100 protein-coding genes and 3 pseudogenes (1 of these 103 running past the window's edge) are annotated in these 98,797 nt (G+C 59.8%); 61 read left to right on the forward strand and 42 right to left on the reverse strand.

Translation table 11 applies throughout. From position 1 onward, the window contains the following. On the forward strand, positions 1 to 1,094 hold the 3' portion of the coding sequence (locus ASD46_RS24700) for a sensor histidine kinase (RefSeq protein ID WP_025594372.1). Its footprint begins 283 nt before the window's first position; 1,094 of the gene's 1,377 nt are visible here — the last part of the coding sequence; the start codon falls outside the window, past its left edge; the stop codon is at positions 1,092 to 1,094. Positions 1,095 to 1,136: 42 nt separating this feature from the next. Here the strand turns inward: ASD46_RS24700 and ASD46_RS24705 are convergent, their stop codons facing one another. From ASD46_RS24705 to ASD46_RS24725, 5 genes are all read right to left on the reverse strand, one after another. Then, positions 1,137 to 1,466, reverse strand: a complete 330-nt coding sequence (locus ASD46_RS24705; protein WP_003514020.1) for a hypothetical protein — start codon at positions 1,464 to 1,466, stop codon at positions 1,137 to 1,139. 98 nt (positions 1,467 to 1,564) lie between these two features. Then, positions 1,565 to 2,449 carry a formyltetrahydrofolate deformylase gene (purU, locus tag ASD46_RS24710; protein ID WP_003514019.1) on the reverse strand — a complete coding sequence of 295 codons (885 nt, stop codon included), beginning with the start codon at positions 2,447 to 2,449 and terminating at the stop codon, positions 1,565 to 1,567. Between the two features lie 204 nt (positions 2,450 to 2,653). Beyond that, complete coding sequence (locus tag ASD46_RS24715) at positions 2,654 to 3,430, reverse strand: YbaY family lipoprotein (RefSeq protein ID WP_035198721.1); 777 nt, start codon at positions 3,428 to 3,430, stop codon at positions 2,654 to 2,656. Positions 3,431 to 3,585: 155 nt separating this feature from the next. Next, entirely contained in the window at positions 3,586 to 4,107 is a 522-nt protein-coding gene (gene hutX, locus ASD46_RS24720; protein WP_003514017.1) for a heme utilization cystosolic carrier protein HutX, read from the reverse strand. 9 nt (positions 4,108 to 4,116) lie between these two features. Further along, on the reverse strand, positions 4,117 to 4,464 hold the full coding sequence (locus ASD46_RS24725) for an antibiotic biosynthesis monooxygenase family protein (protein ID WP_003514016.1): 348 nt from the start codon (positions 4,462 to 4,464) through the stop codon (positions 4,117 to 4,119). A 195-nt stretch (positions 4,465 to 4,659) separates the two neighbouring features. On the opposite strand from ASD46_RS24725, the gene ASD46_RS24730 reads away from it, so the two are divergent. Genes ASD46_RS24730 through ASD46_RS24740 form a run of 3 tightly spaced genes read left to right on the forward strand, consistent with a single transcriptional unit; the run spans position 4,660 to position 7,417 of the window. After that, positions 4,660 to 5,553 (forward strand): heme/hemin ABC transporter substrate-binding protein, encoded by an 894-nt coding sequence (locus tag ASD46_RS24730; RefSeq protein WP_003514008.1) that lies wholly within the window; start codon positions 4,660 to 4,662, stop codon positions 5,551 to 5,553. Continuing rightward, positions 5,550 to 6,638: a FecCD family ABC transporter permease gene (locus ASD46_RS24735; RefSeq protein WP_019565086.1), complete on the forward strand. Its 1,089-nt coding sequence runs from the start codon at positions 5,550 to 5,552 to the stop codon at positions 6,636 to 6,638. The genes ASD46_RS24730 and ASD46_RS24735 overlap by 4 nt, the downstream gene beginning before the upstream one ends. Continuing rightward, on the forward strand, positions 6,635 to 7,417 hold the full coding sequence (locus ASD46_RS24740; RefSeq protein ID WP_025594367.1) for a heme ABC transporter ATP-binding protein: 783 nt from the start codon (positions 6,635 to 6,637) through the stop codon (positions 7,415 to 7,417). The genes ASD46_RS24735 and ASD46_RS24740 overlap by 4 nt, the downstream gene beginning before the upstream one ends. A gap of 71 nt (positions 7,418 to 7,488) precedes the next feature. Here ASD46_RS24740 and ASD46_RS24745 read toward each other — a convergent pair whose 3' ends face one another. Next, positions 7,489 to 7,845: a YbaN family protein gene (locus ASD46_RS24745; RefSeq protein ID WP_025594365.1), complete on the reverse strand. Its 357-nt coding sequence runs from the start codon at positions 7,843 to 7,845 to the stop codon at positions 7,489 to 7,491. A 259-nt stretch (positions 7,846 to 8,104) separates the two neighbouring features. Here ASD46_RS24745 and ASD46_RS24750 point away from each other — a divergent pair, with 259 nt between their 5' ends. From ASD46_RS24750 to ASD46_RS24770, 5 genes are all read left to right on the forward strand, one after another. Further along, positions 8,105 to 8,500, forward strand: a complete 396-nt coding sequence (locus ASD46_RS24750) for a VOC family protein (RefSeq protein ID WP_025594364.1) — start codon at positions 8,105 to 8,107, stop codon at positions 8,498 to 8,500. 14 nt (positions 8,501 to 8,514) lie between these two features. After that, positions 8,515 to 9,207, forward strand: a complete 693-nt coding sequence (ung, locus tag ASD46_RS24755) for a uracil-DNA glycosylase (RefSeq protein ID WP_025594362.1) — start codon at positions 8,515 to 8,517, stop codon at positions 9,205 to 9,207. A 120-nt stretch (positions 9,208 to 9,327) separates the two neighbouring features. Continuing rightward, on the forward strand, positions 9,328 to 10,404 hold the full coding sequence (locus ASD46_RS24760) for a siderophore-interacting protein (RefSeq protein ID WP_025594361.1): 1,077 nt from the start codon (positions 9,328 to 9,330) through the stop codon (positions 10,402 to 10,404). 165 nt (positions 10,405 to 10,569) lie between these two features. Beyond that, entirely contained in the window at positions 10,570 to 11,514 is a 945-nt protein-coding gene (locus tag ASD46_RS24765) for a VOC family protein (protein WP_003513996.1), read from the forward strand. A 169-nt stretch (positions 11,515 to 11,683) separates the two neighbouring features. After that, positions 11,684 to 12,298, forward strand: a complete 615-nt coding sequence (locus tag ASD46_RS24770; protein ID WP_025594360.1) for an alpha/beta hydrolase — start codon at positions 11,684 to 11,686, stop codon at positions 12,296 to 12,298. Between the two features lie 117 nt (positions 12,299 to 12,415). Here the strand turns inward: ASD46_RS24770 and ASD46_RS24775 are convergent, their stop codons facing one another. After that, on the reverse strand, positions 12,416 to 13,000 hold the full coding sequence (locus ASD46_RS24775; RefSeq protein WP_013636743.1) for a transglycosylase SLT domain-containing protein: 585 nt from the start codon (positions 12,998 to 13,000) through the stop codon (positions 12,416 to 12,418). Positions 13,001 to 13,681: 681 nt separating this feature from the next. Here ASD46_RS24775 and ASD46_RS24785 point away from each other — a divergent pair. Continuing rightward, positions 13,682 to 14,215 (forward strand): transglutaminase-like cysteine peptidase, encoded by a 534-nt coding sequence (locus ASD46_RS24785; protein WP_013636741.1) that lies wholly within the window; start codon positions 13,682 to 13,684, stop codon positions 14,213 to 14,215. A 53-nt stretch (positions 14,216 to 14,268) separates the two neighbouring features. Here the strand turns inward: ASD46_RS24785 and ASD46_RS24790 are convergent, their stop codons facing one another. Beyond that, positions 14,269 to 15,156 carry a DMT family transporter gene (locus ASD46_RS24790; protein WP_025594357.1) on the reverse strand — a complete coding sequence of 296 codons (888 nt, stop codon included), beginning with the start codon at positions 15,154 to 15,156 and terminating at the stop codon, positions 14,269 to 14,271. A gap of 239 nt (positions 15,157 to 15,395) precedes the next feature. On the opposite strand from ASD46_RS24790, the gene ASD46_RS24795 reads away from it, so the two are divergent. Continuing rightward, positions 15,396 to 16,694 (forward strand): adenylosuccinate synthase, encoded by a 1,299-nt coding sequence (locus ASD46_RS24795; RefSeq protein ID WP_003513983.1) that lies wholly within the window; start codon positions 15,396 to 15,398, stop codon positions 16,692 to 16,694. Positions 16,695 to 16,764: 70 nt separating this feature from the next. Then, entirely contained in the window at positions 16,765 to 19,068 is a 2,304-nt protein-coding gene (locus ASD46_RS24800; protein WP_025594355.1) for a hypothetical protein, read from the forward strand. A 252-nt stretch (positions 19,069 to 19,320) separates the two neighbouring features. Here ASD46_RS24800 and rpoH read toward each other — a convergent pair whose 3' ends face one another. The 4 genes from rpoH to ASD46_RS24820 all read right to left on the reverse strand — a co-directional run bounded on the left by rpoH (position 19,321) and on the right by ASD46_RS24820 (position 22,520). Continuing rightward, a complete protein-coding gene (gene rpoH / locus ASD46_RS24805) occupies positions 19,321 to 20,223 on the reverse strand; it encodes an RNA polymerase sigma factor RpoH (RefSeq protein ID WP_003491840.1) in 903 nt (300 codons plus the stop codon). A gap of 165 nt (positions 20,224 to 20,388) precedes the next feature. Continuing rightward, entirely contained in the window at positions 20,389 to 21,213 is an 825-nt protein-coding gene (locus tag ASD46_RS24810; RefSeq protein WP_025594353.1) for a class I SAM-dependent methyltransferase, read from the reverse strand. Between the two features lie 33 nt (positions 21,214 to 21,246). After that, complete coding sequence (locus ASD46_RS24815; protein ID WP_019565095.1) at positions 21,247 to 21,495, reverse strand: hypothetical protein; 249 nt, start codon at positions 21,493 to 21,495, stop codon at positions 21,247 to 21,249. Positions 21,496 to 21,497: 2 nt separating this feature from the next. Beyond that, positions 21,498 to 22,520 (reverse strand): RluA family pseudouridine synthase, encoded by a 1,023-nt coding sequence (locus ASD46_RS24820; RefSeq protein ID WP_003513979.1) that lies wholly within the window; start codon positions 22,518 to 22,520, stop codon positions 21,498 to 21,500. Positions 22,521 to 22,558: 38 nt separating this feature from the next. On the opposite strand from ASD46_RS24820, the gene ASD46_RS24825 reads away from it, so the two are divergent. Both ASD46_RS24825 and ASD46_RS24830 read left to right on the forward strand, forming a co-directional pair. After that, positions 22,559 to 22,951, forward strand: a complete 393-nt coding sequence (locus tag ASD46_RS24825; RefSeq protein WP_003513978.1) for a hypothetical protein — start codon at positions 22,559 to 22,561, stop codon at positions 22,949 to 22,951. Continuing rightward, positions 22,941 to 23,813, forward strand: a complete 873-nt coding sequence (locus tag ASD46_RS24830; protein WP_025594351.1) for a TrmH family RNA methyltransferase — start codon at positions 22,941 to 22,943, stop codon at positions 23,811 to 23,813. The genes ASD46_RS24825 and ASD46_RS24830 overlap by 11 nt, the downstream gene beginning before the upstream one ends. Before the next feature lie 213 nt (positions 23,814 to 24,026). Here ASD46_RS24830 and ASD46_RS24835 read toward each other — a convergent pair whose 3' ends face one another. After that, positions 24,027 to 25,226, reverse strand: a complete 1,200-nt coding sequence (locus tag ASD46_RS24835; RefSeq protein ID WP_035198712.1) for a hypothetical protein — start codon at positions 25,224 to 25,226, stop codon at positions 24,027 to 24,029. Positions 25,227 to 25,369: 143 nt separating this feature from the next. After that, positions 25,370 to 25,966 carry a DUF1134 domain-containing protein gene (locus ASD46_RS24840; RefSeq protein WP_003513975.1) on the reverse strand — a complete coding sequence of 199 codons (597 nt, stop codon included), beginning with the start codon at positions 25,964 to 25,966 and terminating at the stop codon, positions 25,370 to 25,372. A gap of 250 nt (positions 25,967 to 26,216) precedes the next feature. On the opposite strand from ASD46_RS24840, the gene chpT reads away from it, so the two are divergent. The 3 genes from chpT (at position 26,217) to ASD46_RS24855 (ending at position 28,647) form a co-directional block, all read left to right on the forward strand. Then, the gene (gene chpT / locus ASD46_RS24845; RefSeq protein ID WP_003513974.1) at positions 26,217 to 26,864 is read left to right on the forward strand and encodes a histidine phosphotransferase ChpT; all 648 of its coding nucleotides are present in this window, start codon (positions 26,217 to 26,219) and stop codon (positions 26,862 to 26,864) included. 86 nt (positions 26,865 to 26,950) lie between these two features. Then, a complete protein-coding gene (locus ASD46_RS24850) occupies positions 26,951 to 27,478 on the forward strand; it encodes a GNAT family N-acetyltransferase (RefSeq protein ID WP_013636733.1) in 528 nt (175 codons plus the stop codon). Between the two features lie 122 nt (positions 27,479 to 27,600). Continuing rightward, a complete protein-coding gene (locus tag ASD46_RS24855) occupies positions 27,601 to 28,647 on the forward strand; it encodes an alpha/beta hydrolase family protein (RefSeq protein ID WP_025594347.1) in 1,047 nt (348 codons plus the stop codon). 50 nt (positions 28,648 to 28,697) lie between these two features. Here the strand turns inward: ASD46_RS24855 and ASD46_RS24860 are convergent, their stop codons facing one another. Together ASD46_RS24860 and ctrA are read right to left on the reverse strand one after the other, a co-directional pair. Beyond that, entirely contained in the window at positions 28,698 to 29,213 is a 516-nt protein-coding gene (locus ASD46_RS24860) for a GNAT family N-acetyltransferase (RefSeq protein ID WP_060642914.1), read from the reverse strand. A gap of 82 nt (positions 29,214 to 29,295) precedes the next feature. Next, the gene (gene ctrA, locus ASD46_RS24865) at positions 29,296 to 30,000 is read right to left on the reverse strand and encodes a response regulator transcription factor CtrA (RefSeq protein WP_003491823.1); all 705 of its coding nucleotides are present in this window, start codon (positions 29,998 to 30,000) and stop codon (positions 29,296 to 29,298) included. A 481-nt stretch (positions 30,001 to 30,481) separates the two neighbouring features. Between ctrA and ASD46_RS24870 the strand changes: the two genes are divergently transcribed. Together ASD46_RS24870 and ASD46_RS24875 are read left to right on the forward strand one after the other, a co-directional pair. After that, a complete protein-coding gene (locus ASD46_RS24870; RefSeq protein WP_013636730.1) occupies positions 30,482 to 30,832 on the forward strand; it encodes a flagellar export protein FliJ in 351 nt (116 codons plus the stop codon). Between the two features lie 312 nt (positions 30,833 to 31,144). Then, positions 31,145 to 31,348: a DUF1059 domain-containing protein gene (locus ASD46_RS24875; RefSeq protein WP_003513967.1), complete on the forward strand. Its 204-nt coding sequence runs from the start codon at positions 31,145 to 31,147 to the stop codon at positions 31,346 to 31,348. A gap of 210 nt (positions 31,349 to 31,558) precedes the next feature. On the opposite strand, the gene ASD46_RS24880 is transcribed toward ASD46_RS24875, so the two are convergent. From ASD46_RS24880 to cysQ, 4 genes are all read right to left on the reverse strand, one after another. Then, positions 31,559 to 31,840 carry a GNAT family N-acetyltransferase gene (locus ASD46_RS24880; RefSeq protein WP_003513965.1) on the reverse strand — a complete coding sequence of 94 codons (282 nt, stop codon included), beginning with the start codon at positions 31,838 to 31,840 and terminating at the stop codon, positions 31,559 to 31,561. A 220-nt stretch (positions 31,841 to 32,060) separates the two neighbouring features. Continuing rightward, a complete protein-coding gene (locus tag ASD46_RS24885; protein WP_003513963.1) occupies positions 32,061 to 32,336 on the reverse strand; it encodes a DUF1153 domain-containing protein in 276 nt (91 codons plus the stop codon). 191 nt (positions 32,337 to 32,527) lie between these two features. Continuing rightward, positions 32,528 to 33,571 carry a DUF2793 domain-containing protein gene (locus ASD46_RS24890; RefSeq protein WP_035198708.1) on the reverse strand — a complete coding sequence of 348 codons (1,044 nt, stop codon included), beginning with the start codon at positions 33,569 to 33,571 and terminating at the stop codon, positions 32,528 to 32,530. A 401-nt stretch (positions 33,572 to 33,972) separates the two neighbouring features. After that, positions 33,973 to 34,767, reverse strand: coding sequence for a 3'(2'),5'-bisphosphate nucleotidase CysQ (gene cysQ, locus ASD46_RS24895; protein ID WP_025594342.1), 795 nt, complete (start codon positions 34,765 to 34,767; stop codon positions 33,973 to 33,975). Positions 34,768 to 35,102: 335 nt separating this feature from the next. Between cysQ and ASD46_RS24900 the strand changes: the two genes are divergently transcribed. From ASD46_RS24900 to ASD46_RS24925, 6 genes are all read left to right on the forward strand, one after another. Continuing rightward, entirely contained in the window at positions 35,103 to 36,005 is a 903-nt protein-coding gene (locus ASD46_RS24900) for a branched-chain amino acid ABC transporter permease (protein ID WP_003513958.1), read from the forward strand. Between the two features lie 49 nt (positions 36,006 to 36,054). Beyond that, positions 36,055 to 37,407 carry a high-affinity branched-chain amino acid ABC transporter permease LivM gene (livM, locus tag ASD46_RS24905; protein ID WP_370647612.1) on the forward strand — a complete coding sequence of 451 codons (1,353 nt, stop codon included), beginning with the start codon at positions 36,055 to 36,057 and terminating at the stop codon, positions 37,405 to 37,407. Beyond that, complete coding sequence (locus ASD46_RS24910) at positions 37,407 to 38,285, forward strand: ABC transporter ATP-binding protein (RefSeq protein ID WP_019565106.1); 879 nt, start codon at positions 37,407 to 37,409, stop codon at positions 38,283 to 38,285. The genes livM and ASD46_RS24910 overlap by 1 nt, the downstream gene beginning before the upstream one ends. After that, a complete protein-coding gene (locus ASD46_RS24915) occupies positions 38,285 to 39,013 on the forward strand; it encodes an ABC transporter ATP-binding protein (RefSeq protein ID WP_013636723.1) in 729 nt (242 codons plus the stop codon). The genes ASD46_RS24910 and ASD46_RS24915 overlap by 1 nt, the downstream gene beginning before the upstream one ends. A 171-nt stretch (positions 39,014 to 39,184) precedes the next feature. Continuing rightward, positions 39,185 to 39,538 (forward strand): DUF6867 family protein, encoded by a 354-nt coding sequence (locus tag ASD46_RS24920; protein WP_003513938.1) that lies wholly within the window; start codon positions 39,185 to 39,187, stop codon positions 39,536 to 39,538. 118 nt (positions 39,539 to 39,656) lie between these two features. Continuing rightward, a complete protein-coding gene (locus ASD46_RS24925) occupies positions 39,657 to 40,775 on the forward strand; it encodes a branched-chain amino acid ABC transporter substrate-binding protein (protein ID WP_003513936.1) in 1,119 nt (372 codons plus the stop codon). A gap of 203 nt (positions 40,776 to 40,978) precedes the next feature. Here ASD46_RS24925 and ASD46_RS24930 read toward each other — a convergent pair whose 3' ends face one another. The 5 genes from ASD46_RS24930 to ASD46_RS24950 all read right to left on the reverse strand — a co-directional run bounded on the left by ASD46_RS24930 (position 40,979) and on the right by ASD46_RS24950 (position 48,099). Beyond that, positions 40,979 to 41,515, reverse strand: coding sequence for an AAA family ATPase (locus ASD46_RS24930; RefSeq protein ID WP_025594337.1), 537 nt, complete (start codon positions 41,513 to 41,515; stop codon positions 40,979 to 40,981). 196 nt (positions 41,516 to 41,711) lie between these two features. Beyond that, positions 41,712 to 42,641: a response regulator gene (locus ASD46_RS24935; RefSeq protein ID WP_013636721.1), complete on the reverse strand. Its 930-nt coding sequence runs from the start codon at positions 42,639 to 42,641 to the stop codon at positions 41,712 to 41,714. Next, positions 42,638 to 46,033, reverse strand: a complete 3,396-nt coding sequence (locus tag ASD46_RS24940; protein ID WP_025594335.1) for an ATP-binding protein — start codon at positions 46,031 to 46,033, stop codon at positions 42,638 to 42,640. The genes ASD46_RS24935 and ASD46_RS24940 overlap by 4 nt, the downstream gene beginning before the upstream one ends. A 43-nt stretch (positions 46,034 to 46,076) precedes the next feature. After that, positions 46,077 to 46,847, reverse strand: coding sequence for an SDR family oxidoreductase (locus ASD46_RS24945; RefSeq protein ID WP_003510171.1), 771 nt, complete (start codon positions 46,845 to 46,847; stop codon positions 46,077 to 46,079). 217 nt (positions 46,848 to 47,064) lie between these two features. After that, positions 47,065 to 48,099, reverse strand: coding sequence for a glutamine synthetase beta-grasp domain-containing protein (locus tag ASD46_RS24950; RefSeq protein ID WP_003510168.1), 1,035 nt, complete (start codon positions 48,097 to 48,099; stop codon positions 47,065 to 47,067). Between the two features lie 481 nt (positions 48,100 to 48,580). Between ASD46_RS24950 and ASD46_RS24955 the strand changes: the two genes are divergently transcribed. The 21 genes and pseudogenes from ASD46_RS24955 (at position 48,581) to aidB (ending at position 65,828) form a co-directional block, all read left to right on the forward strand. Next, positions 48,581 to 48,787, forward strand: a complete 207-nt coding sequence (locus ASD46_RS24955) for a DUF2735 domain-containing protein (protein ID WP_003513926.1) — start codon at positions 48,581 to 48,583, stop codon at positions 48,785 to 48,787. A 343-nt stretch (positions 48,788 to 49,130) separates the two neighbouring features. Next, a complete protein-coding gene (gene urtA / locus ASD46_RS24960) occupies positions 49,131 to 50,420 on the forward strand; it encodes an urea ABC transporter substrate-binding protein (RefSeq protein ID WP_003513924.1) in 1,290 nt (429 codons plus the stop codon). 282 nt (positions 50,421 to 50,702) lie between these two features. Then, complete coding sequence (gene urtB, locus ASD46_RS24965) at positions 50,703 to 52,316, forward strand: urea ABC transporter permease subunit UrtB (RefSeq protein ID WP_025594332.1); 1,614 nt, start codon at positions 50,703 to 50,705, stop codon at positions 52,314 to 52,316. After that, entirely contained in the window at positions 52,313 to 53,491 is a 1,179-nt protein-coding gene (gene urtC / locus ASD46_RS24970) for an urea ABC transporter permease subunit UrtC (RefSeq protein ID WP_003513919.1), read from the forward strand. The genes urtB and urtC overlap by 4 nt, the downstream gene beginning before the upstream one ends. Positions 53,492 to 53,498: 7 nt before the next feature. Next, positions 53,499 to 54,260 carry an urea ABC transporter ATP-binding protein UrtD gene (gene urtD / locus ASD46_RS24975; RefSeq protein ID WP_003513917.1) on the forward strand — a complete coding sequence of 254 codons (762 nt, stop codon included), beginning with the start codon at positions 53,499 to 53,501 and terminating at the stop codon, positions 54,258 to 54,260. A 208-nt stretch (positions 54,261 to 54,468) separates the two neighbouring features. Continuing rightward, positions 54,469 to 55,164 (forward strand): urea ABC transporter ATP-binding subunit UrtE, encoded by a 696-nt coding sequence (gene urtE, locus ASD46_RS24980; RefSeq protein ID WP_025594329.1) that lies wholly within the window; start codon positions 54,469 to 54,471, stop codon positions 55,162 to 55,164. 255 nt (positions 55,165 to 55,419) lie between these two features. Then, a complete protein-coding gene (locus tag ASD46_RS24985; protein WP_035198989.1) occupies positions 55,420 to 56,673 on the forward strand; it encodes an alpha/beta hydrolase family esterase in 1,254 nt (417 codons plus the stop codon). Then, complete coding sequence (locus tag ASD46_RS24990) at positions 56,580 to 57,431, forward strand: urease accessory protein UreD (RefSeq protein WP_025594327.1); 852 nt, start codon at positions 56,580 to 56,582, stop codon at positions 57,429 to 57,431. The genes ASD46_RS24985 and ASD46_RS24990 overlap by 94 nt, the downstream gene beginning before the upstream one ends. A 109-nt stretch (positions 57,432 to 57,540) precedes the next feature. Next, a complete protein-coding gene (locus ASD46_RS24995; protein ID WP_003513909.1) occupies positions 57,541 to 57,843 on the forward strand; it encodes an urease subunit gamma in 303 nt (100 codons plus the stop codon). 10 nt (positions 57,844 to 57,853) lie between these two features. Continuing rightward, positions 57,854 to 58,111 (forward strand): DUF1272 domain-containing protein, encoded by a 258-nt coding sequence (locus tag ASD46_RS25000; protein WP_003513907.1) that lies wholly within the window; start codon positions 57,854 to 57,856, stop codon positions 58,109 to 58,111. Positions 58,112 to 58,131: 20 nt separating this feature from the next. Continuing rightward, complete coding sequence (locus tag ASD46_RS25005) at positions 58,132 to 58,437, forward strand: urease subunit beta (RefSeq protein WP_003491734.1); 306 nt, start codon at positions 58,132 to 58,134, stop codon at positions 58,435 to 58,437. 1 nt (position 58,438) lies between these two features. Next, complete coding sequence (locus ASD46_RS25010) at positions 58,439 to 58,795, forward strand: GFA family protein (protein WP_003513905.1); 357 nt, start codon at positions 58,439 to 58,441, stop codon at positions 58,793 to 58,795. Positions 58,796 to 58,804: 9 nt separating this feature from the next. Continuing rightward, complete coding sequence (locus ASD46_RS25015; RefSeq protein WP_025594323.1) at positions 58,805 to 59,215, forward strand: lysozyme inhibitor LprI family protein; 411 nt, start codon at positions 58,805 to 58,807, stop codon at positions 59,213 to 59,215. Between the two features lie 5 nt (positions 59,216 to 59,220). Further along, entirely contained in the window at positions 59,221 to 59,865 is a 645-nt protein-coding gene (locus tag ASD46_RS25020) for a hypothetical protein (protein ID WP_025594322.1), read from the forward strand. A 4-nt stretch (positions 59,866 to 59,869) separates the two neighbouring features. Next, positions 59,870 to 61,579 carry an urease subunit alpha gene (gene ureC / locus ASD46_RS25025; RefSeq protein ID WP_013636712.1) on the forward strand — a complete coding sequence of 570 codons (1,710 nt, stop codon included), beginning with the start codon at positions 59,870 to 59,872 and terminating at the stop codon, positions 61,577 to 61,579. A gap of 9 nt (positions 61,580 to 61,588) precedes the next feature. Next, a complete protein-coding gene (locus tag ASD46_RS25030) occupies positions 61,589 to 62,257 on the forward strand; it encodes a TIGR02117 family protein (protein WP_013636711.1) in 669 nt (222 codons plus the stop codon). 168 nt (positions 62,258 to 62,425) lie between these two features. Beyond that, positions 62,426 to 62,962 (forward strand): peroxiredoxin, encoded by a 537-nt coding sequence (locus tag ASD46_RS25035; protein WP_013636710.1) that lies wholly within the window; start codon positions 62,426 to 62,428, stop codon positions 62,960 to 62,962. 150 nt (positions 62,963 to 63,112) lie between these two features. Then, a complete protein-coding gene (ureE, locus tag ASD46_RS25040) occupies positions 63,113 to 63,607 on the forward strand; it encodes an urease accessory protein UreE (RefSeq protein ID WP_025594320.1) in 495 nt (164 codons plus the stop codon). A gap of 3 nt (positions 63,608 to 63,610) precedes the next feature. Further along, positions 63,611 to 64,282, forward strand: a complete 672-nt coding sequence (locus ASD46_RS25045; RefSeq protein ID WP_013636708.1) for an urease accessory protein UreF — start codon at positions 63,611 to 63,613, stop codon at positions 64,280 to 64,282. A gap of 106 nt (positions 64,283 to 64,388) precedes the next feature. Next, a pseudogene (gene ureG, locus ASD46_RS25050) lies at positions 64,389 to 64,997 on the forward strand (urease accessory protein UreG); the annotation flags it as partial. Between the two features lie 6 nt (positions 64,998 to 65,003). Continuing rightward, entirely contained in the window at positions 65,004 to 65,828 is an 825-nt protein-coding gene (gene aidB, locus ASD46_RS25055; RefSeq protein ID WP_013636706.1) for an AidB family quorum-quenching N-acyl homoserine lactonase, read from the forward strand. Positions 65,829 to 65,902: 74 nt separating this feature from the next. Here aidB and ASD46_RS25060 read toward each other — a convergent pair whose 3' ends face one another. The 10 genes from ASD46_RS25060 to ASD46_RS25105 all read right to left on the reverse strand — a co-directional run bounded on the left by ASD46_RS25060 (position 65,903) and on the right by ASD46_RS25105 (position 78,553). Beyond that, positions 65,903 to 66,592: a Crp/Fnr family transcriptional regulator gene (locus ASD46_RS25060; RefSeq protein ID WP_019565122.1), complete on the reverse strand. Its 690-nt coding sequence runs from the start codon at positions 66,590 to 66,592 to the stop codon at positions 65,903 to 65,905. Positions 66,593 to 66,926: 334 nt separating this feature from the next. Next, positions 66,927 to 70,247, reverse strand: coding sequence for an efflux RND transporter permease subunit (locus ASD46_RS25065; RefSeq protein ID WP_025594318.1), 3,321 nt, complete (start codon positions 70,245 to 70,247; stop codon positions 66,927 to 66,929). Between the two features lie 13 nt (positions 70,248 to 70,260). Continuing rightward, on the reverse strand, positions 70,261 to 71,454 hold the full coding sequence (locus ASD46_RS25070) for an efflux RND transporter periplasmic adaptor subunit (protein ID WP_003513881.1): 1,194 nt from the start codon (positions 71,452 to 71,454) through the stop codon (positions 70,261 to 70,263). 365 nt (positions 71,455 to 71,819) lie between these two features. Further along, entirely contained in the window at positions 71,820 to 72,812 is a 993-nt protein-coding gene (locus ASD46_RS25075) for an ABC transporter substrate-binding protein (protein ID WP_025594317.1), read from the reverse strand. Positions 72,813 to 72,833: 21 nt separating this feature from the next. Beyond that, complete coding sequence (locus ASD46_RS25080; RefSeq protein ID WP_003513877.1) at positions 72,834 to 73,706, reverse strand: ABC transporter permease; 873 nt, start codon at positions 73,704 to 73,706, stop codon at positions 72,834 to 72,836. After that, positions 73,703 to 74,578: an ABC transporter permease gene (locus ASD46_RS25085; protein WP_025594316.1), complete on the reverse strand. Its 876-nt coding sequence runs from the start codon at positions 74,576 to 74,578 to the stop codon at positions 73,703 to 73,705. Before ASD46_RS25085 ends, ASD46_RS25080 begins: the two co-directional genes overlap by 4 nt. A gap of 42 nt (positions 74,579 to 74,620) precedes the next feature. Continuing rightward, positions 74,621 to 75,415 (reverse strand): ABC transporter ATP-binding protein, encoded by a 795-nt coding sequence (locus tag ASD46_RS25090; protein WP_013636702.1) that lies wholly within the window; start codon positions 75,413 to 75,415, stop codon positions 74,621 to 74,623. Further along, positions 75,412 to 75,855, reverse strand: coding sequence for an NUDIX hydrolase (locus ASD46_RS25095; RefSeq protein ID WP_019565127.1), 444 nt, complete (start codon positions 75,853 to 75,855; stop codon positions 75,412 to 75,414). The genes ASD46_RS25090 and ASD46_RS25095 overlap by 4 nt, the downstream gene beginning before the upstream one ends. After that, entirely contained in the window at positions 75,852 to 77,309 is a 1,458-nt protein-coding gene (hydA, locus tag ASD46_RS25100; RefSeq protein ID WP_025594312.1) for a dihydropyrimidinase, read from the reverse strand. The genes ASD46_RS25095 and hydA overlap by 4 nt, the downstream gene beginning before the upstream one ends. Beyond that, the gene (locus ASD46_RS25105) at positions 77,306 to 78,553 is read right to left on the reverse strand and encodes a Zn-dependent hydrolase (RefSeq protein ID WP_025594310.1); all 1,248 of its coding nucleotides are present in this window, start codon (positions 78,551 to 78,553) and stop codon (positions 77,306 to 77,308) included. The genes hydA and ASD46_RS25105 overlap by 4 nt, the downstream gene beginning before the upstream one ends. A gap of 262 nt (positions 78,554 to 78,815) precedes the next feature. On the opposite strand from ASD46_RS25105, the gene ASD46_RS25110 reads away from it, so the two are divergent. The 3 genes and pseudogenes from ASD46_RS25110 (at position 78,816) to ASD46_RS25120 (ending at position 80,303) form a co-directional block, all read left to right on the forward strand. Next, the gene (locus ASD46_RS25110) at positions 78,816 to 79,457 is read left to right on the forward strand and encodes a TetR family transcriptional regulator C-terminal domain-containing protein (RefSeq protein ID WP_003513869.1); all 642 of its coding nucleotides are present in this window, start codon (positions 78,816 to 78,818) and stop codon (positions 79,455 to 79,457) included. A 254-nt stretch (positions 79,458 to 79,711) separates the two neighbouring features. After that, positions 79,712 to 80,035, forward strand: a pseudogene (locus ASD46_RS25115) (DUF2325 domain-containing protein); the annotation flags it as partial. After that, a complete protein-coding gene (locus ASD46_RS25120) occupies positions 80,016 to 80,303 on the forward strand; it encodes a hypothetical protein (RefSeq protein WP_019565129.1) in 288 nt (95 codons plus the stop codon). The pseudogene ASD46_RS25115 and the gene ASD46_RS25120, both read left to right, overlap by 20 nt. A 7-nt stretch (positions 80,304 to 80,310) precedes the next feature. Here ASD46_RS25120 and ASD46_RS25125 read toward each other — a convergent pair whose 3' ends face one another. From ASD46_RS25125 to uppO, 3 genes are all read right to left on the reverse strand, one after another. Next, a complete protein-coding gene (locus tag ASD46_RS25125) occupies positions 80,311 to 80,676 on the reverse strand; it encodes a DUF423 domain-containing protein (RefSeq protein WP_003513866.1) in 366 nt (121 codons plus the stop codon). Beyond that, positions 80,673 to 81,074, reverse strand: a complete 402-nt coding sequence (locus tag ASD46_RS25130; protein WP_025594308.1) for a globin — start codon at positions 81,072 to 81,074, stop codon at positions 80,673 to 80,675. The genes ASD46_RS25125 and ASD46_RS25130 overlap by 4 nt, the downstream gene beginning before the upstream one ends. A 135-nt stretch (positions 81,075 to 81,209) precedes the next feature. Further along, on the reverse strand, positions 81,210 to 82,625 hold the full coding sequence (gene uppO, locus ASD46_RS25135; protein ID WP_035198988.1) for a polysaccharide biosynthesis phosphomannomutase UppO: 1,416 nt from the start codon (positions 82,623 to 82,625) through the stop codon (positions 81,210 to 81,212). A gap of 259 nt (positions 82,626 to 82,884) precedes the next feature. Here uppO and uppM point away from each other — a divergent pair, with 259 nt between their 5' ends. Further along, on the forward strand, positions 82,885 to 84,504 hold the full coding sequence (uppM, locus tag ASD46_RS25145; protein ID WP_025594305.1) for a polysaccharide biosynthesis protein UppM: 1,620 nt from the start codon (positions 82,885 to 82,887) through the stop codon (positions 84,502 to 84,504). Positions 84,505 to 84,523: 19 nt separating this feature from the next. Here the strand turns inward: uppM and ASD46_RS27385 are convergent, their stop codons facing one another. Beyond that, on the reverse strand, positions 84,524 to 84,733 hold the full coding sequence (locus ASD46_RS27385; protein ID WP_003513853.1) for a hypothetical protein: 210 nt from the start codon (positions 84,731 to 84,733) through the stop codon (positions 84,524 to 84,526). A 240-nt stretch (positions 84,734 to 84,973) separates the two neighbouring features. On the opposite strand from ASD46_RS27385, the gene uppL reads away from it, so the two are divergent. Beyond that, positions 84,974 to 85,789 carry a polysaccharide biosynthesis UDP-hexose transferase UppL gene (uppL, locus tag ASD46_RS25155; RefSeq protein ID WP_035198987.1) on the forward strand — a complete coding sequence of 272 codons (816 nt, stop codon included), beginning with the start codon at positions 84,974 to 84,976 and terminating at the stop codon, positions 85,787 to 85,789. 71 nt (positions 85,790 to 85,860) lie between these two features. Further along, positions 85,861 to 86,286, forward strand: a complete 426-nt coding sequence (locus ASD46_RS27875; protein ID WP_236742489.1) for a hypothetical protein — start codon at positions 85,861 to 85,863, stop codon at positions 86,284 to 86,286. Between the two features lie 33 nt (positions 86,287 to 86,319). Here ASD46_RS27875 and uppJ read toward each other — a convergent pair whose 3' ends face one another. Further along, a complete protein-coding gene (uppJ, locus tag ASD46_RS25165; protein WP_025594302.1) occupies positions 86,320 to 87,264 on the reverse strand; it encodes a polysaccharide biosynthesis UDP-hexose transferase UppJ in 945 nt (314 codons plus the stop codon). An 8-nt stretch (positions 87,265 to 87,272) separates the two neighbouring features. After that, positions 87,273 to 88,184 carry a polysaccharide biosynthesis endo-1,4-beta-xylanase UppH gene (gene uppH / locus ASD46_RS25170; RefSeq protein WP_013636689.1) on the reverse strand — a complete coding sequence of 304 codons (912 nt, stop codon included), beginning with the start codon at positions 88,182 to 88,184 and terminating at the stop codon, positions 87,273 to 87,275. A 280-nt stretch (positions 88,185 to 88,464) separates the two neighbouring features. Here uppH and uppI point away from each other — a divergent pair, with 280 nt between their 5' ends. Together uppI and uppG are read left to right on the forward strand one after the other, a co-directional pair. Continuing rightward, positions 88,465 to 89,535, forward strand: a complete 1,071-nt coding sequence (gene uppI / locus ASD46_RS25175; RefSeq protein WP_025594299.1) for a polysaccharide biosynthesis UDP-hexose transferase UppI — start codon at positions 88,465 to 88,467, stop codon at positions 89,533 to 89,535. A 2-nt stretch (positions 89,536 to 89,537) separates the two neighbouring features. Further along, positions 89,538 to 90,617 (forward strand): polysaccharide biosynthesis glycosyltransferase UppG, encoded by a 1,080-nt coding sequence (gene uppG, locus ASD46_RS25180; RefSeq protein WP_013636687.1) that lies wholly within the window; start codon positions 89,538 to 89,540, stop codon positions 90,615 to 90,617. A gap of 37 nt (positions 90,618 to 90,654) precedes the next feature. Here uppG and ASD46_RS25185 read toward each other — a convergent pair whose 3' ends face one another. Beyond that, positions 90,655 to 91,725, reverse strand: a complete 1,071-nt coding sequence (locus ASD46_RS25185) for a hypothetical protein (protein ID WP_026330759.1) — start codon at positions 91,723 to 91,725, stop codon at positions 90,655 to 90,657. Between the two features lie 500 nt (positions 91,726 to 92,225). Between ASD46_RS25185 and uppW the strand changes: the two genes are divergently transcribed. From uppW to ASD46_RS25220, 7 genes and pseudogenes are all read left to right on the forward strand, one after another. Beyond that, a complete protein-coding gene (uppW, locus tag ASD46_RS25190; protein WP_082546258.1) occupies positions 92,226 to 93,641 on the forward strand; it encodes a Wzy-type polysaccharide biosynthesis protein UppW in 1,416 nt (471 codons plus the stop codon). 161 nt (positions 93,642 to 93,802) lie between these two features. Further along, positions 93,803 to 94,579, forward strand: coding sequence for an ABC transporter ATP-binding protein (locus ASD46_RS25195; RefSeq protein WP_013636684.1), 777 nt, complete (start codon positions 93,803 to 93,805; stop codon positions 94,577 to 94,579). A gap of 44 nt (positions 94,580 to 94,623) precedes the next feature. Continuing rightward, on the forward strand, positions 94,624 to 95,394 hold the full coding sequence (locus ASD46_RS25200) for a transporter substrate-binding domain-containing protein (protein WP_025594294.1): 771 nt from the start codon (positions 94,624 to 94,626) through the stop codon (positions 95,392 to 95,394). A 22-nt stretch (positions 95,395 to 95,416) separates the two neighbouring features. Then, complete coding sequence (locus ASD46_RS25205) at positions 95,417 to 96,139, forward strand: ABC transporter permease (protein ID WP_013636682.1); 723 nt, start codon at positions 95,417 to 95,419, stop codon at positions 96,137 to 96,139. Positions 96,140 to 96,151: 12 nt separating this feature from the next. Continuing rightward, positions 96,152 to 96,841 (forward strand): ABC transporter permease, encoded by a 690-nt coding sequence (locus ASD46_RS25210; protein WP_013636681.1) that lies wholly within the window; start codon positions 96,152 to 96,154, stop codon positions 96,839 to 96,841. A 20-nt stretch (positions 96,842 to 96,861) separates the two neighbouring features. Next, complete coding sequence (locus tag ASD46_RS25215; RefSeq protein ID WP_025594292.1) at positions 96,862 to 97,776, forward strand: homocysteine S-methyltransferase family protein; 915 nt, start codon at positions 96,862 to 96,864, stop codon at positions 97,774 to 97,776. Between the two features lie 425 nt (positions 97,777 to 98,201). Then, positions 98,202 to 98,797 (forward strand): annotated as a pseudogene (locus ASD46_RS25220) (methyl-accepting chemotaxis protein); the annotation flags it as partial.

The following is a 98,797-nucleotide window of genomic DNA, read 5'->3' on the forward strand; positions in this document are numbered from 1 at the left end:
GGCAATTTCTCACCGGTTACCAGAACCTGCCGACGGTGGAGAATCCGGCCGGAGAAACGCCTGCCTATCGCGATGCCGTGTTTCGTGATGAGCCGATCCGCATCGCCGCGATCCGCCGTTTTGCCTCCACCGGCATCAATTCCGTGCCCTTTTCCGTGACGGTGGCTGAAACGACGATCGCCCGCAGCCAGCTTGCGCAGGCCATCATCCTGCGCTCGGCTTTGCGCCTGCTGTTCATGATCGTGGGCGCGGCGATCATTGTCTGGATCGCGGTGACGATTTCGCTCCGGCCGCTTTACCGGCTCAGCGAAGCGATTGCCGAGCGCAGCCCCAACGACCTGCATCCAATCCGGCAATCCGTGCCGGTGGAGGTGGAAAATCTGGTGGAAACGGTCAATTCCTTCATGGTGCGGCTGCAATCGGCGCTCGATGCGCTCAGGCATTTCACCGGTAATGCCAGCCATCAATTGCGCACGCCGCTTGCCATCATCAGCACGCAGCTTGCGCTTTCCGCCCGCGCCGCAAGTCTCGAAGACGCGCAGGCGGCGGCGCGCAAGGGCGGCGCTTCGGTGGCCCATGCCGAACACATCCTCGCCCAGTTGCTGCGCATGGCCAATATCGATGCTGCCGGTTCGAGCGAAAAACATGATTTTTCCCAGATCGACCTCGTGGCGGTGGCGCAGAACGTGACGGCAGATTTCGTGCCACGCGCGGCCGACGCCGGCATCGATCTCGGTTTCGAAGGCGAGGGCGAAGCGACAATTCTCGCCGAGCCGCTCCTTATCGGTGAACTGATCGGCAATCTCGTTTCCAATGCCATCAACTACGCGGGGCGTGGTGCGGAAGTCACCGTGCGCGTCGGCAGGCAAGCGGGCGCCGTCTGGCTGGAAGTGGAAGATAACGGCCCCGGCATACCCACGGAAAAACGCGCCATGGTGCGCCAGCGCTTCGCCCGCGGCGAAGCCAACGCCGCCCCCGGCGCCGGCCTCGGCCTTGCGATCATCGAGGAGATCGCCGGGCTGTTCGGCGGGCGACTGATGCTGGAGGACGGCGCGGGAGGGCGGGGCTTAAGGGCCCGGGTGGAGTTCTCCTGAGGCGGCACTGCTGCGCCGTCCCCTTGGATGAGACTCGCGGTCCTATTCGTTCATCTTGTCGATAATCTGCATCATGATGTCAGCGCAGGCCTTCATCGGCTCGTCATCGGCACATTTGACGTCGATTTTGCGCTCGCCGTCTTCAATCCTGAAATGCGCTGCCTTGGAGGGCGGGGGTGGCATTCTCTTGCCATGCGGGCCGTCCCGCCAGCCTGCTTCCCTCGGACCGCCAGGGCCGGGCGGAGGAGGTGGCGGCGGCGCATCCGCCCTTGAACCAGCGTCCGCTGGTCCCGGCGGTGGTGGCGGCTGCTGGGCGAAGCTGGAGCCCGCCGCGATGAGAAACGCGGCGCCGGCAATGACGAGTTTTTTCATGTGAGAGACCTCGCTGTTGGGCTACAGTGAAGAAACGGTCACATGGGATGCTCGGTTGCCGGTCGATAAAAATAATTCCGCGTTGTTTTCGTGGCGTATTAGCCCATCCGTTCCGAAGCGTAGCTGCCCGGGCTTGGCGGGAAGACTACGGTGCGGTTGCCGTTGATGAAAGTGCGGTGGTGGATGTGGGCATGGATGGCGCGTGCCAGTACCTGGCTTTCCACATCACGGCCAAGAGAGACATAGTCTTCGGCAGATTGGGCATGGGTGACGCGCACCGTGTCCTGCTCGATGATCGGGCCTTCGTCCAGATCGGCGGTGACGTAATGGGCTGTCGCGCCGATCAGCTTTACGCCGCGGTCATAGGCCTGCTTGTAGGGGTTGGCGCCCTTGAAGGATGGCAGGAAGGAGTGGTGGATGTTGATGATACGGCCCGACATCTTGCGGCACATGTTATCGGACAGCACCTGCATGTAACGCGCCAGCACCACCAGTTCGGTGCCGCTGGTCTCGATCAGGTCCATCAGCTGCGCTTCGGCCTGCGGCTTGTTTTCCTTCGTTACCTTGATGTGGTGGAAGGGAATGTCGTGGTTGACCACCACTTTCTGATATTCGAAATGGTTGGAGACGACGCCGACGATATCGATCGGCAGCGCGCCGATCTTCCAGCGGTAGAGCAGATCGTTGAGGCAATGGCCGAAGCGGGACACCATCAGAAGTGTTTTCATGCGCTGGCCGTCGCTATAGATGCGGGCTTCCATGCCGAATTTTTCCGCCACCGGCTGAAAGCCCTCGGTGATGGCCTGCATCGTCGCGCCCTCTTCGGAAATGAAGGAAACGCGCATGAAGAACTTGCCGGTCTCGAGGTCGTCAAACTGCGAACTGTCGACGATGTTGCAGCCCTTTTCCGCCAGATAACCGGAAATCGCGGCGACGATGCCGCGGGTCGATTTGCAGGCTACTGTCAGAACATAGGTTGTCATTCGTTTTCCCTCAAAGACTTTGCACCGGCGAGAACCGGCGCAGTTGGCGCGTTCCATAGCGCAGCTCTGTGGCGGAGCAAAGCGCCAAGACGAGTGCAGCAAAGTCATAAGACGGGAAAAGGGGCCGCGCCGTGCCGGAAGCGACATGGAATGTTCCACGGCCAGCACGGCGGCGGCAGGCGTTGCCGCCTGCCGTTACCACTCTCAGGCGCGGCGCAGGCGCATGGCCGGGCGGCCGCGGCTGTCGATCAGCTCCAGCGTGCCGCGGCGCGGCTCGAGCCGGAAGGAGCGGGCGCCTTCAAGCGCTTCGATGAACTGCCTTTCCTGGCGCATGATGTCAGGAGCGCAGGCCATCTGGGTGGAAATCATCCGGCCGAAATCGAGGCGGTTGCGGCTTATCTTCACCTCGCCGCCGATGCCGTTGCAGCCGGCATTGCCGGAAACGCGGCCCTCGCGGGAAATTTCCAGCGTTGCCTCGCGGCGGCCGCGAACCCTTTCGCCACGGATTTCCTGCACCAGCCAGCGCCCCTCAATGCCAGCCTGCGGCTCCGGCCTGCCTGGAGCCGCCGCCACCCGTTCCAGAACGAGATCGGTGTCGTCACGCCCACCGGCCAGAACCGAGTAACGGCGCGTGGTGGTGAAGAGCAGCCGGTCGCCCTCGCGGATTTCGGCGCTGAGCGCATAGGAACGGCGGCCACGGATGTCGCGGTCGTCATAACGCAAAACGAAGGGTACCGGCACCTGCCCACGCGGGCGTATGGTGGTTTCGGCGATCGTCTGCGAAGGCGCGTCCGCCAGCGAGACATCGATGAGGCGCACAGTAACAGTCGCGCCCGGCGGCAGGGCGATCCGCTCGCGATAGGAAACGCTGCCGCGCAGGCTTGCGGGTGCGGCAGCCGCACCGCCCGCTGCAAAAAGCGGTGCAAGCGCGAGGAGCCCTGCGAAATTCCGGCGCGAAAGAAGTGGCTGGCGGTCGTTCATGGTGCTTGCTCCGTGCTGCTGATCGAATTTCAGCGGATGATAAAAAACGGCACTGAACGGGCGATGAACCGGTGAATGTTTCCTCACGAGTGGGGCTGAGCCATCGCGGATTGATGAGTAAGGAGGGAGGCCACCACCAGCAGCCTCCCATTCACTTAGCCACGGAAACTGTCCCGCAGCGCTTCGAACTTCGCCAGCTGATCGCCACGCAGTTCCTTGTTTTCGTCGCGACGGACGAAAATCTTGAACATGGCGCCGCCGGCGGCATTCATGAACCAGACGGAACAGGAGCGTCGGCCATGAAAGCCGCGATCGACGAAGGTGATGCCGGCGCAATTGTCCTTCTTGATGTGGCCGCCGATGGGGCTGTCACCGTGGATGTTGAACCAGCCGTGGCTTTCGCTGCCCTCCGGCAGGTCGCCCGGCACTTCCAGCACGATATCGCCGGTCTGGACGATCATCAGGACTTCGCCCCAGCCGCGCATCTCGTTCCAGATCGCGTCGAACTGATCGGAACCAGCCGAAACGGCCGCACCTTGCGGCAGGATCGCCAGAACTTCGGCTGATGTCACCTCTGCCTTGGCGGCAATGGCTTCCACGATGCCGTCAGGCTTTTCGGCAAGTGCTGCGGCAGCGCGGGCCTGCCGGTCATCGGTCTTTTGTGCTGCAATGCTCATAGGCGAGCCTCAGGCGGCAATCGAACGGCGTTCGCCATTCTTGTCTTCGTGGATGATGACGTCAAAACCTTCGAAATGCGGGCCGGAAAGATATTCGACCTTGCCACGGTTCTCACCGGCCTTGGCATGGGCGGCACGGAACTGTTCGGACTTGGTCCAGCTCAGGAAATCGTCCTTGGTGGCCCAGACGGTGTGCGAGGCATAGAGCGTGTGGTCATCCGCCTTCGGGCCTTTCAGCATGTGAAATTCGATATAGCCCGGCAGCTCGCTCAGGTGCGATTTACGCTCGCGCCAGATGGATTCAAAGGTATCCTCATAGCCCGGTACGACGCGAAAACGGTTCATTGCGATAAACATGGAAGTCTCCCTTTAAGTTTACAGTTGCAGTCAGGATATCCAGCCAAAGCGTGGATGGAAAGAGGCTGACGATAAAGCGAACAATTTACTCCACTTATCGATTGCGCCTTCTATAAACATGTGCAAATAACTCAAGTTAAATAAGATGGGCAATCCCGTATCCGCCCGTGCCAGCTTGTGTTTCAGGATAGCGTCATGTTGAATTTAAGCCTTCGCTCGTTCGTTTTCGCCGCCCTCGTGCCCGCCGTCATCGCCGTTGCCGCGCCCGGAGCTAGAGCTTCGGACAAGGGCAATCCGGAGGCGAAACGCATCGTTGCAGTCGGCGGTACGGTAACGGAAATCCTTTATGCGCTTGGCGCGAGCGACCGCATCGTTGCGCGTGACAGCACCAGCAGCTATCCGGCGGACGTGCTGTCCAAGCCCGATATCGGCTATATGCGGGCGCTCTCGTCGGAGGGCATTCTTTCGCAGAAGCCCGATCTCATCCTGTCTGAAGATGGGTCCGGCCCGGCGGATGTCGTTGCCATCCTCAAGGCCAGTGCGGTGCCTTTCGTCACCGTCGATACCCCGCCGAGCGGCGACGCCATCCCCAGGAAGATCGAGGATGTCGGTGCGGCAGTTGGTCTTGCCGACAAGGCAAAGGCGTTGGCCGCGGAAACCAAAGCCGGGCTTGATGTGCTCGCCAAGGACGTCTCAGCCGTGCCGGAAAAGAACAGGAAGCGTGTGCTCTTCGTGCTCTCCAGCGCCGGCGGTCGCATCATGGCGGCGGGCAAGGGCACCGAAGCGGCGGCGATCATCGAAATGGCCGGCGGCATCAATGCCGCGCAGGAAATCAGCGGGTACAAGCCGTTGACGGATGAGGCGGTCATCGCCTCCGCGCCCGATGTGGTGCTGACCATGGCGCGCGGCGACCATGCCGGCAAGGCGGATGAGATTTTCGCGCTGCCCGCGTTCCAGTCCACGCCGGCTGCTGCGGAGAAGGCGCTGATCAGCATGGACGGGCTTTACCTCATCGGTTTTGGCCCGCGCACGCCCGCCGCCGGTCGTGAACTGGCGCACAAGCTCTACCCTGATGTGGTGAAGCCGTGAGCCTTGCTGCCTTGAGTTCCACGGAGGGCAGGGTTGCCGGTGACAGATCCCGTCAGGGGGTCGTTACCCTTGCCGTGCTCGTTGGCATCCTGCTGTTTGCCTGCGGCGTGTCGCTCGTCAGCGGGCCCACGGGTGTGGGCATTTCCGAACTCTGGGCCTATCTGACTGGCAGCGCGGATCAACTCGATGCGCGTGATAAAGTCATTCTCGAGGCGGTGCGACTGCCGCGCACGGCGCTCGGCATGTTGATCGGTGCTGGGCTTGGCGTCTCGGGCGCCATGATGCAGGGTCTTTTCCGCAATCCGCTGGCCGATCCCGGCATTGTCGGTGTCACCTCGGGTGCAGCACTTTTTGCGGTTGCGGCAATTTCTCTTGGGGAAGGTGCGCTCGCAACGGTCGCCGTATTTTTCGGCCCGCATTTTCTGCCGCTGATGGCGTTTTTCGGCGGGCTTTTGAATACCTGGCTGCTTTACGTCATTGCCACAAGGGATGGCGCCACCTCCACGACGACGCTTATTCTGGCCGGTATTGCGGTTGCGGCGATCAGCGGTGCGCTGACCGGCCTGATGATTTTTGTGGCCGATGACCGGGCGCTCCGCGACATCACCTTCTGGTCTCTCGGTTCGCTTGGTGGGGCCACCCCTGCCAAGGTTCTCGCCACCTTGCCCTTCATCGTCGTCGTGCTTGCCATCATTCCCTTTGTCGCAAGAGGGCTGGATGCGCTGATCCTTGGCGATGCGGCGGCCTTTCACATGGGCATTCCCGTGCAGCGGCTGAAGCGAGTCGTCATTCTGGCCGTTGCCGCTGCCTGCGGGGCAAGCGTGGCGGCTGCCGGCTCCATCGGTTTTGTCGGTATCGTCGTGCCGCATCTGCTGCGGCTTGCCATTGGCCCATCGCACCGCTTCCTGCTGCCGGCCTCTGCACTTGGCGGGGCCGCACTTCTGCTTCTCGCCGACAGTTTTGCCCGCACGGTTGCGGCACCGGCGGAATTGCCCATCGGTGTGGTCACCGCGCTGATCGGCGCGCCGGTCTTCCTGTTCCTGCTGCTTGGCCGCGGCGGATTTTCCATGCGGAACATGTCATGATCCAGGCCGAAAACCTCACCCTCATCCGCTCCGGCCGCCGTCTGCTCGACGAGGTCTGCATCGATCTGAAGCCCGGCAAGGTCAATGTCATTATCGGTCCGAACGGTGCCGGCAAATCGACGCTGATGAAGGTTCTGTCCGGCGAGATGCGTGCCGAGGCCGGTTCAGTGACTTATAATGATGTTGCCCTGCCGTTGTTTACGCCGGTTCAGCTTGCGCGCATCCGCGCCGTGCTGCCGCAGAATACCCAGCTTGCCTTTCCTTTCACCGCGCTCGAAATCGTGCGCATGGGCGCTGTCGCGCAAGGGTCGCGCGCGCCGGAAGAGCAGGCCCGCCGGGCGCTCGCCAGGGCCGGGCTTCGCGGGTTCGAGCAGCGCTCCTACAACATGCTGTCTGGCGGCGAGCAGCAGCGCGTGCAATTTGCCCGCGCTCTCGCCCAGGTGCCGCATCCCGTGGAAAACGGCGAGGTGCGGGCTCTCTTTCTCGATGAGCCGACGGCCAGTCTCGATATAGGCCACCAGATCGCGGTGCTGGAAACGGCGCGGGATTTCGCTATTGGCGGCGGTCTCGTGCTTGCCATCCTGCACGATCTCAACCTTGCGGCAGAATTTGCCGATCAACTTATCGTCATGCATGGCGGCCGGGTAACGGCGAGCGGTCCATCGCTGGATACGATCAGCGACGAGACGATTGCAAGGGTCTATGGCATTGGCGGCGTCGTCGGACGGCTGCCGGCGCGGCATATTCCTTATGTGCTGCCGCAGTCGAGGCATCGCTAGAGCATTTCCAGGAAAAGTGGAACCCGGTTTTCCGTCAGGAAATGCGACAAGGCTCTAAAGGTGATGTCGCCTCAGCTTTCCGGCCGGGTGACGATGAAGAGTGCAGAGCCGAGCATGACGGCGGCAACGATTGCCGCGCGCAGAGTCGGCGGGTCGCTCAGGAACCAGAAGGCGGCATAACTCGCACACATGGCCGACAGGGCCGCAATCTTCGCCTTGCGGGTAATTGCGCCGCGTTCGCGCCATTGCCGAAGCGACGGGCCGAATCGGGGGTGGGTCAGAAGCCACGCCTCGAGTTTCGGTGAGGAGCGGGAAAAGCACCAGAGCGCCAGCAGCAGAAATGGCGTGGTGGGCAAAACGGGAAGAAACGCGCCGACGATGCCGGTCGCGACCATAAGCCAGCCAAGACAGAGGTACAGAAGGCGCATGGATATGCCGGTATCATGAGTTCTCTACTCAGGATAGAGCGGCGGGGCGAAATGTGAGGGCCATTTTGACCGGAAAGCCCGCGTGCCCAGGTCATGCGCCAACTGTTTCGCCATCACATTTGCCGTGATCGGGCGGTTTCCCCTGCTCCTTAATCCGTCTTTAGGGTTGAAAGCGCGGCCCTCTGTCTTTATCCCCTTGGTCCGCAATGTCCGGAGCACAACCGGACGACGACGAGATAAGAAGCAGAAGGAAAACACCATGGCCAAGCTGATCCACTCGATGGTCCGGGTGCTGGAAGAAAAGCGTTCGGTGGAGTTTTACAAGCAGGCTTTCGGGCTTGAGGTTGCGGAACGTGCCGAGTTCGAAAATTTCACGCTGATCTATCTCAGCAATGCCGAAGGCGATTTCGAGCTGGAGCTGACTGTCAACCGGGGTCGCGAAGTGCCCTATGCGCTGGGTGACGGCTACGGCCATCTCGCGGTCAGCGTTGCCGATGTGGATGCCGAACATCAGCGTTTCATCGAGCTTGGCCTGTCTCCGGGCAAGATCATCGAAGCCGACCATAAAGGTCAGCCTTTCGCGAAATATTTCTTCATTTGCGATCCGGATGGCTACAAGATCGAGGTGCTGCAGCGCGGCAACCGGTTCAAGTAACAAAGAGGCACAACATGGCAGAGGCAGGCGTCAAACTCGAAGACAGCTGGAAACGTGTTCTTTCCACCGAATTCGCCAGCCCCTACATGCAGAAGCTCAAAGATTTCCTGCTTGCCGAGAAAACTGCTGGCAAGCACATCTTTCCCAAGGGTGCCGAATATTTCCGGGCGCTGGATCTGACCCCTCTCGACAGGGTCAAGGTCGTCATTCTGGGGCAGGACCCCTATCATGGGGTTGGCCAGGCACATGGGCTTTGCTTTTCGGTGCAGCCCGGCGTGCGCATTCCGCCCTCGCTCGTCAATATCTACAAGGAATTGCAGAGCGATCTGGGCATCCGCCCCGTCAGTCACGGTTTTCTGGAAAGCTGGGCGAAACAGGGCGTGCTTTTGCTCAACAGCGTGCTGACGGTGGAAGAATCGCGCGCTGCCTCGCATCAGGGGCAGGGCTGGGAAAAGTTCACCGATGCCGTCATCCGCGCCGTCAATGACGAATGTGAGCATGTGGTGTTCCTGCTCTGGGGTTCCTATGCCCAGAAGAAGGCGGCTTTCGTGGACCAGAAAAAACATCTCGTGCTGCGCTCGCCGCACCCTTCGCCGCTTTCGGCCCATAACGGCTTTTTCGGCAATGGCCATTTTTCCAAGGCAAACGCCTTCCTGGTATCCCATGGCCGCGAGCCTATCGACTGGCAATTGCCGGAAACTGCTTAAGCAACCTTCCAGCCTCCCCGTCATGCCGGCTCAAGACGGGCATGACGGGGAGTGCAGCAAACATCTTTACAGCGCAGTCGGGTCCGGTTTAAGAATACTCGACTACAAAGTGAAGGATTTGTGCCCGTGTCTCTCCTGTCTGCAGAAACCTCTGTCTCGCTGCCCGATCCCGCATCGATCGTCGATGCTTTCGAGGATCATTTTTCGGAGCATATGGAGATGGAGCGGGAAGGGGCGACGGTGCGTTTCAAGGCGGAATATGGCCATGGCAGCTTCAGCGCCGAAGGTGGCCGGTTTGCCGCCCGGGTAAGCTGCGTTTCGGAACATATATTGACGTCGGTCAAGGCCATGGTGGCTGAGCATATCGTTGAGTTTTCCGGCAAGACGGGACTCGATTTCCGTTGGAGCGGACACGGCGCCTATCAGCGCGAGCTACCCAATCTCTTCGTCGGCAAGGTTGCCCGCGCCTATAATCTGACGCCGCATATGCGCCGTCTCGTGGTGTCCGTCGAAAGCGGTATTGAAAGGCTTGTCACCGGCGGCATGCATGTTCGCCTGCTGCTCGTTCCCGATCAGGCGCGCGCTGCGGTCTGGCCTTACCTCGCGCCCACCGGCGCGATCGTCTGGCCGGCGGGCGACGATCTTCTGACGCGGCGCGTCTATACCATCCGCTCCGGCGATGTTGGCCGCGGTGAGGTGGATATCGATTTCGTCATGCATGAGGGCGATGACATGCCGGGCGCAAATTTCGGCGCGACGGCAAAGCCGGGCGACGTTCTCGGCATCATCGGTCCGAGCGGCACTTGCCCGGAAGCGGAGCGTTACGTCTTTGCCGGCGACGAGACCGCGCTGCCGGTGATGCTGCGCATGGCGGCGGAAATGCCTGTTGGCAAGACGCTCAGCGTCTATGCCGAGATCGACAACGAGGCGGAACGGCAGGAGATCGTCTGCGCCGCCAATGTCGAATGGACATGGCTTTATCGTCGCGGCAAGCCCGCCGGCACATCGGGCCTTATCGAACAGGCGTTGCGCGGCCATGCCTGGACGGGCGAGCATGACGGCCTGCATGTTTTCGTCGCCTGCGAGAAGTCCGAGGCGAGGGCGGCGAAATCCTTCCTCACCGATGAGATTTCCTTCCCGAAAGCGTCGCTGCGCGCCGTCGGTTACTGGAGCATGGGCCTCGCCGACGATCATTGAGGCATGCCTCTATCGACTGAGTTGAACAGTCGGTTTTATCGTTCACCAATCGGGAACAATCCGTTCCTGTTGCCGGTCTATGCCCGCAGCACTTCTTACCCCATCTTCACGCCATGAACACGGCTGGCCCGATTGACGGGCCGCCAAGGCGAAAAGGGGTTTATCATGTTGAACCAGATTAAGGGCCTGCACCACGTCACCTCCATGGCCGGTAGTGCGCGCCAGAACAACGGCTTTTTCACCGATACGCTCGGCCTGCGCCGGGTGAAGAAGACGGTCAATTTCGATGCGCCGGATGTCTACCATCTCTATTATGGCGATGAGGTCGGCACGCCCGGCTCCGTCATGACCTATTTTCCGTTCCCGCACATTGCCCGTGGTCGTCCCGGCACCGGCGAAGTGGGCACAACGCTGTTTTCCGTCCCGGAAGGCTCGCTCGGCTACTGGCAGGATCGTCTTTCCAAGGCGGGCGTGGACGGTCTGAAGGCTGACGAGGCATTCGGCAACAAGCGCCTGCATTTTGCAGGTCCCGATGGTGATGGTTTCGCACTGGTCGAGATCAAGGATGATGCCCGTTCGCAGTGGACCGGCAATGGGGTCAGTGCGGATCAGGCGATCCACGGTTTTCAGGGCGCCTCCTTGCGCCTTCGTGACGAAGGGGCAACCGCCGAGCTTTTGAAGTTCATGGGGTATGAGGAAGTGGACCGCCAGGATGGCGTGCTGCGTCTCGGCATGCCCGGCGGCAACGGTGCTGATGTCATCGACATCGAAACCATGCCGAACATCTCCGGCGCGCGCCTCGGCGCGGGTTCGGTGCACCACATCGCCTTTGCGGTCGAAAACCGCGAAAAGCAGCTCGAAGTTCGCAAGGCGCTGATGGATACGGGCTATCAGGTGACCCCGGTGATCGACCGCGATTATTTCTGGGCGATCTATTTCCGCACGCCCGGCGGCGTGCTGTTCGAAGTGGCCACCAACGAGCCCGGTTTCGACCGCGACGAGGACACGGCGCATCTCGGCGAGGCGCTGAAGCTGCCGACCCAGCACGCGCATCTGCGCGCCCAGCTGGAAAAGCAGCTGGAGCCGCTGGGTGACGAGAAGGCGGTTTAACCCTATCGGACCTGGCCATCCTTCGGCAGGACGTTTGCCACTCTTTTCTTCTCCCCGTCCGGGGAGAAGACGACACGCTGAAACCTCTCGCTCGACATGTGATGCCCAATGCCTTGCGGCAGAGTGAGTTCGGTATCGCTGCATTTCTCCTTTCAGAAAGGATTATCCAATGACCAAAGACACATATTTCCACAAATCCCGTGCCGGCGTTGCGGGTGCACCGCTTTTCGTCGTGCTGCACGGCACCGGCGGTGATGAAAACCAGTTCTTCGATTTCGGCTCGGGCCTGTTGCCGAATGCCACGATTGTCTCGCCGCTCGGCGATGTCGCCGAACATGGCGCTGCGCGGTTTTTCCGGCGCACGGGTGAGGGCGTTTACGACATGGCCGATCTAGAGCGGGCAACAGCCAAGCTGGCGGATTTCGTCAAAGCCAACCGGGAGCACTATCAGGCTGGTCCGGTTATCGGTCTCGGTTTCTCCAACGGCGCGAATATCCTCGCAAATGTGCTGATCGAACAGCCGGAGCTTTTTGATGCCGCCGTGCTGATGCATCCGCTCATCCCGTTCGAGCCGCAGGCGGCTGCGGCCAAATCCTCGCGCCGGGTGCTGATCACGGCCGGAGAACGCGATCCCATCTGCCCGGTGCCGCTGACGAAGGCGCTGGAAAAGAGCCTTCAAGCGCAGGGCGGCACGGTGAAAACGGTGTGGCATCCGGGCGGGCATGAAATCCGTTCGAACGAGATCGAGGCGGTGCGGGAGTTTCTAGCGCCTTATGGAGAGTAGCTTTCTGCCCCGCCTCCTTCCTCACCGTCATGCCGGATCTAGTCCGGGGTGATGGTGAGGGTAGGTGATCCGCCTTTCCGCATCGCATCCAGGCGGAACGATCCTGCTACACCCGCCTCAGCGATATCCGCATTGCTGCAACTGCGCCTCGTAACGCAGCGCCATGTTGGCGGAGCGGCGGGCGGCTTTCTGGACGGCGGAATTGTTGCGCCAGCTTCCCTTGGCGTAACCGGCATGTCCGGAATAATAAGCGAGGTAGAGGTTATAGGGATCGTTCAGCGCAATGCCGTTTTCGCGGCGGCTCTTGGCGTGATACCAGCCGACGAAATGGATCGCGTCGGTGAAATCCGTGCGGCTTGCCGACCAGCGGCCGGTTTCGCGCTTGTAGACTTCCCATGTACCGTCCAGCGCCTGGGCATAACCGTAAGCGGTGGACTGGCGCGTCCAGGGAATGAAGCCGAAGAGTTTGGTGCGCGGCGGGCGGGCATAGGGGCGGAAGGCGGATTCGGTGTAGATCGTTGCCATCATCACCGGCACCGGCACGCCGAACTCCCGTTCGGCTGCCCTCGCGTCACGTCGCCAATTGTTGAAGAGGCCGTTCCGCTGCTCGAAAATCGCACAGGCATTGGTGACCTGCGACGGTGCGGTTGCGCAACCGGCCAGAACAGTCATCAGTAAAACAACGGCAAATACGCCACGCATCGCGGAACCCTTTCGTTCCGCTATTCTTAAATTGCTAACCATTAACGTCGGGTTTTAAGACAAGGTTAATTCAAATGCTGCCGATCAAGCGCTTGTTAACCCGCTGAAAATTCCTGTGTCCGGGATGCGGCAAAACCATGGGGTGAGTGGCGTTTTTTCCGGAAATGGCATTGCCGGCATCCCCGCACATCCCCGGTCTCACAAAGCCGCTTATGCTTATCCCATCCCGGTCATCCAGCGTGCGCGCGGCGCAAGGTTGGCGGGGCAGGCGGCCAAAACCGGGGAGTTTCCCGATGTCACGGTTGAGGCGGCCGGCATGTGCTCATCCTCCAAACAGGAACCGGTTTGGCGGGCGGGTCACATGTTGAAGCCGGGGCCGCATCGTCTGCAAAACCCTACTACACTATTTGATACTCCCGCAGCGATGCGGCCCCTTTATCGCTTCTAAGCGTTGCCTCGGTTTCGGGGCGACGGGCGCGGGCTATGTTTCCGGAGAGCCTGCCCGCTGTACAAAAATGAAAACCGATAAAATTGTAGCAATCGGCTTAAAGCGGCTGAAAACAGTGCTGTGCCATTGTGGGATCACAGACAAGGAGCGGACAACCTGCAAGGACGGGGCCGCTGCGGAAAACAGAAATCGAGACCGGCAGAAGCCGGCGGATCGTCAAACGGGGTATGAAAATGCTGAAGAAGATTATTGCTGCCGCCATCTGCGGAATTGCCATTGCTTCCATGTCCACTCATGCCGATGCGGCTGGTGCCGCCGGTTTCGCCCGCAGCTTTGCCGCAGCCGAAAAGAGCGCCGTAACACAGATCGGTATTTCGGCGCCCGGCGGTTTTGATGGCTGCGTTCTGTCCGCCGGCCAATGCGTTTCGACGATTGCCGCGCCGCTGACCGGCGAACGCCGCGATGAACTGCTGCGCGTCAACCGCGATGTGAACGCCACCATGGGCGCACTCGATGATTATTTCTCCGGCTTTTCAGCCGATGTTCCGGCAACGCCTTCGGTAAGCGCCAATGATTGTGGCGATTGTGCCGCGATCAAGCGCACGGCACTGGCCGGTGCCGGCTGGTCTTCCGCAGCACTGCGCCTTGCCTTTTTGCTTGATGATGACGGATCGCTCGAAAAGGTGCTTGTTGTCACCACAGACAAGGGCGATATCGTGCTCGGCAACGCCGCTTTCTCTCCGGTTGAGCGCGAAACCGCGCTCTAACCCGAACTTTTCATGCCTGCCAGACTGCGCCGGTTTTCCAGACCCTTACGGGATCAGGAAGCCGGCGATTTTTTTCGTTCCGCCACGGCAATGCCGGCCAGCGCCATCACCAGCGCCGCGATCTGGTAGGGATGCAGGGTTTCGCTGAGGACGATGACGGAGAGAAGCGTGCCGAAGACGGGGACGAGGTTGATGAAAAGACCGGCGCGGTTGGCGCCGATCTGCTCCACGCCCTTGATGTACAGAATCTGGGCGATGAGCGACGCGAAGATGGCGGCATAGACCACCAGCACCCAACCCTTCTGATCGGGCCAGACGACGTTGTCGCGTGAGATTTCCCAAAAGACCAGCGGGACTGAGGTTAGGAGGGCGAAAAAGGCTGGGATCGCCATCAGCGTGCGCCAGTCCACGATTGGTTTCCAGCGCAGGATGACGGTGTAGATGGCATAGACCAGCACCGCCAGCAGCATGATGGCGTCGCCGGCATTCATCTCCAGTTGCAGCAGCGAGACCGGATCGCCATGCGAGGCGAGAAGCGCCACGCCGGCAATGGTAAGACAGAAACCGGCGATCTGGCCGAACAGCACACGGGTGCGGAACAGGATGAAGTTCAGCACGAATATGACCATGGGAATGCCGGCCTGGATGACGGCGGCATTGATGGCGGAGGTGTGCTGAAGCGCGGTATAAAGAAAGACGTTAAAGGCGGTGTAACCGATACTGCCGAGCACGAAGAAGTAAGGCAGGCGTTTTTTCACCACCGGCCAGTCCTTGATGAGCTGCGGCACGGAAATGGCGAAGATGATGGCGACGGCCAAAACCCAGCGCAGGAAGGTAAACGCCATGGGGCTGATGTGGCCGACGGCGAGCTTTCCGGCAACGGTATTGCCACCCCAGCAGAGCGTGGCGATGATGAGGGCGAGATAGGCTTTCGAAGGCACGCTGATGTTTCGCTTCTTCAAGGGCGGGAAAAGGCTAAGGGGTGAAGAGCGGCCTTGTGTCCGCGCTTGTCCCCCCACGGGGCGAGATAATGCGGAATTCGACGTTTTGTCACGGAAAAAGCAAAATTCACCATAAGAAACAGGGTCGCTTTCCGTAAAACAACGCAGTATACATTCGCGGGTTTGGGTTTCCCATCGGGTTATCGGGCGCGCAAGCGCCATGAGCAGGAAAGCAAGAAATGACGAATGTTGTGGTGGTCGGCTCGCAGTGGGGCGACGAAGGCAAAGGCAAGATTGTCGACTGGCTGTCCGAGCGGGCAGATGTCGTCGTGCGGTATCAGGGCGGCCACAATGCCGGCCATACTCTTGTCATCGATGGCATCAGCTACAAGCTTTCGCTTCTTCCTTCCGGCGTCGTGCGTCCGGGCAAGCTCGCCGTCATCGGCAACGGCGTCGTGGTCGATCCGCATGCGCTGATCGCTGAAATCGGCCGTCTGGAAGTGCAGGGCGTAAAGGTCACGCCGGAAAACCTGCGCATTGCAGACAATGCCACGCTCATTCTTTCCCTGCACCGCGAACTTGATGGCATGCGCGAAGACGCTGCCTCCAACAGCGGCACCAAGATCGGCACCACGCGCCGCGGCATCGGCCCGGCCTACGAAGACAAGGTCGGCCGCCGCGCCATCCGCGTAATGGATCTGGCCGACATGGAGGCGCTGTCCGCCAAGGTCGATCGCATCCTGACGCATCACAATGCGCTGCGTCGCGGCTTCGGCGCTGCTGAAGTTTCGCATGAAACCATCATGGAAGAGTTGAGCTCGGTTGCAGAACGCATCCTGCCGTTCAGCGAAACCGTATGGCTGCTGCTCGACAAGAAGCGCCGCGCCGGTGCGCGCATCCTGTTCGAAGGCGCGCAGGGCTCGCTGCTCGATATCGACCACGGCACATACCCTTATGTCACCTCTTCCAACACGGTTGCCGGTCAGGCCGCTGCCGGTTCGGGCATGGGTCCGGGTTCGCTGGGTTATATTCTCGGCATCACCAAGGCCTATACGACCCGCGTTGGCGAAGGTCCTTTCCCGACCGAGCTGCATGACGAAATCGGCCAGTTCCTGGGCGAAAAGGGCCATGAGTTCGGCACTGTCACCGGCCGCAAGCGTCGTTGTGGCTGGTTTGACGCAGCGCTGGTGCGCCAGTCAGTCGCCACCAACGGCATCACCGGCATCGCGCTCACCAAGCTTGACGTTCTCGACGGTCTGGACGAGCTGAAAATCTGCGTCGGCTACAAGCTCGACGGGCAGGAAATCGATCATCTTCCCGCAAGCCAGGGTGCGCAGGCTCGTGTCGAGCCGATCTATGTCACGCTGGAAGGCTGGAAAGAATCTACCGTCGGCGCCCGAAAATGGGCGGATTTGCCTGCTCAGGCAATTAAATATGTCCGTCAGGTGGAAGAACTGATCGGGGCGCCTGTCGCGCTTCTGTCGACAAGTCCGGAGCGTGACGACACCATACTTGTGACTGATCCGTTTGAGGACTAATGTCCTCGGCGATCTAGATTCATAAACCATATCGGGCCGGTACGTCGCCGGTCACGACGAGAAAGTGCTTATGGCGGATTTTGTAGCAGTCATTCGCAAGGCCGTGGATGGCTTGGCGAACAATACTCCCGAAAACCGGGCGAAGGTTTACGACAAGGCGCGCAGTGCGGTTGTGCGCCAGCTCGAGAATATGAAGCCACGTCCGCCGGAAGAATTGTTGCGCCGGCAGATCGCCAAGCTGGACGCCGCCATAGCCGAGGTGGACAGTGAATATGCCGAGGCCTTGCCGGCACTGGAGGAGGATGATGCTTTCTCCCCCGTGGCGGAAGAGGTGGATGCTGTCTATCATCCGCAGGACGTTGCCGAAGAGCCTGCCGTTCATGCCGCCGAGCGGTACGAGCCGGTGGAGGAAGAGCCTGCTCCGGTTGTGCCCGCACATTCGGAGCCGGTTTATCCTGTCCAGCCAGAGCCGGTTTATGAAGAACCGGCCCGCGAAGAGGAGCCTCTCCCCGAGGAACCCGTCGCCGCTTTAATCCCGCATGAGGAGCAGCATTACGGCGCGCGAGAGCCGGAGGAGCTTTACGACGCACCCGAACCGGCCCGTGTCGCGCCGGTTCATGAAGCCGGTCCTTACGAGGAAGCCGGTACCTATTTCACCCGCGCGCATGAAGAGCCGGCCTATCAGCCGGAGGACGAGCGCGTTGATGATGTCGCGCCTGAAGCGGCGGCCCCCCATGCCGATGATTCCGTGCCGCCCCATTGGGCGCAGCCGGTTGACGAGGATGACTGGCGCAAGCTCGAAGAAGCGCAGGACGAGGATGTTCGCCCGGCTGCCGAGGCCGAAGTGGGCCACGAGAGGGACGACCATTCCGTCGTCGCCGGTTATTCCGCGCAGCACTATCAGGCCCCTGATGTCAGCTTCGAGCCGGAGCGGCGCGACGGGAACGAGCATGCCGGTTACCGCGCTGCTGCCGATCACGATCCGATTTTTGGCGGGCACGACGATTTTTCCGAACCCCGGCAGACCGAAGACACGGCCCCGAAAAAGGCTGCTGTCGTCGAGGACTTCTCGTCCTATTTCGAGGACACGGATCTCGCGATCCCGCCGAAGGCCACGCCTGCGTTGCCGCGCGCCGATAACGATCCCTTCGATGACCGTGCCTCCAAGGACAACAAGGAGCGCACGCCCTGGGACGATCTGGACGAGCTGATCGGTTATGACGGCGCATCGTCTTCCAGCCGGGCAACGACGAACGAAATGCCCGCTCTCGGTGCTGGTGCCGCGACGCCCGCTTACATGGTCAAGAAGAAGCCGCGCCGGAATTATGCCTCGCTGGTACTTGCGCTTGTGGGCGCCGGGCTTCTTGCCGGTGGTGGTTATGCGCTCTGGTTGAACCGTGATGCGCTGAACGACATGGTCGGTGGCCTGGTGCAATCGGCACAGAAGGATGGCGGCACCCAGACGCCTCCAGCCAATACGGCGCAGACGCAGACATCCACACCGCCAGCTGCCCAGCAGCCGCCCGCCAGCGGGCAGCAGCCGACGACAAGCCCGACCAACCATCAGGCGCAGCCGCATGCCGATGACGGATCCGTCACCGGCACGAAGTTCACCCAGCGGCTTCTGGCCGACGGGACCGAGCGCGACGAGGGGCCGGCGCCGGGCGCCAATGGCCAGCCCGTCACGGCGGAAGGCCAGTCGGTCTATGAGCAGAATGTTGCGCCGCCGCCTGCAGGCGACGCTCCGGCCAATACGGCTGCGGGTACTCCGGCTGGTACGCCGCCGGCACAGCCGCCTGCTGCGGCCGCTGCCGCCACGGGCGACCGCATGTTCCTCTACGAGGAAGTGCTGGGCCAGACGGTTCCGACCGCCATTCAGGGCAGCGTTTCCTGGTCCTTGCAGCAGGAAAACGACAATGAGGGTCGTCCGTCCGCAACGGTGCAGGGCCAGATCACGGTTCCCGGCCGTGGCCTCAGCGCGCTCATCACCTTCAAGCGCAACACCGATCCTTCGCTTCCGGCAAGCCATCTGATCGAGATCGTCTTCTCGGTTTCGCCCGGCTTCGAAGGCGGCGCGATCGACAGCGTCCAGCGTATCGCGATGAAGAGCACGGAGCAGGATCGTGGTAACGCCCTGATCGCGGTTCCGGCCAAGATCACCGACGATTTCCACATGATCGCGCTTAACGACTTCCCGGATGCGATGAAGACCAATCTGGAGCTGCTGAAGAGCCGCAACTGGATCGACATCCCGGTTTCCTACCGCAACGGCCGCCGTGCGCTTCTGACCTTGCAAAAGGGCAATGACGGCATCGCCGCCTTCGACACGGCGCTGCGCGAATGGGCGGCTGCAAAGCCCGCTACCGGTCAGTGATGATCTTGGGGATCGGCTAAAGCCGGTCCCCTCATTTCTTCCTTATGTCTTGCAAATAAAAAGCCCGCAGATCTCGCGATCTGCGGGCTTAGAAATTTACTGGCAACGAATCTCACTCTCTCGTCACGCCGGACACCAAGGGGAGTGAGATGGGATGGCAGTCGGGCCAATTACTCCGACGTCATCCTCGGGACAGGCCCGAGGATGACGTAGCCGATAAGTTCAACCCCACCCTCTTAAAAAGACCGAGCCTTACGCATCCACCACGCGCAATGCGCGGGCGGCTTCGAGGGCTTCCTTCTGCACCGCTTCCTGAACCTTCTCGAAGGCGCGAACCTCGATCTGGCGCACGCGTTCGCGGCTGATATCGAACTCGGATGAGAGTTCTTCCAGCGTCACCGGATCTTCGGCAAGGCGGCGGGCCTCGAAGATGCGGCGTTCTCGATCGTTCAGCACGCCCATGGCCTTGGCCAGCATGCGGCGGCGGGTTTCCAGCTCGTCCTGCTCGATCAGCACGGCTTCCTGGCTTTCATGGTCGTCCACCAGCCAGTCCTGCCATTGGCCGGATTCGCCTTCGGATGCCTTGATGGGCGCATTCAGCGATGCGTCGCCATGCAGGCGGCGGTTCATCGAGATAACTTCTTCCTCGGAAACCTGCAGCTTGGTGGCGATTTCCTTGACGTGTTCCGGCTTCAGATCGCCATCGTCGATCGCCTGGATACGGCCTTTCAGCCGGCGCAGGTTGAAGAACAGCCGTTTCTGGTTGGCAGTCGTACCCATCTTCACCAGCGACCACGAGCGCAGGATATATTCCTGGATCGAAGCCTTGATCCACCACATGGCGTAGGTGGCCAGACGGAAACCGCGTTCCGGATCAAACTTCTTCACCGCCTGCATCAGGCCGACATTGCCTTCGGACACGACTTCGCCAATCGGCAGGCCGTAACCGCGGTAACCCATGGCAATCTTGGCAACAAGGCGCAGGTGGCTGGTGACGAGCTTGTGAGCGGCGTCGCGGTCGCCATGCTCGGCGTAACGCTTGCCAAGCATGTACTCTTCCTGCGGCTCCAGCATCGGGAATTTACGGATTTCGTCGAGATATCTATTGAGACCGGCTTCGCCGGCCGTAATTGTAGGCAAACTATTGCGGGCCATAAAGCACCCCCTTATCTATGGTCTGGAACGGCACCCTCATCGATTGGCGATTACTCGCCCAAGGCACACCGCTAGTGGCGGGTCGTTACCGACCCCGCACGAACCCACGTAACAAATATGTATGCACCCGCCGCGTTTCAAGCGAACACAGCGTTCACACATGCGTTATGTCCCGGCGACACCTTCTTTGACCTGTTTAACTTTCGAGCGGTAAATTCGTTCCGAAAAACCACCGAGACCAGAGCGCACCATCAGCTCATACATTACCCGCCGGCGGGTGGGGTTATGCAGGCGAACGACCCGGGAGCCGAGAAACTCCGTTTCGACATGATCGAGTGTCTGCAAGTCGGGGCCAGAGGCAATCGCGTCCGCGTAGACAGCGTGAAATTCGCGGCGGCAGACATAGGTCTTGTATTTCGTCATGGCGAAGCAGGCGAGGCTGTGGCCGTGGGTGCGCAGAAAATCGGCGACGCCAACGGTCACTTCCGGCCATGCGGGGTTGAAGGTATCGTCGAAGACGATGACGCCGTGCGGGGCGATCACCTCCAGCGCCAGTTTCGCGTCCGCCAGCACATGGTGCAGGTGGTGCCCGCCGTCGATGCTGAAGAACCTGACGGGACCAGTCCGCGACGTAATATCGGTGGGTGCGAGCCGGGTGCTGTCGCCCTTGATGATCAAGTCCTCATCCATCGCAAAACCCAACCGCCTGCCGTTTTCCATCAGGCGGTCATATTGGTCGAGGCTTCCGTCCGAGGGTGGGTCGAGTTCGAACAGGTCGACGCCCAGAACCTTTTCCTGCGGCTGCGCGAATTTGCGCAGCAGAAAATAGGAGCGGCCATAATAGACGCCGATCTCCGCCATGCCGCCCTTCAGGCCGTCCCTTGTCTGCGCCTGCAGCAGCGCCTTGAAGACAAGCGCGTCGGGTGGGTCGATATAGCCTTCGACGCTTCGTAATCCCTGAAAGATAAACTGGCGTTCATCGGTGTTCATGCGCGATAGATCCCGTCGTCATGCCGGTTCCGTTCAGCTCTGCGGATAAAACGGCGTTCCTTGCAACGTCTGTCTTTCGGCAAGCCCGAGGTCCGGCCACGGCATTCGCGGTGACGATTTCAAGCTTTCCGGGGTTCGAAGAGGTGCGACGATTGAAGCGGAATTGGGGCGGTCTACAAGAAAGACCATGTGGGGAATATCGCTATCCGCTAATCTCTTTTTATTTTCCGTGGCTTCCGGCAAGATGCACGGCGTGGTTTTTTTGACCTCGCCGTGCGGCATTTTCAGCTCCGCAGGGCGATGAGCAGTTCTTCCATATCATCAGGCATGTCTGTTTCGAATTCCATCACCTCGCCGGTGCGGGGGTGTTCGAAGGCCAGGAGATAGGCATGCAGCGCCTGTCGCGGAAAGCGGTTGACGGTGCTTCTCGCCGGTTCCTCAAGCAGGTTCGCCTTGGTGCGGAAGGCCGCGCCATATTCGGGGTCGCCGATCAGCGGATGGCCGATATGGGCCATGTGCACGCGGATCTGATGGGTGCGGCCGGTTTCCAGGCGGCACTCCACCATCGAGGCGAGGCAGGACGCATCCGCCTTTTCATGGAAACGTTCCATAACCTCGTAATGGGTGATCGCCTCGCGGGCATCGTCCGTGTCCTCGCGCTTGACGGCGCGTTTGGTGCGATCGGCGCCGCGGCCGAGTGCGGCGTCAATGGTGCCGCGCAGCGTGCGCGGTCGGCCCCAGACGACGGCCTTGTAGGCGCGTTCCAGCGGGCCGGTGCGGCCGTGATCGGCAAATTGCGCGGCGAGATGGCGGTGTGCATTGTCGTTTTTCGCCACGACCATGACGCCGGAGGTTTCCTTGTCCAGCCGATGCACGATGCCGGGGCGCTTCACGCCGCCAATGCCGGAGAGGCTGTCGCCGCAATGATAGATGAGGGCGTTGACCAGTGTTCCGGTCCAGTTGCCGGCGCCGGGATGCACGACGAGACCGGCGGGTTTGACGAGCACGATCAGGTCGTCGTCCTCATATTCCACATCGAGCGGGATATCCTCGCCCTTGGGTTCGGGGTCTTCCGGCTCCGGCATGACGATCTCGACGCGGTCGTGCGGGTGCACCTTCTTTTTCGGCTCGGTCACCGGCGTGCCGTTCAATAAAACGGCACCCTGCTCGATCAGGGCTTTCAGGCGGCTGCGCGACAGATCGCCGCCAACTTCGCCCGCCAGCCACACATCGATGCGGCCTTCGGCGTCTTCGCCGGCAATCAGGACTTTCCTTGCGTCTCCGCCTTGTTTAAAGGGGTCGTTCATTCTTATTTTTCCGATCAATCAGCATTCTAGGGAACCCGATGACGCACATCGAGCAAGACGAACAGGAAGACAAGCCGCTTGATCCGGCCATGGATAAAGTTCGCCGCAAGATGATCCGTTTGCAGATCGTGTCGGGCTCCGTGATGTTCATCAGCCTTATGGCTGTGTTCGGCGCGGTTGTCTACAAGGCGGTAGGACCATCGAAAACCGTTGTAACGCAGAGCGTACCGCAAAATCTGGCGGTTCCCACCGGCAACGGACCGCTTGCCGTGACCGCCAGCCTGCCGCAGGGCTTTACAATCGACAATGTCAGCTATTCCGGCGGTGACATGCTGTTTTACGGCAAGCTTGCAAACGGCACCCGCAAGGCGCTTGTCTTCAACGTCGCGGCCGGCCGGTTTCTCGCCGATGTGACGGTCGATGCCCAGTGAGGATATTGATCCGGCGGGCGCGCATGCGCTCCTGGACGGTCGAGCTTTGATCCCGGTCGAAGACCCGGCCGATCCGCGCATTGCCGCCTTTCGCGATATTCGCGAGCGTGATCTCACCGGTCGCCAGGGCCGTTTCATCGCGGAAGGCACGGTTGTGTTGCGCATGCTGGCCGCCGCTCACAAGGCGGGTGGTGCCTTTGCGGCGGAAAGCATTCTCATCCTCAAGAACCGGCTTTCCGGCGTCGCGGATATCCTAGCCGATTTTCCGCCCGATGTGCCGGTCTATGTGGCGGAAGCGCCGGTGCTGGATGGCATTGTCGGTTTTCACCTGCATCGCGGCATTCTGGCGCTCGGCCGCCGGGTGCGTGACATTACGCTGGACGGGTTGACGGACGCGCTTCCCGCCTCGTCGCTGGTGCTGGTGGGCTGCGGCATTTCCAACCACGACAATCTGGGTGCGATGTTCCGCAACGCCGCGGCCTTTTATGCCGATGCGGTGTTTCTGGACGAGACTTCATGCGATCCGCTCTATCGCAAGGCGCTCCGGGTGTCCGTCGGTTCCGTTCTCTCGGTTCCCTATCATCGCGGCGGTGGTGCGGTGCAGATGCTGGAGCGGCTTTCGCAGGCCGGTTTTGCGATCTGGAGCCTTTCGCCGAATGGCGAGACCGAGATTCGCGATATTCCACGTTCGGAGCGCATGGCGCTGGTCATCGGCACGGAAGGTGAGGGGTTGCCGCAATCGGTATTGTCTCGGTTCCATACCGCCCGGATTGCGCAGTCGCCGCAATTGGACAGTTTGAATGCGGGGACGGCTTCGGGGCTGGCGCTTTATCAGATGGCGGGGGCGATAGGGCGGGTTTAGGTCTTCGCGATGTTACTCGTGACGAATGCCGCTCACCCCCCTCTGTCCTGCCGGACATCTCCCCCACAAGGGGGGAGATCGACCTGAGGCTAGGTCTCGGCCATCTCGATGTTTGCGAATGAAGTGACGTAAAGCTTCTTGCCGATCTCCCTCCTTGGGGGGGAGATGTCCGGCAGGACAGAGGGGGGTAAACCACACCCACCGAAGGGAATATCAACCCTTCCGCTTCTCCATCAACACACTCGCCCGCTTCGCAAGGCTCTCACGGCCGGTCGAGGCGCTGGCCTTCGCAAGCAGCCCCGGGATCGGCGATTTCTCGCCCTCCTGCGCTGCGGTGAGCGCGATCATCTGGGCGGCGATGCGGGCGATTTCGCGACGGATCGGTTCGTCGTTGCCGGTGCCGCGCACATTCAGCAGGCGTTCGGTGAGTGCCGTTCCCTGATTGCGGATATCCTCGATCTCCTGCTCCAGACCTTCCGGCGGCGGCACTGCCGGTTCCATGGCGGTTGAGACCGGTAGAATGTCTGCCGCGACCACGGGCGCGATTTCGGGCAGGACGGGCGCCTTCTGCTGCTGGCTTGCGGTTTCCCCGTTCAGTACGGCGGGGTTGGGCAGACGGATGATCATGTCGTCGGCGCGGCCGCCGGTTGCGGCAAGCTGTTCCTTCAGGCGGGCAACCTCCTGATTGCGCAGGGTGAGCATTGTGTCGAGATCGGCATTTTTTGCCATGACACTGGCGATCTGTTCTTCCAGCCGGGTGACCTTGCGGCTTTCGCGCGCAACCGCTGTCATGGCCTCCTTGTTGCGGGCAGCGACATCCTGCAATTCGCGGGTCGCCGTTTCGCCCTCCTTGCGGAAACGCGAGGCGGTCTGTTTTGCCTGCTCGGCCTCCAGATCGCGGGTGGCGGCGAGGATTTTCGAATCATCCAGCTCGCGGGTCAGATTGGTGAGGCGAGCGGTGATCTCAGACATCTGGCCGGCACGCGCATTTGCGGCCTGTTCCTGCTCCAGAAGGTTTGCCTGTATTGCGCCCGCGCGTTCCTCGCTGGCGTCGAGTGCGCCTCGCAATTCGCCGATTTCCAGCGTCAATTCCTCGATTTTCAGCAAAAGGCCGCGGTTCTGCTCGCCGAGGCGATAGGCATCGCTGGATGCTGCCTCGTTGGCGAGGCGGAGCGAGGTGTTCTTTTCCCGTTCGGTGTCCAGTTCCTGACGAACCTTGGCGTTTTCGGCGGCATAGAGCGCGCGTGCCATGTCCTTCTGGGCGCGAACTTCCTGGGGGCTGATGGGCATTGTCGCGCGCAGCCGGTTTTCCGTATAGGCAACGATGCGGCGATGGATCGCGGGCGCGATCAGCAAGGCCAGCAGGGTTGCGGTGAGAAAACCCAATCCGAAAAGAATGGCATATTCAATCACGCGAGACAGTCTCCGAAACTCAGATACGCGCGCATTCGGAAAGAGGAGCGCGAGAGCACGTTACGCTATTATTGCAACCGTTGGGAGGGGTATCGCCAAGGCAATTGCGCGGGGAGCCGCAAGAGTGCCTCCCCATCTCAGCGTCAGAAGGGGTTCCAGGTCGGTTCCTGGGTAAGCTTCAGGTAGCCGACATTGATGCCGAGGCGCGCGCCGATGCCGGTGCGAATGGGTGCCAGCGTGACGTCGCTGCTTTTCAGATAGGTCATGCCGACGCCGGCGACGATGAAGGCCGAGCCGCTGACGCCGCCGTAACGGCGATAAAGCGAATCGACCGAAGGCAGGTTGTAGACCAGCATCATGGCGCGGGTGCCCTGGCCGCCGTAATCGAGGCCGAGCGAGGGGCCTTGCCAGAAGACGGGATGCTGGCCGGCATTCTTGGTATAAAGCGTGCCTTCGCCATAGGTGAGGCCCGCGACGAAAGCGCCGGAGCCTTCCTGCCCCAGAATATAACCGTTCGGAAGACCGTATTGCTGGAAGGCGCGTTCCACCACCTTGGCGAGGCCGCCGGTGGTTTCACCGAAGAATCCGTGGCCTGCATCCACGACTTCCTGAAAAGAATATTGATCGCTGTTCTGGGCCGAGGCCGGTGCGGCCCACATCAAAAGGCTGGCAAGGAGCGCAAAAATCTTTCCCAGTCCGAGGCGTGCAATGGTGCGGGTTTTCGTAAGGCGCATCGTCATGTCCGTCCGTCTGTTCGTTGGTGCATCAGCCCGAAAATCCGAATCGATTTTCGGCAGGGCCCATGCGAAGATTCAAAGTTCCAGAGCATCCTTTATACGTCCGAACGGACGCAGGGCGCTCCAGGGTGGCCTGTTAAGGCATTTGGCATTTTGAAACCATCCTATTAACAATCGGTTTACCAAATATGGTGTCATTATGGCTTAACAATTTCCACACCGTCCGCGCCTCCCTTGCGCAGGAGAGAATTTTATGACGAGCAAACTCAATATCACGCTGTCCGGTCCCGATCTGGCAGCTCTTCTGTGCAGTCGTGTGTGCCATGACGTGATCTCTCCTGTCGGCGCCATCAATAACGGCCTCGAATTGCTGGACGAGGGCGGCACCGATGACGATGCGCTGGATCTCATCCGCACATCCGCTCTTAACGCATCCGTGCGGCTGAAGTTCGCCCGCCTTGCTTTCGGCGCGTCCGGCTCCGCTGGCGCTTCGATCGATACCGGCGAGGCTGAAAAAGCCGCCAAGGATTTCGCTGCCGCCGAAAAGAAGGCCGAAGTGACCTGGAACGGCCCGCGCGCCATCGTCGCGAAAAATCGTGTCAAACTTTTGCTCAACCTCTTTCTCGTGTCCTACAGCGCGATCCCGCGCGGGGGTAATGTGGATGTGGTGCTGGAAGACCCTGAGGGTGACGCGAAATTCGAAATCACCGTCAAGGGCAAGATGATGCGCATTCCGGCCAAATTCGCCGAGATCTACGAAGGCAGGCTGGAAGAGGCGGTCGACGCCCATTCCGTGCAGCCCTATTACACGCTGCTTCTGGCGGAGGAGGCCGATATGGCCGTGGAATACAAGGTGCATGAGGATCGCATCGTGTTTACCGCAAAGACGGTTGCCGCGTGATCGTTCAGTTGCAGAGGTAGTTTTGCGAAAGGGCCGGTTAGCGTTTTCCGACGCGCCGGCCTTTTTTGCTTTTGGGGAAGAGGTTCATGACACGTCTGACAACCGCGCGCCTCGTCCTGCGGCCGCACGCCATCACGGATGAAGCGCTTTATTGTGCGTTCTGGAGCGCGGATGTCCGGCCCATCGAAGGGGTCACATCGATTACGCCGCTGGACCCCGAAATCGCCTTTGCCCGTCTTTTGCGCTTCATCGGCCATTGGTCGGTCTTCGGCTTCGGTCCCTTTGTCGTGGAGGAGGCAAGCTCCGGGCGTATCGTCGGCGAGGTGGGCTTTGCCCATATGCGCCGTGGAAACGGTACCGATTTCGATGGCGTGCCAGAAGCGATGTGGAAAATCGATGCTGATCTGAACGGCAAGGGCGTCGCGACCGAGGCGGTGGCGGCGGCAACAGGGTGGTTTGATCGCAGCGGAATTTCGCAGCGGACCGTCTGCATGATTGATCCACTCAACACCCCCTCGCTCGTCATCGCCGCCCGTTTCGGCTTCCGCCTGTTTCGCGATTCGACATTCCGGGGCAATCCCATCCGGCTTTTCGAGCGGGTGGTGGGGGTTTAGTACTGCGCATTCCCACCGTGCCGTCTCGATCGCGTTTCAGGGCGTCCTGAAACCTGTTCGAGGTCTCGGACGGTGGCGGTTTGAACCAAGGGTTGATCCAAGATCAATTTTTGGAGCTTCACATGCGCTATTTTCTTGTGGTCGCCATCGCCATCCTCTCCACCGCTGCGCCCGTGATGGCGGAGAACGCTATTGGTTTCAGACAGCTGGAATTGCCCGATGATTCGGGCACGCGACTGCTGAACCTGTCATTGTGGTATCCGTCCGCACCATCAGGAAAAACTGAGACGGTGGGCGAAAACGCTGCTTTTTATGGTCTCGAGGTTCAACCTGATGCGTCGTTTCTGGCCGGTTCCCGTCCTCTGGTGTTGCTGTCACACGGATTTGGCGGAAGCTGGCGCAATCTGAACTGGATCGCCGGTGAGCTTGTTCAGCAGGGTTATATCGTGGCCGCGCCGGATCACGCGGGCGAATCATTCACTGAAGAGAATGCGATGGAGATCGTGCCGTTATGGGAACGCCCGCGCGACATCAGCAGAACGTTGACGGCGTTGCTCAATAACGATCAACTGGCTGGCAAAATAGACAGGGCACGCATCGCGGTCATCGGCCATTCTCTCGGAGGCTGGACCGCCATGGAGCTGACTGGCGCCCGCTACAGCGCCGATCTCGCGCTAAAAGACTGCAATGCGGAGAAGGTTCTGCCGCAATGCAAGGCACCACGGTTGCTGGCCAAGGTCGGAATCGTTAACGGCGGCAAGGCCGATCCACGCCTTTCGATGGATTTGCGCGATGCTCGAATCCGCGCGGTGATTGCGCTGGACGCTGGCCCGGCTGCCGGTTTCCTGCCGGAAACACTGAAACGTGTCGATGTACCGGTTCTGGTTCTGGCCGCCGGTGTGGAAACGCCCGAGATTGCCGCCCTCAAGGCTGATTCGGAATATATCGCCCGCAATCTGCCAAAGGCGACCACGGTTTATCGCGAAATACCGGATGCCAGCCATTTCAGCTTCATGCAGACATGCAAGCCAAACGGCGAAAAAATCGTCGAGGAGCTTTCGCCGGGGGAAGGTTTCGTCTGCCGTGACGGCGGGGGCAGGGACCGCCTGGCAATCCACCGGCAGATCGCGGAGGCGATTGTCGGCTTCCTGAACGTGGAAATGCATTAAGACAGGTGTTCGGGACGTCTCGATGAACCGTTGCGCGACGTCCCGATCCTTCAGGTCACTTTTTGCGGATGATACCGATAGGCAAGGTCTTCGGGATCAGACCGTGGTGCCGATGGGTCGATAACACCGCCGAGGCGCTGTGCAACTGCTGCGGATTTGCTGTTGCGCGGCGAGACATAGCTGACGAGCGTCTGCAATTTCAGGGTCTCGAATGCCCAGTCGCGCAGTGGAGAGGCCGCTTCCGCAGCATAACCGTGGCCTTCCTGGCCGCCATAAAGCAGCCAGCCCAGTTCCTTTTCGGGAAATAGCGGGCCGTGATTGATGCCGACCTGGCCGATACATTGCCCGGTTTTGCCAAGTTCGATCATCAGCGCCCCGTGGCCGAAAAAATGCCAGTTGGCGAGATCATGACAAAAAACGCCCCAGGTTGACGGCAGGTCATATGGTCCGCCGACGCCGATGGAGCGAGTTGACGCCATAAAGTCGCGATAGGCGGGGAAATCCGCCATGATCTGCGGGCGCAAAATCAGGCGTTCCGTTCTGAGGGTGGGGATAGAATGGTCCATGGCACTATCCAATCATGAAATCGCAACAAAAAACCCGCTGTCGCCAGCGGGTCTTTTAAAAACTGCCATATCCTGAAGGGGATCAGGCGGTTTCGAGAAATTCCGTGGCTCCATCAGGCTCGCGCAGGACATAACCGCGGCCCCAGACGGTTTCGATGTAGTTTGCGCCGCCTGCGGCATTTGCGAGCTTCTTGCGCAGCTTGCAGATGAAGACGTCGATGATCTTCAGTTCCGGTTCGTCCATGCCGCCATAAAGGTGGTTCAGGAACATTTCCTTAGTCAGCGTCGTGCCCTTGCGCAGCGAAAGCAGCTCAAGCATCTGATATTCCTTGCCGGTCAGGTGAACGCGCTGGCCGCCCACTTCAACCGTCTTGGCATCGAGATTGACGATCAGCTCGCCGGTGGAGATGACCGATTGCGCATGGCCCTTGGAACGGCGGACGATTGCGTGAATACGGGCAACAAGCTCGTCCTTGTGGAACGGCTTCGTCATGTAGTCGTCTGCGCCGAAGCCGAGACCACGAACCTTATCTTCGATGCCGGCCATGCCGGAGAGGATGAGGATGGGTGTCTTGACCTTGGAAAGGCGCAAGGTTCTCAAGACCTCGTAACCCGACATGTCGGGCAGGTTGAGATCGAGAAGAATAATGTCGTAATCGTAGAGTTTACCGAGGTCCACGCCTTCCTCGCCGAGGTCGGTCGTGTAGACGTTAAAACTTTCCGACTTGAGCATCAGTTCGATGCTCTGCGCTGTTGCGCTGTCGTCTTCAATAAGTAGAACCCGCATAATTATCCCCTTTGCCGCCCGCAGATTGGTAAATCATTGCCTCGCGCGATGCGGATCCAGACGTTGCCTGATTTGCAGGCTGCCACCAAATGGTTAACAAATTCTAATTGCCTTTGGCAAGGTGTATCGAATTTATTAAGCAAAGTTGGCATTTCGCTGTTTTTGCACGTGAATCCACCATCGCCAAAATTGAAGCTTAACGTGAGGATATCTCGCTAAGTGATTCAATCGACTCTTACATCGTCGGGCCCGTTTTTTTGGACCTGGCATTTACCGACCCTTAAATGATCGTGTTTATCATTAACGATGCCCGTAAACGAAAGGTTAACGGCGGCGTTTTTTTATTAACGCCGGGTAACTTTTGGGAATCATTCCGGCACAACGGGTTAACCGGGCCGGTTGAGCGGGCGGGTTAAACGGGCCGATCGAGGGGGCATAGTGCCTTTTTGATCCGGGTCTCGCTATCCATGGAGTATTGCGTATGAAGTCGCGTGACAGCCTGGTTCGCCTGAAAGAATTTCAGGTTAATGAAAAACGCCGGCAACTTAGCCAGTTGCAGCAGATGATGTCCGAGTTTGAGCGGATGGCAAAGGAACTGGTGCATCAGATATCGCTGGAAGAGAGCAAGTCCGGCATTACCGATCCGACCCACTTCGCATATCCGACCTTCGCCAAGGCCGCGCGTCAGCGTGCGGACAATCTTCAGGTCTCGATCCGGGAGCTGAAGACCCAGCAGGAAGCCGCAGAGGCTTCTCTGGAAGAGGTGCAGGCCGAATATGAAAAGGCGGCGGCACTGGAAAACCGCGACGGAGCGATCCGCGCCCGCGCCTAGGTATTGGCGCAAGATCATATATGGATCGTCCTCATTGACGGCTGCCGGTGGATCAGGAGGCGGCTTTCAATGACGGGATGCCCATGCTTTTTTCTGGAAGGCCGCCTCTCGTTGGCGGCCTTTTGCTTTGGCGCACCGCAGCGCCTTGCCCTGCTGGTTTCTTGCGGGGCAGGGACGCAGGGAATCCCTGCGTTTTCGATTGTCCGGGGCCGGGGAAAGGCGTAATTTGGTGAAGTTCCGACCAAGAGCCGGAGGCTTGTCCCACGCGCGCCCTGCGCGGACGCGGGTGGGCCAGAAGCGGGGAGGAAACAAATGGCCCGCCAATATATCGATTGCCGCGAATTCCCGAGCGACAGCAAATGCTCGATCGCCATCTCAGCCGATACGCCGGAGGAGCTCATGGAAGCGGCGGTTCAACATGCCGTGGCAGTGCATGGCGCCGAGGATACGCCGGAATTTCGGGCCGAAGTTCGAAGGAGCATACATGCAGGAACACCGCCGCTGAAGGTGGCGTGATTGCTGGCAGCCTGAAACCTATCCGTCGACATGCCGGGCCTGATCCGGCATCCAGCCGACGAGCGTCTGCGCGGCGGAAGATTGCCTTAAGCTCAAGGATTTGAGCTGGCTGGACCCCGGCTCTTGGCCGGGGTGACGGAGCGTGTGGGCTCCGCTTTCGCTAAAAAACAAACTTGAGGTTTTGTCCCGAGCCTCAGCCCGTCTGGCTGGTTACCCCTTGATAACATCTGCCCAGTCAGGGTGGCGTAGCGTCTGAGCCTTGAAGAAGGGGCAGAGCGGAATGATTTTCCAGCCGCCCTTGCGCGCTTCATCGATGGCATGGGCGGCGAGCGCCTGGCCGACACCCTTGCCCCGCAGTGCATCGGGCACGCCGGTATGGTCGATGATGATGAGGGAAGGGGAGGTGCGCGAATAGGTCATCTCGGCCTTGTGGCCGTCGATGGTTGCCGAATATTCGCCGCGCGATCCGGTTTCGGTTGTCTTGATATCCATGATCTCTGCCTTCGCATTGCTTTTCGTTTTTTCCACTGTAACGGCCTGCGCCTGAATTGAAACAGCGGGATAGCGAACGCAGTGGACACAAACCGGTGACAGTCACCGGCTGTGTCTGGCAATTTTCAGGGGAAATCCAAAATCAAACCGAAAGCCCCGTCGATGCGACGGGGCGTTTTGGAAGTTCGGTTTGGGCGCGTTGCCGCGCCGGCGCACTGGTTTAGTGGCGATATTGCTGAATGCGCGTCGTGCGCAGGCCGGCAAGGCCATGATCGGCAATCGACGACTGCCAGGACAGGAATTCTTCGACGGTGAGCGTATAACGCTCGCAGGCTTCCTCAAGGCTCAGAAGTCCTCCGCGCACGGCGGCGACGACCTCTGCCTTTCTGCGAATAACCCATCGACGGGTATTTGACGGCGGAAGATCCGCAATCGTCAGAGGGCTGCCATCGGGGCCGATGACATATTTAACTCGTGGGCGTATCATTTCGGTCATTGGACACTCTATACAAACTCAAGACCATATGACGGGAACTTTAGCCCCGTACCTTTAAAAATTGCCTAAGCAGTTCGTGACAATTTATTAAGAATTTGAACGGTTTCGCCCGATCTGTTCGAGTCGCCTTATTTTGTCGGGAAAAAATTTTTCCAAAAATCGTGTTTTTTATCGTCCATCGGTTGTTTTCCTCACAGCGCCGCAAGCGAAAGGCACGTTTTCCCGCTGCCGTGGGCGAATTCCGCGGTTCCCTCATGCACCAGCCGCAGGCGATCGCCGGCATTGAGGGGCAGGATAAGGGTCGTCGACTGCGAGGTGCCGGCATTGGAGGCGTTGCCCGCTAAAGTGAGGCCGCCAGCCGCGCCGTTGACGGCAAGCGAAATCCGGTGCCCGGAGGAGGACACCACGGCAAGCGACAGGGTGGCCAGATAGAGACCTTTCACGGGAACGACGAGTTCCCTTCCGCCGCCTGTGCCGACCGCGTCGCCGAGAACGAAACCACCCTCATCGATGAAGAGCATTGAAAACCCCGAAGCCGAGCCGTTGGCCGGCCTCGTCGTGCCCGAAGGCAGGCTGGCCAGAACCACGGGCCGGTTCGGCATCGTGACCCTGCCGTCGCCGCTGCACAAAAGGGCCGTTTGCCAGGAAATGCCGTCGGCGCTGGTCTTGATCGAAAAACCGTCATTGCCTGCAAGGCCCATTTCCGCCCGGCCGCTCCAGCCGGACTGGAACAGCAGCGAGGCGGTATCGGCCTTTGCCGCCTTGTTGATCGCCATGCGGTGGTTGCCGTTCTCTTCTGTGTGGGTGAAGAGGCTGGCGGGGGCGGCAAGCGCCAGACGGTTGGTGACATCGGCCTGTGTGCCAATGCCAAGCCTTTCGAGGGTCGCCGCGGCAGGCAGCGGCACGTCCCGCCATGCGCTGTCCCGTAGGACGCGATGTTTACCCTCGCTGGCAAACCATGCCGTCCAGCCGGGTTGCGGCGCTATCAGCAGCCATGCACCGTCCTGCCGGAAGGCAAGCTTCCCGCCCTTGCCCGCCCAGTCGCCAGCGGAGTCAAGCGAGAGCAGGAAGCAGTCTCCCTCCGGCGCATTGTCGGGCGGGGCGGCGACCACGTCCTTGACGACCAGCTGGACGATCGCGTCCAGCCGCTGCAGCGCCTCATTGTGGGTGACGTGTTTCTGTGCCTGCGAGGGCAGGATATAAGGAAGCCTAAGTCTCGCCGTCTGTTCAGTCATGATTTCTCTTCCGCGCTCCGTGGCTGTTCGCCGGCGATTGTGATGCGGCGCGGCGGGGCGGGGATGAGCGGGGATGAAATTATTTTTGCGGCTTCGGTGGGGAGTGCGTTCCGTGGTTGCGGAGATGGGTGGCTGTGGGCGAGCGGGCGAGCAGTCTTTGATTCGGTGCCTGCGGCTTCACCCCCCTCTGCCCTGCCGGGCATCTCCCCCACAAGGAGGGAGATCAGCAAGATGCGCTACCCCCGCTTCGTTCTCAAACGTCGAGATTGGCAGGACCCCGCCACGAGTCGATCTCCACCCTTGTGGGGGAGATGCCCGGCAGGGCGAGGGGGGTGAAGCCGCAAACACCTAAGCGGACGTCTAAAAAAGTGCAATCACCACATCCCGGCGTCGTCGCCGTCCTATCGCGCGATATCCGCCGCAAGCGCCATTGCGCCCTCGGCAATGAAATCCGGGTTGGCGAGTGCATCTTCATCATCGCCTCTCACCTCATAGGCAAGCAGCCGCCCCTCGCAATCCAGCGTTCTGCCACCGGCGGCGCGCAGTACGGCGTCGCCTGCCGCCGTATCCCACATCATGGTGCGGCTGAAGCGGGGATAGATATCGGCAGCACCTTCCGCCAGCATGCAGAATTTCAGTGAGGAACCGACGGAAATGCAGTCTTTCAGGCCGTGTTCGGCCACGAAGGCTTCCGTTTTCGCGGTACAGTGCGAGCGGCTGATCAGCGCCACGGGGGAGGCGCCGCGCTGGCGTGCGCGGATGGGGTGGCGCGCGAGGATCGCTCCTTCGCCTGATATTGCGAGCTTTTCGGCGCTGTTGTCCTTGCCGGTCCAGGCCTGGCCGCGGCAGGGGGCGTAAACCACGCCCGCAACCGGCACGCCGTTTCTGATCAGGGCGATATTGACGGTAAAATCATCCTTGCCGGAAATGAATTCCTTGGTCCCATCCAGCGGATCGACCAGAAAAAATTCCGTGCCTGTCTCCGGCAGAATGCCGTTCGAGACCGCTTCTTCGGCAATGACCGGGATTTGGGGAAAATGCGCAGCCAGTGCCTGCAGAATGATCACCTCCGCCCGCTGGTCTGCCTCGGTCACGGGCGAGCAATCGTCCTTGTACGATACGTGTGGCCCGGCGCGATGGACCGCCATGATTGCCTGCCCGGCGTCCAGCGCCGCTTTCGTCAATATGTCGATCATCTTGTTGCCGTTGCCATTTCGTGCCGGGGATCCTTTGCCCCTCTATTTCGCTACTCTTTTGCCCGCCACCCGTCAAACAATGCGTCAGGCAACACTGAAATAAGCATTCGAACGCCAATTTTTTAGCACTTACTGCCGAAATCCTGGCTATTCTGATCGGGAAAACGGCAACGAATGTGGAAATTCCAAATTTTGTGCAGGATCGCCCGTTTTTGACTTCACATTTTTAGCGAACACGATATGCATTTTGCAGGTGGGGGCTAATCGAAAAGGTTCTCCCTATAATTAACATAAACGAGGCGTGGCTCATTAGAGGTCATGCCCAGGGGAAAGACATGGAGTATTTTATCCAGCAGCTCATCAACGGGCTGACTCTTGGATCGATCTACGGCCTCATCGCAATTGGCTATACGATGGTCTACGGCATCATCGGCATGATCAACTTCGCCCATGGCGATATTTTCATGCTTGGCGGTTTCGCCGCGCTGATCGTTTTTCTGATCGCAACATCGTTTTTTGCCGGTATTCCGGTGGCGCTTCTTCTGATTTTGATGATGGTCGTCGCCATGCTGATGACCGGCCTGTGGAACTGGGTGATCGAGCGCGTGGCCTACCGTCCGCTCAGAGGCTCGTTCCGCCTTGCGCCGCTGATCACCGCCATCGGCATGTCGATCGCGCTGTCCAACTTCATCCAGGTGACACAGGGTCCGCGTAACAAGCCGATCCCGTCAATGGTGACGGACAGCTACCATTTCGGCTCCATCACCGTCTCGCTGAAGCAGTTCATCATCATGGCGGTGACGTCGGTGCTGCTGTTCGCCTTCTGGTACATCGTCAACAAGACTCCGCTCGGCCGGGCGCAGCGCGCCACGGAACAGGACCGCAAGATGGCGGCCCTTCTGGGTGTGGATGTCGATAAGACGATCTCGATCACCTTCATCATGGGTGCCGCACTCGCGGCGGTCGCCGGTACGATGTATCTGATGTATTACGGTGTCGCATCCTTCAACGATGGCTTCATTCCGGGCGTCAAGGCGTTTACCGCAGCGGTTCTCGGCGGTATCGGTTCGCTTCCGGGTGCCGTTCTCGGCGGTCTCCTGATCGGCCTCATCGAATCTCTCTGGTCCGCCTATTTCTCCATTGCCTACAAGGACGTCGCGGCATTCGGCATCCTGGCTTTCGTGCTGATCTTCAAGCCGACCGGTATTCTCGGTCGTCCGGAAGTCGAGAAGGTGTGATCCCATGACCAATATCGCTTCCGAAAACGACACTTCCAACCCGAGCCTGATGGCAACGGCGGTGAAGGAAGGCATCTTTGCGGGCATCGTCTCGCTCGGCATGTTCATTCTTTACGTCGGTATCGTCACCTATCAGGATATCAACAACCAGCTTATCTGGGGCACCCGCTGGGGTCTTCTGTCGATCTTCGTCGGCGTCGCCGCCATCGGCCGTTTCCTGATGGTCGGCTTCATCCGGCCGTCGATGGATCGCCGCAAGCTTGCCAAGGCCAAAAGCGGCATTCTGGAAATCTCCGAGGAAAAAGGCTTTTTCCACAAGCACTTCCTGAAGCTCGCGCTTGTCCTGCTGCTGCTTTATCCCGTCGTCGCCGTGCAGCTGTTCGGTTTTCAGGGCTCGCTGAAATTCGTCGACAATTTCGGCATCCAGATTCTGATCTATGTGATGCTGGCGTGGGGCCTCAACATCGTCGTTGGCCTCGCGGGCCTGCTCGATCTCGGTTATGTGGCCTTCTATGCGGTGGGCGCCTATTCCTACGCGCTGCTGTCAAGCCATCTCGGCCTGTCCTTCTGGGTGCTTCTGCCGGTGGCCGGCATTCTCGCGGGCTTCTGGGGCATCATTCTCGGCTTCCCGGTGCTCAGACTTCGTGGCGACTATCTTGCCATCGTCACGCTCGCCTTCGGTGAAATCATCCGTCTCGTGCTGTTGAACTGGACGGATGTGACCAAGGGCACCTTCGGCATTTCCGGCATCGCCAAGGCGTCTATCTTCGGCATCTGGTCCTTCGATGTCGGCGCGCCGAACAATTTCGCCAAGGCCTTCGGCCTGACGATGTCGTCGGCCTATTACAAGATCTTCCTGTTCTACGTGATCCTGCTTCTGTGCATGCTGACGGCTTACGTCACCATCAAGCTGCGCCGCATGCCGATCGGCCGGGCGTGGGAAGCTTTGCGTGAAGACGAAATCGCCTGCCGCTCGCTCGGCATCGATACTGTCATCACCAAGCTTACCGCTTTTGCGACAGGCGCGATGTTTGGCGGTTTCGCCGGCTCGTTCTTCGCCGCCCGTCAGGGTTTCGTATCGCCGGAAAGCTTCGTCTTCCTGGAATCGGCCGTCATCCTTGCCATTGTCGTTCTCGGCGGCATGGGTTCGCTCACGGGCATCGCCATTGCCGCCCTCGTCATGGTCGGCGGCACGGAGCTGCTGCGCGAAATGGAATTCCTGAAGCATGTCTTCGGGCCTGATTTCACGCCGGAACTCTACCGCATGCTGCTGTTCGGTCTCGCCATGGTCATCGTCATGCTGTTCAAGCCGCGCGGCTTTGTCGGCTCACGAGAACCGACGGCCTTCCTCAGGGAACGCAAGGCCGTCTCCGGCAGCTTTACCAAGGAAGGTCACGGTTGATGGCTTCCGGAACGACAAACATGACACCCAATCTAACTGGCGATACGATCCTCAAGGTCGAACATCTCTCGATGCGGTTTGGCGGCCTGATGGCCATCAATGACTTCTCCTTTGAGGCGAAGCGCGGCGAGATCACGGCGCTGATCGGTCCGAACGGTGCTGGAAAGACCACGGTTTTCAACTGCATCACCGGCTTCTACAAGCCGACGATGGGCATGATCACCATGCGTCAGCAAAACGGCGAGGCGCATCTTCTGGAGCGCCTGCCGGATTTCGAGATCACCAAGAAGGCGAAGGTGGCGCGTACCTTCCAGAACATCCGCCTGTTTTCGGGTCTGACGGTTCTGGAAAACCTGCTGGTGGCGCAGCACAATGCGCTGATGAAGGCATCGGGCTACACCATTCTCGGTCTTCTCGGCCTGCCCGCCTACAAGAGGGCGGTCAACAGTTCGATCGATAAGGCCAAATACTGGCTGGACAAGGCCGATCTGACCGACCGCGCCGACGACCCGGCCGGCGATCTGCCCTATGGCGCGCAGCGCCGTCTGGAAATTGCCCGCGCCATGTGCACGGGGCCGGAACTTCTCTGCCTCGATGAACCGGCGGCCGGTCTCAACCCGAAGGAATCGCTGGCGCTCAATGCGCTGCTGCGCGGTATCCGCGACGAAGGCACGTCGCTGCTTCTGATCGAGCACGACATGTCGGTGGTGATGCAGATTTCCGATCACGTCGTGGTTCTCGAATACGGCCAGAAGATTTCCGACGGTTCGCCGGACCATGTGAAGAACGACCCGAAGGTCATCGCCGCCTATCTGGGTGTCGAGGATGATGAAGTGGAAGACGTGATTGCGGAAGAACTCGACGGAGGAGTGGCCTGATGTCCGGTGAACCGCTTCTCAAAGTACAGGGTGTCGAAACCTACTACGGTAACATCCGGGCCTTGGCCGGTGTCGATGTCGAGGTCAACAAGGGCGAGATCGTCAGCCTTATCGGCGCCAACGGCGCCGGCAAATCGACACTGATGATGACCATCTGCGGCAGCCCGCAGGCGCGCACTGGCCAAGTGACGTTCGACGGCGAAGACATTACCCGCCTGCCGACGCACCTCATCGCCCGCAGGCGCATTGCCCAGTCACCCGAGGGCCGCCGGATTTTCCCGCGCATGACGGTGCTGGAAAACCTGCAGATGGGCGCCAATCTCGACAACCTCAAATATTTCAAAGAGGACGTCGAGAAGATTTTCGTCATGTTCCCGCGGCTGAAAGAACGTCAGAGCCAGCGTGGCGGTACGCTTTCCGGCGGCGAGCAGCAGATGCTCTCCATCGGCCGCGCGCTGATGGCACGGCCCAAACTGCTGCTTCTCGACGAGCCGTCGCTGGGCCTTGCCCCGCTGATCGTCAAGGGCATCTTCGAGGCCATCAAGAAGCTCAACCAGGAAGAGGGCCTGACCGTCTTCCTCGTTGAACAGAACGCCTTTGCGGCACTGAAGCTTTCCGACCGCGCCTATGTGATGGTCAACGGCAAGGTGACGATGAGCGGTTCGGGCAGGGAATTGCTGGCTGATCCGCAGGTACGCGCGGCCTATCTCGAAGGCGGCCGGCACTGAAAGATTTTACTTGCGCCGGAAATTTTGCGGCGCAAGATAACGAACCGCCGCCGGCCGTTTTCGAAGGGGAAATGGCCGGTGGCAAACAATAAAATGCCTGCCGGAAAAACGGCGGGACGACAAACAAGGCAGGGCCGGACATTTGCATCCCGGCGCTGATGGGGAAAGAAGATGCAGGGCCTTTTATTCGAGACCGATAGCGGCGTGCGTTATATTCTGCGCGCACTGGTTGTTCTTCTTGGTTTCTGGACGGCGTGGCGCACGGGCAGATCCGTCGCCGATGGCTGGGGCGATTTCCCGCGTGTGGTGATCTATACGCTGGCTTTGGGGCTCGTGATGCGGTTTCTGCATTTCGCGCTTTTCAACGGGCCGTTCATCAACGGCTTCTACTACGTGTTTGACGTCGTTCTTCTTCTGGCTTTTTCCAGCATCGGTTTCCGCATGCGCAGGACGAGCCAGATGGTCAATAACTACTATTGGCTCTACGATCGGACGTCGGCATTTTCATATAAAAAGAAAGATTGACAGCCGGATTCCTCCGGCTGCACGATACTCGCGTGAGTGGAACGTTTCCTGTTCGGTTAAGGTGGGTACTGAACAGGTCCTGGTAGTCAACCCATCCAAAGGAACTGGGAGTATAGTAATGAAGAAGTCTCTTCTTTCCGCCGTTGCGCTGACCGCCATGGTCGCCTTCAGCGGTTCGGCCTGGGCCGATATCGTGATCGCTGTCGGCGGCCCGCTGACAGGCCCGAACGCCGCATTTGGCGCTCAGCTTCAGAAGGGTGCTGAACAGGCTGCGAAGGATATCAATGCTGCAGGCGGCATCAACGGCGAGCAGATCAAGATCGTTCTCGGCGATGACGTTTCCGACCCGAAGCAGGGTATCTCGGTTGCCAACAAATTCGTTGCTGATGGCGTGAAGTTCGTCGTCGGTCACTTCAACTCCGGCGTCTCCATTCCGGCTTCCGAAGTTTATGCCGAAAACGGCATTCTCGAAGTAACGCCTGCTGCGACCAACCCCGTTTTCACCGAGCGTGGCCTGTGGAACACCTTCCGTACCTGCGGTCGTGACGACCAGCAGGGTGGCATTGCCGGCAAATATCTGGCCGACCACTACAAGGACGCCAAGATCGCCATCATTCACGACAAGACCCCCTATGGTCAGGGCCTTGCCGACGAAACCAAGAAGGCAGCCAATGCGGCCGGCCTGACGGAAGCCATGTATGAAGGCGTCAATGTCGGCGACAAGGACTTCTCCGCACTGATCTCCAAGATGAAGGAAGCCGGCGTTTCCGTTATCTACTGGGGTGGCCTGCACACCGAAGCCGGTCTGATCATCCGCCAGTCGGCTGACCAGGGTCTGAAGGCGAAGCTCATCTCGGGCGACGGTATCGTCTCGAACGAACTTGCCTCCATCGCCGGCGACGCCGTCGAAGGCACGCTGAACACCTTCGGTCCCGATCCGACGCTGCGTCCTGAAAACAAGGAACTGGTAGAGAAGTTCAAGGCCGCCGGCTTCAACCCGGAAGCCTACACGCTCTACTCCTACGCCGCCCTGCAGGCGATTGCCGGTGCTGCCAAGGCTGCCGGTTCCGTTGAGCCGGAAAAGGTTGCCGAAGCTCTGAAGAAGGGCACCTTCCCGACCGCACTTGGCGATATCTCCTTCGACGAGAAGGGCGACCCGAAGCTTCCCGGTTACGTCATGTACGAGTGGAAGAAGGGCCCGGACGGCAAGTTCACCTACATCCAGCAGGGGACGTAAGTCTTACTGGACTGCAATATGGAGGCCCGGTCGCAAGACCGGGCTTTCTGCTTTCTGGTGCGGGGCATTTCCGGCGTCAGCACTCAGCCAGCCCAAGTCCTTGGGCTAAAACACTTTCCGAGCCGCACGTCAGACGGATTCCGTCTCAAAGACGGAGTGACGGTGATGGGAAAGGCTCGAAACACTTGGCTCCGATCGCGCCTTCAACCAGTTTCAGCCGCCAGCCTCTCCAGCACAATATCGGCACGTTCCGTGACGGGGGCTTTCGGCAGCACAATCGTCTCATAATCCAGACGGGCATAGTCGTGCAGCAGGCGTTGATATTCCTCCACTGCCACCTCGAAACCGTGCTTGCGCTCGCTGTCGCCTCGGTAGATCTCCGGCCAGGGCGGGGTGAGGAAAACCAGCGGGTTATAGCGGTGCGCGTGCCGCAGCGTTTCGATGAATCCATCGCCGCTTATATGGTGAAGTGCTGAGGCGGCGTCGATCAGGCCTCGGTCGAAGAAGACGAGGCCTTCCGCTGGCGCCTTTTGCCGGTCCTCCAGCGCCATGGCGATCGCCCGGCGGGCAAAGGCTTCTAGGTCGATCCAGGGGAGGGCGGTGCCGTTATTTCTCGTTTCCTCAATCACGATGCGCCGCCCCGGTTCCTCGACGGTCGCGAAACCACGGTGAGCAAGCTCGGCAAGCAGGGTTGATTTACCGCCGCCGGAGCAGCCGGAAAGAATGATGAAATGGTCCATGGGAACCTCCCTGCGCGGGGTTTGGGTTGGATGGAAGGTGATGTTTTTTGGGGGGACTTGGATTGCGGCGTTGCCGCTTGTTTCTTTTCCTCGAGGGGAGAAGAAATACGCTGAACTCGCTCGGCGAATAAGTCGATGCTCTATGCTTAAGCGGAAAATATATGTTTTTCCAGCCGTGTCACATCAGATGCAGCCGTCATCCCTGATGCAAAATATGCGCGGCCTTGACGGCGGCGGAGGCGCGGTTTTCGACACCGAGTTTGACGTAAATCTGTTCCAGATGTTTGTTCACGGTTCTGGCGGAAAGGCCGAGAATATCGCCGATATCGCGGTTGGATTTGCCTTTGGCAATCCAGAGCAGAACTTCCGATTCCCGCGTTGTCAGGGCAAAGTGGTCCTTTAGCAGGTGGTCGTCGGATTTCTCGTTGGCGGCTGTCAGACGGAAGAGATATTCGTCCGGTCCCATTGCGCCGAGGAAGGAGAGCTGCAAAGCGGGCCGCCCGGCCTCGGTGATCGTCAGTGGTGCATCGCGGGCGGAATCCACTGTTGTCCTGTCGGCCAGCCAGCCGGAAATATGGGCAACGACGATCTCCAGCCCATCATCACGGCCGGTGGCGGCGTTGACCAGCCGGGTTGCCTGTGGTGTGGACCAGTGGATCGCGCCGTTGGCGCGCACGGCAAGCAGGTGGCGTCCGGCGGCATCAAGCGCCACGCGGGCGCTCTGCGCCGAGCGGGCATTGGAGAGATGTACACGGATGCGGGCGCGCAGCTCATCGATGTTGATCGGCTTGGTCAGATAGTCGACACCGCCGGATTCGAGCGCCCGCACCACATGTTCGGTTTCCGTCAGCCCGGTCATGAAGATGACAGGCACCTGGGCCACGGCGGCGTTGGCCTTCAGGCGGCGGCAGGTTTCGAAACCGTCCATGGCCGGCATGACGGCATCCAGCAGGATGATATCGGGCGTGATGCGTTCGGCAATGTTGAGCGCGGCCTGACCGGATGTGGCGATCAGCGCCGAAAAGCCTGACTGTTCCAGCGCATCGGTGAGGAACCCCAGCGCTTCGGGACTGTCATCCACCAGCAATACAATGTCTCTCGGCAGTGCTGCGCCTTGCCCGCTCATGCCTTGCCGTCTCCCCTGTCGTTCTCTTCAAACCGCTTTAGAAAATGGGCGTAACCGGCCAGATCGAAGGCCTGCACATAGGTGCCAAGCTCTTGCGTGAAGGGCAGGTTGTTCGTGTTGCGGGCGAGATCTGCGAGTTTTGCCTCTATGCCGCGTATGTAGCCTATTTCGCCGAGCCTCTGCAAATCCTTGATATGAATTGCGCCGGGATGAACGATCTGCGCCGGCGGCTGGGGGATGGGTGCCGGGGGAAGGTCGGTATCGTAAATCCATTTCAGGCCGAGATGCACCGCAAGCCTGTCGCACAGGTGGCGGATGTCGACCGGCTTGGCGATGGCGTCGTTGTGATTGTCTTCTCCGGCACCCGCTACAGTGCCGTCACCGATATTGGCCGAGAGCATGATGAGCGGAGCCGTCTGCCCTGCTTCACGCAACTTCGTCACAAGCTGCCAGCCGGACATTCCGGGCATGGAGATATCGATGAGAAAGAGGTCGGGCTGCACGCCTTCGATGAGTGTCAGGCATTCCGGTCCGCTCTGGGCGGTCAGCACCACGAAATCGAGCGGCGAAAGCACCTGCCGCATCAGTTCGCGGTGATCTTCGTTATCATCAACCACCACGATGGTGCGGCGTGGGCCGGAATAGGAGCGAATGGTTTTTTCCGGCGCAGGTGCGGTACTTGGCCGGTGCACGGCCGACAGCATGAGACGGACGCGGAAGGTGGAGCCGTTGTCCTTTTCGCTGGAGACGGAAATCTCGCCGCCCAGTGTGTTGGTCAGAAGCCTCGTGATGGTGAGGCCGAGGCCAAGGCCCGGCATGGGGCGCACGCTTTCGGCCTCGCCGCGCTGGAAAGGCTCGTAGATGCGGGCGAGGTCTTTTTCGGCAATGCCGCGCCCGGTATCCGACACCGTGAAGCTCGCCACCTGGCTGCGATAGGCGACATCGAAGGTGACGCTGCCCTCGTCGGTGAACTTGATGGCGTTGGAGAGCAGGTTGACGAGGATCTGGCGCAGACGCTTTTCATCCGTGCGGACATATTGCGGCAGGGAATGGGCGCGTTCATGCCGGAATTCCAGACCCTTGGCCTGCGCCTGCGGGCGGAACATATCGACGATCTGGTCGAGGAAATCCTGAATATTGATCTCGTTGGAATAGACCTGCAGGCGGCCAGCCTCTATCTTGGAAATATCCAGAAGCCCGTCGATCAGGCCGGAGAGATGGTCGGCGGAACGGCGAATGACCTTGATGGCCGATTGCCGCGGCGCGGGAATGGTCTCATCGCGTTCGAGGATCTGGGCGTAGCCTAAAACAGCGTTGAGCGGCGTGCGCAATTCGTGGCTGAGGCCGACCACGTAGCGGCTCTTGGCGCGGTTGGCGGCCTCAGCCGTTTCCTTGGCGTCCTGAAGGGCGGCGTCGGTCTTCTTGTGAGCGGCGATTTCCTTCAACAGCAGCGTGTTCTGGCGTGAGGATTCCTCTTCCGCGACCACCCGGCTGTCATGGGCAAGAACCAGAAACCAGCAGACGATGCCGGCAATGACGGCAAAGACGAAAAACACGATGAGGATGGTGCGGTTGACCACGTCAGCCGTTGCCGGCGAGGCGGTGCCGACCTGATGGGCGATGAGCGCCAATATGCCGCCAATGGCGGTGACGGCGATGGCCGCCGCCATGCCATAACGTCCGAGCCGTGTGGCGAGTTTTGCAACCAGTTGGTGGGGCAGGAAAGATTTTGCGACCGTCGCGACCTGATAGTTGAGTTTGGCCTTCGGCTTGCACATGTCATGGCAGCGGCTGTCCAGCGAGCAGCAGAGCGAACAGATCGGCGCCGCATAGGCCGGACACCATGCCATGTCTTCCGGCTCGAACGGGTGTTCGCAGATGGAGCAGGTGATGGCGCTCAGCTCGCGCCATTTCTGGCGCGGCTTGCGGGCCAGATAGAATTTGCCCTTCGTGCCCCAGGCGATCAGCGGCGAGGCTATGAAGGCGACGATGAGGGTGAGATAGGGCGCAAGCGAGGCAGCGAGTGCGCCGAAGGTGCCGAAATGCGCCATCAGCGCAATGGTGGCCGAAAGCGCCATGGAGCCGACGCCGACGGGATTGATATCGTAGAGATGGGCGCGCTTGAACTCGATGCCCGGTGGGGCAAGGCCGAGCGGCTTGTTGATGAACAGATCGGCCGAGATGGTGCAGAGCCAGGCCATGGCGACGATGGAAAAGATGCCGAGCGTTTCTTCCAGCAGGCGATAGATGCCGAGTTCCATCAACAGCAGCGCGATCACCACGTTGAAGACCAGCCAGACGACGCGGCCGGGATGGCTGTGGGTGAGGCGGGAGAAGAAGTTGGACCAGGCGAGCGAGCCCGCATAGGCGTTCATGACGTTGATCTTCAGCTGCGAGACCACCACGAAGGCGACCATCAGCAGCATGGCCGCCGTATGGTTGGGGATCATGTAGCCGAAGGCGGTCAGGTACATCTGGGCCGGATCGGCGGCGCGGTCCACCGAGACGCCGGAACTGAAGGTCAAGACCACGAGGAAGGAACCGGCCAGCAGCTTCGGCACGCCCACGACGACCCAGCCAGCACCGGCCAGAAAGACCGCGATGCGATGGCGCAGGCGGCTCTGTCCCTCGGCGGGCAGGAAGCGCAGGAAATCCACCTGTTCGCCGATCTGCGACATCAGCGCGAGGATGACGGCAGACGCCGCGCCGAATTCCACCAGATTGAAATGGGCCACGGTGCCCGGCGGACCGGAGGCGTGATGAATGCCGGAAAAGGCCCGCCACAGATCGTATTTTTCCCAGTCCATCAAAGCGATGAAAATGAAGGGCAATACGTTCAGCACGATCCAGAAGGGCTGGGTGATGATCTGGAAACGGCTGATGAGGCGCACGCCGTGGGTGACGAGCGGAATGACCATGACGGCGGAGATGATGTAGCCGATCCACAGGGGAATGCCGAGCGCCAGCTCCAGCGCGCCGGACATGATCGACGCCTCTATGGCGAAGAGCATGAAGGTGAAGGCGGCGTAGATCAGCGAGGTGATGGTGGAGCCGATGTAACCGAAGCTCGCGCCGCGTGTCAGGAGGTCGATATCGACGCCGTGACGGATGGCGTAACGGCTGATCGGCAAGCCGACGGCAAGCATGGCAATGGCCGCGACGATGATGGCGTAAAAGGCGTTGGTGGTGCCGTATGACAGCGTGATCGCGCCGCCGATGGCTTCCAGCGCCAGAAAGGAAATAGCGCCGATGGCGGTGTGGGAGATGCGGTTGGACGAAAATTGCCGGGCGCTTTTGGCGGTGAAGCGCAGCGCATAATCTTCCAGCGTCTGGTTGGCGACCCAGCGGTTATATTCGCGCCTGACGGGGATGATGCGTTGCCGTGCGGCCATGCCTAGGATCCAGCCCCTTTCCGCAAAAGGTGTTTTGCCATTCTCACAGCCGCACCGACATGCCGCCATCCACCGTCAGCACATGGCCGTTGACGAAGGAGGAGGCGTCGCTGGCCAGAAACAGGGCGGCACCGGCGATTTCATCCGGCCTGCCCCAGCGTTCAAGCGGCACGCGCAGCTTGGCAAAGGCGACCATGTCAGGGTTTTCGGCAAGGGCCGCATTGGTTTCCGTGGCGAACATGCCGGGTGCAATGGCGTTGCTGGTGATGCCGCGCGCGCCATATTCGACGGCGATTGCGCGCATCAGCCCGGTCAGCCCCTGCTTGGCAACGGGATAGATCGCATCGCCCGGCCTGACGATGTGGCCGAGAATGGAGGTGATGGTGATGATGCGGCCGTAACCGTTGGTGTTCATGGCTTGCGCGGCGTCTCGCGACAGCGACACGGAGGAGGTGAGGTCAGTGCGGATAAGCTCCAGCACGTCCTCGTCGCTGAATTCGGAAAGTGGGCGGCGGTCGCGTGCGCCGACATTGTTGACGAGGATATCGAGATGGCCGAATTCGTCCATGATGCGGTGGACGAGGGCAGTTCCGGCGGCGGTATCGGCAATGTCGAAAGCGGCATAATCGGCTTTTCCGCCGGCTTGCCGAAGTGTGCCTGCTGCCTGTTCCAGCGCCTCGGCGTTACGGCCGGTCAGCCACACATGGGCGCCAGCCTCGGCAAAGGCCCTGGCGATTTCGAAACCGAGACCGCGGCCGCTGCCGGTGATGATGGCGATGCGGTTTTCGAGAGAGAATTTTTTGAGAATGCCCATCGCTCACCTTCTTGCTTTAGAGCATCGGACCGAAAACCGTGTCGCGGTTCGGAAAAGCCGATGCGGTTGGTCAAAGCCACGCAACGTCTTCGAGTTTGCGCATAGGCAAGAATATTCCACGCAGGGCAGAGGGCGAAAGGTCGCCTGTCCGGTCCGGCCGTTCGGTGGACATAAAAATGGCGTCGCCCGGTTGCGGGCGACGCCATGTCTTGGGTTATCAGGCAGCAGCCGACTTTGCGAGCGGCACTTCTGCAATCGTCTTCAGAACGACGGAAGCGATCTGATAAGGGCAGCCCTGCGAGTTCGGACGACGGTCTTCGAGGTAACCACGGTAACCGTTGTTGACGAAGGAGTGCGGAACGCGGATCGAGGCGCCACGGTCGGCAACGCCGTAGGAGAACTTGTTCCACGGAGCGGTTTCGTGCTTGCCGGTCAGGCGCAGGTGGTTGTCCGGACCGTAAACGTCGATGTGCTCCTGCCAGTTCTTGGCGAAAGCGGCCATGAGGGCTTCGAAATACTCTTTGCCGCCAACTTCACGCATGAACTTGGTGGAGAAGTTGCAATGCATGCCCGAACCGTTCCAGTCGGTATCGCCGAGCGGCTTGCAATGGAATTCGACGTCGATGCCGTACTGTTCGCAAAGACGCAGCAGCAGGTAACGGGCGATCCAGATCTGGTCGGCGGCGCGCTTGGAGCCCTTGCCGAATACCTGGAATTCCCACTGGCCCTTGGCCACTTCGGCATTGATGCCTTCGTGGTTGATGCCGGCTTCGAGGCAGAGGTCGAGATGTTCTTCAACGATTTCGCGGGCAACCGAGCCGACGTTCTTGAAGCCGACGCCGGTGTAATACGGACCCTGCGGAGCCGGGTAACCCTGCTCGGGGAAGCCGAGCGGGCGGCCGTCCTGGTAGAAGAAATATTCCTGTTCGAAGCCGAACCATGCGTCCTCGTCGTCGAGGATGGTCGCGCGGCTGTTCGATGCATGCGGGGTGACGCCGTCAGGCATCATGACTTCGCACATGACCAGTACGCCGTTGGTGCGGGCCGGATCGGGGTAAATCGCGACGGGCTTCAGCACGCAATCCGAAGAGTGGCCTTCGGCCTGCTGCGTGGACGAGCCATCAAAACCCCAAAGCGGCAGCTGCTCGAGCGTCGGGAATTCATCGAATTCCTTGACCTGTGTCTTGCCGCGCAGGTTGGGGACCGGCTTATAACCGTCAAGCCAGATGTACTCGAGTTTGAACTTAGTCATTACGAACCTCTCATAGGTAACAATGCGAAGCCTTGAGGCTTGCCGTGGCTTTCGCCACCGGAAGCACATTCGCGTTCAAGGGCTGGCCATATAGATGCATGCCGCGTGCCAGATTGGCGATGTTTTGCGAATTCTTCGAAAAATCTTTCAGGCATGCTCAGGGCCGAGGGGGCTGCTATGGCCATTAACCGCTCATGCTGCACTGCGGCAGGTAAATCGAACCCTAATGTTTCGTCAGTGATTCCTAACAGATAGCGGGTGGCATCGCTCAAAATGCCCTGTTGCGGTGCAATGTTTTCGATTGCGAACGACGGATCGGCATTTGCCCCAAAAACCGGCGCTTCCGGAATGGTTTTTCTTGCTGAATGACCATTTGATGCCTATATTTTTCGCAACGTGATTTTTTTTTAATCAGATGGAGCTAAACCAGAGCTAACGGGTTTGCTTCACAACCAAAGTGCTTCGATGCAAACAAAGTGAGATGTTCGATATGGCAACTGGCTTTCATCGTGAAACGGCAACGATCTTTCAATTTCCGGTCGGCGGACGCGCGGGGCTCTCAAAGTTCCGTAACATCGGGCTGAGCGATCTGGAGCGCGAGGCACGTCAGCCGCATGTCGATTTCGGCTCGTGGTATCATGACGATGCGATCCGTGACGAAGAGCGGGACGACAAGCCGCACGCCTGATGTGAAGCGTCGCTGATCGTTTCTTCTCCCCTGCCGGGGAGAAGGTGGCGCGAAGCGCTGGATGAAGGGACGACATCTCAGTCTGTCTCCGACCTCGCACCCTCGACCCGCTGCTGCTCTCGTCTTCCCTGCCGGAGAAGAAGCAAGTTGAAACGCCAGGTTTCACATCGGTTGCCCCAGCCAGGATTTCCCTCTCCCCAACACCCCCTGCAGCTTTCGCCACCCCGCCTACGTCAATTGACGTATACGGTTTCTCGCCCGCGAGATCGATAGTCCTTTCCAGCAGCGGTCAACGATGCCGCTGAAGCCCCATGAGGGCTAAACAAGGAGAGGGGTTCTTCCGATGACATTCCGCAAGACGCTTAGCGCCGCGCTGCTCGGCGCAATCATGTCCACTACAGCCTTCCATGGCGCATTTGCCGCCGACGATACGATCAAGGTAGGCGTGCTGCATTCTCTTTCCGGCACCATGGCGATTTCAGAGACGACGCTGAAGGATGCCATGCTGATGCTCATCGACGAGCAGAACAAGAAGGGCGGCGTTCTCGGCAAGAAGCTCGAAGCCGTCGTGGTCGACCCGGCCTCCGACTGGCCGCTGTTTGCCGAAAAGGCCCGCCAGCTGATTTCGCAGGACAAGGTCGCCGCCGTTTTCGGTTGCTGGACATCCTCGTCGCGCAAGTCCGTGCTGCCGGTTTTCGAAGAGCTGAATTCCCTGCTGTTCTACCCGGTGCAGTATGAGGGTGAAGAATCCTCCCGCAACATCGTCTACACGGGTGCAGCGCCCAACCAGCAGGCCATTCCGGCCGTCGATTATCTCGCCAAGACCGAAGGCGTCGAGCGCTGGGTTCTGGCAGGTACCGACTATGTCTACCCGCAGACCACAAACAAGATCCTGAAGGCCTACCTGATGTCGAAGGGCGTCAAGGAAGAGGACATCATGATCAACTACACGCCGTTCGGCCAGTCCGACTGGCAGACGATCGTGTCCGACATCAAGAAGTTCGGCTCGGCCGGCAAGAAGACCGCCGTTGTCTCCACCATCAATGGTGACGCCAACGTGCCCTTCTACAAGGAGCTGGCGAACCAGGGCATCAAGGCCGAGGACATTCCGGTCGTCGCCTTCTCGGTCGGTGAAGAAGAGCTTGCCGGTCTCGATACCGCGCCGCTGGTCGGCCACCTTGCCGCCTGGAACTACTTCCAGTCTGTCGATACCGAGGTCAACGCCGAATTCATCAAGACCTGGCATGCGTTCACCAAGAACGACAAGCGCGTGACGAACGACCCGATGGAAGCCGCCTATATCGGTTTCAACGCCTGGGTTAAGGCCGTCGAAACCGCAGGCACGACCGATACGGACGCGGTTCTTGACAGCATCATCGGCGTTTCCGTGCCGAACCTTTCTGGCGGTTACTCCACCGTCATGCCGAACCACCACATCACCAAGCCGGTGCTGATCGGTGAAATCCAGGCCGATGGGCAGTTCGAAATCGTGCAGCAGACGCCACAGGTCGTGGGTGACGAATGGTCGGATTACCTGCCTGACTCGAAGGATCTGATTTCGGATTGGCGCAAGCCGATGTCTTGCGGCAACTTCAACGTGGCCACGGGCAAGTGCGGCGGCAAGGGTAGCTGATAAGGAAACGAACGCCGCCCCTCTTTGGAGGGGCGGATTGTTTATAAACTGAGCCAGATTTACCCCCCTCTGTCCTGCCGGACATCTCCCCCTCAAGGGGGGAGATCGGCAAGATGCTCTCCCGCCATTTCATCCTTGAACGTCGAGATGGACGGGACCTTGCCACGGGCGATCTCCCCCCTTGAGGGGGAGATGCCCGGCAGGGCAGAGGGGGGTGAAGCCGCATATTCAGGTCGTGCCACACGCAACCGCAGAGTCGCAAACCGCTCCAAGGAACCCGACATGACGATCCGATCTTTTCTCGGAGCCATCTTCCTCTGGCTCACCCTGGGGATCGCCGCCCAGTCCCTCGCGCAGAGCGATCCGAAGGCGCTGATCGACCAGCTCGGCACGGCTGACTTCAAGCAGGCCGAAACATTGATCGGCCAGATTGCTGCCACCGGCGACGCGCGGGTGGTGCCGGCGCTTGAGGCTTTTGCATCAGGCGATCTTTACGTGCGCAAGGCCGACAATCTGGTGTTCATGACCAAGCCGTCGGGTTCCAATTTCACGCTCATCGATCCGCTGACCGGCGAAAGCGCTGGCGAAGCGCCGAAGGCGGCGGTTACCAAGATCAGGGTCAACAACAATCTGCGTCGCGTCATCCGCGCCGCGATGGGCGGCCTGACGTTGCTCAGTCCGGAACGCTCGGTGCGGCTTTCCGCCGCCGATGCGGTTCTGAAAGCCCCCAGCGCCGAAAATCTGGAATTGCTGGAAGCGGCCATATCCAAGGAAACCGACAAAGAGGTGCGGACGCGGATGGAGGAGGCGCGGGCAGTCTCGCTGCTTTCCTCCGACCGCCCCCTTGAGGTGAAGAAAGAAGCGATCGCCACCATCAAGGCGCTTGGCGGGCGCGATGCGATCAGCATTCTGATGGCGGCGACGCCCACGGTTGATCCGAGCCTGAAGCCGGATGTGGACGAGGCGATTTCGAGCATCGAGAGTTCCCTTGCCTTCTGGGATTACGCACAGAATGTCTGGTACGGCCTGTCGCTCGGCTCGGTGCTGCTGCTCGCCGCCATCGGTCTTGCCATCACCTTCGGCGTCATGGGCATCATCAATATGGCGCATGGCGAGATGGTGATGATCGGCGCTTACTCCACCTTCATGGTGCAGGAGTTGATCCGCAGCCATTTCCCCGGCCTGTTCGACTGGTCACTGGCGATTGCCCTGCCGGCCGCCTTTCTGGTCACAGCCTGCGTCGGCCTCATCATGGAGCGCGGCGTCATCCGCTATCTCTACGGGCGACCGCTGGAAACGCTACTCGCCACATGGGGTATCTCGCTGATCCTGCAACAGGGCGTGCGTTCCATCTTCGGCCCGACCAACCGTGAGGTCGGCAGCCCGAGCTGGATGTCCGGCTCCTTCAGCGTTGGTTACCTCAACTTCACCTGGAACCGCGTGTGGATCGTCTGCTTCTCGCTTTCCGTCTTCTTCGCGCTGCTGGTGCTTTTGAAGCGCTCCGCCTTCGGCTTGCAGATGCGCGCTGTGACCCAGAACCGCCGCATGGCCTCTTCCATGGGCATCCGCACGCCCTGGGTGGATGCCTTCACCTTCGCGCTCGGTTCCGGCGTTGCCGGCCTTGCCGGGGTAGCGCTGTCGCAGATCGACAATGTCTCGCCCAATCTCGGCCAGAGCTACATCATCGACAGTTTCATGGTGGTGGTATTCGGCGGGGTCGGCAATCTCTGGGGAACGCTGGTGGGTGCGCTGTCGCTCGGCGTGCTCAACAAGTTCCTTGAGCCGACGGTGGGCGCCGTGCTTGGCAAGATCCTCGTGCTCGTTCTCATCATCCTGTTCATCCAGAAGCGGCCGCGTGGTCTCTTCGCACTCAAGGGAAGGGCGATCGAAGCATGATTACCGGCTTCCTCCTGCGCGCGCTCGATCGGCGCATTTCCATCGCCATCGGCATCATCCTGGCCATCGCCGTGCTGGTGCCCGCCTCCAATCTGCTGTTGCCGGCTGACAGCGCGTTCCGCATCCCGACCTACATCATGTCGATGCTCGGCAAATATCTGGCCTACGCGCTGCTGGCGCTGGCGCTTGATCTGGTCTGGGGATATTGCGGCATTCTCTCGCTCGGCCACGCCGCCTTCTTCGCGCTCGGCGGTTATGCCATGGGCATGTATCTGATGCGGCAGATCGGCACGCGCGGTGTTTACGGCCATCCCGTGCTGCCTGACTTCATGGTGTTCCTCAACTGGAAGGAACTGCCGTGGTTCTGGCACGGCTTCGACATGTTCTGGTTTGCAGCACTGATGGTGCTGGTGGTGCCCGGCCTGCTCGCCTTCGTGTTTGGCTGGTTCGCCTTCCGCTCGCGCGTCAACGGCGTTTACCTCTCCATCATCACGCAGGCCATGACCTACGCCCTGCTGCTTGCCTTCTTCCGCAACGACATGGGTTTCGGCGGCAATAATGGTCTCACCGATTTCAAGGATATTCTCGGCTTTTCCGTGCAGGCGGATGGCACCCGTGCCGTGCTGTTTGCGATGACGGCCGTTATGCTGGCGCTTTCGCTGCTGATTGCATCCGGCATCGTCAATTCCAAATTCGGCAAGGTGCTGGTGGGCGTGCGCGATGCCGAAAGCCGGGTGCGCTTCCTCGGTTTCCGGGTGGAAAACATCAAGCTTTTTACCTTCGTCGTCTCGGCCATGATGGCGGGCATTGCCGGTGCCCTGTTCGTGCCGCAGGTGGGCATCATCAATCCCGGCGAATTCTCCCCCGCCAACTCCATCGAGGTGGTGGTTTGGACCGCAGTCGGCGGGCGCGGCACGCTGATCGGGCCGATCATCGGCGCGCTGCTGGTCAATGGCGGCAAGAGCTATTTCACCGGTGCTTTCCCCGAATTCTGGCTGTTTGCGCTGGGTGGGCTGTTCATCGCGGTGACGCTGTTCTTCCCCAAGGGCATCGTCGGCACCGTGCAGCATTATCTGGTCGGCCGGCGCGAAAAGCGTGTTGCGCGGGCGGCAAGTGCGGCCGGACAACCGGGCAATGACAGTGCTGCAACAGCGGCGCAACAGGCGGCGGAGTGAGGCTGATATGAACACGGTTTCCGAAAACAGAACCAAAAGCCTGCTTTATCTCGACGGTGTTTCCGTTTCCTTCGACGGGTTCAGGGCGCTCAATTCCCTGTCCTTCGTGGTGGAGCCGGGCGAGCTGCGGGCCATCATCGGTCCGAATGGCGCCGGCAAGACGACGATGATGGATATCATCACCGGCAAGACCCGGCCGGATACCGGCACGGTGCTGTTCGAAGACAGCATCGACCTCACGAAAAAGGACGAGGCGGACATTGCCCAGCTGGGCATCGGGCGTAAATTCCAGAAGCCAACGGTGTTTGAAAGCCATACCGTCTGGGACAATCTGGAACTGGCGTTGAACCGCAAACGCGGCGTCTTCGCCACGCTGTTCTACAGGCTGACAGCGGAGGACAAGGCGCGCATTGAGGAAATCCTCGCCACCGTGCGTCTCAGCCACCGCCGCGGCGATCTCGCGGCCAACCTCTCGCACGGCCAGAAACAGTGGCTGGAGATTGGCATGCTCTTGGCACAGGAACCGAAGCTGCTTCTGGTGGACGAGCCGGTGGCCGGCATGACGGATGCGGAGACAGCCGAAACCGCCGTGCTTCTGAAGGAAATCGCCAAGACCCGCTCGGTCGTGGTGGTGGAGCACGACATGGGCTTCATCCGCGAGCTGGGCGTGAAGGTGACGTGTCTTGCCGAGGGCTCGGTGCTGGCTGAAGGGTCGATCGATTTTGTGTCCAGCGATCCGAAGGTGATCGAGAATTATCTGGGGCGGTGATGGAAGCGTCTGCGGCTTTACCCCCCTCTGCTCTACCGGGCATCTCCCCCACCAGGGGGGAGATCGGCAAGCGGCTAACACCCTACCCCAAGACCAGTAGGCGATGGGACGAGCGGGAACGGCATCTGATTTCCCCCCTTGTGGGGGAGATGCCCGGCAGGGCAGAGGGGGGTAGCGCCGCCCACCAAAGCATCAATGGAGTTGCACCATGCTGAACGTCGACAACATCAACCTCCACTATGGCGCAGCCCAAGCCCTGCGGGGCGTGTCGCTGAAAGCGGAGATGGGCAAGATCACCTGTGTTCTCGGCCGCAACGGCGTGGGCAAAAGCTCGTTGTTGCGCGCGGTCACCGGCCAGCATGCCATCAGTGGCGGGTCGATCAGCTTTGAAGGGGCGGCACTGGATGGGCTGGCGCCTTACCACCGGGCCAAGCGCGGTGTCGGCTACGTGCCACAGGGGCGTGAAATCTTTCCGCTGCTCAGCGTGCAGGAAAACCTTGAAAGCGGTTATGCGCCGCTGCCGCGCAAGGAGCGTTTCATTCCTGACGATATTTTCAGCCTGTTTCCGGTGCTGCAATCCATGCTGGGCAGACGCGGCGGCGACCTGTCCGGTGGCCAGCAACAGCAGCTCGCCATCGGCCGGGCGCTGGTGACGCGGCCGAAAATCCTCGTTCTCGATGAGCCGACCGAAGGCATTCAGCCGTCGATCATCAAGGATATCGGCCGCGCAATCAAATATCTCAGGGATTCCACCGGTATGGCGATCCTGCTGGTCGAGCAATATCTGGATTTCTGCCGTGAGCTTGCCGACTATGTCTACATCATGGACCGGGGCGAAATTGTGCATGAGGGGCTTGCCGAAACGCTGGATACGCCCGAGGCGCGTCGCCATCTGACAGTATAAATCGAGACTAGAAGCCACGCCTGCCGATCACGGCGTGCAAACGGCCGATTAATATTTTGAAAGTCTATGCGTGTCTGCATGGCTTTTATGCGCAATTTTAGCATTTCATTGAATAAACGCCTGTGATATTGGCAGCGGAAATGCTGCATGCGAGACACAGACGAAGTCTATTCGCACGCCGCGACAGTTGATCCCTTACATTCCACGCGCGTCCGACGTATCGTCGGGGAAACCGTGCCCAATAAAGGCGTGTCAATGCATCAAGACTTTGCCCTTGGCCGGGCTGCCCGGCTGTTCCGCTCCGCCCGTACCCTATTTCTGGGTCTTGCGATCTGCGCGAGCGCGAGTGTCGCAGCGTCGGCCTCGACCTGCGGTCAGCTTGCGCAACCCGGCGTGGAACCAGGCAGGCATGATTTTTCCATTCTCTCCAGTGGTCAAAAACGCGAAGGCGTTTATTTCGTTCCATCGGCCTATGACGGAAAAAAACCGGTGCCTGTCGTGTTCGATTTCCACGGATCCAACAGCAATCCGCACGGCCAGCTGAACCGCAGCGGCTGGGACAAGCTTGCCGAACGCGACGGCCTGATGGTGGTGGCGCTGGCGGGTAGCCTCAATGGCGAATTACCCGGCACCCATGCCTGGAATGTTCCTGGTGTTACCACCCGTCCCGGCGGGCTGGATGAGGTAAGCTTCATTCGCGATGCAATTGCCATGGTGAAAGGCAAGTTCTGCGTGGATGAGGAGCGCTTTTACGGTTCCGGTTATTCCGGCGGCGGGCGCATGCTGTCGCAATTCATCTGCAATGGCAGCGCGGATTTCACCGCTGCCGGCTTCGTTGCATCGTTGCGCGCGGGTTATCCGTTGGAGACAGAGGGCAAATGGGGACCGGATGCGGCAAGCTGCAAGCCGGCGCGGCCGATGTCGATCATCGCCTTTGCGGGTCTGAAGGATCCGGCCAATCCCTATCAGGGTGGTGGCAAGTCCTACTGGCAATATAGCGGCGAGACGGCGCTGAAACGCTGGGCGGAAATGGACGGCTGCAAGGGCGGCGCGAAAACCAGACCGGGCGAGAGCTTCACCGTTAATTCCTATGACGTCTGCAAGGGCGGGGCACGTATCCAGTCCTATGTCATTGACAATTGGGACCATGCCTGGCCGCGCGCCACCATGAAGGCGGAAGTGCTGGCAGCGTCGGCGGTCCTTACCCGCAAGCCGGGTGGCGAGCAGACGCCGAAGGCGGAACCTGCCGTGGAGCGCAAGATGCCCACAGGCGAAGTGACGCGCACGGTTGATGCGGCGGAAAGAATGTGGGATTTCTTCCGCAACACGGAAGGACAGATGGTAGTGGATGCCGTCGTCAAAAAAGATTGCGGCGCCAAGGCCGGGTCCGCTTCCGCAACCGTTTCGGAGACCGCGTGCAGCCAGAACAGCAAGCCATCCGCCCTTCCGGTTTCGAAGACGGCGAACCTGCCCGGCAGCAGCGCGCCCGTGGCAGAGGACGCATTGTAACCAAGGCTGTCGAAGGGCGCAGCCGGCTGGACCAATTGTTCCAGGAAGGTTGCGCCAAGATCCGCCTGCCGGATACGTTTTCCAACGAGATCGAGGCCATCCTCATCAACTCCTCCGGCGGATTGACCGGCGGAGATGAAATGGAATGGCAGGCTGTTGCCGGGGCCGGCACCTCGCTGGTGGTGACGACGCAGGCCTGCGAGAAGGTCTACAAGGCATCCTCCGGAACCGCCACCGTCACCGCCCGCGTTTCCGCAGGGCCGGGCGCCCGGTTGCACTGGCTGCCGCAGGAAACCATTCTTTTCGACCGGGCGTCGCTGACCCGCAGGCTGGAAGCCGATCTCGACGCAACCTCCGAATTCATCGCCGTCGAAGCCGTGCTGCTCGGGCGTCAGGCCATGGGCGAAGCGATGCAGCATGGCCTGTTCCGGGATCGCTGGCGCATTCGCCATGGCGGCCGGCTGGTACATGCCGAAGAGCTGTTGCTTGCGGGAGAAGTGGCGGAGCTGACTGCAAAACCGGCGGTGCTTGCCGGGCAGGTGGCCTTTGCCACGCTTCTTTATATCGGGCCTCTGGCCGAGGCGCTTTTGCCTAAAATCCGGGCTATTGCCGGGGAAAGCGGCGGCGCCAGCGAATGGCAGGGTAAGCTTGTCGTGCGCGTGTCCGCCGCGGACGGCTTCTCCCTTAGAAAAATACTTTTTCCGATCATTTCGCTCTTGCGAAACGGCGCGCCAGTGCCGAAAGTCTGGAATCTGTAAAGCTCCGGATCGCCCGCGACAGGCGACCTTCCGGGGTCTGTCAAACAAGTCGGATCAGCCCCCGAAACACTGTGTTTTGCGGGGCAGGTGCGAAAGCTGCGGGACGACGATGAACCTTACTCCGAGAGAAAAAGACAAGCTGCTGATTTCCATGGCCGCCATGGTGGCGCGCCGCCGGCTGGAGCGTGGCGTGAAGCTGAATTACCCGGAAGCGATTGCGCTGATTACCGATTTCGTTGTCGAGGGCGCCCGCGATGGTCGCGCGGTGGCCGACCTGATGGAAGCCGGCGCGCATGTCATTTCCCGCGATCAGGTTATGGAAGGCATCGCCGACATGATCCATGATGTGCAGGTGGAAGCAACATTTCCCGACGGCACCAAGCTTGTGACCGTTCACGAACCGATACGCTGAGGGGGACGATATGGCGCTGGAGCTTCGGCCCAATTGCGAATGCTGCGACCGTGATCTTGCCCCCGACAGCCGGGTTGCGATGATCTGCTCGTTCGAATGCACCTTTTGCGCCGATTGCGCGACCGATGTGCTCAAAGGCGCCTGCCCGAATTGCGGCGGCGAGCTGGTTCGCAGGCCCATCCGCCCGGCGGCCAAACTCGTTAACAATCCGGCATCGACGACACGGGTGCTGAAGGCTGAAGGCTGCGCGGCAGCCACCGCTGCTTGAGAGAGACAAAGGGGAGCACCATGAAACCAGGCGAAATCATTGCCGCAGAGGGCACCATCGAACTCAATGCCGGCCAGCCGACGGTGACGATCGAGGTGGCCAATACCGGTGACCGGCCGGTGCAGGTGGGCAGCCACTACCATTTCTTCGAGACCAATGCGGGTCTTGTCTTCGACCGCGACAAGGTGCGCGGCATGCGTCTCGACATTCCGGCCGGCACTGCGGTTCGTTTTGAACCCGGCCAGAAGCGGGAAGTGACGCTGGTGCCGCTTTCCGGCAAGCGTGAGGTTTACGGGTTTCGTCAACAGATCATGGGGAGGTTATGAGATGGCGACGGCACATTATCACGGAAGTTGCCAGTGCGGCGACGTGAGCTTCGAGGTCGATGCCGATCTCGACCACACGGTCGTGTGCAATTGCTCGCGCTGCAAGCGCTTGGGCTCGACGCTTGCCTTCGCGCCGCGCGAAAAATTCACCCTGCTTTCCGGCGACGACAAGCTGACGGAATATCTCTTCAACAAGCACAAGATCCATCATCTGTTCTGCTCCACCTGCGGCATTGAGAGTTTTGCCTATGCCGATGGGCCGGATGGGACGCCGATGGTGGCGGTGAATACCAATTGCCTTGATGGTGTCGATCCGCGTGCGCTGAAGCCGCAGGCTTTCGATGGCGCGGCTGCCTGAGTGATGGCCATGACTTTGAAAAAATTCTGTTTCGGTGCGGCTGTCCTGCTGTCTCTTGCGGCGTCTCCCGCATTTGCCGATGACGCGCCCGATTGCACCTCGCCGCAAACGCAGGCCGATATGACAATCTGCGCCGGCAAGGATTACGAAAAGGCCGACAAGCAGTTGAACGCCGCCTACCAGAAGGTTCGCAAGCAGCTTGCCGAGCGTGACAAGACGGCAGACGAAAGCGGCAAGGGTGCCGTGGATGCATTGGTTGCCGCCCAGCGTGCCTGGGTGGCGTTTCGCGATGCCAATTGTGATGCCTTCGGGTTTCAGGCGCGTGGCGGCACGATGGAGCCGATGCTGGTTTCCTCATGCCTGGCCGATATGAGCAACAAGCGCGCTGACGAACTGCGCCAGTTGTCCGAAGGTTTCTGAACGGTATGGGGCGGCGGATCATGATTGTCGGAAACGGAGAAATGCCGCAGGGCGTGGCTGATCTCATCGACCTTTCCGACATTGTCATCCGCTTCAACGATTGCCGTTCGCTGGGCGCTGGCGGCAGCCGCACGGATGTGGTGGCCGTTTGCAACACCGGCCGGCCCGGCCGCGAGATGAGCGAAGGGGCCGCGTGGCGCGACAATGAGGGGGTGCAGCGGGCTTCCGCCATCTGGTCGGTGCGCGATCCCGCGAAATTTTCGCAGATGGAGCCGGATATCCGCGCTCGCTGGCCCGAACTGACCGATTTTTGCGCCGATTATACCTCCGGTTTCGCAGCATTAGCCGAAGAGACCGGCAAGAGCCACATCGTCATTCCGCGTGGGGTGCATGAGCGGCTTGATCACGCATTGCAGGTCTATGCGCCGGCCCCTTACGTCTGCCCGAGCACCGGGCTTTTGGCCATTGCCCATGTTCTGGAGACCGTGAGCGGCGGCGATGACGAGGTGTTGATTGCGGGCTTTGGTCATCACGGCTGGAACGGGCATCCGTTTGCCGCCGAAAAACAGCTTGTAGAGGCCCTTACACACGAGGGCCGGCTGACACGAATTTCTCCCATATCGATTTTCTCCGCGTCCGAAGGAGCCTGAACCCATGCCTTACAAGATTTCCCGCGCCGCCTATGCCGGCATGTTCGGCCCGACCGTCGGCGACAAGGTGCGTCTTGCCGATACCGAACTCTTCATCGAGATCGAGAAGGACTACACGACCTATGGCGAGGAAGTGAAATTCGGCGGTGGCAAGGTCATTCGCGACGGCATGGGCCAGAGCCAGGCGACGCGGGCCGAAGGCGCTGTCGATACCGTCATCACCAACGTCGTCATCGTCGACCATAGCGGCATCTACAAAGCGGATGTGGGCCTGAAGAACGGGCGCATCCACGCCATCGGCAAGGCGGGCAACCCCGATACGCAGCCGGGCGTGACGATCATCGTCGGCCCTTCGACAGAGGCGATTGCCGGCGAAGGCAAGATTCTGACTGCCGGCGGCATGGATGCACATATTCATTTCATCTGCCCGCAGCAGATCGAAGAAGCGCTGATGAGCGGCGTTACCTGCATGCTGGGCGGCGGTTCCGGCCCCGCGCATGGCACGCTTGCCACCACCTGCACCGGCGCGTGGCACATCGAGCGGATGATCGAGAGCTTCGACGCTTTCCCGATGAACCTCGCATTGGCGGGCAAGGGCAATGCTTCGTTGCCCGCGCCGCTGGAAGAGATGATCCTTGCCGGTGCCTCATCGCTGAAGTTGCACGAGGACTGGGGCACGACGCCCGCCGCCATCGACAATTGCCTGACAGTGGCTGACGAATATGACGTGCAGGTGATGATCCACACCGATACGCTGAACGAGAGCGGTTTCGTGGAAGACACGGTTGCCGCCATCAAGGGCCGTACCATCCATGCCTTCCACACCGAAGGGGCAGGCGGCGGCCATGCGCCTGATATCATCAAGGTCTGCGGCAATCCGAACGTCATCCCGTCTTCCACCAACCCGACGCGGCCCTACACCATCAATACGCTGGCCGAACATCTGGATATGCTGATGGTGTGCCACCATCTGTCGTCGTCCATCCCTGAGGATATCGCGTTCGCCGAAAGCCGCATCCGCAAGGAAACCATCGCGGCGGAGGATATTCTCCACGATATCGGCGCGTTCTCGATCATTTCCTCCGACAGCCAGGCCATGGGCCGTGTCGGTGAAGTGGCGATCCGCACCTGGCAGACGGCTGACAAGATGAAGCGCCAGCGCGGCCGCCTGAAGGAAGAGACCGGCGAAAACGACAATTTCCGCGTCCGCCGTTACATCGCCAAATATACCATCAACCCGGCCATCGCGCAGGGCGTCAGCCATGAGATCGGCTCCATCGAAGTCGGCAAGCGTGCCGATCTGGTGTTGTGGAACCCGGCATTCTTCGGCGTGAAGCCGGAAATGGTGTTGCTCGGCGGTTCCATCGCCGCGGCACCGATGGGCGATCCGAATGCCTCCATTCCCACGCCGCAGCCGATGCATTACCGCCCGATGTTTGCCGCCTATGGCAAGCTGCGCACCAATTCCTCGGTTACATTTGTCAGTCAGGCGTCGCTGGATGCCGGCCTTGCAGGGCGTCTTGGTGTTGCCAAGAAGCTGATGGCGGTGAAGAACGTGCGCGGCGGCATTTCCAAGGCCTCGATGATCCACAATTCGCTGACCCCGCATATCGAGGTTGACCCGGAAACGTATGAGGTGCGCGCCGATGGCGAGCTTCTGACCTGTGAACCGGCGACGGTGCTGCCGATGGCGCAGCGTTATTTCCTGTTTTAACGGCGTTTCGTGTTGAGATTTATCACAAGGTGGATCGGCGGTGGCCTGCTGCTGATCATCCTGCTTCTTGTGCTCGGCACCGTCGTGCCGCGACCCTTTTTTGCCGATGAAACAAGCGGCGTGAGGGATCGCGAGATATTGCTGTTATCCAATCCGATCCATACCGATATCGCCCTGCCTGTCGATGACGATCTGCGGCGGGTCTTTTCCGAATTGCAGGAGGGCGGTATCGCGGTCAACCATCCGGCTGCTGCCTATCTGGTGTTCGGCTGGGGTGGCCGGTCGTTTTACATACAGACGCCGACTTGGGCCGACCTGAAGCCGATGCCGGTCGTGCGCTCTCTGACACTCGACCAGTCGGTGATGCATGTGGATGTGACGGGGGATTTTCCCGCCGACCTTGCCGGGGTGAAGCGCCTTCGCATTTCCGAAGCGGGATATCAGCGACTTGTGGCGGGCATTCGTACGAGCTTCCTGCGGGACAATGGCAAAGTTCAGCTTATACCCGGTGCTTCCTACAGCCTGACGGATGGATTTTTCGAGGCTAATGGCTGGTTCAATGCGCTGGCCGGCTGCAACACGTGGTCTGCCGCCATGCTGCGGCAAGCCGGCATTCGCACCGGCTGGTGGACACCGTTGCCGCCACTGTTGCGCTGGTCGGTAGCGCTGCACAATTGATCTTCCCGCGGTGCGACGTTTCGTTGATTTGACGTCTGGTAATCCGATTTTTATGCTGCACCGCAGTGCATCTTGCGCTAAAGAAACGGCAAAAGAATTCCGTGCGGATCGGTCCCAAGCGATCCGTGCAAAACGCCAGAAAATTGAAGACAGATCAGGAGACAAGACATGCTCGGCAAAAAAGTGCCCGCCGTTACCTTCCGCACGCGTGTTCGCGACGAGGCCGTTGGTGGCCCCAACCCTTTCCGTTGGCAGGACATGACCTCCGACGATTACTTCAAGGGCAAAAAGGTCGTTCTTTTCTCGTTGCCCGGCGCTTTCACGCCGACTTGCTCGACCTACCAGCTTCCCGATTTCGAAAAGCTCGCGGGCGAATTCCGCGCGCTCGGCGTCGATGAAATCTATTGCCTGTCGGTCAACGACGCCTTCGTGATGAACGCCTGGGCAAAAGGCCAGAACCTCGAAAACGTCAAGGTCATTCCTGACGGTTCGGGCGAGTTCACCCGCAAGATGGGCATGCTGGTCGCCAAGGACAATCTCGGTTTCGGCATGCGCTCCTGGCGTTACGCCGCCGTCATCAATGACGGTCTGGTGGAGCAGTGGTTCGAGGAAGAGGGCTATTGTGACAATAGCGATACCGACCCATACGGCGTTTCCTCGCCGCAGAACATTCTGGAAAACCTGAAGAGCCGCGCTGCGGCCTGATTGCGGTTTGCTTTTTTTGACAAGGCCCGGCAGCGATGCCGGGCTTTTTCGTTTTCCGAGATGCGTTCGACCTGAAAACACGCCTTGAAATCGGCCGGGCTATCCGTCAACAATCGGAACCCCAAGACTGTTTCTGAAATGGATCATCCCATGCTGCGCGTCACGTCCTATCACCCCGCCGGAACTCCAGCCGACGAACCTTCCGGTTATGTCACTCTCGCGCATGACCAGCGGCATCTGCGCCGCAAACTTCTGCATTTGCAGAATGACGAGATGGTGATGTTGGATTTGAAGGAAGCCGTGCTGTTTGCCCATGGCGACCTGCTGGTGGTGGAGAACGGTGATCTGGTGGAGGTTCGTGCTGCGGATGAAAAGCTGTTCGAAATCAAGGCGAAGGACCGTCTTCACCTGATCGAGCTTGCCTGGCATCTGGGCAACCGGCACCTTTCGGCGCAGATCGAGGAGGAGCGTATTCTCATCCTGCGTGACCACGTGATCCGCGCGATGCTGGAAGGCCTTGGCGCAACAGTGCGTGATGTGGAAGAACCTTTCCAGCCAGCGCGCGGTGCTTACCACGCCCATGGCGGCCATTCCCACGGTCATGGGCACGGGCATGACCATGGTCAGCATCACGACCATGGCTGAGGCATGAGCGAAGATCGCGGCGTTGCCGCGCTGCTGCGGCTCATGGCCTGGATGTCGCCGGCCTTTCCTGTCGGCGGCTTTTCCTATTCTGGCGGCCTTGAAAAGGCGGTGGAGGACCGGCGCGTCAGTGATGCCGCCGGTCTTTACGGCTGGGTGGAGGTGCTGCTGCGTTCCGGCAGTCTGTGGAACGATGCGGTATTTCTGGCTGATGCCTGGCGTAATGGAACGGACGCCGTCGCCCTGAGTGAAGCGGCGGATCTGGCTCGCGCGCTCGCCGGTTCTGCGGAGCGCTACCGCGAGACGGTGCTCCTCGGCGATGCCTTCGTTGCCGCCGCCGGCGCCTGGCCGCACGCGGTTCTTGAGCTGTTGCCGAAAGAGGTTCCTTATCCTGTTGCCATAGGTGCGGTGGCGGCAGGGCATGGCGTGCCGCTTCGGGAAACGGTTGCCGCATTCCTGCATGCCGGTGTCTCGCAGATCGTCTCCGCCGGTATCCGCCTCGGCGTCGCGGGGCAGAAGGACGGCGTTGCCATTCTCGCCGCAAGCGAGGCGACGATCGGCGAAATGGCGGCACGGGCCGTGCAATCCACGCTCGACGATCTCGGCAGCGCCACTGTTATCGCCGACACCGCGACGATGCGGCACGAGATGCAGGGAACGCGGCTTTTCCGCTCCTGAATATCTCGCCGCAATGCAGCATTGCCGCCCTTGAAGCGGTCGTGCGAAGCGTTATGGTGGGACAACATCAAAGCATATTGAAGGGAATATGGTTGTGACATCGGGCATGAAATCGGGCAACGGTCCGCTGCGCGTCGGCATTGGCGGGCCGGTCGGTTCCGGCAAGACCGCGCTGACGGAAAAGCTTTGCAAGGCTATGAGCGCCGATTACTCCGTCGCCGTCGTTACCAACGATATCTACACCAAGGAGGATGCGGAAGCGCTGGTGCGCATGCAGGCGCTGCCGTCCGAGCGTATCGTTGGAGTGGAGACGGGCGGATGTCCGCATACCGCCATCCGTGAGGATGCGACGATCAATCTGCAGGCGATTGCCGGTCTCAATGCGCGCTTTCCCGATCTCGATGTTGTCTTCATCGAATCCGGTGGCGACAATCTTGCGGCGACTTTCTCGCCGGATCTTGCCGATATCACCATCTATGTGATCTCCGTCTGTCAGGGCGAGGAAATTCCGCGCAAGGGCGGGCCGGGCATCACCCGCTCGGACCTGCTGGTCATCAACAAGAAAGACCTTGCCCCTTACGTCGGCGCTGATCTGACGGTGATGGACAGCGATGCCACCCGCATGCGCAATGCCATGCCTTTCGTCTTTACCGACATGAAGCGCGGCGAGGGTGTCGATCGCATCGTCGGTTTCCTGAAAGAGCAGGGCGGTCTCCGAGACATGACCACGCCCCTCCGTTTTGGTCCCTATGACGTTTCCCGTTTTGTCGATGGTGTCTACAAGGCGCCTGTCGGGCACCTCATCCACCGGCAGGGCGCGGATGCGCTGGCGGCGGCGCTTGCCCGGCATGAGGGCGAAACGGTGGACATGGACGTCAACTGTTTTGTGCTGTCAGGGCCTGATGGTATTTCGCTGATAGACACCGGTTGCGGCACGGCCTGGGGGCCGACCTACGGCCATGCCCGTGCGGGGATGATTGCCGCTGGGATCCAGCCTGATGATGTCAGCCGTGTTATCCTCACCCATATTCACGGCGACCATGCGCTGGGACTTATCGACGGCGACCGGCCTTATTTTCCCAATGCGGACATATGGGTGCCCGAGGCCGATCTTGCCTTTTTCACTAGCGAGGATGCGCGCAAGAAATTGCCGCCTGCGCGGCAGGGCGCTTTCGATATTGCCGCCCGGCTGCTCGACATTTGTGGGGCCATGCTGCGGCCAATCCCAACTGGCAGGATTGCCGAGGGTATGGAAGCCATCGCCATGCCCGGCCATACGCCTGGCCATACCGGCTATCTCATCGGTAACGGCGATGACCGGCTGTTATTGTGGGGCGATGTGCTGCATGTGAGCGCGTTGCAGGCGGACGATCCGGGTATCGGTTTCGTCTATGATATCGATTCCGAAACTGCCTATTCGACACGTCTCGATGCGCTGACCCAGGTTGCCGATCACGGCTGGCTGGTTTCCGGCGGCCATCTTGGCGGGTTTTTCCGCGTCGAGCGAGAGGGCGATCGCTTCCGCTTCGTGCCGCAGCCGGTCTGATATCCTGCTCGACAAAAAATTAGAGGACGGGATACCCGTAGGCGTCCCGTCCTCTTCCTCTCCCCGGTACTTCTTCAAATCTGCTTCAGCGCCGCGACATCATTGACCTGCACGATGCGGCCTCGAACGGTGACGCCCGCCTTTTTCAGTGCGGAGAAAGCGCGCGACAGCGCTTCCGGTGCAAGGCCGAGCTTGCCGGCGAGCAGGCTTTTCTGGAACGGCAGACGCAGCGAAAAGGACGTAGCGTCGCGCGGCCCCTGATTGATCAGGTAATGGGCAACGCGTTGCGGCGCGGTTTGCAGCCGGTCGTTGGCAATGCAATCCATGGTGCCGAGCAGGCTGTTGGAGAGGCAGCGCATCACGGCCTTGGCGATTGCCGGTTCCTGATCCACAAGGCTGCGGATTCTTGCCAGTTCGAAACGCGCCACGGTGCAGCTTTCCGCCGCCTGCGCGCTGTAACGATAGCTGTCGCTGCCGAAGATCAGGCATTCGTTGAAGGTATCGCCCGGACCGCTGACACGCACATCCGCCTCGCGCCCGTGCCTGTCCAGCCGGTAAAGGCGGACATAGCCCGACAGTACACAGTAGAAATATTGCGCTGCCTCGCCCTCCTTGAAGAGCACATGGCGGGCATTGAGATTGGTGACGGTTGCCGCCTCCATCAGTTTCAACGCCGCCGCTTCATCCGCAATCCCTATCAGGGGCACGCGCAGCAGAATGTTCCTGTCCCTGTTGCTCAGCTTTACGGTCTTGTTCACGTCCATCCGGCTCCCGCTCAAACCTTTTGCCGGGTTGTCCGAAGCGATACGAAACCGGGGATGTTCCTTTTCCCTCACGCCTATCTGAAAAGAGCTCATCGCATTATCCTTCGACCGGCAATTCCCGATGCGAGGGAGATTAGCAGTTCACCTGAAAAGCGAATTGATTTCGATCAAATGGGTTTGGCGTTGTTGTGCGGGGAGCAGGGAAATGTGGAGCGAGTGGGTGCGGCCTATCTCTTCTCCCCGGCGTGGATAAGAAGCTAGCCGCAACGCAGTCGCGACCAAGCAAACGCACCACAAAAGGAAACGCCGGGCACTGGACCCGGCGTTTCAACTTTCACTCGGCAGCGAGCGGCGGCAACCGCAATATATTGCTGCCCTTGTCACCGGATTTTTCACCGGAGCCTTTTTCCATGCCGGCGACGCGCGCTTCCAGCGAGGAGAGTGCCAGGCTGTTTTCGCGGGCGATCTCCGAGAGTTTTTCGTTGGAGAGCGACTCTTCCTCCTCTTCCTTCTTGCCGACGAAGCGGCCGAAGAGGTGGGCGAGCAGGCGCGACAGGTCATCCATGATCAGGAAGAAGGCGGGGACCACGATCAGGGACAGCACCGTGGAGACGATGATGCCACCGATCACCGCAATCGCCATCGGCGCGCGGAAGGAGCCGCCTTCGCCGACGCCAAGTGCCGAGGGCAACATGCCCGCCGACATGGCGATGGAGGTCATGATGATCGGTCGGGCGCGCTTGCGGCCGGCCTCGACCATGGCATGCACCCGTTCCATGCCGTGCCGGCGCATTTCAATGGCGAAGTCCACCAGCAGGATGGCGTTTTTCGTCACGATACCCATCAGCATCAGAATGCCGATGAGAACGGGCATGGAAAGCGCGTTCTGCGTGATGATGAGCGCCACAGCCACGCCGCCAATGGCGAGCGGCAGTGAGAACAGGATGGTGAAGGGCTGGATGATATCCTTGAACAGAAGGATAAGCACCACCAGCACCAGCAGCAGGCCGAGCAGCATGGCGTTGACGAAGCCCTGCTGCATTTCGCCCTGCACCTTGGCATCGCCGCTTTCGGCAAGGCGAACGCTTGCCGGCAGTTCGGTTTCCGAAACGATCCGCTTGAACTCCGCCGTAGACGTATCGAGCGCTGTGCCGAACGGTACATCGGAGCCGATGGAGACGACGCGGTTGCGGTCGTTGCGCTTGATCGAGCTTGGACCTTCCGAATAGTCGATATCGGCAACACTGTAGAGCGGCACCAGCGAACCGGATGCGGTCTTGACCTTCAGCGCGCGGATGGTGGCGAGGTCACGGCGGGTATCGATGGATGCCTGCACGCGGATCGGGATCTGCCGGTCGTCCAGCGAGATTTTCGTCAACTGTGCGTCGATGTCACCGATGGTGGCGACACGCACCGTCTGCGAAATCTGCTGCGGCGTGATTCCGAGGCGGGCGATCTCGTCCTTGCGCGGGCGGATTTGCAGTTCAGGACGGGGAAGCGCTCCCTCCGAGCTGACATTGGCAAGGATGGGCGAGGCGCGCAGGCGGCTTTCGAGAATGCCGACGGCGTCGTTCAGATCCTTCTCGTTGGACGAGAGGAAGTTGAAGCTCAGTTCGCGTTCCGCGCGGTCGTTCAGCTTGATGATGCGCACATCCGGAATGCTGCGGACCTTGGCGAAGATATCCCGCTCCACATCCCACTGCGGACGGACACGGCCCTTTTCCTCGATCTTCGGAAGATATTGGCCGACAAGCGGAAGCGAGCCGAGACCCTTGTTGACAAGGGTTTTCAGCAGCGAATGGTCGATATGCTGGAGAATGACGTTGACGGTGGCGCGGCGAAGCTCCAGATCGCCCTTGGGCGAAGCGCCGCCGAGGATGAAGACGCTTTCCACACCGTTGATATCGCGGATGGCGTGGAAGATTTCGGTCGTCGTCCGGTCTGTCTCGTCCAGCGTCGCATTGGGCGGCAGTTCCACCGAAAGCGTCACGCGCGAGGCGTCGTCCGGCGGCAGGAAGCTGCCCGGCACCTGGCTAAGAAGCATGACGGAAGCAATGAGGAAGCCGATGGCGCCGACCAGCGTCAGGTAACGCGCCCACCATTTGGAGGTGGTGGCGGAAACCATGCGCGTATAGGCTTTCATCAGCCAGCCGTCATTGTCGGCATGGTCGTCCATCGCGTCTTCGGCGCGCATCAGGTAGGCGGCCATCAAGGGCGTGATGAGACGGGCGACCGCCAGCGAGAAGAACACCGAGAAGGCGACCGTCAGACCGAACTGGATGAAGTACTGGCCGGGAATGCCGGGCATGAACGACACGGGTACGAAGACGGCGATGATGGTGAAGCTGGTGGCGATGACGGCAAGGCCGATTTCGTCTGCGGCTTCCAGCGAGGCGCGATACGGCGTCTTGCCCATCTTGATGTGGCGGGCGATGTTCTCGATTTCCACGATGGCGTCGTCCACGAGAATACCCGTGGCGAGCGTCAATGCGAGGAAGCTGACGAGGTTGAGCGAGAAGCCCATGATGTCCATGATCCAGAATGTCGGGATCGCGGAGAGCGGCAGGGCCACGGCGGCAATCAGGGTAGCGCGCCAGTTCCTGAGGAACAGCAGAACCACGATGACGGCGAGGACCGCGCCTTCGATCAGCGTATCGAGCGCTGCCGTATAGTTGCCATAGGTGAAGTAGACGGCGTCATCGACCATCTGGATCGCGACGTCGGGATGGTCCTTGCGGACCTGATCGAGGCTTTCGGCCACGGTTTTGGCGACCGAAACCTCGCTGGCGCCCTTGGAGCGGAACACCGCAAAGGTAACGGCGGGGTTGCCGTTGAAGCGCGAGAAGGACTTCTGCTCCTCATAGGTGTCCGTGACTGTGCCGAGTTCGGCGAGCTTTACGAAACGGCCATTGGAGAGCGCGATGGTGGTGTTGGCAAGCTGGGTGACATCGCGGGTGTCGCCGAGCGTGCGGATCGTCTGTTCGTTGCCGCCAACCTGGCCGCGGCCGGAGCCGAGGTCGATATTGGTGCCGCGCAGCTGGCCGTTCACTTCGCTTGCGGTGATGCCGTAGGCGTCGAGCTTTTCGGGGCTGAGCGAAACGCGCACTTCGCGGTCGGCGCCGCCATAACGGTCGACCTTGCCGATGCCGGACTTGCCCTGCAGCGAACGCTTGATGGTGTCATCCACGAACCAGGACAGTTCTTCCAGCGTCATGTTCGGCGAGGAGACGGCAAAGGTCTGGATTGCCTGGCCTTCCACGTCGATCTTGCTGACAACAGGCACTTCGATGTCGGATGGCAGATCGCTGCGGATCTTGTCGATAGCGTCCTTGACGTCCTGAACCGCCTCTTCCGTCGGCTTTTCGATGCGGAAGACGACGGTTGTCAGGGATTGTCCGTCGGTGACGGTCGACTGGATTTCGTCGACGCCGCTAATGGCGGCGACAGCGTCTTCGATCTCCTTCGTCACCTGCATCTCCAGCTCGGACGGCGAAGCGCCGCTCTGGGTCACGGTGACGGCAACGACGGGAACGTCGATATTCGGAAAACGGGTGATCGGCAGGGCGTTGAAGGCCTGGATGCCGAGGAACATCAAAAGCGCGAAGCCGAGAAGCGGCGCAATCGGGTTACGGATTGACCATGCGGAGAAGTTCATTTCATTCCCTCAGTCAGTTGGACGCAGCCGTCTGGGCTTCCACCGGTCTTATCCGGTCACCATCACGCACGAATGCTCCAGCTTTCTCGACAACCTTGTCACCAGCGGCAAGTCCGCTGACAATCTCGATGAAACCGCTGTCTTCAATGCCGGTCTCGATCTTCACCTGCTTGACGATGTCGCCTTCCACCTTGCGGGTGGTCGAGCCTTCACGCCCGGAGGTGACGGCCGAAAGCGGCAGGGCAAGCGCGTTCGTCTCTTTTACGATGATCTCAGCGCTGGCATACATGCCCGACCGTGCCGGGCTGTCCGTCGGCAGCACAACATGCACGGAACCAAGGCGCGTGGCCGGGTCGACGGTCGGCGAAACGAGACGCACCTTGCCCTCAATTTTTTTTGCTCCGCCGGCAACCGTCAAGAAAGCTTTCTGGCCGGCCTTCACCCGCTGGATGTCAGTCTCGGAAAGATCGGCGACAAGCTCGATCGCGCCGTCCTTGATGATCGTGAAAAGCGGGTTTCCCGCGCCGCTGGCTATGGCGCCGACCTTGGCATTCTTGGCGGAAACGATGCCGGTGACGGGGGTTTTCACACCCGTGCGCGTCAGTTTCAGATTGATGTCGTCAATCTGCGCGTCCACGACCTTGATGTCTGCCTCTCCGGCGGAAACGGTCTGCTTGGCGGCATCAAGGCGTGCCTGCGCAACCTGGGCAGCGGCCTCGGTTTTTTCCGTCTCGGAGACGGAACCGGAACCGCTCTGGCCGAGCTTGGCGGCGCGGTCGCGCTGGCGAAGGGCATCGGCCTTGTTGGCCTCAGCCTCCAGAACCTGCGCCTTGGATTGCGCAACGGCGGCCTGCGCCTTGGCCCTGTTGGCCTCAAGCTGGCTTTTTTGCAGGAGAAGACTGTCCGAGGAAAGCACGGCCAGAACCGCATTCGCCTCGACCCTGTCGCCGATATCGACGTTCAGTTCGTCGATCGACAGGCCGTCGACCAGCGGCTGTACATAAATTTCGTCCACGGGCCTGATGGTACCGGTGGCGATGATGCGGTCCACGAGATCGCGTGTTGCGGCGTGCGCGACGATGATGGAAGGCAGGTTCTGCTGTTTGACCGGTTCCGGCACTTCTCCCTCGGCCACGGCCGAAAATGGCAGGGCCGTTGCGGAAAGAAGAAGGAAAACAAAGCGGTTAAACGTGACTTTATGCTGCATGTGTCTTGGCTCGCGCAATATTCGATCGCATGTCCTTCAGCCTGAAGGCGTGTTTTAAAAGGTCATGCGGCAACGAATGTGAAACAAGGGATCACAATACTTCCTTCTCGATCCTCCCGATTCAAACGCCCCTCAACGCGAATCTTAAGCACCTTTGCCTCGTGCTTTTTTACAAGATCAAATTCGGCAGTCTTGTTGGCGGGGACTCTAATTGTTGTTGCTATACAAATCAATCCGCATAGCCTCGAGGGTTGATATACATTTTTGTATATGGCCGAGTGTTGTAATTCATCAAACGGGTCACCAACGCGCAAAAAAACGCGCGGCGATGGCCGCGCGTTTCCATGTTTTCGGCGTCGACGTGACTATTTCAGCGCCGCATCGGTGATTTCAGTGGTGTAGGCGCCTGTCGGCTCCTTGGTGATGACGGGATCGGAACCGCCGCCGAGCAGCGTCTTGACGGTGCGCTCGTAATCCGCCTTGTCCAGCGCGCCCTTCGAGCCGGCGGTCAGCTTGGCGACTTCGCCCATCATGCGCTTCTGGTGCTTTTCGGTCTGGGCGCCGGAGGCGTCATTTTCAAGAACGATACCTGCTGCATCGTCAGGGTGTTCTTCCGCCCACTTCCAGCCCTTCATGGAAGCGCGGACGAATTTGACCATGTCTTGCTTGAACTTGGCGTCCTTCAGCTTGTCTTCGAGAACGTAGAGCCCGTCCTCCAGCGTTGCGACGCCTTCGTCCTCATATTTGAAGGTGACGAGTTCCTCCGGCTTGATGCCGGCATCAATGACCTGCCAGTATTCATTATAGGTCATGGTGGAAATGCAGGCGGCCTGCTTTTGCAGCAGCGGATCGACGTTGAAACCCTGCTTGAGGACGGTGACGCCATCCGCGCCGCCGGTGGTCGGGATTTTCAGGTGCGCCATCCACGACAGGAACGGATATTCATTGCCGAAGAACCAGACGCCGAGCGTCTTGCCCTTGAAATCTTCCGGCTTGGTAATGCCGGTTTCCTTGAGGCAGGTCAGCATCATGCCTGACGTTTTGAACGGCTGGGCGATGTTGACGAGCGGCACGCCCTTTTCGCGGGTGGCGAGTGCCGATGGCATCCAGTCGACGATCACATCCGCGCCACCGCCGGCCAGAACCTGCGCAGGCGCAATATCCGGTCCGCCCGGCTTGATATCGACATCGAGGCCTTCGGCTTCATAAAAGCCCTTGTCCTTGGCGACGTAATAACCGGCGAACTGCGCCTGGGTGACCCATTTCAGCTGCAGGGTGATCTTGTCGGCGGCCCGAGCCTCAAATGCGCTCAGAAGTGACGCGCCGGCAAGAAGCATGGAGGCAAGTTTCATTTTCATCGCTGTTCCCTTTTTCGTTATTTACGTTCGTCCCCCACGGACGGACGGATGCCAGAAGGTGACGGCGCGCTCGATGAGCGCCACCAGACCATAAAATCCTGAGCCTGCGAGCGCCGCCACGGCAATTTCTGCCCAGACCATATCGACATTGCTGCGGCCCATTTCCGCCGAGATGCGGAAACCCATGCCGACGATGGGCGTGCCGAAGAATTCCGCGACGATGGCGCCGATCAGCGCCAGTGTGGAATTGATCTTCAGGGCGTTGAAGATGAAGGGCCAGGCGGCGGGCAGGCGCAGTTTCAGCAATGTCTGCCCCCAGCCTGCGGCATAGGTGCGCATCAGGTCGCGTTCCATGTGGCTGGAGGCGGCAAGCCCTTGAACCGTGTTCACCAGCATCGGGAAAAACGTCATGATGACGACGACAGCCACTTTCGACTGCCAGTCGAAACCGAACCACATGACCATGATGGGAGCGATGCCGACGACCGGCAGGGCGGAGACGAAATTGCCGATGGGCAGCAGCCCGCGCTGGAGGAAGGGCGAACGATCGATGAGGATGGCAACGATGAAACCGAGGCCGCAGCCGAGCACATAACCTGTCAGCACCGATTTGAGGAAGGTCTGGCGGAAATCCGCCCAGAGGATCGGTAGCGAGCCGAGAAGGCGGGCGAGGATGGCGCTCGGGGCAGGCAACAGGATGGGTGGGACGGAGAAGCCGCGCACCACACCTTCCCAAAGCGCGAGAATGGCCAGCCCGAAGAGAAGCGGTACGGCCATGCGGCTCATTCGCTTTGCCGACTGTGATGCGAAGGTGTGGCGCACCAGCCATTCGTTGGAGGCCCAAGCGGCAAGCCAGAACAGGATTGCGCCAATAAACCAGACGGGATTTGTCATGGCCGCGCTCCCATTCTCTTGAGGACGGCAGCGTGGGCGATGCCGATGATCGATACCAGAATGGCGGCCACACCGGCGGCCATGAACAGCGCTGCCCATATCTGCACGGTCTGGCCGTAATAGGAGCCGGAGAGCAGACGCGCACCGAGACCGGCGACGGCGCCCGTCGGCAATTCGCCGACGATGGCCCCGACCAGCGCAATCGCAATGGCGATCTTCAGCGAGGTGAAGAGATAGGGGAGGGCAGACGGCCAGCGCAGCTTCCAGAAGATTTGTGCGGGCGAGGCATTATAGGTGTGCATCAGGTCCAGCTGGATGGTTTCGGGGCTTCTGAGGCCCTTCACCATGCCGACGACAATCGGGAAGAACGAGAGATACGTGGAAATCAGCGCCTTGGGCAACAGCCCGGAAATGCCGATGGAATTCAGGACGACGATGATCATCGGCGCGACAGCAAGGATGGGGATGGTCTGGCTGGCGATGATCCACGGCATGACCGAGCGGTCCATGGCGCGGTTGTGGATGATGGCGACGGCGAGCAGGATGCCGAGCACCGCGCCGATGGCGAAACCGAGGAGCGTGGCCGAAAGCGTGACGCCCGCGTGATAAACGAGGCTGCGCTTGGAGGTGATCGCCTTGTTGACGGTGGTGTCCCACAGTTCCGCGATGATCTGGTGCGGGGCGGGGAGAACCGGGCGCTCCTGCGTGAAGGTTTGCGGCAGAAGCTCCATGAAGCTCGGCGTCTGGCCGGCGCGGTTTGCCTGATCGCGGACGAAGGGCATGTTGAGGTAGATGACGCAAAGGTGCCAGACGATGAGGATGGCGAGGAGGACGGTGAGGATGGGGAGGACGCGGTGGCGGAGGAGGGTCATTGCGGCGCCCTCGGTTGATGGGGGGTAATGCTGGCGCTGACTTCACCCCTCATAGCTATGCCCCGCCTTCAATCCCTCACGCACGCGATGCGCAATTGCCAGAAATTCCGGAGTCTCCCTGATCTCAAGCGGCCTTTCCCTTGGCAGCGTGGATTCGATGATATCCGTTACCCGGCCGGGCCGTGGTGACATCACGACGATCTTGGTCGAGAGATAAACGGCTTCCGGGATGGAGTGGGTGACGAAGCAGATGGTCTTGCCGGTCGTATCCCACAGTTTCAGCAGCTGTTCGTTCAGATGGTCGCGGACGATCTCGTCCAGCGCGCCGAAGGGTTCGTCCATCAACAGCAGGTCGGCATCGAAGGCCAGCGCGCGGGCGATGGAGGCGCGCTGCTGCATGCCGCCGGAAAGCTGCCATGGGTATTTCTTGCTGAAACCGCTGAGATTGACGAGATCGAGCGTGCGGTCGATGCGCTCCCTCTGTTCGGCCTTCGTATAGCCCATGATTTCGAGCGGCAGCGCAATGTTGTTTTCGATCGTCCGCCACGGATAGAGTGCGGCGGCCTGAAAGACATAGCCGTAGGACCGGTCCTTGCGGGCGTTTTCCGGCGTGGTGCCATTGACGGTGATATCGCCGGATGTGTGCTTTTCGAGATCGGCAATCACCCGCAGGAACGTGGTCTTACCGCAGCCGGAAGGGCCGATGAAGGAGACGAACTCGCCCTTGCCCACTTCCAGATCGACATTGGAAAGCGCGTGCACCGGGCCATCGCCGGTTTCGAAGGTGAGGCCGAGATTTCTGGCGGAAACGACGGAATAGGACGAGGCTTGGTTCATCGTGGCTTGTTTCCACTTTCCGTCAGGGCTGCGCGTGCCAGCGGCAGCATACGTGTTTCCGTGAGTTTGGCGATCGGCAGATTGGAGGCCGCATCCAGATCGAGCCAGCGCACCTCCTCTATCTCGGCCTGCGGGGTAACGTCGATATTCAGTTGGGCGACGAAGGCATGGGCCACGACCTCCGCCCCTGTCTCATTGGCGGCCTCCTCCCGAAAGATGCCCTCATATCGCGCGGCATTTTCAGGAAGCGTGAGGCCGATTTCCTCGGCAAGTTCACGGTGAAGCGCCTGCTCCGGCGTTTCACCCGGATCGATCTTGCCGCCCGGCTGCATGAATTGCGTGGTGCCGCGCTTGCGCACGACAAGCATTTGCCGCCGCGCATTCAGGAGAACGGCGGCAGCGATGACGATTTCGCGTTTCGGATCGGTGCTCAAGGTCATACACCCGATGCCGGGATGCCGCTGCGTTCCACCTTGCGTGGCGCGACGAGCTCTTTCCATGTGGACAGCGCCTTGCTGACGGCGGGATAGGGATCACGGGCGACGAACGTGCCGTGACCTTCCTGCGTCTTCACCGTGCTTTCCTCGATGCTGACGATGCCGCGCGACAGGGTGAAGCGCGGCAGGCCCTTCACCTTCTGTCCTTCGAATACGTTGTAATCTATGGCCGATTGCTGGTTTTCCGCGCGGATGGTCTTTTCCCGCGCCGGGTCCCAGACGACGAGATCGGCATCGCTGCCGACGAGGATCGCGCCCTTTTTCGGATAGATGTTGAGGATTTTCGCAATGTTGGTGGAGGTGACGGCGACGAATTCGTTCATCGTCAGCCGGCCGGTCGCCACGCCATGGGTCCAGAGCAGCGGCATGCGATCTTCCAGCCCGCCGGTGCCATTGGGGATCTTGCGGAAATCACCGAGGCCGAAGCGTTTCTGGTCGGTGGTGAAGGCGCAATGGTCGGTCGCCACGCATTGCAGCGAGCCGGAGGCGAGACCCGCCCAGAGGCTATCCTGATGCTGGCGGTTGCGGAAGGGTGGCGACATGACCCGGCGGGCAGCATGGTCCCAGTCGGCATTGGCATATTCGCTTTCGTCGAGGATCAGGTGCTGGATCAGCGGTTCGCCATAAACGCGCATGCCGTTCTGACGCGCACGGCGGATGGCTTCATGTGCCTGCTCGCAGGATGTATGAACGACATAAAGCGGCGCACCGGCCATATCGGCGATGATGATGGCGCGGTTGGTCGCTTCGCCTTCGACGGAGGGCGGCCGGGAATAGGCATGCGCTTCCGGGCCGACATTGCCTTCCGCCATCAGCTTTTCCTGCATCTGCGCAACGATATCGCCGTTTTCCGCATGCACGAAGGGAATGGCGCCAAGCTCGGCGCAGCGCGAGAAGGAGGCGAACATCTCGTCGTCATTCACCATCAACGCGCCCTTGTAGGCCATGAAGTGCTTGAACGAATTGATGCCCTTTTCCTGAACCACAGTCTTCATCTCGTTGAAGACCTGCTCGCCCCACCAGGTAACGGCCATGTGGAAGGAATAATCGCAGTTGGCTCGCGTTGCCTTGTTGTCCCATCTTTGCAGGGCATCGAGCAGCGACTGGCCGGGATCGGGCAGACAAAAATCCACCACCATGGTCGTGCCGCCGGCAAGGGCGGCACGCGTGCCACTCTCGAAATCATCGGCGGAATATGTGCCCATGAAGGGCATTTCCAGATGCACATGCGGATCGATGCCGCCAGGCATGACGTAACATCCCGTGGCATCGAGCACTGTACCGCCGGTCAGATCGGGTCCGATCTCTGTGATCTTGCCGCCTTCGATTTTAACATCGGCCTTGTAGGTCAGGTCGGCGGTGACGATGGTGCCGTTCTTGATAATGGTGGCGGTCATTGCACGATCTCCGCAGTTTCCAGCACCGCATGCAGCAGCACATCGCAGCCGGCCGCCGCCCATTCCAGCGAAATCTCTTCCGCCTCGTTGTGGGAAAGACCGTCCACGCAGGGGCAGAAGATCATGGTGGAGGGTGCAACCCTTGCCGTCCAGCAGGCATCATGGCCGGCGCCGGAAATGATGTCCATATGGCTGTAGCCAAGCTTTTCGGCAGCAGCGCGCACGCGGCCCACCAGCACCGGATCGAAGGTGACGGGATCGAAATGGCCGATGGCCTCGATTGAGCAGCCGACGCCGAGTTCTTCGGCGATAACGGGCACCTCGCGTTCGAAGATGGCGCGCATGTTGTCGAGTTTCGCCTGCGAGGGGGTTCTGAGGTCGATGGTGAAAACCACCTTGCCGGGCAGCACATTGCGGGAATTGGGCGTGAAGATCATCTGGCCGACGCCGGCGACAGCGCCCGGCTGGTGGGCCATCGCCACTTCCTGCACCTTTTCGAGGATGCGGGCGGCGGCGAGGCCAGCATTGACGCGCATGGCCATCGGCGTCGAGCCGGTATGCGCCTCCTTGCCTGTCAGCGTCACTTCCAGCCACCACAGGCCCTGACCATGGGTAACGACGCCGATCTGCTTGCCTTCCGCCTCGAGGATCGGTCCCTGTTCGATATGATATTCGAAATAGGCGTGCATCTTGCGGGCGCCCACCTCTTCCTCACCCAGCCAGCCGATGCGCTTCAGCTCGTCGCCATAGGTCTTGCCGTCGGTATCGGTGCGGCTATAGGCGTAATCGAGATCGTGAATGCCGGCGAAGACGCCGGAAGCCAGCATGGCCGGGGCAAAGCGCGCGCCTTCCTCATTGGACCAGTTGGTAACGACAACAGGGTGTTTCGTCTTTATGTTGAGATCGTTCAGGCTTCGCACGACTTCCAGTCCAGCCAGCACGCCGAGAACGCCATCGAACTTGCCGCCGGTTGGCTGGGTGTCGAGATGGCTGCCGATATAGACCGGCAGTGCATCCGGGTCCTCGCCGGGGCGGGTGGCGAACATCGTGCCCATCTTGTCGACGCCCATCGTGAGGCCGGCCGCTTCGCACCAGCGCTTGAACAGGCTGCGGCCTTCAGCATCTTCATCCGTCAGCGTGCGGCGATTATTGCCGCCGGCAATGCCGGGGCCGATTTTCGCCATGTCCATCAGACTGTCCCACAGACGGTCGCCATTGACCGTCAAGTTCTTACCCGCTGCCATGAAGTGTCGTCCTCACCTGTTTTGTTTTTATCGAAGCAAAGCTTGTGCCGTTCCCGTTTTTGCCGGTTAAGATAACAGCCATTGCCTTGTGATGGCGATGGTGGATAAATTGACCGGCTGGTAAACATTGCAAATTCGCCATGACGTCAGCAAGGGATTTTCGTGACGAATCGCACTAATTTTGCCTAAACTGTACGCGGCGATTATTTTTTAAGCATACTGTAGCGGCAATTGCACCGAAAAGAAACACAGAGAGCAGAGTATGGCCATACCGCGCGCAGCGAAAACACAGAAGCGGACCCGCATTCAGGAAGAAAAGCAGGAAGCGATTCTTGAGGCCGCGCTGAGTGTGTTTTCCACCAACGGCTTTCGCGGTTCCACCATCGACCAGATTGCCGAGGCGGCCGGCATGTCGAAACCGAACGTACTTTATTATTTCCGCACCAAGGAGGCGATGCATCGCGCGTTGATCGAGCGGGTGCTGGATACCTGGCTGGATCCGCTCAGGGCTTTTGATGCCGAGGGCAATCCTGAAAGCGAAATCCGCTCCTATATTCGCCGCAAGCTGGAAATGTCGCGCGATTTTCCGCGCGAGAGCCGCCTGTTTGCCAATGAAATCCTCCAGGGCGCGCCACATATCGAGGATGAGCTGAAGGGTCCGCTGAAGCAACTGGTGGATGAAAAGGCAGAGGTAATCCGCGTCTGGATCAAGGCCGGGCGGATGGCGAAATGCGATCCCTATCACCTGATTTTCTCGATCTGGTCGACCACGCAGCACTATGCGGATTTCGACGTGCAGGTGAGGGCCGTGCTGGGCGACAAAAACGGTGGCGAAGGCCGGTTTGAGGATGCAGCCCGGCACCTGGAGCAGCTTTTCATGGGCGGATTGAAGATCAACAACTGATCTGGTGAGGTTATCGCGAATATGTGATCGATTCTTTATGTCAAAACATGAGGAAAATCATCACCTTTATACTTTACTCCAAAACTCATCTTTATTATGGTGCCGGCATCCCGAACGTCGGGGCATGAAAAAATCAACCGGCAGGTGAGGGAATGGCACGCAAGGAAAAGAAGAAAGCCGAACGCGGCGGCAAGCAGGGCAAGGGCGCGCCTCAACCTGAAAAGGATGTGGCCGAACAGCAGCTTTCCGGTCCGAAGAGCTTTCTTTATGTTGGCGGCCGTGACTGTCAGGTTGCCCATCTTCGCCAGATCGCCAGCAATTTCGGCGCCGAGCTTATCCATCACGATGGCGGATTGCGTGAGGCGGTCTCGCGTATCGACACTGTTCTTCCCTCCGTCGACTGCGTTTTCTGCCCGATCGACTGTATCAGCCACGATGCGTGTCTGCGGGTGAAGTCCGGTTGCAAGAAATTCGGCAAGACGTTCATTCCGCTGCGCAATGGCAGCAAATCCAGTCTGGAGCGGGCGCTGCAGACGATGAATGAACGGACCTTAAACGATGAGCGACGAGCGCAATAATTTCAAGGATGCAGAGCAGGCGGTGGCTGAGGCCTGCCGCGTGGAGCTGCACAAGATGGCAGGCCAGTGCGCCGATCCGGCCCTTACGGAGATGTATGAAGTCGTCGGAGAACGCGAGCGGCGCAACCGCGCCGCAGCTGACGGCGGCAATGTGCTGGCTTTTCCCTATCTGCGCACCCGCCAGCCGGGCGAAAAGCCGTTCTTCGAGATCGGTGACGCGGCTCAACGTGGCGGCAACATCCTGTCGTTTCGCTGGAAACGGCGTTGATGCCGATTTAGCCCCTCGGCTTCAAAAATGCACCGGCGCAGAGCACCAGCCATCCCGCGATCATGCCGAGGCCACCCAAGGGAGCCGCGTAGGGAAACAGGCTGTGACCGGAAAAATGTCTGGTGACGAGATCACCAACAAAAACCGCCGTGCCAAAGCCAAGAATCAGCCCTGCCGGAATGGCGGTTCTGATGCGGTCCGCGCCGATATGCAGTGCCACAAGCACCGGCGCATGGGCGAGCGCCATGGCCGAGGCGTTGCCAAGCATATAGGTTTCGCCGGTATGGGTGGCGGCGGCGGCAAGCATGACGCCGGAAGCACCCAAAAGGCTGCCCAGCAGCAAAATCAAGGCGCGCAATCTTTCCGTCGTCATGGGTTATTCGCTTCCTGATTTTGCATGTGAAAGGCCAGCCGCTCCACCGGTCCCCAGATGATGTCCCGGAGCTTTGCGTTCTCGATGGTCTCGTCCATCGCGCGGCGAAAGCAGAGCAGCCATTCGTCCCGCTCGGCGGGTCCGATAGGGGCCACGAAATGACGCCTGCGCAACATCGGGTGGCCGTGTTTTTCGACATAGACCGGCGGTCCGCCAAGATATCCGGTCAGATAATCGTAGAACTTGCTTTCGCTGCCGGAAAGATCGGCTGGATGGATGGCGCGGCAATGCACCGCCTCTGGCAGGGTGTCCATCAATTCATAAAAGCGCCGGGTCAGTGCTCTGACTGTGGCATCGCCGCCGATCGCTTCATAAAGGGTAATGGTCTCGCCGCTCACATCCCGCCTCCTTGAACCCTGCGGCCCTTATCGCTTTCCGGAGCGGGAAGAGCAACAGGCAAAGACGGGATGCGACATTTGCGACACTGGGACATTCATGGTGACCGTCCGCTTCAAGCGTTCAGCGCCATCCACTCATCCAAAGTTGCGGATGAGATCGAGGCCCTTGCTGAGCAGCGTTTCGGCTTCGTCCTGATTGGCGGCCTCGACGTAGCAGCGCATTTCCGGAGCATTGCCGGACGGGCGGAAATGGATGGTGCTGCCGTCTGTCAGCGCCACGCGCAGGCCGTCAATGTCGCTCAGCGCCTTGACCGTGCCCACGGGGGCGAGGAAGGTTTCGAGATTATTCCGCGAGGCGCGCAGATGCGTCATCAGGGCAGCGCTCTTTTCCTGTGCGAAGTTTTCCAGACGATCCGCAGCCGCGACCGGCAGGTTATAGGCGGCGGCAATCTGCGATAGCGGCTTTTTCTGCTCGGCGGAGAGAAGCAATACGGCGAGGATGGGCAGGAAGCTGTCCCGCGTCGGCAGCGGCGATAGCGGTTTGCCGTTCAATGTGAAGGTGGAGGCCGTCAGAAGGCCGCCATTGGCCTCGAAACCCATGACGCCGTTGTTTCCTTCGGCAAGGGCCTGTGCCATGCCGGCGATCACGAAAGGCGAACCGACCCTGGTGCGGATGACCTTGAACGAACCGCTCGCCTCAATGCCGGAATTGGAGGTGACGGGGGTGACGACCACGCCGGCATCGAGAAAATTCGCCGTAATTAATCCGATCAAGTCGCCGCGCAGCGGCACGCCGTTTTCATCGGCAAGCAGGGGCCGGTCGCCGTCACCATCGGCGGAAACGATGGCATCGAGGCCGTGTTCCGGCGCCCATTTTTTGAGAAGCTCCAGCGTTTCAGGGGAGACCGCCTCGGTATCGACCGGAATGAAGGTCTCGGAACGGCCGAGCGACACGACATCGGCGCCATAGTGGGCGAGAACATCGACGAAGAGATCGCGCGCCACCGTGCTGTGCTGGTAAACGCCGATCTTCAGGCCCGACAGCGCCTTTTCCGGCAGGAGTGCGGCATTGCGCTCATAAAAGAGCTCGGCTGCAATTGCGGAATGGTCGTCCGCCGTTGCGGCCTCGTCGTTAATCCCTTCAGCCTCGACTTCGGCTGCGAGTGCGGCGATCGCAGTTTCGTCCTGTTTGTCGATTTCGCCGTCCGGGCGGTAGAATTTGATGCCGTTGCGGTCGGCCGGAATATGCGAACCCGTTATCATCAGAGCGCCGACCTTGAGGGAAAGTCCGTAAAGCGCCAGTGCCGGTGTCGGCACTGTGCCGCAATCGAGCGGTGTGAGGCCGGCCTTTTTCAGCGCGGCGATACAGGTTGCGGAAACATCCGGGCTCGAATCGCGGAAATCGCGGGCCACGAGAATGGGGTCGCCCGCCTTTGCCTGACCCGATGTGAGAAGGTGCCTTGCAAATGCCGTTGCGTAGACGGCCGAGGCCTTTCCTTTCAGATCGACAGACAGGCCGCGAAGGCCGCTCGTTCCAAATTTCAGGCTCATGCCAAACTCCGTTTCGATAAAATCTTTGAGGTTCAAATGGATAATACAAAAATATAACGCCAGAAAGAACCGTATCGATCCATTCAAGTCAATCATCTCTTTCATGCACGCGGCGAATAGGTGATGATGGCGGGGGATGATGCGGGTAACCTAAAATTCACCCGTTATATCTAGACTTGCCGGTTAATAGTGGTTCTGGCGACGATGAAAACCATCTGTTGCAGGCCTTTTTTGTGGTTCGTTCAAGTTGGATTGGCTGATGTACAGGCTTCAAAAGGCGGGACATAAGCAGGCACGTCCGCTGGATGAAAAAGCGGCGCCCGCCGCCAGACCCCACGGTTCCCTGCTGGACGATCTGGTGGATGAGGATGAGGTTTTCGAGCGCACGGTGCTGAAAGAGCATCTTGAGCCGAAGCCGGCGGCTGCCGTTGCCGAACCCGCTCCGGCTGAAAAGCCCACAAGGCCGGCCTCGCCAAGCAACAGTTTCGCGGCCACGCTGCCGGGCCTGAAATATATCGACCGGATCGGTGTGGACGAGGTACTCGGCTGGCTGCGTGCCGGGATCGTCTGGATTGTGCTTGCGATCATTCTCTGCGTCGCCGCTGCACTCGCCTATGCCTATATGACGCCGCCGCGTTACACCGCCTATACGGATATCGTCGTCAATCCCTCCAACCTGAATGTCGTCAATGACGGGGTGTTTTCGCCCAACCAGCAGCGCGACACCCAGATTCTCGAAGTGGAGAGCAAGCTGCGCACCGTCACGTCGCGCAACGTGCTGGCGCGGGTGGTGGACGAGCTGAAACTGGATGAGGACCCGGAATTCATATCCCCACCGCCTCTTGCGCGGCTGAAAGCATTTTTTTCACCCAAGCCGGAAGATGGTGACAACAAGGTCGGCGCGCTTCGTTCGCTGGGCGAACGGGTTGCGGCGGAACGGGATCCGCGTTCCTTCGTGGTGACGCTTGCGGTCTGGACCAATGATCCGGACAAATCCGTGACAGTCTCGAAGGCGATGGTGAAGGCTTTCGAAAGCGAGTTGTTCCAGACGACCTCCGACAGCAGCCTGCGTATTGTCGATGATCTCAAGAAGCGGCTTGAGGAAATGCGCCAGAACGTGACGGTTGCCGAAAAGCGCGTCGCCGACTTCCGCCGCGAAAACGGCCTGCAGGAGAATAACGGCCAGCTGGTCAGCAATCTGGCGTCCGGCGAGCTGAATGCGCAGGTTCTTGCCGCGCAGCAGCGCGTCATTCAGGAGGAGTCGCGCCTCAAGCAGATGCAGGCGGCGATTGCCCAGAACCGCACCCAGAGCGACGCGATCTTCGACAGCCAGACCATGAACACCATTCGTGCGCAATACAGCACCTTGCAGCAGCAGATTGGGGCGATGACGCTGACCTATGGCGCCCGCCATCCGCGTCTGGCGACTGCCGGGGCGGAACGCGACATGCTGGAACGCGGCATTGCGGATGAGGCGCAGCGGATTTTGCTGGCGGCCAAGACCAATGTCGCCGAGGCCCGCTCCTCGCTTGATGCCCTGCGGCTGAAGGCGGTTGCGGAACGCGCCAACGTCTTCACCGACAATGAGGCGCAGGTGCGGCTGCGCGATCTGGAGCGAGACGCCAACTCAGCTGCCGCGATCTACGAGACCTATCTCAACCGATCACGCCAGATCGCCGAGCAGCAGACAATCGATTCCACCAATGTGCGGGTGATTTCGCAGCCGGTAGCGCCCAATTCCAGAAGCTGGCCGCCCGGCAAGCTGATCTTCCTGATCGCCGGTGGCGTGGGCGGTCTGTTCCTTGGTCTCGGAATTGCCATCGCACTTGGGCTTTTGGGTTTTCTGCGCCGGACAGATCACGCGGAACGCTACGCCTGAGGGCTGCGACCGCGCGCGCTTATTCCTCGGACATCAGGCCGTCATAGACTTCGAGCAGGGCGGCGGCGATGGCGGCACCCAGCGCATTCCCCGCATCGCGAATGCCTGTCTCGTCGCCGTCACGGACCGAAACGGCAAGATCGGACGCCTCGTTGGCGACGATTTCTTTTGCCCGTTCGATGGCCCAAAGGCCGAAATCGCCGCGGTTGTCGATCGATATGGTTTCCATGGCCGGGACCTTTTCTATGGTGTGGTTTCGTCGTCCCTTAACCCATCAACCGCAAAACCGGAATAGGGGGAGGAGAGGTTGGGGTGGTCACTCAACCCTCGGGCGTATAATTGTTTGATTCAAGCGTCAGATTTATAAGAATATTAATGATAGTTATTCGTAGTGTTTGAAGCCTTATACCTTAATCCTATGCGTGAATATAACAGTGAAACGATGCCTATCTTGGACACCGGACAGAATATGACAGGGAGAGATGTCCCGCATGCGGAAGGGCCTGGCACACACTGGCCGGTTGTTCCGCTTGCGGCTTTGCCCATCACCGATGCGACCATCGAAGAGACGGCGGAGGATTTTATCCTGCGGGCGGAACGTGAACGCGCGGCCGGCGCAAAGCCGTTCTATTCGACATCGGCGAACGGTCAGGTCATCGCACTCTGTCACCAAGACAAGGAATTCGAAGCCCTGCTGCGGCAGGCGGACCAGATTCATGCCGACGGCATGTCGCTGGTAATCTTTTCCCGCCAGTTCTGCGTAAGAGCGCTGCGGGAACGTGTGGCGACGACGGATCTCGTTCATGCGGTGGCCCGGAGGGCTGAGGCGACCGGCACGCGGTTCTATTTTCTCGGCGGTTCCGAAGAGGTGAACCGCGCGGCAGTCGAGGAAATGCAAAAGCTCTATCCACGGCTTGTTTTTGCCGGTCGGCGCAATGGTTATTTCAGACCCGGAGACGAGGAGGCGATCCTTGCCGATATCGTCGCATCGCAGACCGATATTCTCTGGGTGGGCTTCGGCATACCGCTGGAGCAACGTTTCGTCGCGCGCAATCTCGACAGGCTTTCCGACATTGCGGTGATCAAGACCTGCGGCGGTCTGTTCGATTTTCTCGCGGGCAAGAACAGCAGGGCGCCACAATGGATGCAGGATATGGGGCTCGAATGGCTCTACAGGGCCATGCTTGAGCCGAGGCGTCTCGGCAAGCGCTACCTGCTGACCAATCCCATCGCCATATATTCGCTGCTGAAGCACCGCTACGGGTTCGGGGCCGGCAAGGTCTGAAATCTGCGCATTCTCATTGATTCTTTACGGAATTGCCCCTGACCGTCCGGCCGGTTCAGGATCGATATCATGTGAGCGGCATCTGCCGGCGCATGCAATCATCATATGGAGTCGCGCTATATGAGGTCGCTCTAACGTATCGGGGTGGAGGTGTCTTTCCGCCGAAAATCGTTGCAAGTGGGCGTAACGGCGGTACACTGAGCGGATATTACATATTTATTCGAATCAGAAATATATTGAGGACAGCGATGGTAATTACGTCCATTTCTCTTTTCGTATATGGGATTGGCACCGTTACTTCTCTTGCCATGACCTATATAGAAGGCGCCCGCCGCGACAAGGATTGGGACTTTTACCGGGTGACCGGTATCATCCTTTGTTTCTTCTGGCCGGTTCTTGTGCCGCTTCTCATTCTTGCAGCCGTTTTTTCGTCATTCGCTTCCCAGAAACGGCATGTGAATGGGATCTCTTTGCGCAGGGAAAAAACCCTGAGCTGAAAAGCTGAGATTAACTGCCGGACGAGCCCGTGTTCAGGCCTTTTTCGCCGGCGCCTTATAGGGCGTGAGCGTAATACCGAGGCTCGCCATGACGCGGCCGATGGACATAAGCGGTGGATGCGTGGCGGGCAGCAGCGCACCGGTTTTCAGGAATGCGGAAACGGCGCGGACCAGTGACAGGCACAGGCTGACGACGTTTTTGGCGGCAAGCAGCAGCCCGCCCTTCAGGCCGGGGCGTCGGGCGCGGTCGATGCTGTAATTGATGATGCCGGTTCGGAGCGAGCGCTCCATGATCCAGCGCGGCGCCATGCGGTTTTCCGGCACATATTCGATGATGAGGGCTTGAGCGTTCCAGGCGAATTTGAAACCCGCCTTTCGGCAACGGGTGAAGAAATCCATGTCGCCGCCGCCAAGGAAATTGAACCGTACATCGAATTCCGGCTTTTCCAGCGTTTCGAAAACCCGCCTTGAGATCAGGCAATTGCCGGACCCATGGATTTGATCGACTACGCCGGTCGGCGCCTCGATGGAGCCGAACAGCGGGTGTGCCAGAACCGCCTTGGGTGCGGGGGCATCGAATTCGCGATCGACCGGCCCGCCGACGATATCGACGCCGAAGGATTTTGCGGCATAGACCATTTCAGCGAGCCAGACGGGCGAGGCCGCTTCGTCGTCATCGATCATCAGAAACCACTGCGCGGATGGATAGCTCTGCCGCGCCGTGCGGAATGCCGTGTTGATGGCGTAACAATTGCCCTGCGTCGGCTCGACCAGCGTCTGGCCCATCATTCCGCTCTCGGCAAGAAAAGCGCGCGCGACGGCCAGCCCCGCCTGGCCCACCCCGTCATTATCGACAACGACGATGGCGAAGGGGAAATCGACCTTCTGGGCTGCCAGCGAGTTCAGCGTCTTCTGCAAACCTGCAGGCCTGCGGAAACTCGGAATGCACACCACCGCTTCCGGCATGATTTCGGACATGGACACTCCTAAATTCCGGCAAGGGCTGCGGCGGAAAACACGACGGCGCGCAGGCTTTGGCGCGGGCGATTGACAAATGTATCGGCAAGCGCCGAAAAGGCCTCGCGATAGCGCCGGGCGCGAAAGGCCTGCGCCACGGTATAGGCATTCATGTGATTTTCGGATTTGCGGCGAAGCCGGCGCAATTCCTGCGGCGCAATGGCGGCGACGATGGCGGGATCGGAAAACACCGCTTCGATCGCCGGTTCGCAATCCCGGAAGGTCAGAAGGCGGTTCATCATCACGCTTGTCCTGTGCACCCGGTAATCCAGCACGTGGCGGCCGGGCAGATAGGCGAAACGGCCGGAGGCAGCCAGCCGGCACCAGCCATACCAGTCTTCCGCATAACGCAATGTCTCGTCGAAACCGCCAAAATCCTGAAAGATGCGGGTTTTGACCAGCATGATGCCGCCATTGACGATGAAGTTTCCGCCCAAAAGCGGCTGGAGGATGAAACCATCAGGTTTTTCCCGCCGTCTGATGAGGTTGCGCCGTCCGATCTTGGCGCCATTCTCGTCAATGCGCTCATAATCGCCGTAGACGGCAACGACATCCGGTCCGGAGATGCCGGCGCACAGCGCAGCGATCGCGCCCGGCTTCACGCGGTCGTCGGCATCGAGAAACATCGTCCATTCACCGCGCGCCTGAGACAGGCCGAAATTGCGCACGGCGGAAACGCCCTGCCGTCCCTGCGGCCGGGCCAGCAGTTTTACGCGGGGATCGGCGAAACTTTGCACCTTTTGCGCCGTTGTGTCGGTGGAGCCGTCATCGACAACGAGCACTTCGCAAACGGTTTTCCCCTGAGACAACACGCTTTCGATCGCTTCCACGATGTAACGCTCGCCGTTGCGAACGGGAATGACAATCGAGACGGAAACCAATATTTTTACTCCATCAGGGGCGGGTCAATAATTCTCACACTGAAGTTACTACCGGATTAAGCCGGCTTGCGCCAATTGTGACGTGGTATAGCGTCAGTTAACCTTGCAAATCTTTAATATCCTTTTGGCATGATCAAGATGTTATGTTTTGAGAATTAGAGCGTCGTGCGGCCATTGGGACGCATCAATGACGTTCTGACAGTTGTGATATGCGCATCGTCCCTTTCGAAAATCGCTTTCGATTTTCGGGCCGATGCGCCGGGGTTGTGGAGGCGGGCGAATGCGGATCGGGCGGCGGAATTTTCTGGGTGGCGCTGCAAGCGCGGGCCTGTTGCATGCCATGGCCGGGCAGGGCGTTGCCGCGACCAGGAAAACGTCGACAAAGATTGCCCCTTACGGTGCGGCCATCTATCTGCCGGACCTTACCGCCGATAGCCGCATCGGCGAAGCGGTGGTCAAATATTGCTCGCGCATCACCCCAGTCACAGAGATGAAATGGGAGGTTATGCGGCCTTCGGCAGAGGTGTTCGATTTTGCCGCTGCCGATGCGCTTGCGAACTTCGCGCGCCAGAACAAACTCACCATGCATGGTCATCCGCTTATCTGGTACGCTTCCAACGCGCCCTGGCTTGCCAGCATCGGCAGCGGCGCGAAGGTCGAGAAGTTGATGGAAACCCACATCGTCAAGGTGATGGAACGGTACAAGGACGTGATACACAGCTGGGATGTGGTCAATGAGCCTATCCCCGACGTGCCCGGCAATGTGCGCTCGCGCCGCGACGCCTGGTATTATGGCGCAGGCCCGGACGCCATCAAAAAGGCCTTTGACATCGCCCATTCCGTCGATCCGAAGGCCCAGCTCGTCCTCAACGAATATGATGTGGAATTTGCGGTCGAGAAATCGCCGGCCAAGCGCGCGGCCTTCCGCAATCTCATTCTCGAGTTGCTAGAGAAAGGCGCTCCGATCAACGCTATCGGCCTGCAGGGGCATCTGCGCGGTGGCTGGCCCATTGCGAAAGACGAGCTTGCCGCCTTTACCAAGGAAATGCGCAGTTATGGTCTTGCCGTTCTGGTGACGGAACTGGATGCGATGGACCAGACGCTTCCCGCCCCGGAAGCCGAGCGCGACATGCTGATAAACGGTCAGGTCCGCGATTTTCTCGAAGCGGCGTGCGAAGGCGGCCCGCTTTCCTCCATCACCACATGGGGCATTTCGGACCAATATACCTGGATCCGCTGGGCCTATCCCCGCCGGGATGGCACCGCGAACCGGCCGCTGCCGCTCGACTGGAGCTTCAACGAAAAACCCATGATGGCCGTCATCAATGAATTCCGGAACCGTGGTGCGTAATTATGACTGCTGAAATGCCGCTTCCTCCCGTACAAAAGGCGCTGCAAATCAATCTGCATCCCTTCGACGCACCGCATGCGGCCCTGACCGTTCCGCATCAGCTGCGGGTCTGGGGCGGGCAGGTGGACCGTATTCTCCTGACGGTGGATACCGGCCAGGTTGGAGCCGGCCGCTACAAGGGCAACGGTTTCGAGGCCGCCAGCAAACGCCTGTTTGACATGCTGGAGGAAATGCAGGCCAACTATCCGCATCTGTATGTGGATATTGCCGACTATAGCGATGCGGCGCGCAGTGCGGTGGCGGAGACGTTCTTTTCGCGCTCGCCAGTTCCTTATCCCGCCAAGGCTTTCGACGGCGGGCCTTTCCATGTTTATTTCCACGGGTTGAAACGTGCCAACGCCCGTTATGTGCTGCATATGGACAGCGACATGATGTTTGGCGGCGGCAGCCAGAGCTGGTTCAACGAAGCCATTGCGCTGCAGAAGGCCAATCCGGACGCGCTCTGCATCACGCCGTTTTCCGGGCCGCCCACCGTGCGCGGCGATCTCGATATCTCCCGCCATGTCGGCATGCCGGGGGTGAAGAACATTCCCGAACCGCGCAAGCTGCCGAGCCGCGTTCCCACATGGCGGTTCGCGACCGTTTCCACCCGCCTGTTCATGATCGACATGGACCGTTTCGCCAAGCGTATCGGCTCGCTCGAACTGCTGAGACCCGACGTCAAACGGCGCATCCGCTCCTATGCCTATAATCAGCAACCGGTCTCAATGCCTGCCGAAGAGGTGCTGAGCGACAATATGATGCGCATCGGCGTATACCGGCTTGATTTTCTCGGCACGGGCAAGGGCATGTATTCGCTGCATCCGCCCTATCGCTCGCCCGAGTTTTACGCGGCGCTGGGCTCCATCGTCGAGCGCATCGAAAAGGGTGACGTTCCCGAAGGCCAGCTCGGAGATTTCGATATCAACGGATCGATGGTGGACTGGTCGAGCGCCCTTGCGGCCAAGACGCGCTCCAAACGTTACGCGAAGGCGCTGCGTCACCTGATTTCAGCGAATGTCCAGCGCTTCACTGGGGCCTAGAAGGCTCGGCAGTTTCTTCACAACCGGCGCAAGGGCCTTAGAAATCTGTGATGAGCTTGCTCCAGCTTTCCGAGCTTAGCCCGCCAATATAGATATCGCCGGCAAGCGCCCGATCCCGGAGGGCTTCATCCCGGGTGGCCATGCAGAAATAACCGCGATGATGGAAGGTCACGTGGTTCTGACGGTAGAGCGCGTTCATGAGAAACGGCTGCGACATGCCGGTGACATGGGCATAGTTCTCATCATCGAAATGGCGGAACAGCGCACCGAGCACGTCGTTTTCGCGACCGGCATCGCAGACAAGGTTCAGCACATAGGCGGTCCGTCCCGCCTGTCCGAAAAACAGGGCAGCGCCGATGATGCGGCCTTCGGCATTTTCGATCGCCAGGCTGCTCAATTCACCAAGGGTGCCGTTGGTTTTACTCATTTCGATCAGCCAGTGGAATTCCTCGTGGGACCATTCCGGGCGGACGGAAAAACGCTCGATCATTGTCAGCGCGTTGCGTCGGAACGTCTCGAAATCCACCGGTCTGACCGTGGTGCCGGCAACTTCATTGGGCCTTATGCCCTTTTTCCACGATCGCAGGATACGGTCCACAAATCCAAGCGCCATAAGTCCGGGCCTGGATTTGACTACTTGCGAACGGCGCGGCATGCGCAGGGCAATCGCGCTGAAAGGCTTGAGCGCCTTGTGCCATTGCAGGCTTTCCATCGGCAACATGCTGCCGCCGATCGCAAGCCAATGATCGGCGCTGACGGGGGAGGCCGTGTCCGAAAACAGCATATCGTGTTTCGTCGCGCGCATGCCGCGGGACAGGCGCGCGGCGCCGAGTGCGCCGAGTTTTCCTTTCGACGCGAAAGCACATAACAACCTTGCGGTAATGGGTTTTCCGTTCGCGACAAACCGCATGGGGACGGCAAGGATAACGCTGGTAACCCCGCTCTCTCCAGCATCGTAGACAACGCTGCCATATTCGGGATCAAACACAGGACTGCTGAAAAACAATGTTTCGACGTAAGCGCCGAAGTCGAAGTTTCTATCAAGCCCGGTCTTTTTGAACGCGCTGTTGAGCACAACCTCGACAGCCGGAAGATCGTCCCTGCGCATGGGTCGAACGCCGGGCGCAGCTGGCTGAACCGGGCGTTGTGTCACCCCTTCGTTGTTGCTATCGTCCATATTGGTGTGTATCGGAACGTCCACCGTCGGTTTCCAGCTATTTACGCGTTTATGAAATCAACAAGCCAAAGATATATCCAGAGTTGTTAATATACGTTAAACAGAATTTCGGATCATCACCCCAGTATATCCTTAACGTAGCGAAATATCTCTGTCGTCAAATAGATATAAGCAACCTTTACGAGGGCGTATGTCTAGCCAATAATAGGGAAATCAGCAACTTAAATTTGACAGATGAAGTTTGATATGGTCAAGATTCTACCCTTATCCATATGTTGACTTCGAAAATCAGGTTCCGTTTCAATTTCCCGGGCTTCATTCCTCTATAATGGAATTACTATTCCTCCGTGTATTATGAATAACTAAAAAATAGGGTTTTGACGGGATATTCATGTTACCGAGACGAAGCATCGGGTACGATGTGAGAACGTATGGAAAAAGGTAGAGAAAATTACCTGATGGATGCAGCGCATGATGAGCAGGCGAGTGTTGCCTGGCGGAATGCACTTTTCTATGTGACGTTCTTTTATTTCACGGTCGGCTTCTCGCCCTATATCTCGCTTTCCTCGACCTATCTGGGGTCCGCCATGGCGGCCGGGTCCAACCTCCTCAACCAGCTCACCGCGATCATCCTGCTCATCAGTTTCGTGGCGTTCATGGCAAAGGAGCGGTCGTCTTCCATTGTCTTTACGCCGCGTTTGCTGATGCTCGCGATCTTCGGCTGGTATATCTTCACCTCAGTGGTGGGCGGCGCACCGGTGTTTTCGCTGCGGCGGCTTGCCATGTGCGCCATCATCTGCGTGCTTGCCAGCTGTTTCCTGCAATTGCCGCGCACCGAGCGGCATTTCACCACGCTGCTTGCCACATGCGCGCTGATCATCCTGTTCCTCTGTTATTTCGGCGTTGCTGTCCTGCCGTCGCGGTCGATCCATCAGGCAAGCGATGCGCTGGAGCCGCTCCTTGCGGGCAACTGGCGCGGGGTCTTCCGTCACAAGAACGAGGCAGCCTCGATCATGGCGGTGCTGATGATCGTCGGGATTTATCTGTGCAAGCGCTGGTCCCTTATCGGCGGCCTGGCGGTTCTGTTGCTGTCGTTGATCTTTCTCGTCAAGTCGGGTGGCAAGACCGCGCTCGGCCTGATGCCGATTATCATCGCCACGGGCTGGTTCATCGTGGGCTGGCCAAGATGGCGTTACGCTGTTGTGACCCTGCTTCTGGGAACCTTCGCCGTGGTGATCGTCGGCACGACCGTTGATCCGGTCTTTTCACAGATGCTGACGAAACTGGGGATCGACGCCAGTTTCACCGGCAGAACCGATATCTGGACCGTCTCGATAGATTATATCCGCCAAAGCCCGATCGTCGGATACGGCTACCAGGCCTTCTGGCGCAGCGACACGCTGATGACGAGCTTCACCGAGAACAATACCTGGGCAACGACGGCGCCGGATTCCCACAATGGCTATTTCGACCTTGTGCTTGGCAGCGGCGTGCCAGGTCTTATTCTGGTGCTGACGTGGATTTGTCTGATGCCGCTTCGCGATCTCGGCAAGATGGATGAGGCCACGCGCAAAAGCCCGCTGACGAAGCTCTATGTCGGCGTCTGGCTTTATGTCCTGCTCTACGGCTTTCTGGAAACGATGTTCTTCCTCAGTACCGGTTTCGTCTGGTTTTTCCTCGTCGTTGCCGTGATGGGCCTGCGTTTGCAGGCGAATGCCAGCCTTGTCGAGGATGAGGCGCAGGCGGAACCGCAATTGGCCCTGACTGGCAGTAACGCGGCCAGCGTGGCGAGGCGTATCAGGGGCAAATCGCGCAGATCGTTGCTCGCGGATGATATTTTGAAATGATTTTTCGTTTCAAATGTGTAAAAGAGCCTGATATTGCGCGCGTTTGCAGCGGGTTTCGCTAAACATGCGTGGCTTAAGTCTTTGTTGTTATGCATGTCCTGTCGCAAAACCGCTCCGCATTTTGCTCGACACGCAATGAACCGGATCGGCAAGGTCAATAAATGGCAGATACAGGCGCCTGTGCGCTCGAAGCGGATGACATCCACAAGAGCTTCGGCACACACGAAGTTTTGAAGGGCGTTTCGCTGAAGGCCCACAAAGGCGATGTCATATCGATCATCGGCTCGTCCGGTTCCGGCAAGAGTACCTTCCTGCGCTGCATCAACTTTCTCGAAACGCCGGATCGCGGCCGGGTCATCGTCAATGGCGAGGAGATCGCCATGAAGATTGGCAGGGACGGCAAGGCTGTGCCGAAAAGCTGGCGGCAAGTGGAAAAGCTGCGGACAGGGCTTGGCATGGTGTTCCAGAATTTCAATCTCTGGGCCCACCGCACCGTTCTGGAAAATGTCATCGAAGCGCCTGTTCACGTTCTCGGCGTCAAGCGGCAGGAGGCGGTGGAAAAGGCCGAAGCCCTGCTGAACAAGGTTGGCCTTTACGACAAGAAAAATGCCTATCCGGCGTTCCTCTCCGGCGGGCAGCAGCAGCGCGCCGCGATTGCGCGCGCGCTCTGCGTGGAGCCGGCGGTGATGCTGTTCGACGAACCCACCTCGGCGCTCGATCCGGAACTTGTGGGCGAGGTGCTGAAGGTCATCCGCGATCTGGCCGAGGAAGGCCGCACAATGTTGCTCGTTACTCACGAGATGCGCTTTGCGCGCGATGTTTCCACTGAGGTGATGTTTCTGCATCAGGGCCGTGTGGAGGAAGCGGGGCCACCGGCGCAGGTGTTCGGCAATCCCGTAAGCGCCCGTTGCAGAGAATTTACGGGCGCGCTGGCGTGATGGCCGTTTCGCTTCGCCGTTTGTTTTAACAGGAGAGACTTTAAATGAAATTCTTCGCCACGCTGCTTGCCGGAACGGCATTTGCGGTTTCCGCCTTCACCGCCAGCGCCGATGTCCGCTTCGGCATCATGAACGAATCCTACCCACCTTTCTTCGCCAAGGATGCCAGCGGCAAGTGGCAGGGCTGGGAAATCGATCTCATGGACGCCGTCTGCGCGGAAATGAAGGAAAAATGCTCGATCGTCGAGCTTTCCTGGGATGGCCTCATCCCCGCCTTGCAGACCAAAAAGTTCGACGTCATCTGGTCGTCCATGTCGAACACGGAAGAGCGCCAGAAGGTGATCGATTTCACCGACAGATATTACAAGACGCCGAGCAAGCTGATCGGCGCCAAGGGCGAAAAGCCGGGTGCGGCGGCTGAAGACGTCAAGGGCAAGACCATCGGTATTCAGGTCGCGACCATCCAGTCCGAATATTACAAGAAATATTTCGCTGCTGTCGCAGACGAAAAGACCTATCAGACGCTGGACGAGGCGTTTCAGGATCTCGCAGCCGGCCGTATCGACTATGTGTTCGGCGACTCGCTCGTTCTCGATGCCTTCGTGAAGAGTGATGCCGGCAAGGATTGCTGCGCCGACATGGGCAACGTTGCGGATGACAAAGAAATCCTCGGCCTTGGCGTTTCCGGCGGCCTTCGCAAGGACGACACCGAACTCAAGAACAAGCTGAACGCTGCTCTCGCCGCCGTTCGCGCCAGCGGGAAGTATGACGAGATCACCAAGAAATACTTCAGCTTCGATATCTACGGTAAGTAATTTCTCCTGACCGGTCACATAAATGGCAAGCCTTGAAACCACGCTGCAACTGCTGTCACCCTATCCTCCGGGATGGGGCGGCACCCTTTTGAAGGGTGCGGCGTCGACGCTTGCCATTTCCGCCGGTGCCTATCTGATCGGCATCGTCATCGGGCTTGCCGGTGCACTAGGCAAGCTCTCCGGCAACAGGCCGCTTGGCCTTCTGCTCAATCTCTACACGACGGCAATCCGCGCCGTTCCCGAACTGATCCTCATCGTCGGGCTTTATTACGCCGGCACTGATGGCCTGAACCGGCTGCTACAACTGGCAGGCCTGCCGCCTTTGGAAGTCAACGGTTTCGTTGCCGCTGTTGCGGTTCTGGGTTTCGTGCAGGGTGCCTATATGACCGAGGTGCTGCGCGGTGCGATCCTTGCCATTCCGAACGGGCAGATCGAGGCGGCGCGCGCCTTCGGCATGTCGCCGGCCTTGCGTTTCCGCCGTGTGGTCTTGCCGGCACTGTTGCCGAACGCCCTGCCGGGCCTTGCCAATCTCTGGCTTGCGGTAACGAAGGATAGCGCGCTGGTGGCGGTTGTCGGTTATCAGGAACTGGCGCTTGCGACACGGCTGGCGGGGGCCAGCACCAAGCAATATTTCCTGTTCTTTCTTGCCGCAGCCCTGCTTTACCTTGCCATTACGCTGGTTTCCAACCTCGTCTTTTCGCTGCTGGAGCGCCGTGTGCGGCGCGGCCAGCCGGCGTTGGCATAAAGGGGAAGCTGCATGGATTTTTCATGGATCGCCAAATATTGGCCGCTGCTTCTGTCCGGTGCCTGGCAAACGCTGGCGCTGCTCGTGATCTCCGTCAGCATTGGTTTTCTTCTCGCTATCGGGCTTGCCTTCGCGCAGGTCAGCGGCGGGCGGGTGACAAAAATTCTGGCGCGCGCCTATTGCACCTTCTTTCGCGGCACACCGCTTCTGATCCAGCTCTGGCTGCTCTATTATGGCGTCGGCTCGTTTCTGCCGATGATCCCCGGCTTGCGTCAGAGTTTCATGTGGCCGGTGCTGCGCGAGGGCTTCTTTTTCGCCGCCGTCAGCTTCACACTGAATTACGCGGCCTATGAGGCCGAGGTTCTGCGCGGCGCGTTGCTGGCTGTGCCAAAGGGTGAGCTGGAGGCGGGCCGGGCTTTCGGCATGGGCCGTTTCACCCTTATTCGCCGCATCTGGCTGCCGCGCGCCATCCGCATCGCGCTGCCGACAATTGCGGGCGAGGTGGTGATGCAGCTCAAAGCCACGCCGCTTGCCTTTACCGTGACGGTGATGGACCTCTATGCCGTGGCCTACAAGGTGCGGCAGGACACGCTGCTCGTCTATGAGCCGCTGATCGTCGTCACCGTCTTCTATCTCATTCTCACCGCCATAATTGCCCGCTGCTTCGGTCTCATCGAACAGCAGGTGCCGGTCCGGCGGTAAACCGTTCAAGGAGCATGAACATGGGCACTATCCGTATTCTCGACGGCGGCATGAGCCGCGAATTGCAGCGGCTCGGCGCCGAGCTGAAACAACCGGAATGGTCGGCGCTGGCGCTCATCAATTCACCTGATATCGTGCGGCAGGTGCATCAGGAATTCATCGAGGCCGGTGCCGATGTCGTCACCACCAATTCCTATGCGCTGGTGCCGTTCCATATCGGCGAGGAGCGTTTCCAGAAGGATGGCGCATCGCTGATCGCCCTTTCCGGCAGGCTGGCACGCGAGGCTGCGGATGCCTCCGGCCGCGACGTGCTGGTGGCCGGTTCGCTGCCGCCGATCTTCGGCTCCTATGAGCCGCAGAATTTCGATGCCACGAGGGTGCAGGACTATCTGAAGGTGCTGGTCGACAATCTCGGGCCCTTCGTCGATGTCTGGCTGGGTGAGACGCTGAGCCTGATCGCCGAAGGCGAAGCGGTGCGGGAAGCCGTGGCCGCAACCGGCAAACCGTTCTGGATTTCCTTCACGTTGAACGACGATGCGGCCGCGACAGGCGGCGGCGAGCCTGCGCTGCGCTCTGGTGAAACGGTAAAGGCGGCTGCCGAATGGGCCGCGCAATCTGGCGCTGCCGCCCTTCTGTTCAATTGCAGCAAGCCGGAAATCATGAAAGCCGCCGTGGAAACGGCATCCGCCGTCTTTGCGGAAAAGGGCGTTTCGCTTGAGATCGGCGTTTATGCCAATGCCTTCGAAGGTGAACAGGGCGATTCCGCCGCCAATGAAGGTCTGCACGGCACGCGCACCGACCTGACCGACGATGTCTATTCGCGGTTCGCCTGCTCCTGGGCGGATGCCGGCGCAACCATGATCGGCGGCTGCTGCGGCATTGGCGCTGCCCATATCCACACGGTTGCAACGGCATTGCGGCGCGCGGCCGCCTGACACTACCGCGAGCGCTCCCAACGCCACTATCGGAAATGCATGCGGCAGGCTGAAAGGCCTGCCTTTTTTTGTCCCGCGCAAATTCGAAGCAGATCATGCGGCATAAAGGAATCCTAAATTTTTAAAGTATAATTGTTGTATTGGTAAGCAAATAAAAGAATATTATAAAGTACTGTTTCTTGATCTTCTTCCTGTTGCGGCCAGTCTTTTCCGTCTGTTGCGTAGCCGCCGGATTCCCGGAACAGGTGCTTGCCTAAATTTCAGGGCAGGCATCCCCCTGCGGGGCAGATGCATGATGCAGTTTGCGACAAGGCCGATGATCCGGCTGATGGGGCCTTGATGATGAAGGCTTTAGACGTGCAATGTCATTTTTGCCGAACACCTCCGGCACGGGAAAGGAGCGGCATCCATTTCAGGAGTTTCCCGTGTCCTTTCTTCAAAATGCCCGTATCCGCACCAAAATCCTGTCACTCATTTTGCCACTCTGCATCGTCGGTCTCGGTGCCACCGCGTTAATGGCAACGCGTTACAAGGAAGCCGACACGCTTTATTCCGAATTCATCGCCAGCGATAATGCTGCGCTGGTGGAGCTTGCGCGGGCAAACCGTAATCTCGTCGCCTTGGCATATGGCGCCTATCAGGTCATGGCTTACGATGCGAATGCTGCGGAAATCAACGTTGCCAAGCAGGCTTATATTGACAGCAAACGCGAGCTTCTGGAGCGGCTGGGCAATGTCAAGACAGTGTTTCCGGAAGAGAGCGCTGCTGTCGATACCTTGATCGCACAATCCCAGTCCATCGCGCAAATTACCGACAAGGCCGTTGAGCTGGGAATGGCGAACAGAAATGCGGAATCCGCCGTGCAACTCGCCCACGCAGACGTCTCCATCCAACGAACGTCAGCCATCATAACGGCATTGCTCGACAAGCTTGCCAAGGGTGTTGCAAAAGGCAGCGACGATCTGACGGATCAGACGAATTCCACGATCCTGACCTCGCTTGTTGTGGTTGGCATCAGCTT

Origin of the sequence: Rhizobium sp. Root491, from assembly GCF_001427205.1 — a bacterium.
Lineage (GTDB): Bacteria > Pseudomonadota > Alphaproteobacteria > Rhizobiales > Rhizobiaceae > Agrobacterium > Agrobacterium tumefaciens.

Bases quoted from the DNA above. Each gene is read 5' to 3' on its own strand.
- ASD46_RS25215 (WP_025594292.1), top strand. From the start codon at position 96,862: ATGGGCACTATCCGTATTCTCGACGGCGGCATGAGCCGCGAATTGCAG.
- ASD46_RS27385 (WP_003513853.1), bottom strand. From the start codon at position 84,733: ATGGAAACCATATCGATCGACAACCGCGGCGATTTCGGCCTTTGGGCC.
- ASD46_RS25000 (WP_003513907.1), top strand. From the start codon at position 57,854: ATGGCGCTGGAGCTTCGGCCCAATTGCGAATGCTGCGACCGTGATCTT.
- ASD46_RS25205 (WP_013636682.1), top strand. From the start codon at position 95,417: ATGGCAAGCCTTGAAACCACGCTGCAACTGCTGTCACCCTATCCTCCG.
- ASD46_RS24715 (WP_035198721.1), bottom strand. From the start codon at position 3,430: ATGAACGACCGCCAGCCACTTCTTTCGCGCCGGAATTTCGCAGGGCTC.
- ASD46_RS24830 (WP_025594351.1), top strand. From the start codon at position 22,941: ATGCCCAGTGAGGATATTGATCCGGCGGGCGCGCATGCGCTCCTGGAC.
- ASD46_RS25185 (WP_026330759.1), bottom strand. From the start codon at position 91,725: ATGCGCAGGGACGATCTTCCGGCTGTCGAGGTTGTGCTCAACAGCGCG.
- ASD46_RS25105 (WP_025594310.1), bottom strand. From the start codon at position 78,553: ATGGCAGCGGGTAAGAACTTGACGGTCAATGGCGACCGTCTGTGGGAC.
- ung (WP_025594362.1), top strand. From the start codon at position 8,515: ATGGCAGAGGCAGGCGTCAAACTCGAAGACAGCTGGAAACGTGTTCTT.
- ASD46_RS24820 (WP_003513979.1), bottom strand. From the start codon at position 22,520: ATGAACGACCCCTTTAAACAAGGCGGAGACGCAAGGAAAGTCCTGATT.
- urtE (WP_025594329.1), top strand. From the start codon at position 54,469: ATGCTGAACGTCGACAACATCAACCTCCACTATGGCGCAGCCCAAGCC.
- ASD46_RS25070 (WP_003513881.1), bottom strand. From the start codon at position 71,454: ATGCAGCATAAAGTCACGTTTAACCGCTTTGTTTTCCTTCTTCTTTCC.
- ASD46_RS25095 (WP_019565127.1), bottom strand. From the start codon at position 75,855: ATGACCTTGAGCACCGATCCGAAACGCGAAATCGTCATCGCTGCCGCC.
- ASD46_RS24800 (WP_025594355.1), top strand. From the start codon at position 16,765: ATGGCGGATTTTGTAGCAGTCATTCGCAAGGCCGTGGATGGCTTGGCG.
- ASD46_RS24935 (WP_013636721.1), bottom strand. From the start codon at position 42,641: ATGAGCGGGCAAGGCGCAGCACTGCCGAGAGACATTGTATTGCTGGTG.
- ASD46_RS24765 (WP_003513996.1), top strand. From the start codon at position 10,570: ATGTTGAACCAGATTAAGGGCCTGCACCACGTCACCTCCATGGCCGGT.
- ASD46_RS25090 (WP_013636702.1), bottom strand. From the start codon at position 75,415: ATGAACCAAGCCTCGTCCTATTCCGTCGTTTCCGCCAGAAATCTCGGC.
- cysQ (WP_025594342.1), bottom strand. From the start codon at position 34,767: ATGATCGACATATTGACGAAAGCGGCGCTGGACGCCGGGCAGGCAATC.
- ASD46_RS25110 (WP_003513869.1), top strand. From the start codon at position 78,816: ATGGCCATACCGCGCGCAGCGAAAACACAGAAGCGGACCCGCATTCAG.
- uppO (WP_035198988.1), bottom strand. From the start codon at position 82,625: ATGAGCCTGAAATTTGGAACGAGCGGCCTTCGCGGCCTGTCTGTCGAT.
- ASD46_RS24850 (WP_013636733.1), top strand. From the start codon at position 26,951: ATGACACGTCTGACAACCGCGCGCCTCGTCCTGCGGCCGCACGCCATC.
- ASD46_RS25060 (WP_019565122.1), bottom strand. From the start codon at position 66,592: ATGGACGTGAACAAGACCGTAAAGCTGAGCAACAGGGACAGGAACATT.
- ASD46_RS24900 (WP_003513958.1), top strand. From the start codon at position 35,103: ATGGAGTATTTTATCCAGCAGCTCATCAACGGGCTGACTCTTGGATCG.
- chpT (WP_003513974.1), top strand. From the start codon at position 26,217: ATGACGAGCAAACTCAATATCACGCTGTCCGGTCCCGATCTGGCAGCT.
- ureE (WP_025594320.1), top strand. From the start codon at position 63,113: ATGCTGCGCGTCACGTCCTATCACCCCGCCGGAACTCCAGCCGACGAA.
- ASD46_RS24815 (WP_019565095.1), bottom strand. From the start codon at position 21,495: ATGCCGCACGGCGAGGTCAAAAAAACCACGCCGTGCATCTTGCCGGAA.
- ASD46_RS24920 (WP_003513938.1), top strand. From the start codon at position 39,185: ATGCAGGGCCTTTTATTCGAGACCGATAGCGGCGTGCGTTATATTCTG.
- ASD46_RS25195 (WP_013636684.1), top strand. From the start codon at position 93,803: ATGGCAGATACAGGCGCCTGTGCGCTCGAAGCGGATGACATCCACAAG.
- livM (WP_370647612.1), top strand. From the start codon at position 36,055: ATGGCAACGGCGGTGAAGGAAGGCATCTTTGCGGGCATCGTCTCGCTC.
- hydA (WP_025594312.1), bottom strand. From the start codon at position 77,309: ATGACCGCCACCATTATCAAGAACGGCACCATCGTCACCGCCGACCTG.
- uppL (WP_035198987.1), top strand. From the start codon at position 84,974: ATGACAGGGAGAGATGTCCCGCATGCGGAAGGGCCTGGCACACACTGG.
- ASD46_RS25210 (WP_013636681.1), top strand. From the start codon at position 96,152: ATGGATTTTTCATGGATCGCCAAATATTGGCCGCTGCTTCTGTCCGGT.
- ASD46_RS24810 (WP_025594353.1), bottom strand. From the start codon at position 21,213: ATGAACACCGATGAACGCCAGTTTATCTTTCAGGGATTACGAAGCGTC.
- ASD46_RS24910 (WP_019565106.1), top strand. From the start codon at position 37,407: ATGGCTTCCGGAACGACAAACATGACACCCAATCTAACTGGCGATACG.
- ASD46_RS24770 (WP_025594360.1), top strand. From the start codon at position 11,684: ATGACCAAAGACACATATTTCCACAAATCCCGTGCCGGCGTTGCGGGT.
- ASD46_RS24825 (WP_003513978.1), top strand. From the start codon at position 22,559: ATGACGCACATCGAGCAAGACGAACAGGAAGACAAGCCGCTTGATCCG.
- ASD46_RS24705 (WP_003514020.1), bottom strand. From the start codon at position 1,466: ATGAAAAAACTCGTCATTGCCGGCGCCGCGTTTCTCATCGCGGCGGGC.
- ASD46_RS24740 (WP_025594367.1), top strand. From the start codon at position 6,635: ATGATCCAGGCCGAAAACCTCACCCTCATCCGCTCCGGCCGCCGTCTG.
- ctrA (WP_003491823.1), bottom strand. From the start codon at position 30,000: ATGCGGGTTCTACTTATTGAAGACGACAGCGCAACAGCGCAGAGCATC.
- ASD46_RS24885 (WP_003513963.1), bottom strand. From the start codon at position 32,336: ATGACCGAAATGATACGCCCACGAGTTAAATATGTCATCGGCCCCGAT.
- ASD46_RS25020 (WP_025594322.1), top strand. From the start codon at position 59,221: ATGGGGCGGCGGATCATGATTGTCGGAAACGGAGAAATGCCGCAGGGC.
- ASD46_RS25125 (WP_003513866.1), bottom strand. From the start codon at position 80,676: ATGACGACGGAAAGATTGCGCGCCTTGATTTTGCTGCTGGGCAGCCTT.
- ASD46_RS24880 (WP_003513965.1), bottom strand. From the start codon at position 31,840: ATGGATATCAAGACAACCGAAACCGGATCGCGCGGCGAATATTCGGCA.
- uppM (WP_025594305.1), top strand. From the start codon at position 82,885: ATGTACAGGCTTCAAAAGGCGGGACATAAGCAGGCACGTCCGCTGGAT.
- ASD46_RS25035 (WP_013636710.1), top strand. From the start codon at position 62,426: ATGCTCGGCAAAAAAGTGCCCGCCGTTACCTTCCGCACGCGTGTTCGC.
- ASD46_RS24985 (WP_035198989.1), top strand. From the start codon at position 55,420: ATGCATCAAGACTTTGCCCTTGGCCGGGCTGCCCGGCTGTTCCGCTCC.
- ASD46_RS24725 (WP_003514016.1), bottom strand. From the start codon at position 4,464: ATGTTTATCGCAATGAACCGTTTTCGCGTCGTACCGGGCTATGAGGAT.
- ASD46_RS24995 (WP_003513909.1), top strand. From the start codon at position 57,541: ATGAACCTTACTCCGAGAGAAAAAGACAAGCTGCTGATTTCCATGGCC.
- ASD46_RS24860 (WP_060642914.1), bottom strand. From the start codon at position 29,213: ATGGACCATTCTATCCCCACCCTCAGAACGGAACGCCTGATTTTGCGC.
- ASD46_RS25005 (WP_003491734.1), top strand. From the start codon at position 58,132: ATGAAACCAGGCGAAATCATTGCCGCAGAGGGCACCATCGAACTCAAT.
- ASD46_RS25200 (WP_025594294.1), top strand. From the start codon at position 94,624: ATGAAATTCTTCGCCACGCTGCTTGCCGGAACGGCATTTGCGGTTTCC.
- aidB (WP_013636706.1), top strand. From the start codon at position 65,004: ATGACCACGCCCCTCCGTTTTGGTCCCTATGACGTTTCCCGTTTTGTC.
- ASD46_RS24955 (WP_003513926.1), top strand. From the start codon at position 48,581: ATGTTCGATATGGCAACTGGCTTTCATCGTGAAACGGCAACGATCTTT.
- urtD (WP_003513917.1), top strand. From the start codon at position 53,499: ATGAACACGGTTTCCGAAAACAGAACCAAAAGCCTGCTTTATCTCGAC.
- ASD46_RS24930 (WP_025594337.1), bottom strand. From the start codon at position 41,515: ATGGACCATTTCATCATTCTTTCCGGCTGCTCCGGCGGCGGTAAATCA.
- ASD46_RS24875 (WP_003513967.1), top strand. From the start codon at position 31,145: ATGGCCCGCCAATATATCGATTGCCGCGAATTCCCGAGCGACAGCAAA.
- uppI (WP_025594299.1), top strand. From the start codon at position 88,465: ATGCGGATCGGGCGGCGGAATTTTCTGGGTGGCGCTGCAAGCGCGGGC.
- purU (WP_003514019.1), bottom strand. From the start codon at position 2,449: ATGACAACCTATGTTCTGACAGTAGCCTGCAAATCGACCCGCGGCATC.
- ASD46_RS24870 (WP_013636730.1), top strand. From the start codon at position 30,482: ATGAAGTCGCGTGACAGCCTGGTTCGCCTGAAAGAATTTCAGGTTAAT.
- ASD46_RS25015 (WP_025594323.1), top strand. From the start codon at position 58,805: ATGACTTTGAAAAAATTCTGTTTCGGTGCGGCTGTCCTGCTGTCTCTT.
- ASD46_RS25010 (WP_003513905.1), top strand. From the start codon at position 58,439: ATGGCGACGGCACATTATCACGGAAGTTGCCAGTGCGGCGACGTGAGC.
- ASD46_RS25080 (WP_003513877.1), bottom strand. From the start codon at position 73,706: ATGACAAATCCCGTCTGGTTTATTGGCGCAATCCTGTTCTGGCTTGCC.
- ASD46_RS24915 (WP_013636723.1), top strand. From the start codon at position 38,285: ATGTCCGGTGAACCGCTTCTCAAAGTACAGGGTGTCGAAACCTACTAC.
- ASD46_RS24730 (WP_003514008.1), top strand. From the start codon at position 4,660: ATGTTGAATTTAAGCCTTCGCTCGTTCGTTTTCGCCGCCCTCGTGCCC.
- ASD46_RS25065 (WP_025594318.1), bottom strand. From the start codon at position 70,247: ATGAACTTCTCCGCATGGTCAATCCGTAACCCGATTGCGCCGCTTCTC.
- rpoH (WP_003491840.1), bottom strand. From the start codon at position 20,223: ATGGCCCGCAATAGTTTGCCTACAATTACGGCCGGCGAAGCCGGTCTC.
- ASD46_RS24840 (WP_003513975.1), bottom strand. From the start codon at position 25,966: ATGACGATGCGCCTTACGAAAACCCGCACCATTGCACGCCTCGGACTG.
- ASD46_RS24750 (WP_025594364.1), top strand. From the start codon at position 8,105: ATGGCCAAGCTGATCCACTCGATGGTCCGGGTGCTGGAAGAAAAGCGT.
- ASD46_RS24795 (WP_003513983.1), top strand. From the start codon at position 15,396: ATGACGAATGTTGTGGTGGTCGGCTCGCAGTGGGGCGACGAAGGCAAA.
- uppW (WP_082546258.1), top strand. From the start codon at position 92,226: ATGGAAAAAGGTAGAGAAAATTACCTGATGGATGCAGCGCATGATGAG.
- uppJ (WP_025594302.1), bottom strand. From the start codon at position 87,264: ATGTCCGAAATCATGCCGGAAGCGGTGGTGTGCATTCCGAGTTTCCGC.
- ASD46_RS24745 (WP_025594365.1), bottom strand. From the start codon at position 7,845: ATGCGCCTTCTGTACCTCTGTCTTGGCTGGCTTATGGTCGCGACCGGC.
- urtA (WP_003513924.1), top strand. From the start codon at position 49,131: ATGACATTCCGCAAGACGCTTAGCGCCGCGCTGCTCGGCGCAATCATG.
- ASD46_RS25120 (WP_019565129.1), top strand. From the start codon at position 80,016: ATGAGCGACGAGCGCAATAATTTCAAGGATGCAGAGCAGGCGGTGGCT.
- ASD46_RS24940 (WP_025594335.1), bottom strand. From the start codon at position 46,033: ATGGCCGCACGGCAACGCATCATCCCCGTCAGGCGCGAATATAACCGC.
- ASD46_RS24945 (WP_003510171.1), bottom strand. From the start codon at position 46,847: ATGGGCATTCTCAAAAAATTCTCTCTCGAAAACCGCATCGCCATCATC.
- ASD46_RS25045 (WP_013636708.1), top strand. From the start codon at position 63,611: ATGAGCGAAGATCGCGGCGTTGCCGCGCTGCTGCGGCTCATGGCCTGG.
- ASD46_RS24950 (WP_003510168.1), bottom strand. From the start codon at position 48,099: ATGACTAAGTTCAAACTCGAGTACATCTGGCTTGACGGTTATAAGCCG.
- ASD46_RS25075 (WP_025594317.1), bottom strand. From the start codon at position 72,812: ATGAAAATGAAACTTGCCTCCATGCTTCTTGCCGGCGCGTCACTTCTG.
- hutX (WP_003514017.1), bottom strand. From the start codon at position 4,107: ATGAGCATTGCAGCACAAAAGACCGATGACCGGCAGGCCCGCGCTGCC.
- ASD46_RS24925 (WP_003513936.1), top strand. From the start codon at position 39,657: ATGAAGAAGTCTCTTCTTTCCGCCGTTGCGCTGACCGCCATGGTCGCC.
- urtC (WP_003513919.1), top strand. From the start codon at position 52,313: ATGATTACCGGCTTCCTCCTGCGCGCGCTCGATCGGCGCATTTCCATC.
- ASD46_RS24855 (WP_025594347.1), top strand. From the start codon at position 27,601: ATGCGCTATTTTCTTGTGGTCGCCATCGCCATCCTCTCCACCGCTGCG.
- ASD46_RS24775 (WP_013636743.1), bottom strand. From the start codon at position 13,000: ATGCGTGGCGTATTTGCCGTTGTTTTACTGATGACTGTTCTGGCCGGT.
- ASD46_RS24890 (WP_035198708.1), bottom strand. From the start codon at position 33,571: ATGACTGAACAGACGGCGAGACTTAGGCTTCCTTATATCCTGCCCTCG.
- ureC (WP_013636712.1), top strand. From the start codon at position 59,870: ATGCCTTACAAGATTTCCCGCGCCGCCTATGCCGGCATGTTCGGCCCG.
- uppG (WP_013636687.1), top strand. From the start codon at position 89,538: ATGACTGCTGAAATGCCGCTTCCTCCCGTACAAAAGGCGCTGCAAATC.
- ASD46_RS24785 (WP_013636741.1), top strand. From the start codon at position 13,682: ATGCTGAAGAAGATTATTGCTGCCGCCATCTGCGGAATTGCCATTGCT.
- urtB (WP_025594332.1), top strand. From the start codon at position 50,703: ATGACGATCCGATCTTTTCTCGGAGCCATCTTCCTCTGGCTCACCCTG.
- ASD46_RS25085 (WP_025594316.1), bottom strand. From the start codon at position 74,578: ATGACCCTCCTCCGCCACCGCGTCCTCCCCATCCTCACCGTCCTCCTC.